The 115,343-nt window shown below is 32.3% G+C and carries 112 protein-coding genes (2 of these 112 cut by a window edge); 29 read left to right on the plus strand and 83 right to left on the minus strand.

Annotated elements, in window-relative coordinates; all coding sequences use genetic code 11:
• Window positions 1–509, minus strand: partial view of a hypothetical protein gene (locus tag ASE40_RS15235; protein WP_057117946.1) — the 5' portion only. Its footprint begins 703 nt before the window's first position; the window shows 509 of its 1,212 coding nt (coding positions 1–509); its start codon is at window positions 507–509; its stop codon lies beyond the left edge, outside the window.
• A 122-nt stretch (window positions 510–631) separates the two neighbouring features.
• Here ASE40_RS15235 and ASE40_RS15240 point away from each other — a divergent pair, with 122 nt between their 5' ends.
• The 3 genes from ASE40_RS15240 to map all read left to right on the plus strand — a co-directional run bounded on the left by ASE40_RS15240 (window position 632) and on the right by map (window position 2,902).
• The gene (locus ASE40_RS15240) at window positions 632–1,201 is read left to right on the plus strand and encodes a Crp/Fnr family transcriptional regulator (protein WP_057117947.1); all 570 of its coding nucleotides are present in this window, start codon (window positions 632–634) and stop codon (window positions 1,199–1,201) included.
• Between the two features lie 80 nt (window positions 1,202–1,281).
• A complete protein-coding gene (locus ASE40_RS15245; protein WP_057117948.1) occupies window positions 1,282–2,019 on the plus strand; it encodes an SDR family oxidoreductase in 738 nt (245 codons plus the stop codon).
• A gap of 118 nt (window positions 2,020–2,137) precedes the next feature.
• Window positions 2,138–2,902 (plus strand): type I methionyl aminopeptidase, encoded by a 765-nt coding sequence (gene map, locus ASE40_RS15250; protein ID WP_057117949.1) that lies wholly within the window; start codon window positions 2,138–2,140, stop codon window positions 2,900–2,902.
• A 117-nt stretch (window positions 2,903–3,019) separates the two neighbouring features.
• Here map and ASE40_RS15255 read toward each other — a convergent pair whose 3' ends face one another.
• Window positions 3,020–3,427, minus strand: coding sequence for a VOC family protein (locus ASE40_RS15255; RefSeq protein ID WP_057117950.1), 408 nt, complete (start codon window positions 3,425–3,427; stop codon window positions 3,020–3,022).
• Window positions 3,428–3,559: 132 nt separating this feature from the next.
• On the opposite strand from ASE40_RS15255, the gene ASE40_RS15260 reads away from it, so the two are divergent.
• Window positions 3,560–3,910 (plus strand): DUF2200 domain-containing protein, encoded by a 351-nt coding sequence (locus ASE40_RS15260; protein WP_057117951.1) that lies wholly within the window; start codon window positions 3,560–3,562, stop codon window positions 3,908–3,910.
• A gap of 42 nt (window positions 3,911–3,952) precedes the next feature.
• On the opposite strand, the gene ASE40_RS15265 is transcribed toward ASE40_RS15260, so the two are convergent.
• From ASE40_RS15265 to ASE40_RS15335, 15 genes are all read right to left on the minus strand, one after another.
• Window positions 3,953–4,510: a DUF4256 domain-containing protein gene (locus ASE40_RS15265; protein WP_057117952.1), complete on the minus strand. Its 558-nt coding sequence runs from the start codon at window positions 4,508–4,510 to the stop codon at window positions 3,953–3,955.
• A gap of 4 nt (window positions 4,511–4,514) precedes the next feature.
• A complete protein-coding gene (locus ASE40_RS15270; protein ID WP_057117953.1) occupies window positions 4,515–4,901 on the minus strand; it encodes a DoxX family protein in 387 nt (128 codons plus the stop codon).
• A 5-nt stretch (window positions 4,902–4,906) separates the two neighbouring features.
• On the minus strand, window positions 4,907–5,374 hold the full coding sequence (locus tag ASE40_RS15275; protein ID WP_057117954.1) for an SRPBCC domain-containing protein: 468 nt from the start codon (window positions 5,372–5,374) through the stop codon (window positions 4,907–4,909).
• A 4-nt stretch (window positions 5,375–5,378) separates the two neighbouring features.
• Entirely contained in the window at window positions 5,379–5,696 is a 318-nt protein-coding gene (locus tag ASE40_RS15280) for an ArsR/SmtB family transcription factor (RefSeq protein WP_057117955.1), read from the minus strand.
• Between the two features lie 126 nt (window positions 5,697–5,822).
• Window positions 5,823–7,187, minus strand: coding sequence for a hypothetical protein (locus tag ASE40_RS15285; RefSeq protein WP_057117956.1), 1,365 nt, complete (start codon window positions 7,185–7,187; stop codon window positions 5,823–5,825).
• 109 nt (window positions 7,188–7,296) lie between these two features.
• Window positions 7,297–8,346, minus strand: coding sequence for a linear amide C-N hydrolase (locus ASE40_RS15290; protein ID WP_057117957.1), 1,050 nt, complete (start codon window positions 8,344–8,346; stop codon window positions 7,297–7,299).
• Window positions 8,347–8,567: 221 nt separating this feature from the next.
• Entirely contained in the window at window positions 8,568–10,154 is a 1,587-nt protein-coding gene (gene abc-f, locus ASE40_RS15295; protein WP_057117958.1) for a ribosomal protection-like ABC-F family protein, read from the minus strand.
• A 202-nt stretch (window positions 10,155–10,356) separates the two neighbouring features.
• The gene (locus tag ASE40_RS15300; RefSeq protein WP_241774379.1) at window positions 10,357–10,725 is read right to left on the minus strand and encodes a hypothetical protein; all 369 of its coding nucleotides are present in this window, start codon (window positions 10,723–10,725) and stop codon (window positions 10,357–10,359) included.
• A 125-nt stretch (window positions 10,726–10,850) separates the two neighbouring features.
• Window positions 10,851–11,783, minus strand: a complete 933-nt coding sequence (locus tag ASE40_RS15305) for a hypothetical protein (RefSeq protein ID WP_057117959.1) — start codon at window positions 11,781–11,783, stop codon at window positions 10,851–10,853.
• 19 nt (window positions 11,784–11,802) lie between these two features.
• Window positions 11,803–12,654, minus strand: coding sequence for a substrate-binding domain-containing protein (locus tag ASE40_RS15310; RefSeq protein ID WP_057117960.1), 852 nt, complete (start codon window positions 12,652–12,654; stop codon window positions 11,803–11,805).
• A 58-nt stretch (window positions 12,655–12,712) separates the two neighbouring features.
• Window positions 12,713–13,186 (minus strand): DUF4265 domain-containing protein, encoded by a 474-nt coding sequence (locus ASE40_RS15315; RefSeq protein WP_057117961.1) that lies wholly within the window; start codon window positions 13,184–13,186, stop codon window positions 12,713–12,715.
• Window positions 13,186–13,578: a VOC family protein gene (locus ASE40_RS15320; RefSeq protein ID WP_057117962.1), complete on the minus strand. Its 393-nt coding sequence runs from the start codon at window positions 13,576–13,578 to the stop codon at window positions 13,186–13,188. The genes ASE40_RS15315 and ASE40_RS15320 overlap by 1 nt, the downstream gene beginning before the upstream one ends.
• A 51-nt stretch (window positions 13,579–13,629) precedes the next feature.
• On the minus strand, window positions 13,630–14,499 hold the full coding sequence (locus tag ASE40_RS15325) for a nucleoside phosphorylase (protein WP_057117963.1): 870 nt from the start codon (window positions 14,497–14,499) through the stop codon (window positions 13,630–13,632).
• Between the two features lie 111 nt (window positions 14,500–14,610).
• Window positions 14,611–14,943 (minus strand): translation initiation factor, encoded by a 333-nt coding sequence (locus ASE40_RS15330; RefSeq protein ID WP_057117964.1) that lies wholly within the window; start codon window positions 14,941–14,943, stop codon window positions 14,611–14,613.
• A 110-nt stretch (window positions 14,944–15,053) separates the two neighbouring features.
• Window positions 15,054–16,004 carry an isopenicillin N synthase family dioxygenase gene (locus ASE40_RS15335; RefSeq protein WP_057117965.1) on the minus strand — a complete coding sequence of 317 codons (951 nt, stop codon included), beginning with the start codon at window positions 16,002–16,004 and terminating at the stop codon, window positions 15,054–15,056.
• 188 nt (window positions 16,005–16,192) lie between these two features.
• Here ASE40_RS15335 and ASE40_RS15340 point away from each other — a divergent pair, with 188 nt between their 5' ends.
• Window positions 16,193–18,169: a thiamine pyrophosphate-dependent enzyme gene (locus ASE40_RS15340; RefSeq protein WP_057117966.1), complete on the plus strand. Its 1,977-nt coding sequence runs from the start codon at window positions 16,193–16,195 to the stop codon at window positions 18,167–18,169.
• Window positions 18,170–18,236: 67 nt separating this feature from the next.
• On the opposite strand, the gene ASE40_RS15345 is transcribed toward ASE40_RS15340, so the two are convergent.
• The 3 genes from ASE40_RS15345 to ASE40_RS15355 all read right to left on the minus strand — a co-directional run bounded on the left by ASE40_RS15345 (window position 18,237) and on the right by ASE40_RS15355 (window position 20,288).
• Window positions 18,237–19,208, minus strand: coding sequence for a zinc-binding alcohol dehydrogenase family protein (locus tag ASE40_RS15345; protein WP_057117967.1), 972 nt, complete (start codon window positions 19,206–19,208; stop codon window positions 18,237–18,239).
• Window positions 19,209–19,285: 77 nt separating this feature from the next.
• Window positions 19,286–19,861, minus strand: a complete 576-nt coding sequence (locus ASE40_RS15350) for a Crp/Fnr family transcriptional regulator (RefSeq protein ID WP_057117968.1) — start codon at window positions 19,859–19,861, stop codon at window positions 19,286–19,288.
• Between the two features lie 19 nt (window positions 19,862–19,880).
• On the minus strand, window positions 19,881–20,288 hold the full coding sequence (locus ASE40_RS15355) for a hypothetical protein (RefSeq protein ID WP_057117969.1): 408 nt from the start codon (window positions 20,286–20,288) through the stop codon (window positions 19,881–19,883).
• A 70-nt stretch (window positions 20,289–20,358) separates the two neighbouring features.
• On the opposite strand from ASE40_RS15355, the gene ASE40_RS15360 reads away from it, so the two are divergent.
• Complete coding sequence (locus ASE40_RS15360) at window positions 20,359–20,775, plus strand: hypothetical protein (protein ID WP_057117970.1); 417 nt, start codon at window positions 20,359–20,361, stop codon at window positions 20,773–20,775.
• 93 nt (window positions 20,776–20,868) lie between these two features.
• Here the strand turns inward: ASE40_RS15360 and ASE40_RS15365 are convergent, their stop codons facing one another.
• Together ASE40_RS15365 and ASE40_RS15370 are read right to left on the minus strand one after the other, a co-directional pair.
• Window positions 20,869–22,125 (minus strand): mechanosensitive ion channel family protein, encoded by a 1,257-nt coding sequence (locus ASE40_RS15365; protein WP_057117971.1) that lies wholly within the window; start codon window positions 22,123–22,125, stop codon window positions 20,869–20,871.
• Window positions 22,118–22,402 carry a DUF3817 domain-containing protein gene (locus ASE40_RS15370; protein WP_057117972.1) on the minus strand — a complete coding sequence of 95 codons (285 nt, stop codon included), beginning with the start codon at window positions 22,400–22,402 and terminating at the stop codon, window positions 22,118–22,120. Before ASE40_RS15370 ends, ASE40_RS15365 begins: the two co-directional genes overlap by 8 nt.
• 104 nt (window positions 22,403–22,506) lie before the next feature.
• Here ASE40_RS15370 and ASE40_RS15375 point away from each other — a divergent pair, with 104 nt between their 5' ends.
• The 4 genes from ASE40_RS15375 (at window position 22,507) to ASE40_RS15390 (ending at window position 27,546) form a co-directional block, all read left to right on the plus strand.
• The gene (locus ASE40_RS15375; protein WP_057117973.1) at window positions 22,507–23,040 is read left to right on the plus strand and encodes a DUF6155 family protein; all 534 of its coding nucleotides are present in this window, start codon (window positions 22,507–22,509) and stop codon (window positions 23,038–23,040) included.
• 109 nt (window positions 23,041–23,149) lie between these two features.
• A complete protein-coding gene (locus tag ASE40_RS15380; protein WP_057117974.1) occupies window positions 23,150–24,688 on the plus strand; it encodes a DEAD/DEAH box helicase in 1,539 nt (512 codons plus the stop codon).
• Window positions 24,689–24,862: 174 nt separating this feature from the next.
• Window positions 24,863–26,197 (plus strand): DEAD/DEAH box helicase, encoded by a 1,335-nt coding sequence (locus ASE40_RS15385; RefSeq protein ID WP_057117975.1) that lies wholly within the window; start codon window positions 24,863–24,865, stop codon window positions 26,195–26,197.
• 83 nt (window positions 26,198–26,280) lie between these two features.
• A complete protein-coding gene (locus ASE40_RS15390) occupies window positions 26,281–27,546 on the plus strand; it encodes an NAD(P)/FAD-dependent oxidoreductase (protein WP_057117976.1) in 1,266 nt (421 codons plus the stop codon).
• Between the two features lie 147 nt (window positions 27,547–27,693).
• Here ASE40_RS15390 and ASE40_RS15395 read toward each other — a convergent pair whose 3' ends face one another.
• Window positions 27,694–28,923: a multidrug effflux MFS transporter gene (locus tag ASE40_RS15395; protein ID WP_057117977.1), complete on the minus strand. Its 1,230-nt coding sequence runs from the start codon at window positions 28,921–28,923 to the stop codon at window positions 27,694–27,696.
• Window positions 28,924–29,066: 143 nt separating this feature from the next.
• Here ASE40_RS15395 and ASE40_RS15400 point away from each other — a divergent pair, with 143 nt between their 5' ends.
• A complete protein-coding gene (locus tag ASE40_RS15400) occupies window positions 29,067–29,483 on the plus strand; it encodes a hypothetical protein (protein WP_057117978.1) in 417 nt (138 codons plus the stop codon).
• 86 nt (window positions 29,484–29,569) lie between these two features.
• Window positions 29,570–29,953 carry a hypothetical protein gene (locus ASE40_RS15405; protein WP_057119777.1) on the plus strand — a complete coding sequence of 128 codons (384 nt, stop codon included), beginning with the start codon at window positions 29,570–29,572 and terminating at the stop codon, window positions 29,951–29,953.
• A 189-nt stretch (window positions 29,954–30,142) separates the two neighbouring features.
• On the opposite strand, the gene ASE40_RS15410 is transcribed toward ASE40_RS15405, so the two are convergent.
• Together ASE40_RS15410 and ASE40_RS15415 are read right to left on the minus strand one after the other, a co-directional pair.
• Window positions 30,143–30,586, minus strand: a complete 444-nt coding sequence (locus ASE40_RS15410) for a hypothetical protein (RefSeq protein WP_057117979.1) — start codon at window positions 30,584–30,586, stop codon at window positions 30,143–30,145.
• 52 nt (window positions 30,587–30,638) lie between these two features.
• Window positions 30,639–31,043 carry a hypothetical protein gene (locus ASE40_RS15415; RefSeq protein WP_057117980.1) on the minus strand — a complete coding sequence of 135 codons (405 nt, stop codon included), beginning with the start codon at window positions 31,041–31,043 and terminating at the stop codon, window positions 30,639–30,641.
• A 125-nt stretch (window positions 31,044–31,168) separates the two neighbouring features.
• Between ASE40_RS15415 and ASE40_RS15420 the strand changes: the two genes are divergently transcribed.
• On the plus strand, window positions 31,169–31,420 hold the full coding sequence (locus tag ASE40_RS15420; RefSeq protein ID WP_057117981.1) for a hypothetical protein: 252 nt from the start codon (window positions 31,169–31,171) through the stop codon (window positions 31,418–31,420).
• A 235-nt stretch (window positions 31,421–31,655) separates the two neighbouring features.
• On the opposite strand, the gene ASE40_RS15425 is transcribed toward ASE40_RS15420, so the two are convergent.
• The 9 genes from ASE40_RS15425 to ASE40_RS15460 form a co-directional block, all read right to left on the minus strand.
• On the minus strand, window positions 31,656–32,507 hold the full coding sequence (locus tag ASE40_RS15425) for a hypothetical protein (RefSeq protein ID WP_057117982.1): 852 nt from the start codon (window positions 32,505–32,507) through the stop codon (window positions 31,656–31,658).
• Between the two features lie 6 nt (window positions 32,508–32,513).
• On the minus strand, window positions 32,514–33,035 hold the full coding sequence (locus ASE40_RS15430; protein ID WP_057117983.1) for a hypothetical protein: 522 nt from the start codon (window positions 33,033–33,035) through the stop codon (window positions 32,514–32,516).
• Between the two features lie 157 nt (window positions 33,036–33,192).
• Entirely contained in the window at window positions 33,193–33,738 is a 546-nt protein-coding gene (locus ASE40_RS15435) for a hypothetical protein (protein ID WP_057117984.1), read from the minus strand.
• A complete protein-coding gene (locus tag ASE40_RS22055) occupies window positions 33,731–33,907 on the minus strand; it encodes a hypothetical protein (RefSeq protein ID WP_157848516.1) in 177 nt (58 codons plus the stop codon). The genes ASE40_RS15435 and ASE40_RS22055 overlap by 8 nt, the downstream gene beginning before the upstream one ends.
• 103 nt (window positions 33,908–34,010) lie before the next feature.
• Window positions 34,011–34,409 carry a hypothetical protein gene (locus tag ASE40_RS15440; RefSeq protein ID WP_057117985.1) on the minus strand — a complete coding sequence of 133 codons (399 nt, stop codon included), beginning with the start codon at window positions 34,407–34,409 and terminating at the stop codon, window positions 34,011–34,013.
• A 114-nt stretch (window positions 34,410–34,523) separates the two neighbouring features.
• Window positions 34,524–35,000 (minus strand): hypothetical protein, encoded by a 477-nt coding sequence (locus tag ASE40_RS15445; RefSeq protein WP_057117986.1) that lies wholly within the window; start codon window positions 34,998–35,000, stop codon window positions 34,524–34,526.
• A 3-nt stretch (window positions 35,001–35,003) separates the two neighbouring features.
• Window positions 35,004–35,723, minus strand: coding sequence for a hypothetical protein (locus ASE40_RS15450; protein ID WP_057117987.1), 720 nt, complete (start codon window positions 35,721–35,723; stop codon window positions 35,004–35,006).
• A gap of 277 nt (window positions 35,724–36,000) precedes the next feature.
• Entirely contained in the window at window positions 36,001–37,194 is a 1,194-nt protein-coding gene (locus tag ASE40_RS15455) for a hypothetical protein (RefSeq protein ID WP_057117988.1), read from the minus strand.
• Window positions 37,195–37,277: 83 nt separating this feature from the next.
• Window positions 37,278–37,604 (minus strand): hypothetical protein, encoded by a 327-nt coding sequence (locus ASE40_RS15460; protein ID WP_057117989.1) that lies wholly within the window; start codon window positions 37,602–37,604, stop codon window positions 37,278–37,280.
• A 675-nt stretch (window positions 37,605–38,279) separates the two neighbouring features.
• Between ASE40_RS15460 and ASE40_RS15465 the strand changes: the two genes are divergently transcribed.
• Complete coding sequence (locus tag ASE40_RS15465; RefSeq protein ID WP_057117990.1) at window positions 38,280–40,193, plus strand: DUF294 nucleotidyltransferase-like domain-containing protein; 1,914 nt, start codon at window positions 38,280–38,282, stop codon at window positions 40,191–40,193.
• Window positions 40,194–40,196: 3 nt separating this feature from the next.
• On the plus strand, window positions 40,197–40,793 hold the full coding sequence (locus ASE40_RS15470) for a 3'-5' exonuclease (RefSeq protein ID WP_057117991.1): 597 nt from the start codon (window positions 40,197–40,199) through the stop codon (window positions 40,791–40,793).
• Between the two features lie 206 nt (window positions 40,794–40,999).
• Here ASE40_RS15470 and acs read toward each other — a convergent pair whose 3' ends face one another.
• The 7 genes from acs to ASE40_RS15505 form a co-directional block, all read right to left on the minus strand.
• The gene (gene acs / locus ASE40_RS15475) at window positions 41,000–42,910 is read right to left on the minus strand and encodes an acetate--CoA ligase (protein WP_057117992.1); all 1,911 of its coding nucleotides are present in this window, start codon (window positions 42,908–42,910) and stop codon (window positions 41,000–41,002) included.
• A 491-nt stretch (window positions 42,911–43,401) separates the two neighbouring features.
• A complete protein-coding gene (ilvC, locus tag ASE40_RS15480; RefSeq protein ID WP_057117993.1) occupies window positions 43,402–44,871 on the minus strand; it encodes a ketol-acid reductoisomerase in 1,470 nt (489 codons plus the stop codon).
• Between the two features lie 45 nt (window positions 44,872–44,916).
• Window positions 44,917–45,438, minus strand: coding sequence for an acetolactate synthase small subunit (gene ilvN, locus ASE40_RS15485; RefSeq protein ID WP_057117994.1), 522 nt, complete (start codon window positions 45,436–45,438; stop codon window positions 44,917–44,919).
• 84 nt (window positions 45,439–45,522) lie between these two features.
• A complete protein-coding gene (gene ilvB / locus ASE40_RS15490) occupies window positions 45,523–47,211 on the minus strand; it encodes a biosynthetic-type acetolactate synthase large subunit (protein ID WP_057117995.1) in 1,689 nt (562 codons plus the stop codon).
• 103 nt (window positions 47,212–47,314) lie between these two features.
• Window positions 47,315–48,988 carry a dihydroxy-acid dehydratase gene (gene ilvD, locus ASE40_RS15495; protein WP_057117996.1) on the minus strand — a complete coding sequence of 558 codons (1,674 nt, stop codon included), beginning with the start codon at window positions 48,986–48,988 and terminating at the stop codon, window positions 47,315–47,317.
• A gap of 268 nt (window positions 48,989–49,256) precedes the next feature.
• Window positions 49,257–50,375, minus strand: a complete 1,119-nt coding sequence (gene leuB, locus ASE40_RS15500) for a 3-isopropylmalate dehydrogenase (RefSeq protein ID WP_057117997.1) — start codon at window positions 50,373–50,375, stop codon at window positions 49,257–49,259.
• A gap of 77 nt (window positions 50,376–50,452) precedes the next feature.
• The gene (locus ASE40_RS15505; protein WP_057117998.1) at window positions 50,453–51,628 is read right to left on the minus strand and encodes a 2-isopropylmalate synthase; all 1,176 of its coding nucleotides are present in this window, start codon (window positions 51,626–51,628) and stop codon (window positions 50,453–50,455) included.
• A 155-nt stretch (window positions 51,629–51,783) separates the two neighbouring features.
• Between ASE40_RS15505 and ASE40_RS15510 the strand changes: the two genes are divergently transcribed.
• Window positions 51,784–53,328, plus strand: a complete 1,545-nt coding sequence (locus tag ASE40_RS15510; RefSeq protein WP_057117999.1) for a hypothetical protein — start codon at window positions 51,784–51,786, stop codon at window positions 53,326–53,328.
• Between the two features lie 235 nt (window positions 53,329–53,563).
• Here the strand turns inward: ASE40_RS15510 and ASE40_RS15515 are convergent, their stop codons facing one another.
• Entirely contained in the window at window positions 53,564–55,219 is a 1,656-nt protein-coding gene (locus ASE40_RS15515; protein WP_057118000.1) for a M1 family metallopeptidase, read from the minus strand.
• Between the two features lie 166 nt (window positions 55,220–55,385).
• Between ASE40_RS15515 and ASE40_RS15520 the strand changes: the two genes are divergently transcribed.
• On the plus strand, window positions 55,386–56,084 hold the full coding sequence (locus tag ASE40_RS15520) for a carbohydrate-binding family 9-like protein (protein ID WP_057118001.1): 699 nt from the start codon (window positions 55,386–55,388) through the stop codon (window positions 56,082–56,084).
• A 133-nt stretch (window positions 56,085–56,217) separates the two neighbouring features.
• On the opposite strand, the gene hisIE is transcribed toward ASE40_RS15520, so the two are convergent.
• The 10 genes from hisIE to ASE40_RS15570 all read right to left on the minus strand — a co-directional run bounded on the left by hisIE (window position 56,218) and on the right by ASE40_RS15570 (window position 66,329).
• A complete protein-coding gene (hisIE, locus tag ASE40_RS15525) occupies window positions 56,218–56,820 on the minus strand; it encodes a bifunctional phosphoribosyl-AMP cyclohydrolase/phosphoribosyl-ATP diphosphatase HisIE (protein WP_317039124.1) in 603 nt (200 codons plus the stop codon).
• 88 nt (window positions 56,821–56,908) lie between these two features.
• Window positions 56,909–57,664, minus strand: coding sequence for an imidazole glycerol phosphate synthase subunit HisF (hisF, locus tag ASE40_RS15530; protein ID WP_057118003.1), 756 nt, complete (start codon window positions 57,662–57,664; stop codon window positions 56,909–56,911).
• Between the two features lie 81 nt (window positions 57,665–57,745).
• Window positions 57,746–58,471 (minus strand): 1-(5-phosphoribosyl)-5-[(5-phosphoribosylamino)methylideneamino]imidazole-4-carboxamide isomerase, encoded by a 726-nt coding sequence (hisA, locus tag ASE40_RS15535; RefSeq protein ID WP_057118004.1) that lies wholly within the window; start codon window positions 58,469–58,471, stop codon window positions 57,746–57,748.
• A gap of 117 nt (window positions 58,472–58,588) precedes the next feature.
• Entirely contained in the window at window positions 58,589–59,182 is a 594-nt protein-coding gene (gene hisH, locus ASE40_RS15540) for an imidazole glycerol phosphate synthase subunit HisH (RefSeq protein WP_057118005.1), read from the minus strand.
• A 67-nt stretch (window positions 59,183–59,249) separates the two neighbouring features.
• A complete protein-coding gene (gene hisB / locus ASE40_RS15545) occupies window positions 59,250–60,386 on the minus strand; it encodes a bifunctional histidinol-phosphatase/imidazoleglycerol-phosphate dehydratase HisB (RefSeq protein WP_057118006.1) in 1,137 nt (378 codons plus the stop codon).
• A 145-nt stretch (window positions 60,387–60,531) separates the two neighbouring features.
• Window positions 60,532–61,578, minus strand: a complete 1,047-nt coding sequence (hisC, locus tag ASE40_RS15550; RefSeq protein ID WP_057118007.1) for a histidinol-phosphate transaminase — start codon at window positions 61,576–61,578, stop codon at window positions 60,532–60,534.
• 130 nt (window positions 61,579–61,708) lie between these two features.
• On the minus strand, window positions 61,709–62,992 hold the full coding sequence (gene hisD / locus ASE40_RS15555; protein WP_057118008.1) for a histidinol dehydrogenase: 1,284 nt from the start codon (window positions 62,990–62,992) through the stop codon (window positions 61,709–61,711).
• 102 nt (window positions 62,993–63,094) lie between these two features.
• Window positions 63,095–63,952: an ATP phosphoribosyltransferase gene (hisG, locus tag ASE40_RS15560; protein ID WP_057118009.1), complete on the minus strand. Its 858-nt coding sequence runs from the start codon at window positions 63,950–63,952 to the stop codon at window positions 63,095–63,097.
• Window positions 63,953–64,262: 310 nt separating this feature from the next.
• Complete coding sequence (locus ASE40_RS15565; protein WP_057118010.1) at window positions 64,263–65,663, minus strand: sensor histidine kinase; 1,401 nt, start codon at window positions 65,661–65,663, stop codon at window positions 64,263–64,265.
• 3 nt (window positions 65,664–65,666) lie between these two features.
• Complete coding sequence (locus ASE40_RS15570) at window positions 65,667–66,329, minus strand: response regulator transcription factor (protein WP_057118011.1); 663 nt, start codon at window positions 66,327–66,329, stop codon at window positions 65,667–65,669.
• Between the two features lie 200 nt (window positions 66,330–66,529).
• Here ASE40_RS15570 and ASE40_RS15575 point away from each other — a divergent pair, with 200 nt between their 5' ends.
• Window positions 66,530–68,671 carry an alkaline phosphatase family protein gene (locus tag ASE40_RS15575; RefSeq protein WP_057118012.1) on the plus strand — a complete coding sequence of 714 codons (2,142 nt, stop codon included), beginning with the start codon at window positions 66,530–66,532 and terminating at the stop codon, window positions 68,669–68,671.
• A gap of 76 nt (window positions 68,672–68,747) precedes the next feature.
• Here the strand turns inward: ASE40_RS15575 and ASE40_RS15580 are convergent, their stop codons facing one another.
• On the minus strand, window positions 68,748–69,746 hold the full coding sequence (locus ASE40_RS15580) for a zinc dependent phospholipase C family protein (protein WP_057118013.1): 999 nt from the start codon (window positions 69,744–69,746) through the stop codon (window positions 68,748–68,750).
• Window positions 69,747–70,070: 324 nt separating this feature from the next.
• Between ASE40_RS15580 and ASE40_RS15585 the strand changes: the two genes are divergently transcribed.
• A complete protein-coding gene (locus tag ASE40_RS15585; RefSeq protein ID WP_317039107.1) occupies window positions 70,071–70,871 on the plus strand; it encodes a hypothetical protein in 801 nt (266 codons plus the stop codon).
• A 3-nt stretch (window positions 70,872–70,874) separates the two neighbouring features.
• On the opposite strand, the gene ASE40_RS15590 is transcribed toward ASE40_RS15585, so the two are convergent.
• From ASE40_RS15590 to ASE40_RS15690, 20 genes are all read right to left on the minus strand, one after another.
• On the minus strand, window positions 70,875–71,852 hold the full coding sequence (locus tag ASE40_RS15590; protein WP_057118015.1) for a YeiH family protein: 978 nt from the start codon (window positions 71,850–71,852) through the stop codon (window positions 70,875–70,877).
• A gap of 74 nt (window positions 71,853–71,926) precedes the next feature.
• Complete coding sequence (locus ASE40_RS15595) at window positions 71,927–72,823, minus strand: LysR family transcriptional regulator (RefSeq protein WP_057118016.1); 897 nt, start codon at window positions 72,821–72,823, stop codon at window positions 71,927–71,929.
• Between the two features lie 24 nt (window positions 72,824–72,847).
• Window positions 72,848–73,132, minus strand: a complete 285-nt coding sequence (locus ASE40_RS15600) for a hypothetical protein (RefSeq protein WP_128414982.1) — start codon at window positions 73,130–73,132, stop codon at window positions 72,848–72,850.
• Window positions 73,133–73,202: 70 nt separating this feature from the next.
• Window positions 73,203–75,230, minus strand: a complete 2,028-nt coding sequence (locus ASE40_RS15605) for a hypothetical protein (RefSeq protein WP_057118018.1) — start codon at window positions 75,228–75,230, stop codon at window positions 73,203–73,205.
• Between the two features lie 152 nt (window positions 75,231–75,382).
• Complete coding sequence (gene fabG / locus ASE40_RS15610; RefSeq protein WP_057119779.1) at window positions 75,383–76,129, minus strand: 3-oxoacyl-[acyl-carrier-protein] reductase; 747 nt, start codon at window positions 76,127–76,129, stop codon at window positions 75,383–75,385.
• Between the two features lie 556 nt (window positions 76,130–76,685).
• Window positions 76,686–78,047 carry a DUF4302 domain-containing protein gene (locus ASE40_RS15620; protein ID WP_057118020.1) on the minus strand — a complete coding sequence of 454 codons (1,362 nt, stop codon included), beginning with the start codon at window positions 78,045–78,047 and terminating at the stop codon, window positions 76,686–76,688.
• Window positions 78,048–78,084: 37 nt separating this feature from the next.
• Entirely contained in the window at window positions 78,085–78,945 is an 861-nt protein-coding gene (locus ASE40_RS15625) for a putative zinc-binding metallopeptidase (protein ID WP_057118021.1), read from the minus strand.
• Between the two features lie 18 nt (window positions 78,946–78,963).
• Window positions 78,964–80,442: a RagB/SusD family nutrient uptake outer membrane protein gene (locus ASE40_RS15630; protein WP_198530124.1), complete on the minus strand. Its 1,479-nt coding sequence runs from the start codon at window positions 80,440–80,442 to the stop codon at window positions 78,964–78,966.
• An 11-nt stretch (window positions 80,443–80,453) separates the two neighbouring features.
• Window positions 80,454–84,158, minus strand: a complete 3,705-nt coding sequence (locus ASE40_RS15635) for a SusC/RagA family TonB-linked outer membrane protein (protein WP_057118023.1) — start codon at window positions 84,156–84,158, stop codon at window positions 80,454–80,456.
• A 229-nt stretch (window positions 84,159–84,387) separates the two neighbouring features.
• Window positions 84,388–85,503, minus strand: coding sequence for a FecR family protein (locus ASE40_RS15640; protein WP_057118024.1), 1,116 nt, complete (start codon window positions 85,501–85,503; stop codon window positions 84,388–84,390).
• A gap of 90 nt (window positions 85,504–85,593) precedes the next feature.
• On the minus strand, window positions 85,594–86,199 hold the full coding sequence (locus ASE40_RS15645; protein WP_057118025.1) for an RNA polymerase sigma factor: 606 nt from the start codon (window positions 86,197–86,199) through the stop codon (window positions 85,594–85,596).
• A gap of 552 nt (window positions 86,200–86,751) precedes the next feature.
• A complete protein-coding gene (locus tag ASE40_RS15650; RefSeq protein ID WP_057118026.1) occupies window positions 86,752–87,180 on the minus strand; it encodes a hypothetical protein in 429 nt (142 codons plus the stop codon).
• A 162-nt stretch (window positions 87,181–87,342) separates the two neighbouring features.
• Entirely contained in the window at window positions 87,343–88,215 is an 873-nt protein-coding gene (sucD, locus tag ASE40_RS15655) for a succinate--CoA ligase subunit alpha (protein ID WP_057118027.1), read from the minus strand.
• 86 nt (window positions 88,216–88,301) lie between these two features.
• Complete coding sequence (locus ASE40_RS15660; protein WP_057118028.1) at window positions 88,302–88,664, minus strand: nuclear transport factor 2 family protein; 363 nt, start codon at window positions 88,662–88,664, stop codon at window positions 88,302–88,304.
• 1 nt (window position 88,665) lies between these two features.
• Window positions 88,666–89,595, minus strand: coding sequence for a UDP-3-O-(3-hydroxymyristoyl)glucosamine N-acyltransferase (locus ASE40_RS15665; RefSeq protein WP_057118029.1), 930 nt, complete (start codon window positions 89,593–89,595; stop codon window positions 88,666–88,668).
• 122 nt (window positions 89,596–89,717) lie between these two features.
• On the minus strand, window positions 89,718–90,284 hold the full coding sequence (gene efp, locus ASE40_RS15670; protein ID WP_057118030.1) for an elongation factor P: 567 nt from the start codon (window positions 90,282–90,284) through the stop codon (window positions 89,718–89,720).
• Between the two features lie 96 nt (window positions 90,285–90,380).
• Window positions 90,381–91,166: an acyl-ACP--UDP-N-acetylglucosamine O-acyltransferase gene (gene lpxA, locus ASE40_RS15675; RefSeq protein ID WP_057118031.1), complete on the minus strand. Its 786-nt coding sequence runs from the start codon at window positions 91,164–91,166 to the stop codon at window positions 90,381–90,383.
• Between the two features lie 74 nt (window positions 91,167–91,240).
• Window positions 91,241–92,629, minus strand: coding sequence for a bifunctional UDP-3-O-[3-hydroxymyristoyl] N-acetylglucosamine deacetylase/3-hydroxyacyl-ACP dehydratase (locus tag ASE40_RS15680; protein WP_057119781.1), 1,389 nt, complete (start codon window positions 92,627–92,629; stop codon window positions 91,241–91,243).
• On the minus strand, window positions 92,622–93,665 hold the full coding sequence (gene lpxD, locus ASE40_RS15685) for a UDP-3-O-(3-hydroxymyristoyl)glucosamine N-acyltransferase (RefSeq protein ID WP_057118032.1): 1,044 nt from the start codon (window positions 93,663–93,665) through the stop codon (window positions 92,622–92,624). Before lpxD ends, ASE40_RS15680 begins: the two co-directional genes overlap by 8 nt.
• A 39-nt stretch (window positions 93,666–93,704) precedes the next feature.
• Complete coding sequence (locus ASE40_RS15690) at window positions 93,705–94,934, minus strand: HD domain-containing protein (RefSeq protein WP_057118033.1); 1,230 nt, start codon at window positions 94,932–94,934, stop codon at window positions 93,705–93,707.
• 224 nt (window positions 94,935–95,158) lie between these two features.
• Between ASE40_RS15690 and ASE40_RS15695 the strand changes: the two genes are divergently transcribed.
• From ASE40_RS15695 to ASE40_RS15710, 4 genes are all read left to right on the plus strand, one after another.
• The gene (locus ASE40_RS15695; RefSeq protein ID WP_057118034.1) at window positions 95,159–96,712 is read left to right on the plus strand and encodes a bifunctional response regulator/alkaline phosphatase family protein; all 1,554 of its coding nucleotides are present in this window, start codon (window positions 95,159–95,161) and stop codon (window positions 96,710–96,712) included.
• An 83-nt stretch (window positions 96,713–96,795) separates the two neighbouring features.
• Window positions 96,796–97,203, plus strand: coding sequence for a tRNA (adenosine(37)-N6)-threonylcarbamoyltransferase complex ATPase subunit type 1 TsaE (tsaE, locus tag ASE40_RS15700; protein ID WP_057118035.1), 408 nt, complete (start codon window positions 96,796–96,798; stop codon window positions 97,201–97,203).
• Window positions 97,204–97,345: 142 nt separating this feature from the next.
• On the plus strand, window positions 97,346–98,545 hold the full coding sequence (locus tag ASE40_RS15705; protein WP_057118036.1) for an alanine dehydrogenase: 1,200 nt from the start codon (window positions 97,346–97,348) through the stop codon (window positions 98,543–98,545).
• Window positions 98,546–98,581: 36 nt separating this feature from the next.
• On the plus strand, window positions 98,582–98,956 hold the full coding sequence (locus tag ASE40_RS15710; protein ID WP_057118037.1) for a DUF4258 domain-containing protein: 375 nt from the start codon (window positions 98,582–98,584) through the stop codon (window positions 98,954–98,956).
• Window positions 98,957–99,101: 145 nt separating this feature from the next.
• Here the strand turns inward: ASE40_RS15710 and ASE40_RS15715 are convergent, their stop codons facing one another.
• Complete coding sequence (locus ASE40_RS15715) at window positions 99,102–99,767, minus strand: uracil-DNA glycosylase (protein ID WP_057118038.1); 666 nt, start codon at window positions 99,765–99,767, stop codon at window positions 99,102–99,104.
• A gap of 171 nt (window positions 99,768–99,938) precedes the next feature.
• On the opposite strand from ASE40_RS15715, the gene ASE40_RS15720 reads away from it, so the two are divergent.
• Together ASE40_RS15720 and ASE40_RS15725 are read left to right on the plus strand one after the other, a co-directional pair.
• Window positions 99,939–102,104: an endonuclease MutS2 gene (locus ASE40_RS15720; RefSeq protein ID WP_057118039.1), complete on the plus strand. Its 2,166-nt coding sequence runs from the start codon at window positions 99,939–99,941 to the stop codon at window positions 102,102–102,104.
• Window positions 102,105–102,385: 281 nt separating this feature from the next.
• Complete coding sequence (locus ASE40_RS15725; RefSeq protein WP_057118040.1) at window positions 102,386–102,799, plus strand: thiol-disulfide oxidoreductase DCC family protein; 414 nt, start codon at window positions 102,386–102,388, stop codon at window positions 102,797–102,799.
• Between the two features lie 200 nt (window positions 102,800–102,999).
• On the opposite strand, the gene ettA is transcribed toward ASE40_RS15725, so the two are convergent.
• The 4 genes from ettA to holA form a co-directional block, all read right to left on the minus strand.
• Complete coding sequence (ettA, locus tag ASE40_RS15730) at window positions 103,000–104,691, minus strand: energy-dependent translational throttle protein EttA (RefSeq protein WP_057119783.1); 1,692 nt, start codon at window positions 104,689–104,691, stop codon at window positions 103,000–103,002.
• 40 nt (window positions 104,692–104,731) lie between these two features.
• Entirely contained in the window at window positions 104,732–105,121 is a 390-nt protein-coding gene (locus tag ASE40_RS15735; protein ID WP_057118041.1) for a four helix bundle protein, read from the minus strand.
• 59 nt (window positions 105,122–105,180) lie between these two features.
• Complete coding sequence (locus ASE40_RS15740) at window positions 105,181–105,357, minus strand: CAL67264 family membrane protein (protein WP_198530125.1); 177 nt, start codon at window positions 105,355–105,357, stop codon at window positions 105,181–105,183.
• Window positions 105,358–105,428: 71 nt separating this feature from the next.
• Complete coding sequence (gene holA / locus ASE40_RS15745; protein ID WP_057118043.1) at window positions 105,429–106,433, minus strand: DNA polymerase III subunit delta; 1,005 nt, start codon at window positions 106,431–106,433, stop codon at window positions 105,429–105,431.
• Window positions 106,434–106,530: 97 nt separating this feature from the next.
• Here holA and ASE40_RS15750 point away from each other — a divergent pair, with 97 nt between their 5' ends.
• Genes ASE40_RS15750 through ASE40_RS15760 form a run of 3 tightly spaced genes read left to right on the plus strand, consistent with a single transcriptional unit; the run spans window position 106,531 to window position 108,889 of the window.
• A complete protein-coding gene (locus tag ASE40_RS15750; protein WP_057118044.1) occupies window positions 106,531–106,983 on the plus strand; it encodes a type I restriction enzyme HsdR N-terminal domain-containing protein in 453 nt (150 codons plus the stop codon).
• A 20-nt stretch (window positions 106,984–107,003) separates the two neighbouring features.
• Window positions 107,004–108,023 carry a glycosyltransferase family 2 protein gene (locus ASE40_RS15755; RefSeq protein WP_057118045.1) on the plus strand — a complete coding sequence of 340 codons (1,020 nt, stop codon included), beginning with the start codon at window positions 107,004–107,006 and terminating at the stop codon, window positions 108,021–108,023.
• Window positions 108,024–108,055: 32 nt separating this feature from the next.
• Complete coding sequence (locus tag ASE40_RS15760) at window positions 108,056–108,889, plus strand: flagellar motor protein MotB (protein ID WP_057118046.1); 834 nt, start codon at window positions 108,056–108,058, stop codon at window positions 108,887–108,889.
• Window positions 108,890–109,060: 171 nt separating this feature from the next.
• Here ASE40_RS15760 and ASE40_RS15765 read toward each other — a convergent pair whose 3' ends face one another.
• From ASE40_RS15765 to ASE40_RS15775, 3 genes are all read right to left on the minus strand, one after another.
• Window positions 109,061–109,681, minus strand: a complete 621-nt coding sequence (locus ASE40_RS15765; RefSeq protein WP_057118047.1) for an L-threonylcarbamoyladenylate synthase — start codon at window positions 109,679–109,681, stop codon at window positions 109,061–109,063.
• Between the two features lie 81 nt (window positions 109,682–109,762).
• A complete protein-coding gene (locus ASE40_RS15770; protein ID WP_057118048.1) occupies window positions 109,763–112,096 on the minus strand; it encodes an ATP-dependent helicase in 2,334 nt (777 codons plus the stop codon).
• Window positions 112,097–112,436: 340 nt separating this feature from the next.
• Window positions 112,437–113,204 carry a sulfite exporter TauE/SafE family protein gene (locus ASE40_RS15775; protein WP_057118049.1) on the minus strand — a complete coding sequence of 256 codons (768 nt, stop codon included), beginning with the start codon at window positions 113,202–113,204 and terminating at the stop codon, window positions 112,437–112,439.
• A 125-nt stretch (window positions 113,205–113,329) separates the two neighbouring features.
• Between ASE40_RS15775 and ASE40_RS15780 the strand changes: the two genes are divergently transcribed.
• Window positions 113,330–113,851 (plus strand): hypothetical protein, encoded by a 522-nt coding sequence (locus ASE40_RS15780; protein WP_057118050.1) that lies wholly within the window; start codon window positions 113,330–113,332, stop codon window positions 113,849–113,851.
• 75 nt (window positions 113,852–113,926) lie between these two features.
• On the opposite strand, the gene ASE40_RS15785 is transcribed toward ASE40_RS15780, so the two are convergent.
• Both ASE40_RS15785 and ASE40_RS15790 read right to left on the minus strand, forming a co-directional pair.
• Window positions 113,927–114,826, minus strand: coding sequence for a patatin family protein (locus ASE40_RS15785; protein ID WP_057118051.1), 900 nt, complete (start codon window positions 114,824–114,826; stop codon window positions 113,927–113,929).
• Between the two features lie 147 nt (window positions 114,827–114,973).
• Window positions 114,974–115,343: the 3' portion of a M1 family metallopeptidase gene (locus ASE40_RS15790; RefSeq protein ID WP_057118052.1), read on the minus strand. It continues 1,697 nt past the right edge of the window; 370 of the gene's 2,067 nt are visible here — the last part of the coding sequence; its start codon lies off the right edge, out of view; the stop codon is at window positions 114,974–114,976.

The raw sequence follows: 115,343 nt of genomic DNA on the forward strand, positions 1-115,343 counted from the left end.
TTTGGTTTAGCATTATATATTCTTATTCGATCTTCTAATTCTCTCTCAGAACGGTATTTACTTTCTAATAAATTTTCATTTTTATCTTCATTAAAAGCGATCGAACGGCTTGAACTTATTAGATTGCCAGAAATATTGTCATATAACTCTTCAATGATTGAATCATTATTGTTTTCAGGTTTAAAAACTCTTTGCGTGATCAATTTGTATTTTCCATCTTCACTTATTATTTCAATTTTATTGTAATTGAAATAATGCTTCCAATCTTCAAATTCTAAAATATGCAAGGTTTCTAAGTCGACTTTATACTGCTTAGTTGGAATAATAGTACCATTATAACCATGATTTTCCCATTTGGTTTCGTCTTTAATGCTTAGAGATACTATTAAGAGTTTAGATTCATAATCAATGAATGTCTGCGAAAATTCCCAACCGGCATCAGGTATTATTTCAAAATCACCATACTCACATTTCCTTGGACTGAAAAAACTGCTTTTTATTATTTTCATTTCTATGCACAAAAAGATTTCTAACGCAAAGTAAGAATAAAGGGGCGCCTAATAAATTTTATTCAATTCTTTTTTTGCCATATGACAAATTTCGATTAAAAACTTATAACTAACTTTCGTGCATGAAAGAATTAGTAGAATATATATTGCAGTTTGGCAGTTTAAATCAGCACCAGATTGATTTAATTTTAAGCAAAGCCCAAGTAAAAGATATTAGCAAGGATAATTATTTTTCTGAAGCTGGTAAAATTTCCGTAGAAGTTGGTTTCATTATCGACGGAATCATGAGAGTCTGTTACTACAATAATAAAGGCGAAGAAATTACTAAATATTTTATAGATGAAAATAATCTTGTAGTCGATTTAGAAAGTTTCGAAAACAGTATTTGTTCTTCTGCCTACGTTCAAGCTGTTACCGATTGTAAAATGATTGTTTTTTCTAAAAAAGATTGGGAAGAACTATTAAATACAATTATTGGCTGGGACAAAATAGTTCATAAAATTATCAATAAAGCTTTGATTCAGAAAGTGGCTAGAAGAAGTCCGCTGGTTTCAGAAGATGCTACAACACGTTATTTATCTTTTATGGAAATGTTTCCAAAAGTAATTAATCGCGTCCCGCTTTCTTATTTGGCTTCTTATTTAGGTATCACGCAATCTTCTTTGAGCAGAATTAGAAAAAATATCCGTTAAAGTTGCTTTTTGCCAAATGGCAAATGTTTTTGTTTTTTATCAACGCAACTTTGTAATCAATAATTTAAAAAGATAAAAAAATGGATTCAGTATTAATTACAGGCGCAAATAGAAGCATTGGTTTAGAAACGGCAAAACAACTTTCACAAAAAGGATTGTTTGTTTATTTAGGAAGCCGCGATCTTCAAAAAGGAGAGGAAGTAGTAAACAAACTAACTCACGAAGGTTTTAATAATATTAAAGCAATTCAGATTGATGTAACAAACGCGGATAGTGTTTTAAGTGCAAAAGAAATTATAGAAAACGAGCAGGGAAAATTAGATGTTCTAATTAATAATGCTGGAGTTCTAGGAGATGTACCGCAAGATTCTTCAACAACTTCTGTCGAAAAAATCCAACAGACATTTGATACTAACTTTTTTGGTGTTATTAGAGTTACTCAGACTTTTTTAGAACTGCTTAAAAAATCAAAAAATCCGAGAATTAGTAATATTACTTCTGGTTTGGGTTCGCTTACTTTACACAGCGATCCAGCTTGGAAATATTATGCGATAAAAGCAGTTTCATACGTTTCGTCAAAAACGGCTTTAAATGCTTTTACAGTTACTTTGGCTTATGAATTAAAAGATTTAGGTTTTAAAGTAAATTCAATTGATCCAGGCTATACTGCTACAGATTTTAATCATCACAGCGGACCTGGAAGCGTAGAAAGTGCGGCGAGTTTTATTATAAAACATACTGTAACTGATGAAAACGGACCAACTGGAAAATTCTTTAGTAATGATATTGAAGACGAAAGCGAAGAAAGTCCTTGGTAATAAAACCATATTAAAACCTCTAAAGTCTTTGATTTTGGAGGTTTTTAATTTAATAACCATCTTTAAAAAAATAAAAGTGGTAATTTTGATTCAGATTTAATTCTAAAGAAAACAAATTATGTCAATTACAACAGAAGCAGAATTAGCAGGAATGAAAAAAGCAAGTGAAGCAGTTGCATTCACTTTAAAAGAAATGAGAAAATTTGCCAAACCGGGCATGTCAACCAAAGAATTGGATGATTATGGCGGACAAATTCTAAATGATCTCGGCGCTAAATCTGCACCTTATTTGACTTACGGTTTTCCTGGATGGACTTGCATTAGTGTTGATAATGAGTTTTGTCATGGCATTCCATCTGAGACTAGAATTTTGAAAGAGGGAGATTTAATTAATATTGATGTTTCCGCAGAATTAGACGGTTTCTGGTCAGACAACGGCGGCTCTTTTGTAATTGGTTCTGATGTAAACGAACATCAAAAATTGGTTGAAGCTTCGAGACAAATCTTGTACAAAGCCATTCATAATATAAAAGGAGGCGTTCGTATTTCTGATATTGGTTTTTTAATAGAAACTGAAGCTAAAAAAAGAGGATACAAAGTTATAAAAAACCTTACTGGGCATGGAGTAGGGCGAAGCCTTCACGAAGCACCGCACGAAATAGCCAATTATAGAGATCGTTTTAATGTCACGAGATTTAAAAAGAATTCTGTAGTTGCCATAGAAACGTTTATTTCAACAACGTCAACTTATGCGGAGACTTTGCAAGACGGCTGGACAATGGTAGGAAATAAAGGCGGTTTTATGGCACAACACGAACATACAATTGTAGTGACAGAAGGCAAACCAATCATTTTAACCGAAATGAATGAAATCTGGAATTAACCCAAACATAAAACTAAAAAACTCCATTAGAAATAGTGGAGTTTTTTTTATATCTCAAGATCAACCATCAACCATCAACCATCAACCATCAACCATCAACCATTAACCATTAAAAATTTAAATCGGTTCCCAAAGCTCAATTTTATTGCCTTCAGTATCCATTATATGTACAAATTTTCCATAATCGTAAGTTTCGATATCATCTAAGATTGTTACTCCATTTTGTTTGAGTTTTTCTAAAAGACCTTCGATATTTTGAACACGGTAATTAACCATAAAGTCTTTTTTAGACGGAGAAAAGTATTCATCTCCTTTCTTAAAAGGACACCATTGAGTCGATTCGATTTGCTCTGGATTATCAAGATTTCTCGATTCAAAACTTGCTGAACCCCAATCATTAATCTCTAATCCTAAATTTTTGGCGTACCAATCTTTAGTTTCCTTTGGATTGTCTAGAAAAAAGAAAATACCGCCAATTCCGGTCACTTTTGGAGTGTTGTCGTTTGAATGGTTTTGGTTTTCCATATAAATAGTTTTTTAGTTAGCAAAAATTGACATTAATAAAACAAATCTAAGGTATAAATAATTCTTGTATTGGAGTTTTTTTAGTTTTGAATTATCTTTACCTTAAAACCTAAATTATCTAAAAAGCGTGAAATGAAAAACGAAAGAGTATATAAATTACTATTTTCAAGCGTTTATCCTTTATATATTCAAAAGGCAGAAAAGAAAGGAAGAACTAAAGAAGAAGTAGATACAATAACAAAATGGTTAACAGGATATAGCGACGAACAACTTAAAGCTCAAATTGAGAAAAAGGCAGACTTTGAAACCTTCTTTGCAGAAGCTCCAAAATTGAATCCGAATGTATCCAAAATTACTGGTTTAATATGTGGTTATCGTGTGGAAGAAATTGAAGATCCGCTAATGCAGAAAGTTCGTTATTTAGATAAATTAATAGACGAATTGGCAAAAGGAAAAAAGATGGAAAAGATTTTAAGAGAGTAAAAACAAAACCTCCAAATGAATTATTTGAAGGTTTTAATCTTTCTAAACTCTTAGTAAACCGCGAAAACCTCTTGCAGCATAATAAGATTCTGCACCGTTATGATATACAAAAACGGTATTGTATCTAAAATCAGAGAAAATTGCACCTCCTAATTTTCTTATTTCTGGCGGAGTCAAAATCCAGCTTGAAGTTTTGGTGTCAAACTTTTCTAGTTTTTGTAATTCCTTGTATTGTTCTTCGTTCAGAATTTCAATTCCCATTTCTTCGGCCATATTTACAGCACTGTCAGCAGGTTTGTGCTCTTTTCTTTTTTCAAGCGCTTCATGATCGTAGCAGATACTTCTTCGTCCTTTTGGACTTTCTGCAGAGCAGTCAGCAAAAAGGTATTGGTCTGTTTTTTTATCATAACCAATAACATCTGGTTCGCCTTCCGTTTTTTCCATTTCTTCAAGCGACCACAATTTTTCCGGATTAGCTTTTAGTTTGGCTTCAATTTTTGTCCAATCTAAATCTTTATGACGGTTTTTGTTTTGCTCAAAACGTTTTTCAAGTGTACTTAAAATCTCATCCTGTTCGTTGGTTGTCAATACTTTTTTCATTTGATTAACTTTTTAATTCACTAAAACACTTTCTTTCCGCTGGTCTGTAATACCACGAAAAAATAGTCAAAACAATTAATAGTAATGGTCCAAAAAGTTCTTTTGCACCATCTCCACAAGCTAAATGAGAAACTACTGCTCCAGACATTGCAAAGAAGAAACCAGCATACGCCCATTCTTTTAATAAACCAAATTTAGGAATAAGTATAGCAATAACACCTAGTAATTTCCAAACCCCTAAAAGCGTTAAAAAATAAAGCGGATAACCTAAATGTTTCATCATTTCTATTTCTTCTTTATTCTGGATTAATTGTACAATTCCAGTCGAAGCCATTCCTAGTGCCAGCCAAAGCGTAGCAATCCAGTAAATAATTTTATTTCTTTTAGTCATAATACTTATTTTAGTTTCGTTACAATTTCTTCTAATCTATTATGTGCCATATTTAAACCTTGAGCAAAAGGTAATTTTAATTGCTGTTCTCTATGCTCAATAGATTTGTAAATAATCAGCATCGTTAATTTACTAGTTTCATCTGTTAGTTTTTCAAATTCAAGAAACTCTAATTGAGGCGCGAAATTTGCATTATCCATTTCAAAAGTTCTTGTAATTCTCTCATTTAGAACAAAATCATGAATTACGCCATTGGCGCTAAACACCACATTTCCGCTGGGATCGCTAGTTTCAAAATGCCATCCTCCGTGTTTTTTGCTTTCCAATTTTAAAACTTTTGTTCCCATCCATTGCGAAACAATTTCTGGATCAACATGCGCTTTAAACAATAATTCTAATGGCAGATCAAATTCTCTAGTGATAATGAGATCTTGTTTACCATCTTCTGCCGTTATTTTTGTCTTTCTTTCCATGTTTTTACTTTTTATGATTTTTCATGATTGATTCTAATTTATTGAAACGATCATCCCACATTTGTCTGAACGGCTCGATGAAGTTGTCAATTTCTTTCATTTTTTGGGGATTTAAGTGATAATAAATTTCTCGTCCGTTCTGTACTTGATGTAGTAACTCACATTCATTCAATATTTTGATATGTTTTGAAATAGTCTGTCTAGACGAATCAAAGTTATCTGCTATTGCGCCAGGCGTCATTGCTTGAATGGCTACTAAACCTAAAATAGCTCTTCGGGTAGGATCGGCTATTGCTTGAAAAACATCTCTTCTAATTTCCATTACGCAGTTATTTGACTGCAAATATAATGAAGTCATTTGACTGCGCAATATTTTTTTTCTTTTTTTTAAACAAAAAAACCTTCAAACTATATAATTTGAAGGTTTTGCTGTGTGTTTTGTAATAACTTAAAGCTTAATCGAATATGTTTCAAATGTATACTCATTTACAGTATATACATTTGTTTTCCACAACAAAATATCATTTAAATAGTTTAACATTACATTGGTAGAAGATCTTGTATCGTAGACTTGGCCATAATCTCCAGTTTCCCATTCTCTTTGATCCGTTTGTTTGATATTTGAAAATTTATCTAATAAGCCAGCTGGAAATTTAAAAGGTTTTAAATTTAAAGTTCCTGTACTTTCTGTACTGTCAAAATTCCAAATATAAGTTATACTATTCGCTGAATATCTATATTTATAAAAGGAAACGAAAGTCCTTAAAAGTTTTTTATCTGGAAAAACAGCGCCATGTTTAAAAGAAAATTTATCTCCATTTTTGGTTATACTATGCCCAGAAAGTTCTTTTACGTTTACAAGTGACGGTACTTCTTTTTTATTACTTTCTGCAACGTAAGAAGTGTTTCCAGTTTTAGCAGAATATACTAATCGCCAGTAATTAATTGGTATTTCGTCATTACTGCTCACATACCAAATTTTATTACCCTCAATTATATGATTAAATGATCTTATAATATTTCTTCTGTCTGCTTGTATGTTGTACGTATACAAAAACATATTCTCATACGGAACGTTGTTAGCGTCTACCTGTACAGTCTTAATTTCCGCCGGACTAAAATCACTTTTATTTAACGTAATTACATCATTGCTTGTGTAGTTTTGAGTAAGCATTTTTAAATCTAAATATTTGACGTAAGGTTTATTAGTGTTTTTTTCAAAAAGAAGCAGCTCAGCTCCATATTCCTTTTCTTCTATATCATTCCCTTTAGTAAAAGTGATATCAGCATAAGTATATCCGTTTTCAATTTTACTCCAAGTTAAAGGATTAAAAGTTGCATAACCGCTATGAATTAAATATGCTGTGCTCGAAAATCCGTTTTCTACATTACCATTTCCTTCTCTTTTACCAAAATCTTCAACTTTAAATTTAAAGGTTTTACGATCTGTTTCCTGATAAAGGAAAATATTTCGCAAATTGGTAAAAGTTTGTCCAACACTAATATTTTTGATATGCTGAACTTGCATTCCATTCACCACTTCAAAATATAAAATATCTATTTTGTCACCATTGTATTTTGCTTTCAAATCCCATTTTAAAGAATCTCCCAAACTGCCATAATTTAATAGCTCACCTTCTGGAGTATATGCGGCAAGGTATCCCTTTATGTCTCCGGTATGAGAACTTCCATAATTTACTGAGAATAAAACCTTTGCCTGCTGAACAGGAGAATCTGCATCATCGTTCTGGCAGCTAAAAAGAAATATGACGGAAAAAATACTCAATAATACTTTACTGTAAAATTGTTTCATGGTTTTAGGAATTTGTTTAGGATTAGTTAATCAAATATAACAATTTTGTATGATTTTAATTATAAAATCTAAAGAAAACACCAAAACCATTCAATTTTTTTAATTTTATCTAATCCAATCCCGCAAATTGAAACGGTTTCGTTTCTTTAAAATTCAATAAAGATTCACCAGAATAGTTTTCATTATTGGCTAAGCTGAGTTTTTTAATCTTTCCCTTTTCGCTAAAATCTATTTTACTGAATTCAACCCAAATTACATTCGGGTTTAAAACATTATCAAAATAATAAACGAGATTTTTTTGATCTGCAACAGTTCTCCAGCGAGTAGAGGAGATATTAGGCTCTGTTTCTGAAGCAATTCCTAAAGGAACAGAACAATTTCGAATTACACCGAATACACTTGCCAAAGCTCTTCTGGTGTCATCCGTTTTCGGAATGGCATCAATATAATATGAAGCTCTCACAAAACGATCGGCAGCTCTATTCGTTCCTGGAAGCATAACTGTTCCGGGAATACTTTTCCAATAAGTATTTATAGCCAGCTGTTCGTCAAAAATTGGAGAATTAGTCATTGTAACATATTTTCTATCATGATGAATTACCAATTTTCCATTTATATATTCGAAAATAGCATTATCACCGGCAGCATCAGAAATAGATAAATGAACTGTAGCAAAAATGTCTGTTCCGGGAATATGCGATGACACAATTACGAATTCATTTTTTGCTAATGCATTTACAGCCTCAGAAACGGTCGAGAAATTATCCAAAACATATTGCATCCACAAAGAAACGGCCAGACCTTTTACTTTTCCGTTTTTTTCAAACTTAGGATATTGAGATTCAACCAGCCATAAAAGATTGCCCACAAGTCCTTTTTCGTTCATTCCGTCTGAAGATGCAATATCCCAAGAGCTCGTAATTACACTTCCATACTTAGATTTCCATTTTACCGAACTAGTGCCGGCTTCTCCAGATCGGTCAATACCACGTGGGAAAATCCACAAATTTGCTGGAATTTCTCCTTTCCAGTCCATTGATCTTGCAGTTATTATTGTACCATTTATGCCTTCGTATACAACTCTTGTACAAGGAAGTACAGTTTCACTTATAAAACAAAAAGTAAGTAAAAGCGCCAAAATTCTGTTTCTTGATTTCATAATTTTTTACCATTCAATTAAACTTGATTTATATATAAATTGCTTGATAGCCAAAACTATTTCTGTAAAGAAAATCTTTCGATGCAATTTACGAATTTTAAATAATGTTTTGTTTATCAGACAAATATAAAAGCAAAAGTTTTAGTGATAACAAAAGACAGTTATCACTAATTGATTCAATAAACAATGAGCAGCGCCAAAATATTTGTAATGCTGCTTATTTAAAGCCAAATTTCTTTTTCGATATTTATTTGTTTTAAAAACAACTGATCGTGTGAAACAACAATCAAAGTTCCCTGATATTCATTAATTGCTGTTGTTAAAATTTCGATATTTTGAATATCTAAATTATTTGTGGGTTCATCCAAAATAATAATTTCAGGAGATTCATTGCTTATCGTTAAACAACATAGCATAAGACGCATTCTTTCGCCACCGCTTAAAGCACTGCATGGTTTATTCCAATCATTTTGAGAGAACAAAAAACGATTTAATCTCATCTTAATTTCATGCTCTTCTAATCCAGAATCATTAAAAAGCTGTGCTTGTTGGTAAATATTTAAATTGCTGTCAAGCAGAGAATAATCCTGATCGATATAAATTGCTTTTTTACTTAAGGAATTAACATTTCCCAGCTTCGGGCGCAGCTCTCCAAGAATAATTTTGATTAAAGTAGTTTTTCCAGAGCCATTTGAACCTTTTAGTACCAATCGCTCTACAGAAAGTATTTCAAAATTTAGATTTTCTTTCCAAAGTAATTGATTTTCATAGCTGTAATTGATTTCATCGGCTTTAAAAAGTGTTTTCCCTTTATGAAAAGCAGCAGTGTTAAAACCAAATTTCATTTGATCTATAGCCGAAAGTGATGATCGAAGCTCACGCAAGTCATTAGAAATATTATCAATTTTTTCTGCGTGAACATCTTTTAATTTCGAACTGCTGTTTTCAGCCTTGTTACGAAGCGTATTCATCATAATCCTCGCAACTCCCGATTTTTCTTGTTTCTTTTTGCCTCTAGAATCTAATTTGTTTTGGCGTTCAATAGTTTCCCGTTCTTTTTCCTTGGCTTTTTTGAGTGCTTTTTCTTTGCTCTGGATATCTTGTTCTAAAGCGTTATTTTCAATCTTTTTCTGTTCGTCGTAAAAGTCATAATTCCCGCCATAAACAGAAATCCCATTTTTACTCATTTCTAAAGTTTTATTGAGAATATTCAGCAATGTTCTGTCATGACTTACAACGAGTAAAGCGATAGAAGTAGATCTTATAAAATCATACAGCAAGTTTCTACCAGCAAAATCCAAATGATTGCTGGGTTCGTCTAATAAAACCAAATCTGGTTCGTGTATCATAATTCCAGCCAAAAAAACTTTTGTTTTCTGTCCGCCGCTCAAAGTTTCCATTTTCTGGTCAAGGTCTAAATCTTGAAGCTGCCAATACATTAAAGCCTCATTACAGCGTTCTTCAATTGTCCAGTCATCATTTAACAACTCTAAGTTTTCGTCAGTTACAATACCTTCAAGTATTTCTTTAAGTGAAGTTATTTTATCATTTATGTTTAACGCTTCCGCAATTGTCAAATCATTGAATTGTCCAAATAATTGTGGAACAAAATAAGGTTTAGAATTTTGATTAATTTGCCCTGAAAAGGGGTGAAGATGTCCAGCAATAATTTTTAATAACGTAGATTTTCCAACGCCATTATTTCCTATTAAAGCCGTTTTATCATGATTGTTTATAGCAAAACTAATGTTTTGAAACAGCATGTCTTTATTCTCATGCTGATATGAGATATTTTGAAGAATAAGCATAATTCCTTTCTTTTATAGATAAATAAATTAAGTGACCACAAAATGCGGTTACTTACTAAACTTTTCGAAAGAAATTATTTTTCACATACGTTGTACTTATTTAAAGAGATGCAAAGATATTTATTTTAAAGCAAAAAATCAAAAAGCCATTCTCAGATAAAAAGAATGGCTTTTTGTATTGATATAAACTGAAATGCTTAATTTAAATTTTATTGAATGTTAACTTAGCTTCTTTAGCTTCTAAAATTAATTTATCGTCGGTAATTGTGCTTACACAAGGATAAGGCGTACCAACTTCATCTTTAATAACCAGACTAGTTCCTTTTTTTGTTAATGCATAAGTTCCGTCTGTTATTTCTCGAAGTAAAAATCCAGTAACATGACCATCTTCTGTAAAAGTAAGTTCCCCATTGGTTAGAATTACATTTTTAGCAGAATCAGTCATCGGAATTTTGGCTTCGACAGCACTAACTTTCCATGAATTCACTAGTTTATTTCTTTTACTATGACATGAAACCATTAATACAACAGCAATTGCAATTACGAGGGTAAATAATTTAGAGTTTTTCATGATTATGAGGTTAAAAGTTAAACAGGAAAAAGTTACAAAAAAAAATGACATTAAATTATTCGTAATCAAATATTTATAAAGATTTTTTTTACCTGCCATTACGCAAGGCCTTTTCCAGAGAAACTTTAATTAAGAGTTAAAGCTCCTAAAATTTCTTCATACATGAATGGACCGCCGGGATAAGTTGCGGTGTAGTCAAGATTCATCCAAACTTGACCGCGTTCGTCTATATGGTAATGCAGTTTCTTGCCGTAGCTTTCTTTTGGAAAAAGAACGTTTTTAATCAAGTAATTCACTTTCTCCAAATCAATCGTAGAACCAATCAAAATCTCTGGATAAATATGTCCTTTTGTATGAATAAGTCGGGGAGTTCCGCCAATAGATCGAATCGCCGCCGCCATCAAAATAGAATGATCATCGCAGTCGCCAGAAAAATAATCTAAAGATTCGCTAGCGGTAGCAATATAATCACCTTCTTTTGGATCGTTAACATAATTCCATCTGCCGTTTATCTCTTTGAAAACTGCAAAACATTGAATAATAGTTCGATAATCTGAATAACCTCTAATTCCTTTAAAATGCTTCGTTGTCGCCATTATAGCAAAATTTCGCACTTTAGGGTTTTGGTATTCTATTGCATTAATAATTTTTGTTTTATTTGGAAAAGGAAGCAGTTTCGCTACAATGATGTCCTGCGGATACGGATTATCAGACATGGTATAAATCATAGAATTATAATCTTCTGAGATTTCGCTGAAACCATAATTCCCAATAACAGTTCCGTAAAACAAAACCAATAAATAAACCGCAATGCACAGAATAATAATCGTTCTGAGATACATCAGCAGAAAAAATATTGCTGTAAAAAGAAAAATAAAGATAAATACACGATCGAGATTGAATGACCATTCTAAATCGATTAAATTTTGATGCAGTATGATGAAAATCGGAATCGTAATTAAAAGACTCAAAATCGAAATAATAATCCTATCCCAGGGTGATTTCACCTGTAGCTTGGATTTTAACTGCGGAAAGTCAATTTTAGGGAATTTCATCATACGAATCAAAAAAGCAGTATTACAGTGCTTTTACGGTTTCTACAAAAATACTTTTTTTATCAATAATTCCCAGATCAAATAATTGATTTTGAATTTTATTAAAAGACTTTTCTGTTAGGTTTTTCTGTGACCATTGTGTTAGTTTCAGCCACTCTTTAATATCTTCAGCTTTTTGGTGAAAAAGTTTAGATAATTTCTCGTCTATTTCTGGAATTTCTTTAAAATCAACCGTTGTTTTGTTGATGATTTCAAGAATTTTCTCTATGATCTTTGGATTCTTTTTCAAGAATTCATCGCGTACCGCAATTACAAATGAAGGCCAAGGAGTAGGGCAGTCGTCAATGCGTCTAAAAATTCCTTGATCTACAAGAGGTTTTGTCATAAAACGTTCCCACATAAAGTAGTCTGCTTTTTTGTTGGTCAGAGCATCAACAGCGCCGTCAATGGTATTTACAATTTCAAATTCTAAATCATCCATTTCCCAGCCTTGCTCATTGGCATTTACATATGCCATTAACTGCGATCCAGAACCAAGTCTTGAGATAGCGGCTTTTTTATTTTTAAGATCTTTTAGGGTTTGATAATCTGATTTTGCAGCAACGTGAATTCCCCAAATTAAAGGCGACTGCACATAAATCTGAACAATCTTACTTGGGTTTCCAGCTGCGATATCTTTTAGAATTCCTTCGGTCAAAATAACAGCTAAATCTGTTTCTCCATCACGAAGCATTTGACACATCTTCCCAGTTCCTTCGGGTACATTTGTCCATTGTAAATCGATGTTCTCTTCTTCAAATTCACCATTTTCTATACATAGATGCCATGGCAAATTGAAGTGTTCCGGAACACCCGCAATTTTGACAGTTTTCATTTATTTTAAGTTTAAGTTAAGTTGCTTGCTTGGTATGCGTATTCTAAAGTTTGTTTGTTTAGTTTTTTAATAAATCTGCTCTGTGTTTTTCTGAAAGACAAGGTTCTGCAAATTCGATAATTTCCTGCGACTCGTATTCGTTCAATAGGCTTCTTACCAATGTATAATCAACATCTTTCGCAATTTCTGCTGCAAAAAAAGTTTCGTTCAATCCTTCCGACAAACAATTTATTGCCTTTAATTTTTCGCGGATGATTTCCTTATCAAAACCTTTTTCTAAAATAGCGATCTGTACAATCGAGTTTCCTGAATTTTGTATTGTTTTTCTATGCATAAAACGTTCTTCGGTTTCATCGAATTCTGCATAAAATATATCGTCTGTTGCAATTAATGGACCAAAAAATGGAATATTATCCAGTTTAAAAAGACCTTTTTCCAGATCTATAATTTCTGCCCACATGGTTTCAGAAACTACTTCGTCCAGATAATCGCTATAGTATTTAAATAGTATTTTTTTATGGGTTTCAGACATTATTCTATTTCGTTTATTATGGCTTTTAATGAGGATATTACTATGCGATAACCGTCTGGATCCTGAATCATTTTGCCATTTTCATTCCAATACGGATTAATCGCTGGTATCATTTCAATATTATTGCGTGTAAGTTTATGTATTAAATCGTTGTAATTTGAAATTGTTTTTGGATAAAGTACGATTATATCATCTTCATCAAAGGTATGTTTAGCTTCTATTTCAGACTTTGTAAACTCAAAATGCCAGTCTAAACCTGGCTTTCCTATAAAAATTCCATCGTACTTATTATGTTTTTCAAAACCGCCTAATCGCTCGAAACCTAGAATATTTACATAAAAATCTTCTATTTTTTCTAGATTATTGGTATGTCTTGCCACTCTCAAAAACATAATTCAGTATTTTTATAATTATCTCATTTCCTAATTTAACAAATTATCCAATTAATTACCAGCCAGCTTATTCAATGTATAACCAATTAATTCATCTACAGCTTTATATGGATCTGCACTAAAAGTTCCCGAAGCACGATTGGCGATAATAGCATTAAGCGACAAAGCACTGTGCCCAAGAAGCGCAGAAAGTCCGTAGATTGCTGCTGTTTCCATCTCTAAATTAGTGATTTTAGTTTCATTAAAACTAAAATTATCCATTTTATTATTCAATTCAGCATCTTGAATATTCAAACGCAAAACTCTTCCCTGCGGACCGTAAAAACCTCCTGCAGTTGCCGTAATTCCTTTAAATATTCTACTAGATTCGATTAATTTTTCTAATTTTTCAGAACACTTTGTTACATAAGGTTTCCCTTTTCTAGGATCCCAATCGGTATGTTTTACAAAAGCATCTTCTATTTCGGTAATCGACACGTCGTCAATTAAATAGGAGCGGAGCATATTATCTAAACCTAAACCAAATTTTGACATCACGAAGCTGTCTACAGGAATATCTGCCTGAAGAGAACCAGAAGTTCCGATTCTAATAATATTTAGTGAAGTTAAGGTTTCTTTTGGCTCACGCGTCTTTAAATCGATATTAACTAATGCATCTAGTTCGTTTAGAACAATATCGATATTATCTGGACCGATTCCAGTAGAAATTACAGAGATTCTTTTTCCTTTGTAAATTCCTGTTTGGGTTTTAAATTCTCTTTTTTGAGTTGAATATTCGATTGAATCGAAAAACTGAGTAATTTTTTCAACTCTATTTTGGTCACCAACAAAAATAATGTCGTGTGCAATATGTTCAGGACGAAGGTTTAAATGATAAACACTTCCGCCTGGATTTAGTATTAATTCTGATGATTGGATCATTTTTTTTAAGTTGCTAAGGTTCTGAGGTACTAAAGTTCTGAGATTTTAATTTCAATTTATTCAAATTCTAAACTTCAATTAAAAAAATCTAAAATCTAAAATCTAAAATTTTTATCCTCCTACACGTTTGGTTTTAAATCCTTTTTCTTTTAAGATTGCCATAATTTTATCACGATAATCGCCTTGGATAATAATAGAATCATCTTTAAAGGTTCCGCCAACGCTGAGTTTGGTTTTGATTTCTTTGGCTAAGATTTTAAAATCTTCGTCAGAGCCTTCATAACCTTCAATAATGGTTGTTGGTTTTCCTTTTCTTTTCTCAAATTTGCAGATCATAGGTTCTTTTTGAACATAGAGAACGTGTTCTTGTTCTTCAACTTGCTCTGGTTCATTTGATTCTACATGATCTGGAAATAAATTCTTTAATTGATCTTTAAAGTCCATAACTTTTTTATTCTATAAATAAATCCCAATAAATATAGTTCATAAAAATTAAATTCCAAACTCCAACAAAAGATTGGAATTTGGAATTTTATATTAGAATTTATTTAAGTTTATTTTTTAATTAAACCTAATTCTACTAAACGTTCGTGTAAAAACTCTCCCGCAGAAATATCTTCGAATTTCTTTGGGTTTTCTTCATCAATACAGTTTTCAAGACAATCCAAACGCATATCGCTTACCGGATGCATAAAAAACGGAATTGAATAACGTGAAGTTCCCCATAATTCTCTCGGCGGATTTACCACTTGGTGAATTGTAGATTTTAATTTATTGTTTGTATGTCTTGACAACATATCACCAACGTTAATTACCAATTCGTCATCTTCTGCAATAGCATCGATCCATTCACCGTTATGATTTTGAACTTGTAATCCTTTACCTTGAGCTCCCATTAATAGAGTAATAAGGTTAATGTCACCGTGAGCCGCTGCACGAATAGCGTTTTCTGGCTCAGAAGTAATTGGAGGGTAGTGGATAGGTCTTAAAATTGAGTTTCCTTCTTTTGCATAGTTATCAAAATAGAATTCGTCAAGACCTAAATGCAAAGCCAAAGCTCTTAATACATAAACACCTGTTTTTTCTAATTTTTGATACGCTTCTTTACCAACCGCGTTAAATCGAGGTAATTCAGTAACTTCCACATTATCTGGGTATTCTGAAGCCCATCTTGAATCTTTGTCAACGTATTGACCAAAATGCCAAAATTCTTTTAAATCTCCTTCTTTACGTCCTTTAGCATGTTCTTTTCCAAAAGAAACATAACCTCTTTGTCCGCCGATTCCAGGAATTTCATATTTATGCTTAGTCTCTATTGGCAAGGCGAAAAAGTTTCTAATTTCACCATAAAGTTCGTTCACCAATTGATCATCAAGAAAATGACCTTTTAAGGCTACGAAGCCAATGTTTTCAAATGCACTGCCGATTTCATTTACAAATTTTTGTTTACGTTTCGGGTCGTCCGAAAGGAAATCACGTAAGTCTACACTAGGAATGTTTTGCATACTTTACATTTTATATTTAAGAACAAAAGGTGTCATAAGCACCTTTCGCTAACAAAGGTATAGAATATTTTAGAAAATAATCTTAAGCTCAGACATTAAAAGCAGATTTCTGATTAAAAAAATATTTCAGAATTGAATAAAATTAACGCAAATTGTTATATTTGAAACACCTAAAAACAAAAAATTAGATGATTTTTTACCGACAAAACCTTACTGACGCTCAATTATTAGACCTCTATAAAAAAATATTAAAACCCCGACTAATCGAAGAAAAGATGCTGATCTTGATTCGTCAGGGAAAAGTTTCTAAATGGTTCTCCGGAATCGGGCAAGAAGCTATTGCTGTTGGTGTTACGGCTGTTTTAGATCAGTCAGAATATATACTTCCAATGCACCGAAATTTAGGTGTTTTTACTACAAGAGAAATTCCGCTTCATCGTTTATTTTCACAATGGCAGGGAAAAGCAAACGGTTTTACAAAAGGCCGTGATAGAAGTTTTCACTTTGGAACACAGGAATATAATATTATTGGAATGATTTCGCATCTTGGTCCGCAGTTAGGAATTGCTGATGGAATTGCTTTAGCGGATAAACTTCAAAACAATAAAAAAATTACGGCCGTTTTTACAGGCGAAGGCGCAACAAGCGAGGGAGATTTTCATGAAGCTTTGAATATTGCTGCCGTTTGGAAGCTTCCAGTAATGTTTATTATTGAAAATAACGGCTACGGACTTTCAACGCCGACTAATGAACAATATGCCTGCGAAAATCTTGCTGATAAAGGAATTGGCTACGGAATTGAAAGCTGGATTATTGACGGAAATAATATTGTTGAAGTTTATAATAAATTGTCTCAGCTTAAAAAAGAAATGCAGGAAAATCCGCGTCCGGTTTTATTGGAATTTAAAACTTTCAGAATGCGCGGACACGAGGAGGCGAGTGGTACAAAATATGTTCCTCAGGAATTAATGGACCAATGGGAACAAAGAGATCCAGTTACCAATTACAGAAAATATTTGACTGAAAATGGTATTCTAACTTCAGAATTAGACGACCAATTTCACGCCGAAATCAAACAAGAAATTGACGAGAATTGGGCAATGGCAAATGCTGAACCTGAAATCGAAGCAACTTATAGCGGAGAATTAGATGATGTTTATAAACTATATGAATATGAAGAGTATAGCCATAATTCTGAATCAGAAAATATTCGTTTTATAGATGCTATTCGAAATAGTTTAGAGCAATCTATGTGGCGCCATAAAAACCTTGTCATTATGGGACAGGATATCGCTGAATATGGAGGGGCTTTTAAAATTACAGATAATTTTGTTGACGTTTTTGGAAAAGACAGGGTTCGCAATACACCTATTTGTGAAAGTGCTGTTGTTTCGACAGGAATGGGACTTTCTATAAACGGTTATAAAGCAATTGTAGAAATGCAGTTTGCGGATTTTGTTTCGACAGGATTTAATCCGATTGTGAATTTATTGGCAAAATCACATTACCGCTGGGGTGAAAAAGCAGATGTTGTCGTTCGTATGCCTTGCGGAGGCGGAACTCAGGCAGGACCTTTCCATTCGCAGACCAATGAAGCTTGGTTTACCAAAACTCCTGGTTTGAAAGTGGTTTATCCAGCTTTTCCATACGATGCAAAAGGACTTTTAAACACTGCTATTAACGATCCAAATCCGGTCTTGTTTTTTGAACATAAATTATTGTACCGAAGTATTTATCAAGATGTTCCTAAAGATTACTACACGATTCCGTTTGGAAAAGCAGCTGTATTAAAAGAAGGAAACGCAGTTACGATAATCACTTTTGGTGCGCCAGTACACTGGGCTTTAGATACTTTAGCGCAACATCCAGAAATTGATGCCGATTTAATTGATTTAAGAAGTTTACAGCCTTTAGATACTGAAACAATTTTTGCTTCTATAAAAAAGACAGGAAAAGCTATTATTTATCAAGAAGATACTATGTTTGGTGGAATTGCAAGCGATATCTCTGCTTTGATTATGGAAAATTGTTTCGAATATTTGGATGCTCCAGTAAAAAGAGTTGCCAGTTTAGATTCGCCTATTCCGTTTACAAAAGCTCTTGAAGATCAGTTTTTGCCGAGAAATCGTTTTGAAGAAGTTTTGCTTGAGCTTTTGAGATATTAAAATAATGAGAAACTAAGATTCTGAGTTAAAAAAACTTAGAATCTTAGCATCTTAGAGCCTTAGTATCTTAAATAAGAACCACTAATCTTTTTCCGTCAACAACTTCGGCATTCCACATTTTTTCAATATCTGATAAATTCACTTTTTCAATATTTACTTTTAGTATATTTTTAGAAGCCAAAAGAAACATTTCTGGAAGTATTTCAGAAAATAATAATTTCACTTCATCCTTTGTCCAGCTTCCTAAACCCGATCCTGATAACTGCAAATCAACGCTTCTTAGAATTTGCGCAGATAATTGAATCGTATCTCCAGACATAGAACCAACAGAAACGTATCTTGTTTTAGGTGTAAAATTTCCATTTCCTTTTAAAACTGAAAGAATAAGTTCAGCCGATTGTCCCCATAAATAATCAATGACAATATCAATAGGAGAGTTTTGATGAATTTGTTTTAACTGATTAATAATAGATTCGTCTTTTTGTTTTAGCGAAACAATCTCGTCAGCGCCTAATTCTAAAAGACTTTGAAGTGTCTTTTCGTTTCTTCCAGTAACAATTATTTTCTTTGCTCCATAATGTTTAGCAATTTGTATCGCCATTTGGCCTGTAAACCCTGTTGCTCCATTTATTAAAACCGTTTCACCAGGTTTTATTCCTGCTCTAAATCGAAGTGCCATTGCCGAGCCGGCAACCGCATTAGGCAATGTTGCGGCCGTCGCATCGTCAATTCCGTCAGGCAATACAACCATTCTGCTTTTTTCTACTAAAGCTTTTTCAGCAATTGTTCCAGAAATTCCGCGTGCATAAAGTCTTGTGCCGTTTTCCAAAACTCCAACAGCATCACTGCCGACTACAAATCCATTTTGATTTTCATTTTCTGAAGAATAATGATCTCCGCTGGCAATTCCTTTGTCTAAATTGGTAATCGCAACGGCTTTAACCGAAATTAAAACCTCGTTTTCATTTGATACAATTGGTTCTGCAAAATCTGCATATTTGGGTAATTCGCCTTTTTTATAAACTACTGCTGCTTTCATAATTATTAAATTTTATGAAGCAAAATTATAGAGCCATTTGCGGGAAGACGATAACATTTGTTATCAAATGAAAAGAGCTATTTATTTTGAAGCAGTTTACTTTTTATCCGGCTTAAATGAACTGTACTCACACCCAAATAAGAAGCAATATAATGCTGTGGCACTCTTTGTACTATTTGAGGTTTTTCTTCAATTAAACTAAGATAACGCTGAGCAGGAGAATCTTTTAGAAATGAGAAAAAATGTTTCATATAATCAAATGTTCTCTGAAAAAGCATATTAATTAATCGGTCTCGCAGTTCTGGAATTTCCTTTATTTCTTCAATTATGGTATCAACATCTTCTTTATGAATCCACCATAAAACAGAAGGTTCGATTGTTTCTATAAAAACCGGACTCGGAAATTTTTTCATAAAACTTTCAATAGAAGAAACGCTTTGATTTTCGAAAAAGAACTGCGAAGTCAGATCTTTTCCGTTATGATTGAACCAAACACGAATACAGCCTTTTTCGATAACAAAAAGTTTTTTTGAAATTTCCCCTTCTTCTAAAAGAGTTGTTTTGGCAGCAACTTCAATGCGATTGAAATAATTGGTGTATTCAATCCATTTTTCATCGGTTACAGGGAATTTATTTCGGAATTGGTCGAACATTAATTTTTCAATTTAAATTCTACTTCGAATCCGATTCTACTTCAAACAGCTGCACTTGATTTTTCAAACGATCTATCAACAAATTCATCATTCTTTTATTTAAACTTGAAGAATTTTGAATATAAGTATCGTATTCTTGAATGGTGAAAAGCGCCATTACAATTCCTTTTAAAGAATTTCTGAATTTAATATCTTTTTGAATTGAATTTTCAATTGTCTGCAGTTTCCTTTCAACAGAATACGAATAAAAATCTGGTTTGTTTTTATTCACATAATTTATAAAAACCGCTACAAAAAGGTCGTTTTGAAGCTTTAAAATAGGTCGAATGGTTTGATTTTGAAAGATCTCATCTGGAGAAGATTGAGCACTTACAGTTCCTAAAGTTTCGCCTCTGAATTCTTTTAAAAAAGTGTCTCTATCTGCCATGTTTTTTCTTTAAAGTTAAATAAATAATCCCACAGTAAAAACCTATTTTTGTTTTTTATAAAATAAAAATATGCGATTATTTCTATTTCTGAGCGTACTGCTAGTTTCCTGCAATTCAAAAGAAGATAAAGATAAATATAATCATGCCCTTTATCGTGCTGTAAACAATAAAGATACTGCGGTTTTAGATATTCATATGAACGACAAACGTTTTTATGGACGATATGAAATTTCGCGTTACGGATATGGAAAAGATTCTGGTGACGTAAGAGGTGATCTTAAAGGCGATACACTTCGAGGCGATTATCATTATATTTCTTTTGGCGGAAGCTGGAAAAGAGTTCCACTGGCACTTTTAAAGAAGGATAACAAACTTTACTTAGGAAAAGGTGTTATCGGAACTTACTTCAATCTTCCCTGTTTTGTACCTGGAGTTCCAATTGAGTACAATAACTCAGAGTTTATTTTTGAGAGAATAGAGGAGTAGGGGATTTGTTTCAGGTTTCAGGTTTCAGGTTTCAGGTTTCAGGTTTCAGGTTCTTTGCGATAACTTGAAACCTGAAACTTGAAACAAAAAAAACTATTCTAATTTTCCAATCTGAGAAGGAAGTTCAAATATTTCCAAATCAAAATAACCTACAGAAGCCATAACGTGGTCGAAAATATCTGCCATAATATATTCGTAGTTTGCCCAGCGTTTATCACTTGAAAACACATAAATTTCTAACGGAACTCCGTGGGCTGTTGACTGCAATTGTCTGCACATAATATGCATGTTTTTATTCAATCCCGGATGATCCATCAAATACTGCATGATGTATTTTCGGAACAAACCTAAATTAGTCATATTACGTCCATTTAGCGAAAGCGTTTTGTCAACACCTCTCAAATCGTTGTATTTTTCAATCTCGGCTTGTCTACTGTCAATATAAGCTGTAATAAGCTGAATTTTTCGCATTTGAGCCAGATCTTCAGTATTCAAAAAACGAATCGTACTGCTTTTTATTAGAACATGTCTTTTAATACGTCTTCCTTCTGATTTCTGCATGCCGCGCCAGTTCTGAAAAGAATCTGAACTTAAAGCATAAGTCGGAATTGTGGTAATGGTATTATCAAAGTTTCGAACTTTTACTGTCGTCAAATTGATTTCAATAACATCTCCATCAGCACCAAATTTATCCATTGTAATCCAGTCGCCGATACGAACCATATCGTTGATTGCAACCTGAACACTGGAAACAAATCCAAGAATGGTATCCCTAAAAATCAAGATAATAATTGCCGAAAGCGTTCCTAGAATGGTTAAAAGTTCGCCTTTTTTGATTCCGAATAAAGTTGAAATAATAAGTGCCACTCCAAAAATCCAAAGCACAATCATAATTACCTGAACGAAACTATCTATCGGTTTATCGCTGTATTCTGGTTTTTGTTTTAAATAATCGCGTAACGAATTAAAAACAGTTCTAACGATCCATAATCCAAGTAATACAATATAAATACCAACTATTTTTCCGAACAATAATTCCCAATAATCGTACTTATCCAAAATAATTGGAACTGCTTTATAAATAAAGAAAAATGGAATTAAATAAGCAGTATATCTTGTGGTTTTGTTTTGGATTAAATAATCGTCAAATTTTGTTTTAGTACGCTGTGCAAAAACTGCTGTCAGGGTTACTAAAACAAATTTGGCAGCATAGTAAATAACGTATGCTAATGCTATTAAAATAATTATGTTAAAGATCAAACTGATATAAGACGCAAAGTTGCGGCTCATTCCCCAATCTCTAAAAACAGGATATAAAAAATTGAATACTTTATCCAAAAGCTTATGCATTTTCTAAGTATTTTTTCTCAATATAGAAAGTTCCAAAAGGAATAAGAGAAGCGATTAAAATGATCCCAAAAGTTTTTAAATCCCAATTTTGAGATTTTTTCAATAAAAAAGCCAAAATAATATATCCGATAAATAAAACACCATGTGTCATTCCTAACGGACGTAATAAGGTATGATAAAGTTCAGGATTATTCGTTTTGATAATAAGCATATTAGCGAATAACACTAAGTAAGAAATTCCTTCTAGGATGGCTGTAACTTTAAAAATCTTGAGCATTGATACTATTTTTTTAAATTATAGCAGCAAAATTAAGTATTATGGTTGGTTTTTAAGTTATGTATCAAGAAAGTAATTTACTTTTGTATTCTTAAACTTTGATAATGAGCAAACGCGATTTAAAAAAATATTTATCCGAATTAAATAAGGAACAACTCGAAGAACAATTGATCGAATTGTATGAAAAATTCAGTCCAGTAAAAGTATATTATGACTTTGTTTTTAATCCGAAAGAAGACAAATTACTTCAGGATGCCAAAGTTAAAATTTCGCACGAATATTTTCCGATTAAAAAGCCAGGAGCAAAATGGCGCCCAAGAGCCAAAATGCGAAGATCTGTCGCTCAAAAGCTTATCAAACATTTTATTATGCTTGGAGTTGATGCTTTCGTGATTGCAGATATAATGTTGTATAATATTGAAATTGCCCAGACTTATTCTTCTCAAAATTTCATAAAACAAGAATTATTTTACAAAAGTATATTTAATTCTTTTGAGCAGGCCGTTAATTTTATTGTCTCAAATGGCATTTTTAACGAATATAAATTGCGAATTAATGCAATTCAGCAAGAAACTTTAGACCAAAAATGGAAAAATAAGTACGATTTTGAAGCCATTTTGGAGAAAATCGACTACTAAATGCCTCTCTCATAAAAAATCTTAGTTTAAAAAAAACATTTATTTTAGGTTAAAATAAGATGAATAACTGTTTTTTCGGTGTATTTTTGCAAAAATCCAAAAATAAACAATGTCTCAAAACACTTTAGAAATAGAAAGAGAAGAGAAAAAAGAACTGTATGCATATCAAAAAGGTGATATTGATGCCATTTTTGACCGTTTAGACAATGCTCCTCCAAGACACCATTTACTGTACCAGCTTCCAACAGGAGGAGGAAAAACAGTAATATTTTCTGAAATCGTTCGCCGCTATTTATCTAATAATGATAAAAAAGTGGTTGTTTTAACGCACCGTATCGAACTTTGTAAACAAACTTCAAAGATGTTGACAGGTTTTGGTGTTACAAACAAAATTATCAATAGTAAGGTAAAAGAACTTCCTGACCAAAACGATTTTTCATGTTTTGTGGCGATGGTTGAAACTTTAAAAAACCGTATTAATGATGAAAAACTTCATCTGGATAATATTGGTTTGGTTATTATTGATGAGGCGCATTACAATTCATTTCGTAAATTATTAAACTCATTTAAAAATGCTTTTATTCTTGGAGTAACAGCAACGCCTTTGAGTTCCAATATAAAATTACCAATGCACCAAAGCTACCACGAACTTATTGTTGGTGATACAATTGGGTCATTGATTGACAAAGGATTTTTGGCTAGAGCAACTACTTATAGTTATGATGTTGGTTTAACGTCATTAAAAGTAGGTATCAATGGTGATTATACAGTAAAATCATCTGATGATTTGTATACGAATACTTTGATGCAGGAAAAACTGCTTCATGCGTATACAGAACGTTCGTTAGGCAAGAAAACATTGATTTTCAATAACGGTATTCATACTTCTTTATATGTTTATGAAACATTTAGAGAAGCAGGTTACGATATTAGACACCTTGATAATACAAGCAGTTCTGAAGAACGTAAAGACATTTTGCAATGGTTTAAAAAGACTCCAGATGCGATTTTGACATCTGTTGGAATTTTGACAACTGGTTTTGATGAGCCGACTGTAGAAACTATTATTTTGAACAGAGCAACAAAATCTCTGACGCTTTATTTTCAGATGATTGGTCGTGGTTCTCGTAAGTTACCTGGAAAAGACGAATTTACAGTTATTGATTTAGGAAATAATGCCGCACGTTTTGGTTTATGGAGCGATCCTGTAAACTGGCAGCACATTTTTAAATCGCCAGAGTTTTATTTGGAAAATCTGCGTGATGACCATGAAATTGAGTTGTTTTTCAAATATAGCATGCCGCCAGAATTGCGAGCTAAATTTAGTAAAACTGCCGATGTTACCTTTGATGTTGATGAAGAACATAAATTAATTATCAAACAAAATCTTCGTTCAAAAGTAGTTTTAGATAAATCGCTTGATCAGCATGCTGCAATGTGTGTAGACAATACAGAAACATTACAGGAAGCAAAATCATTAGCAAAAGAACTTGATGACGATATAGAAGATCGTATTAAGCGTTATTCTAAATGTTTGAGCCAGTGCAGTAAAAACTACCGTGAATGGCTTGTAGACGATTACAAACAAAGATTAACTTTATTAATCGGTAAAAAATATCGTGAGAAAATCATGAACGAACCGGATTGATAAATTTTAGTTGAAAAGTTTCAGGTTTCATGTTTCAAGTTGTTGGAATCTAAAACATTAATATATTTACAAAAGGAGAAATAGCATTTCAGAGCAAATGTGATTTCTCCTTTACAACTTAATAAGTTTCTGTGTAACTTGAAACATGAAACTTGAAACAAAAACTAAATAAATATGTCTAAACAATTCTCAACATTAGGACTTTCAGCGCCAATTTTAAAAGCTTTAGGCGAATTAAACATTGTTGAACCTACTGAAATTCAACAAAAAACAATTCCGCTTTTACTGTCTGAAATCCATGACGTTGTGGGTTTAGCAAAAACTGGAACAGGAAAAACTGCTGCTTTTGGTTTACCAATATTACAATTGGTCAATTCACAATCAACTGTAGTTCAAGCTGTTATTTTAGTTCCTACTAGAGAACTTGGACAGCAGATTTTTAGAAACTTAGAAGGATTTTCAAAATATATTCCTAATATATCTATTGCTTCAATCTGCGGAGGAACTCCGATAAAACCACAAATTGAAAGACTTAAAGAAGGCGCACAAATTGTTGTAGCAACTCCAGGACGTCTTATCGATTTGATTCAGCGTAAAGCAATTGATCTAAAGCAGACAGAATATCTAGTTTTGGATGAAGCCGATGAAATGGTTGCTATCCTGAAAGAAAGTTTAGACGAAATCGTCGCTGAATTACCAAAAAAACATCGTACACTATTATTTTCGGCAACGCTCCCTGGAACAATCAAACAACTGATTCAGAATTATTTGAACAAAAATGTAGTTCAAGTAAGTGCGAATATGGAAACTGTTGGAAACGAAGGAATTGATCACGAATATATTGTTGTTGATCCGATCGAAAAACTGGAAGTTTTAATGCATTTCTTGAATTCAAAAGATGGGGAACGTGGTATTATTTTCTGTAAAACAAAAGCTGCAGTTAATAAACTGGCTAAAAATCTGGCTATAAATAAGTTCTCATCTGGAGCACTTCATGGAAGTTTGAGCCAGGGAATCCGTGACAGGATTATGGAGCAATTTCGTGAAGGACATATCAATATTTTAGTCGCTACCGATTTGGCTGCTCGAGGAATAGACGTAAAAGAAATCTCTTATGTGGTGAATTACCATCTTCCTGATACATACGAAAATTATGTTCACAGAAGTGGAAGAACAGCAAGGGCAGGAGCAAAGGGACTTTCTCTAACAGTTTTACAACAAGAAGAAACTGCTGAAATTGCCGATTTTGAAAGAGAATTGGGAATTAAATTTTTAGAATTTAAAAAACCATCTGCAGCAAGTCTGGAAGAAAACAATATGCTTTTGTGGGCAAAACAAATCTTCAAAACAAAACCAAATCATGAGATTGCAAATGAGCTAAAAACAAAAGTAAAAACTGTTTTTCATCATTTAACAAAAGAAGAACTAATAGAGAAATTGATGGCAAATTATATTTTGCAGAACAAAATCGATATAGTTGAAAAACCTGTTAAAAAATTCAAAAAGTAATAATTATGACTTTTGTCATTGTATATTAAAGTTGTACATTTATAAGGAATAATTTTATAATCCTACTTAAATTAACAACATATATGAAAATAGTCATTATTGGAGGTGGATTTGCAGGAATCAATCTGGCAAAAGAACTTGTAGACCATCCTCAAATACAAGTAACACTTGTAGACAAGAATAATTATAACTTTTTCCCACCACTTATATATCAAGTTGCTACGGCTTTTTTGGAGCCATCAAGCATCAGTTATCCTTTTAGAAAGTTTTTTGCAGGTAAAAAAAACCTGCAGTTTCGTTTAGGTGAATTATTATCTGTTGTCCCAGCAGAAAAGAAAATCGTGCTGAACAATGGAGAATTGACATACGATCATTTGGTTTTTGCAACTGGAGCCGAAACCAGCTACTTTGGCATGGAAAACGTAATGAAAAATGCCATTCCGATGAAGACATTAAATGATGCCATCGAAATGCGTAACGCATTGCTTAAAAACCTAGAAAAGGCTGCTATCTGTAAAGATATGCGCAAAAGACGCAAATTATTGACCATCGTAGTTGCCGGAGGAGGACCAACAGGAGTGGAGGTTTCTGGAATGTTTGCAGAAATGCGAAAAAATATACTTTTAAAAGAATATCCAGAATTAGATACATCTGCAAGTAATGTTTATTTAGTTGATGGAGGAGATGCTTTACTGTCTCCAATGAGTAAGGAATCTCAAAAAGATACTTTAGAGGCGTTGACAAAATTAGGAGTTGTGGTAAAACTAAACACTAAAGTTGTTGATTATGTAGATGATACTGTGTTTTTTGAAGGTGGAGAAACGATTAAAACTAAAAACTTAATCTGGGCCGCTGGAGTTTCTGCTAAAATTTTCGAAGGAATTCCGAAAGAAAGTTATGGCCGCGGCAGACGTATGGCGACTGACCAATACAATAAAGTAAACGGATTAGAAAATGTCTATGCGATTGGTGATACAGCAATTACTGCTGGAGATAAAAATTTCCCTGACGGACACCCGCAGGTTGCGCAAGTTGCTATTCAACAAGGACTTAATCTAGCTAAAAACTTTAAAGCTATGGTTAAAAATAAACCTTTGACTCCATTTATGTATAAAGACAAAGGTTCTATGGCAATCATTGGAAAAAACAAAGCTGTAGTAGATTTACCAAGTCCAAAATGGCATTTTAAAGGATTTTTTGCTTGGGTTATCTGGCTGTTTATTCACTTGATTTCTTTGATCACTTACAGAAACAGATTAAATACATTCTGGAACTGGATGGTTGCTTATTTCGCAAAAGATCAATCTCTTAGAATGATTATTCGACCAGAAAAAAGACAGCAAAGTTAGAATTTTTAAATTCCAAAACTTTAAATTCCAATTTTTTAAATTCCAAATTCCAAGATAGGAATCAAAAAAAAGCAGAATCTATATTTTTAGATTCTGCTTTTTTATAAGTTGGAATTTGGAATTTAAAAAATTGAAAATTTAAAAGTTTTAATGAGCAATCATAACATCATCGCTATCCGAAAGTTCTACTTTATTTTTTATAAATCGTTTCCCGATATTTAAAATAATAAATGCTGTTATAGTTGTAGTTGCCATAATGGCAACCATTGGAGCTACAGAATCTTTTACGAAAACACCAATTGCAAATGATGCTAACGCACCTAATCCCAACTGAATAGCTCCCATTAAAGCAGATGCGCTTCCTGTATTTTTAGCAAAAGGAGCAAGCGTTAATCCAGCTGTATTCGGATTTGAAATTCCCAAACAAGCCAAAAATAAAAATAACATTCCGATAGTTTGGTATAATCCTAACAGGTCATTTAAAGCTAAAATCAAGAATATAATACTAATTACTGATTGAGAAATTAATGCTCCAAAAATCATTTGTTCACTAGAAAATTTCTTTAACAATATCGAATTTAATTGACTTGATCCAATAAAACTCACAGACATTAAAGCAAAAATCCAACCGTAAGTTTTGGCGTCAACCTTATAAATATCCATAAATACGATAGGAGATGCTGCTACATAAGAAAATAATCCTGAGAAAGCTATTGCTCCAGTGAAAGCATACGTATAAAATTGAGGTTCTTTTAAAACGGCTAAGAAATTAGTAATAATCGGTTTTGGTTTTAATGAAATTGAAGTATCTGGTTTATAAGTGTTTGGAAGCCCAATTTGAGACGCCACTAAAATTACAATTCCCATACACATTAATATAAAGAATACGGCGTGCCAGCCTAAATCTTCTGTAACGTAACCGCCAATTGTAGGCGCCAGCATTGGCGAAAGCCCGACAACAAGCATTAAAAGTGAAAATACTTTTGGAATATCCTTTACAGGAAACAAATCTCGAACCATTGCAACAGAAGCTACAGTTGCAGCACAACTTCCAATTGCCTGTACAAAACGAAGTAAGATAAAAGAATCAATATCAGCAACATAAATACAGCCTAAAGAAGCCAAAATGTAAACAAGTAGACCGATGAAGAGCGGTTTTTTTCGTCCAAAACGATCCAATAATGGTCCATAAAGCAATTGTCCTGCGGAAATACCGATGAAATAACTCGATAAACTCATCGAAACTTTTGCTACAGTTGTATTTAAATCTTTTGCAATTCCAGAGAAACCAGGCAGATACATATCAATAGAAAAGGGACCTAAAGCTGTAAGTGAACCTAAAATGAGGATCAGCTGAATATATTTTTTTGTTGTCATTTTCTTAAAAAAAGGCTTTTAATTTCGTGCAAAGGTAAAGATTTCATACCTTGTAGTATAACTTCAAGAAGTTTATAACAATAAATTACAGTTATTGCCAAATATTTTGGCGTAACTATTTATTAATCATTAATTTAAAAAATATGAAAAAGTACATTTTACTATTAACCATTTTATTTACATCTCTTTCTTTTGCTCAAACTATCACATCAAAACAAGAAGAGGCCAGTGTTGCCCAGTACGAACTCTTAAAAAAAGTAAATCAGTATTATCCTGATATAACTTTAAGTAAATCTGTAACAAATTTTTATGCAGATGGAAATGTTATTGATACACAGCAGGATTTTGACTTGAGAGGCACAAAATTTTCAAGCTACAAATTAGGAATTGAGCCTGGTAATAAAAAAGTAGTTTTTGATTATGTTTCAAATGAAGCTGGCCACGTATACGGCGACGTTACAATTTTTAACGGAAATGCTTTGAGAACAACTTTCAATGAAAAAACAAATCAAATTGACGTTTCATTAAATGGAAAATCAGTTTATTTGAAAAAATTATAGTTTTTATTAAACTTAGAAAAAGCATCATGATTCATGATGCTTTTTTTGTTTTATATTTGGTTCAAATTTTTATACAACAATCTACAATGAAAAAATTTCTTTTTCTGGCAATTTTAATTTCTCTAAAGTCATATTCACAGCATAATAGATTTTCTGGAACCTGGAGCAATGAAAATTGTAAAAACTGTAAAAAAGAATATATTTTCACAATTACAATCGCACAATCTAATTATGCGATTTTTGGAACTGCAGAAGTTACCAGTGAACATAAAGAATTAAATTCTGGAGTCTTAGAAGTTTCCGGATATGTTTATCCGCTTGGCGACAGAGCTCAAATCAAACTTAAAGATAAAGATGGAATTTCTGCAAGCGCAGTTTTAATTACGAATGAAGGAGTTTTACAATTCACAAAACGCGGTGGCGGAGATTTGGTTCCTAAAGATGTAATTTTGAATAAATTATACGAATAGCTCTTCTCTCAGAGTTATTTTAATTTGAACTATAATTTATAGTATGATTTGCAGTATGTCCAAGAAGATGTTAACAACTTTATTAACAGCATTTTTAACCCCTATTTTGCAGTAAAGTAAAGGTATAAAAAAAATAAGGACATAAAAAAACCCCGTTTTATTGGGGCTTATTTATTAGTTTTAATTTAATTATTTTATTTCATTCAATAATTTTCCGTCGACATAATATTGAATAGTTTTAAAGTTACCTTTCAACTTATAGACCGTTCGAACAACTGAACCCGCAAATAGTCGAATATCTCCACTAACAAAAGTACCGTCCTTTAATTTATAAAAATAATCCAAAGAAGTATTTGATTTACTTATTGATACTCTATAAGCATCATAATCTTTAGGAGTTTCATAAAGAAAATCAGTACTTAATATTTCCTGCACTTTTAAATTATTGACTATATTATTTGTAACCTGTTTGCTTACAAGTATGTCAGGATAAAATTGATTTACTTTTTTAATAAAATCGTATTGTTCAATAGAAACAGGCTCTGTTTTCTCGATGTAAATTTTCATGTCAGTATCTTGACAATATACAGCAGAAGAAAACAATATAATAAGTAATAAAGTAATTTTTTTCATGTGGTTTTGTTTGTGAGTTTATAATTACTAAATATTTCAAATATTATGCCAGTTATACTTTTAGTAATATATAGCCTTTCAAAGATATAAAAGTACTATTTTGATGTTCTAAGCCCTTTAAAAAGGTTTCAATGTTACTTTTGGTGTAACTTTTATTATTTTTTAATTCTTCAAAAAGCTTATCAGAAAGACCATTATCACATTCTGATTTAAATTTATCAAGGTATTCTTGAAAAGTTATACCTGTAGCAAATTCATGATTAGCCCCATTCTTTTCATCAATGTACTTTTGCATTAGATCTTGTATTTCCAAACAAATAAATTGATTAGCTTTATACATTCCTAACATATTAGTTCTTTCTTCATCAAAACTTGGTTTAGAATGAAAGGTCTTGTAATACGTTATTAAAGCGATAAAAGTACCAAATATACCTGCAAATATTCCTAATGTTTCCATCAAACTTTTTTTACAAATGTATTTAATATGCTACAGATAAAAAATTTAATTTCACTTTGTCAATTGCTATAAAAGAATAAATAATTATACCTTAGTAAAATATTAAAAATTAAAAATTAATAAATATGAAAAGTATTAAGCTAACTGTTAGTAGTATAAATTTAGACGAGGGAAATTTTAATCCTGATAATTTTTTAAACCAAGCAACAAAACAACTTAATACAATAGAATATGTTATTTACCTAAATCAAATTACTTGTATTTCTTCCAACATAAACGGAGGAACAGATATAAGATTAAGTTGCGGAAAAGAAATTTCATTACTTGATAAGGTTGAAACAGTTGAAAAACTAATCGAAGACACATATAACTCATAATAGCAAAGCCTTTGTAAATTAATACAAAGGCTTATCTATTATATAATCATTGAAATATTGGCGAGAAATATAATTACCTGTTTTACGGTTGTAAATATTAATGTAGTGATAATCAAATCCGACATTTTTACACCAGTTATGTAGATAATATATTGATTTACAAAACTCAACTTTTATTGGTCTTATACTTTTATCTTTATTAAAGATTGTACAACTATAAGGAGTAGGTGTAGTATTAGCCATAAATATTACTTATTTGTAACTCTATCCCATAAAGAAGATTCTTAATCTTAAAACCTCCGTTCACACAAACAAAAGTTGAAATATCAAATTCTCCTTTTTTAATAATACTCGTACCCGCTTCAATATAATTCACATAAGACCAAAATTCATTAGTTCTTATATCCGTGAATATAAAAACGCTAAGACCATACGGATAAGGATTAACTGTAGTCATTTTTACGTAAAAATCTCCAAATTGAACAATACTACCGTTATTCTGAACAGGAAAAGACGTAACCAAGTCATAACCGTTTCTAATGTAATTTGGGTTTTCTCCCTGAAATTCTAAATTATCAATATGAGTACCATTTCTATAAGTATCATAAAATGCTGTATAGAATTTATTGTCTGATTGAATTGTACCAAGTTTTAGCAAAGAATAAACCCTAGTATCGTAAGCATAACCTGAACCCTGAGAAAATCTACCATCTAAACGAAATTGAGGTAATTTATACTCTTTTAAATATCTTAATGGCTTCTTTTGAAAATCACTAAAATTTGAAATCTGAATACTCGAACCAGTAGAGTAAGGAACTCCAAGAAATATTTCTGTAAAAGCAGTAGCAAAATGATTTTCAGGAATAACATTTAAATCGACGTTACCTAAATCATTAATAACTGACAGCATAGCCAAACTATCGTAGTTATTAAAATAAACGCCATTCACACGTTTATTGTCGATGAAAAGCGACAATATGAAAAATGGTGTTTGAATATCTTTTACAGCGTAACCCTGTTCATCATAGTACGGAATTTCCTTTACTTTTACTGCGTATGTATCATCAATATATTGTATATAATTCATGTCGTTTTAATTAAATAAAGGAACTTTTTTTAAGTCCGAGGTTGATAAATATTTTTTTAAATCAGCCTTTAAATCACGGCGTGTAATGACATAATAACAGCCGATTACTAAAGGAACAGTTGTAACTTGTTTTACTTTCAATAACTCGTTAATAGTCTCTCTCTCGTTTTCGAAATTAGACATTGGTTCAGTTATCCAAGTGTACCAAGGAGAATCTTTCGTTTGCTTATTTGTTCCTAACCAAACCGCCAAAGATTCTGCTATATCATGAACTTCTTTACGAGGTGTAATTTTGTTCAATTCAATTTCCTTTGTCATTGGGTTAGAAACTGCAATTCTTAAATCCTTTTCTGCATCTTCCAAAGCTTTTTCCTCAGCATCTTGCGTGAATTTAGCATACCATTTTTTCAATAATGGATAACACACAATGATACCAACAACTAAAAGCCAGTATTTTTGCAGAAAATCAAAGAGCCAAACAGTATTGGCTTGGCTCTTTGTTCTATTAATTATCTCTCTTTGAGCCATAATTATTTCTTCTTAAATAATTTATAAGCTAAGAATCCTGCTAAAGCAACTAATACAACATTTGCAATAGTTTTATTGTTTGCGTAAAAAAGTTTGATTTTATCTAACATCTTGTTTAAATTTTTGAATTAATAATTTTATCGTTTTGGGCGTTTGTTTAGACTGTAACGCTGTAAACAGTATAAAAAAAAAGTAGCACGGGAATAATCAAATAATTGAACTTGAATTTCTTCTTAGCCGTTACGGTAACACTTGCAAGGTTGTAATCTCCCATAATGTCAATAGCATCCTGAATGTCTGAATCGTAAATTAAATTGTGATCGGGTGCGCATTCATGTTTAATAATTGCACGGGCAATCACTAAGTAAAATTTTGCATCTACAATTTTAATTGTTTGGTCAGGGTCTAAACCGACAGCTTTTGAGATAACCTCAATATACTTTTGAGTATCATTTTCAAATGGTGGGGCATACTCAGTTATAAGCTTTCTTACGGTATTTTTACCTTTATCAATATCATTTGTCAAATCTCGCAACATGGCACGAATACCGTATTTTACTTCTGTAAACTGTTCAAAATGTTTATCTGTATTTTGAGCATTTGGTATTTTTCCCTGCCAAGCAATATTTGTCAAAACCAAGTTACCCGGATTATTATTTCGAATACCTCGAGTTAATTCTTTTCTACCTAAATAACTACTCATTTTCTTCTGTAATTAAAGGTTTGGCAGGTGCTTGAGGTTCATCTTTTCCGAAATCTAGCTTGCTTAATTCATCCGACACAACCTGAATACCTTTTAAAATAGCGGTTACAACCGCACCATATTTTACGATAATACCAATTATCGAAACAATTCCTTTCAAATTTTTCATGACTTATTTTGTTTTAATTGTTTTCTTTTTTCTAAATGCTCTTTGAGTAAATCGACCCCCTCATGAAGTATAAGAGGGAGGAACTTTAATATGAACCTAAACATTAGTTCGAACGAATAAATGTACCTGCATAACCTCCGTTTTTCGCACGTGGATTAATTACAAATGCCATACTGTCAATTACGACTTTACCGCCATTTTTCTGCATTGTACCCCAGTGAAATGATTGAACACCAGTTTTAGTGTTTGTAAAAGTGCATGCTACAGAACCAAACCAACCTTTTTCAGAAAGATTTGATTTATTTGTAGTTACACATTTAATTGCAATCAATTCTCCTTTAGACAATCTCCAACCAGTTGTTAAATGCTGTTCAACACCTTTATTCGGACCAGTAACAGGCATGTAAGTAGTGTACTTTGCACCTGAATGCTTTACCTTTTGTTGGTTATTGTTATTATTGTTGTAATTCTGATTATTAGAATTTTTTCTATTTTGTGCCATTACTTTATAATGTGTTTAATTAATAATATGATTTCAGCCAGTTTTTTTACTATGATTACTGCCGAATCTATCAGAAATACAATAAGATAGATTCGATAGTAATTTTTCGGCTTGCTATCTTTTTCTAGCAACTCTTCTTCCTGAATTATTGCGGTCACGTCTTAAAAACCAAATCAATGCAATAAGACCAGCGACAGCACCTAAAACAATTTTCCAGTTTCTTTGAAACCAAACCTTAATAGTTGAACTTACGACAGTAGCACCAACCTGACCAGAACCCTGAACAAAACCAGTACTTAAACCGTCATTAATCCCAGTTGTTACGGCTTTTGCAAAAATCTGAGAACCTGCATTCGCTACAGCACCAACCGCTTGACTTGCCGTATTTAAAGCCATCTGTTTATTGTATTCTTCCTCAGCCTGCTTATTCGCTTTTTTTGCTTCGTGAGCATCTTGCAAATTCTGCGAAATGTTTTGAACAGTTCCACCAACGAAAGGAATAGCACCCATAATAGGAGTAGCGACCTTTACCAAATTTTTGAACGAAACGTTTTTCTTAATCGCTGTTCCAATTTTTTTAAAAAATCCCATAGCTTACACAGTTTTTAAACATCTTACGACGAAATTAATAATTGAGCCTTGCGACTTATTGATTTCAATACCAACCACAGCCACTAAAGGCAAGGTTAATCTATCCGTTAAACCTTGTAAAACTTTCCCATCTGCAAGAACAGCTTGAATAGGGTCAATATCACGGCTTAATGTTTGCAATTCAAAAGGAAGGTATTTAACTACCTGACCGTTTGAATACTGGTAAGACAAATCACTTACTGAATCGTCAACAGTCATGACAGCCAAATCAAATCCCTGAACATCAATTTTTTTGTTGAACTCCTCAGAAGCAACAGATTTTTGTTCAAAAAAGAATAAATTGTTTGTTTGCTGTGGCTCTTCGATTCCGTGTAAATCGTAGCGTTTACCTGCAATTAAATCTTCAAGAGTAATTTTAATACTCTCTTTATCTGCAAGATAAATTGAACCTTCGTCTGCTAATTCACATAATGCAATCAAAGCATTATCTTCATCGGACTGTGTATTTTCAGTTCCGTAGGTACTTGCTAAAATGAAATCTTTAAGCAAAACTTTATTTGCTAAAATGACATTCGAGCCGTTTCCACGTTCAATGTAAATACTAATTTTTTCAGTAGTTAAACCTGATAACGGCACATCACTTGAAAGAATTAAAGCACCGATTGCTTTTGTTACTTGAAGTTCTGGCGATTTTGTAACGCCTGTAATAGTTGCAATTTTCATTTGTTATAAATTTTATTTGTTTAAATTTCTTTCACAAAGGTTATTGCAACTATTATTTGACGTTCCCTAAAATTCCCTATAATTCCACAATTTTCCCTAATTATCCCTATAATATGCCGTAATTAATTAGGTCTTGTACAGTTAAATAACTCCTTTTTAATTCTAAGGAATCGAGTATAACTTGATACTCTTTGCAAGCAGTTTTATAACTTAATTCAAGAATATGCATTAATTGGGTTTTAGTTACTTTTTGGCTTGTATTTTGTGTTTTCATGGCTTATAAAAATAAAAGTTGATGTTCGTGGAATAATTCAGAATCAAAATCATTTACTAATTTTTCCTTTGTTCTAAATTCGTGTAGATAGAAATGTAATTTGTTTTGAAACCAAACAATAAGTTGGTTTTCAGTAGTCATGTCCATATCTTGAAGTAAAAGATTTAGAGCGACGATATAAGATATATCCTGATTGTTTGCGTAATATTCTCTAAATAGAGATTTTGCAAGACGTTTTTTAATTGTTGTCGAAGAAAGAACAACCTTTTTTAAACGCTTGATTACGGGATTGAATTTGGTAATTTGGGACTGTAAAAAATCAAAATCAAAAAGAGTAATGAGCTTTTCTTTATTGATTTGACTTTTGCCAGTATTCTCACGAAGTTCAAAAAAACCTTTATTAGCGATTTTCAATAACTCATAAAGATTTGCTTTATCAAAAACACCCCAAGTCATTGCCTGACTGATATTTACATTTCCTTTTGAATGTTCGTTAAGACCTCTAAAAAACGCTGAATTTAACTGATATTCAAAACGCCAAACATTGTCGTTTTTCAAACCATTATTTGCATAATATTCATTTATGTATGGCTTTTCGGTCAGCTGTAAAGACAGCGTTTTGTTATAGCATCGTATTATTTTATCAGATGTTCTTTTCCCAATTTGGAAGCCGTTAAGTATTGATTTCCCTTTGTAGGTTTCAAAATAGCTTTGTAAATTTTTTGGACGCCCCGAAATAAGGTAGTTACCTGCAACCACATTACTATATAAATTACGGTAAGAATTGTTGATATCAGACTTGTCAAGGCATATATCCAGTCTATTAATAGACTTAAATAAGTAGTTCGTTTCATCGCAAAAAGCATTTATGACACCTTTTAAAGCGTCGTTAGATAATGTGTAAAATAGATTGTTTTCAAATTGAAGCTGAGCAAATTGCTCGCTCATAATCGCTGAGCGTGGTCTTGCTGTGTAAATACCGATTTTTAAATCCTCATAATATAAATCTGCTCTTAGCTCAAAAATCTTAGTTCCGTATTCGTAAGGTTTTAAGCGAAACTTTGAATGTTCAGGAAATTCTCCAAACGGTTGACCCTCTAAATTGATAATTAAGTAGTCTATATTTATAAGAGTAGGTTTTAAATTATTGTTTTTGAATTTAGTTTGGGCTTGATGCCTTTCTTTATATGAAATCATTGTTTTTAGTAGGTTTTGAGTGAGTTAGTTGCCGTTATACCCTACGGCAACTATTGAAAAATCGAAAGGGGAGTAGCAAAAAATTAATTTTCCGAATCCTGCCAAAGTGAATAATGATTTTTTGGTAAATCATTTATCGTAAATTCTTTCTTTGAAATTGCTTCAGTTATTTTCTTTTCAACTTCAAAAAATTTCTGCCTATAATTTGAAATCTGAGAATTAAAAAAAACATTTATCTGCTGACCAATATTTTTAATTTCTCTAATCGTAAAATCATGCTGATATTTTAAACCAAGTAAATCGACAGTCTCTACAGGATTTTTTGAATATTCATTTAAATCATGATTTAATCCAGCTAATTCCAAAAGCAAATTTTCTCGTTTTTGGATTAAAAGTAAAATTGTTGACATATATTAAGGTATTAGAAGATTATGTTTAAGAAGTTTTGAAATCAGCGTTTTCTGAGAATTGCAATAAAAAATAAATTCGTGAACACAAAAAGATTGAGTTACTATAAAGCAATCCGTACAAACTCTAATTGTAATTCCTATATTTGAACCACGGATTCTTAGAAATAATGTTTGGAACTTTAAGTGTGATGTTTTGCAAAATGGGCGCATCTTTTTCAAGAATGTTTTTGCATTGAAATTTGTGTGACGCATTTTAGCTAATTCTACAAGTAAGAGTGTGTAATTCTCTAAAGAAGATCGTTTTAAGGCCATGTGGTAATTGTTAATATGTTATACCACAAATGAACTATAATTTATATTATGTAAAATAGAATATTTTAAAAACCACTGCTCATGCTACTTTAATCTTTTTTATATAACCGTTTACAAACGTCTCTGGGTACTCCTCTGAAAATATTTATTTCTAAATTTAGTTTAAACGCAAACTGATAAACTTAAACTCTTTAAAAAAATAAACAGCCAAATCTTAACTTTAAAAAACCATTTTTAAGCCTTTAAATCAGTAATGTTTAACATTTTCTTAATATTCTTTATATTCTCATCAAGATGCTTTCATTGTAAGACTTTATTTTATTATTTTTACATTCGATACTTTAAAAATAAATTATCAAACATATGAATACAGTCGCTGAGCATATTGCAGATTTTTTAAAAGAATACAAACCATTTGATAATTTAACTTTTCAGGAATTATCAGATATTGCTACGAATATTCGTGTCATTAATTTAGAAAAACATGCGGTTTTGTTTCAAAATAACGATCCGCTTCATGATAGTTTTTATGTTGTAGCTTCTGGTGTAATTAATCTTACGACTATTGCAGACGCTGAAGAAACAATTATAAATAAATGTCACGAAGGAGATATTTTTGGTTTACGTCCGTTTTTTGCCAAAAATAATTACATGATGACCGCTAAAGCACGTGAAGAAAGTATTATATACGCTATTCCAATCGCTGTGTTTAGACCTTTTGTTGCTAATAACTCAGACGTTTTAAACTTTTTATTAGAAAGTTTTGCTGTAAATTCAAGACATACAAAAGACAGCGTGAGCTCAAACGGTAAACTGATTTCTGATACTGATTTCTTAGATCAGCAATCAGAAATGCAATATATTCAGTCACTTAACTACAATAATTCGCCGTTAACAACGCAATCTAATCATATTATTAAAGATGTTGCGATTTTAATGACCGATTCGATGGTCGATAATATTATAATCTGCGAAAAAAATCACCCTATTGGTATTGTTACCAATGCCGATTTATCTTCGAAGATTGCAACAGGACGTTATCCTATTACTGAAACTATTGACAAAATTATGTCATCGCCGGTTGTTACGGTTTTAGAAAATGTTTCATTAGCAGAAGCGCAATTGTTAATGCTGAAACATAATGTGACACACCTATGCGTTACAAAAGACGGAACAAGCAAATCTGTTGTAAAAGGAATTATTTCTGAACACGATCTTATTGTGGCTCAAGCCAGTAACCCTGGTGTTTTAATTAAAGAAATTAAACGTTCGCAACTTCCGAAAGATTTAAAACAAATACGTGATCGTTTATCAGATTTGATTCAAAATTCAATTCAAAAAAATATTCCAATTTCGCATGTGAGTAATATTGCAAGTGAAATAAACTTGGCTATCATTAAACGCGCTGTTGAGCTGTCCATTTTAGATTTAGGCTCCCCTCCTGCACGTTTTGCTTGGTTAAGTATTGGAAGTCAAGGCCGTAAAGAACAACTGTTACTTACAGACCAAGACAGTATTTTAATTTTTGAAGATGTTACACCTGAAAAATACAGAGAAGTAAAAGATTATTTCTTGAGATTAGCAAAAAGAACAACTTCTATACTTGAAAAAGTAGGTTACGAATATTGCCCTAATGGACATATGGGAAGCAATATGCTTTGGTGTAAATCACTGAGTGACTGGACAAAACAATACAACAGCTGGATGAATACTCCAGGTGAAAACAGTAATGATTTGAGCAGTATTTTCTTTGATTATGAAATTGTTTTTGGTGAACCAAAAATTGAAGAAGCTATTGAAAATGTTATTTTCAAAAATGCTGTCAACAATACTTTGTTTTTTGACTTTTTAGGAAATGATGCCTTAAAAAGAAATTCTCCTTTAAGCTTCTTTAAGAAATTTATTGTTGAAGAAGAAGGTCCGCATAAAGGTAAATTTGATATAAAAACACGTGCTTTAATGCCATTAATTGATGGTGCGCGTTTATTGATATTAAATGCTAACATTAAAGGAATTCAAAATACTTACTTAAGATTCAAACAATTAGCGATAACAGATTCTAAAAATGCAGAAATTTATTTAAGCTGTGCAGATGCTTTCTTAACCCTTTCGAAATTTAGAACTGTTGAAGGATTAAAAAATGACGACTCTGGCCAATATATTAATTTAAGAGAAATGTCAAAAACTGACAAAGAGAAATTAAAAAATGCTTTAACCCCAATGAAAGACCTGGAGGAACTGATTAAGAGTAAATTTCAATTGACACAATTCTCATAAAATATGCTAGACTGGCTGAAAAATATTAATAAAGACTATCCAGAATTCTGGAAAGATTATTTAACTAAATTCGAAACTAAACCTAATAAGTTTGTTGTTCTATCAACAGAAACATCAGGGTTAAATCCGGATAGAGATGTTATATTGTCTCTTGGTGCGTTCTCAGTTATTGATGATAGTATTGTTATTAAAGAAAGTTTTGAAACTGTTTTACTTCAATACAAATATCTTCAGGATAATGGTCTTTCAAATGAATTTATCATTGAAAGCAAAATGATGAAAATGCCTGAACCAGATGCACTTGAAGCTTTTGTTAATTTTATCGGAAATTCAGTTTTGGTTGGGCATCACATTAATTTTGATGTCGAAATGCTCAATGCAGCTTTAGAACGTCTGGATTGCGGAAGATTAAAAAATGAAGCTCTTGATGTTGACGTGATGTACAGAAAACTAACTGATATAAATGACAAACAGTTTTCGCTTGACGATTTATTCGAAATTTATAAAATTCCGAAAAGCGATCGAAATTCTTCTTCTGAAGATGCTTATAGAATTGGTCTATTATTTTTGAAGTTAAAATCTCGTTTAGGAATTAAATAAAAGTAAAATTTCTTTTTTTAAATTTTTATAAAAGAAAATAATGCGATTGTCAGACTTAGCGAAGTCGAAGTCCCGCAAAGTGATTCTGCAAACGGAGTTCGACTTCGCTAAGTCCGACAAATTATTAAGCCATTTTTCTTTTAGATTAAAATATAAAAAAATGCCTCTTAAATTTAAGAGGCATTTTTTATTTTTCTATAGTTTACTTAAGAAATTCTTTCTTTCATAATTTGTTCTACAACTTCTGGATTTAATAAAGTTGAAGTATCACCAAAATTAGAAAAATCTCCTTCAGCTATTTTACGTAAAATTCTACGCATGATTTTTCCTGAACGTGTTTTTGGCAAACCAGATACAAACTGAATTTTATCTAATTTAGCAATTGGTCCAATGTGATCTGCAATATATTGATTGATCTCTTTAGACAAATTCTCTTTATTTCTAACTTCTCCAGTTTCTTTTAGAATAACGTAACCATACAAAGCATTTCCTTTAATATCATGAGGGAATCCAACAATAGCAGATTCTGCAACTGCAGGGTGTTCGTTGATTGCGTCTTCAATTGGCGCTGTTCCTAAATTGTGGCCAGAAACAATTACAACGTCATCTACTCTACCTGTAATTCTGTAATATCCTACTTCATCTCTTAATGCTCCGTCTCCTGTAAAATATTTTCCAGGAAAAGCAGAGAAATAAGTTTCTTTGTAACGTTCGTGATTATTCCATATAGTTCTAGCAATTCCAGGCCACGGGAATTTAATACATAAACTTCCCACTACTTGGTTTCCTTCAATTTCATTACGTTTCTCATCCATCAAAACGGGTTGAATTCCTGGTAATGGTAAAGTTGCATAAGTAGGTTTTGTAGGTGTAACAAACGCAATCGGTGAAATCATGATTCCTCCAGTTTCTGTCTGCCACCATGTATCTACAACTGGACATCTTTTATCTCCAACATGGTCATTGAACCAGTGCCAAGCTTCCTCGTTAATTGGTTCTCCAACAGATCCAATAACTTTAAGAGATTTAAGAGGATATTTTTGAATATAATCTAGGCTTTCTTTTGCTAACGAACGAATTGCTGTTGGTGCTGTATAGAATTGTGTAATTTTATGTTTTTCGATAATTTCCCAAAAACGGCTGAAATCAGGGTAAGAAGGAACACCTTCAAAAAGTACAGTCGTACCTCCATTTAATAATGGTCCGTATAATATATAAGAATGTCCTGTGATCCAGCCTATATCTGCTGTACACCAGAAAATATCATTTTCTTCGTGGCTGAAAACATTTTTAAAAGTATACGCTGTATAAACCATGTAACCAGCAGTAGTGTGAACCATTCCTTTTGGTTTACCTGTTGATCCTGAAGTATATAAAATAAACAAAGGATCTTCTGCATCCATAATTTCGGCAACACTATTGTCTAAAGCTGCATCTAATAATGGCTGTAACCAGATATCACGGCCTTCTTTCATTTTTACATCAGTTTTAGTTCTTTTTGCCACTAAAACTTTTTCTACAGATGGACAAGTTTCTAAAGCTTCGTCAACAATTCCCTTTAAGTCAATTGTTTTGTTACCTCTATAACCTCCATCAGATGTGATAACCATTTTACATTCGCAGTCGTTAATTCTTGCAGATACTGCAGATGCAGAAAATCCAGCAAAAACAACAGAATGTATCGCTCCAATTCTAGCACAAGCCAATACAGCAACGGCTAATTCTGGAATCATTGGCAAATAAATACAAACTCTATCTCCTTTTCGAACACCCTGCTCGCGAAGAACGTTTGCCATTTTTGAAACTCTTTCGTATAATTCGTTATACGTTATATGTAAAGCATCTTCAGAAGGATCGTTCGGTTCAAAAATAATAGCCGTTTTATCTCCCCTTTTGCTTAAATGTCTATCGATACAGTTTTTGGTAATGTTAACTTTAGCTTCTGTAAACCATTTTACTTCAGCATCAGCCATATTAAAATCAACTACTTTTTCCCATTGTTGGTACCATGTGAAATTCTCCTCAGCTATTTTTCCCCAAAATTTTCTTGGCTCCCTTATTGACTTATTGTAATGTTTAAAATATTGTTCTAAATTTTCAATTTTGTAATAGCTCATCGTTTGTTGAATTTTTTTATAAATGTATTAAATCTGAATGTATTCTAGAAACAATTTAATTCATAAATTTTATCAAAAAAAAACATTTCTTTAATAAAATATTACAATTATTTGCATATGATATAAAATTTTACTTTTAAACCAAAATAGAAAGGGCAAAAAAGGCATAATAAATAGATATTATGCCTTTTTTAATTTAACAAATTTCAATAACAATTAATTTCTTAAATGCCTTACCATACTTTTCTCTATTTTGAAAATAGCAGCATCATTATTAATTAAAACAGAAATTTCAACAAGTATATTTTATCAAATATACCCCATTATAAGGGATCAGCTTCACTTAACTACTCTCACAGAAGTTAAGTGAATGCAATATGCATCTATATCTTTTTTCTTTAATAAGTGCTTACTAATTCAAAATATTACAAATCATTGATACAGTGCAAAACCCGCAAAATCCAATTTTGCGGGAATTCCCAAATTTTTAATTATCCAATTTTTTTCATAGCTGTCATAGACTCTCTCAACCATGCTCCAACTTCTTCGATAGGATGCTGGCGGATTTCTTTGTTTACAGCGATTAATACTGCATTGTCTACTCCATTTGAAGTTGAAAATGGTTTACCAATAATATTAGTATCCACTTTTTTCATGAATTCAGTCAATAAAGGCTTACATGCATGATCAAATAAGTAACAACCGTATTCTGCAGTATCAGAAATTACACGGTTCATTTCGAATAATTTCTTTCTTGCAATTGTATTTGCAATTAATGGTAATTCGTGTAATGACTCATAGTAAGCAGATTCTTCGATGATACCTGCTTCAGTCATTGTTTCAAAAGCTAACTCAACACCAGCTTTTACCATTGCAATCATCAATACTCCATTATCAAAATATTCTTGCTCAGAAATTGGAGCTTCTTGCGGAGCTGTTTTTTCGAAGTTAGTTTCTCCTGTTGCAGCTCTCCATTTTAATAAATTCACATCGTCATTAGCCCAGTCAATCATCATAGTTCTTGAGAATTCTCCAGAAATAATATCGTCTTGGTGTTTTTGGAATAATGGACGCATAATGTCTTTTAATTCTTCAGCCAATTCATATGCTTCAATTTTTGCAGGATTTGACAAACGGTCCATCATATTTGTAATACCACCGTGTTTCAAAGCTTCAGTAATAGTTTCCCATCCGTATTGAATTAATTTAGAAGCATATGCAGCATCGATTCCTTTTTCAACCATTTTATCAAAACATAAAATAGATCCAGTTTGCAATAAACCGCAAAGAATTGTCTGCTCACCCATTAAATCTGATTTTACTTCAGCAACGAATGATGATCTTAAAACTCCGGCTCTATGTCCTCCAGTTGCTACAGCGTAAGCTTTTGCCTGATCTAAACCAAAACCGTTTGGATCGTTTTCTGGGTGAACTGCAATAAGTGTTGGCACACCAAAACCTCTTTTGTACTCTTCACGAACCTCAGAACCAGGACATTTAGGAGCACACATAATAACAGTGATATCTTTACGAATCTGCATTCCTTCTTCTACAATATTGAATCCGTGAGAATAAGCTAGCGTAGAATCTTTTTTCATTAATGGCATAATAGCATTTACCACAGCTGTATGTTGTTTGTCTGGTGTAAGGTTACAAACTAAATCTGCAGTTGGAATCAATTCTTCATAAGTTCCTACAGTGAAACCATTTTCAGTTGCATTTTTATAAGAAGCTCTTTTTTCAGCTATTGCATCTGCACGTAATGCATAAGAAATATCTAAACCAGAATCTCTCATATTTAATCCTTGATTCAAACCTTGTGCTCCACAGCCTACAATTACAACTTTTTTTCCTGCTAATGCCGCAATTCCGTCTGCAAACTCAGACTGCTCCATAAATTCGCAAACTCCTAATTGTTCTAATTGTAATCTAAGTGGTAATGTATTGAAATAATTTGCCATTTTTGTTTTAATGTTTAATGATAATGTTATAGTAACTAAATTGTTTTATTTATAAGATTCTAATAATGAAGATATTTCCATTTTTTCTTTAGAAACCGAAATTCTTCCTGAACGTACAAACTGCATAATTCCGTACGGTTTGAATTTTTCGTATAATTCTTCAATTTCTGAACGTCTTCCTGATTTTGAAATCACAAAGAAATCTCTTGAAACTGTTACAATCGTAGACTGGCTGTCTTTAATTATATTTTGAATTTGTTTTTCATCGAACAACAAATTAGAAGCGATTTTAAATAATGCATTTTCTAGATAAATAGTTTCTTCATCTGTGTGATAAAATGCTTTTATAACTTCAATTTGTTTTTCAATTTGTCCAACAATATTCTGAACCCATTTTTCTGTAGTGTTTACTACAATGATAAATCTTGAAACATTCTCTATTTCTGATTCAGAAACATTTAGACTTAATATATTAATGTGACGCTTTAAGAATATTCCAGATATTCTATTTAATAAACCCACGTTATTTTCTGAGTATACCGATATGGTAAATGTTTTATCTTCCATTTGTTTTTTAGTTTATTTTGTTTCAGGTTTCACGTTTCAGGTTTTCCAACTTGAAACGTAAAACTTGAAACATGAAACTTTTCTTTAGCTTAATCTAATTTCTGAAACACAAGCTCCTGTTGGAATCATTGGGAAAACGTTATTTTCTTTTTCCACCATAACTTCTAAGAAGTAAGAATCTTTTGAAGCCAGCATCTCAGCGACCGCTGCATCTAAATCTTCTCTTTGCGTAACTTTTTTAGATTTGATATAATATCCTTCGGCAATTGCAATGAAATTTGGATTAATCATTTTTGTTGAAGCATATCTGTTATCAAAGAACAATTCCTGCCATTGACGTACCATTCCTAAGAATTCATTGTTTAAAATCACAATTTTCACAGGAACTTTGGTTTGAAAAATTGTTCCAAGCTCTTGAATTGTCATCTGGAAACCTCCATCACCAATAATCGCAACTACTTCACGTTCTGGTTTTCCCATTTTTGCCCCAATTGCAGCAGGCAAAGCAAATCCCATAGTTCCTAAACCTCCGGAAGTAATATTACTTTTAGTCGAATTAAATTTAGCATAGCGACAAGCAAACATCTGGTGCTGCCCAACATCTGAAACGATAATTGCATCTCCATTTGAATGTTTATTGATCATTTCAATAGTTTCTCCCATTGAAATTCCTTTGCCATTCGTTGGATTTAATTCTTCTTTAATTACAGATTCAAATTCAATATTTCTTAATTCTCTAAATTGATTGAACCACAAGTCATAAGATTTTGCTTCAATTAATGGCAATAAAGCCGCTAAAGATTCTTTTACGTCCCCTAAAACTGCAACTTCTGTTTTCACGTTTTTATCAATCTCTGCTGGATCAATTTCAAAGTGAATTACTTTTGCTTGTTTTGCATATGTCTTTAAATTACCAGTCACACGGTCGTCAAAACGCATTCCGAAAGCAATTAAAACATCGCATTCGTTTGTCAATAAATTTGGAGCGTAATTTCCGTGCATTCCCAACATTCCCACATTCAACGGATGATCTGTTGGTAATGCTGATAATCCTAAAATTGTCCAAGCTGCAGGAATTCCAGATTTTTCTACAAAAGCTTTAAATTCAGCTTCGGCTTGACCTAAAATAATTCCCTGACCAAAAACGATAAGTGGCTTTTGCGCACTATTAATTAAAGCTGCAGCTTCGGCAACTTTATCTAATTTTAATTTTGGAACTGGAACATAACTTCTAATTCCGGTACATTTTTCATAACTAAAATCAAACTCATCAAACTGTGCGTTTTTAGTAATATCAATTAATACAGGCCCTGGACGTCCAGAACGAGCAATATAAAATGCTTTTGCAATAATTTCTGGAATTTGAGAAGCTTCAGTTACCTGAAAATTCCATTTTGTAACCGGAGTTGAAATTCCGATAATATCTGTTTCCTGAAAAGCATCAGATCCTAATAAATGTCTTCCAACTTGTCCTGTAATACAAACTAACGGAGTCGAATCGATTTGAGCATCTGCAATTCCTGTTACAAGGTTTGTTGCACCTGGTCCTGAAGTTGCAATTGCCACACCTACTTTTCCTGTAGCTCTTGCATACCCTTGAGCTGCATGTGTTGCGCCTTGTTCGTGGCGTACTAATACATGGTGTAACTGATCTTGAAATTTATATAATTCGTCATAAACCGGCATGATTGCTCCTCCCGGATAACCATAAACCAAGTCTACACCTTCTGCTAATAAACATCTTATAACGGCTTCTGCCCCTGATATTTTCATAGTATATTTTGTTTTCAAAAATCAATTTCAAATTTCAATATCAATTTTATATTTCGATTAATATTGTTATTGCAATTGATTTTTGATATTGTTATTTTATTAATTAATTATCGGTAACACAGCCTGTTGACGCACTAGAAACCGATCTTGCGTATTTAAGTAAAACTCCTTTTGTAACTTTTAACGGTGGTTGTACCCAAGCCGCTTTTCTAGCTGCAAATTCTTCGTCGGAAATTTTCAGGTCAATAGTATTTTTTACAGCATCGATCGCAATTAAATCGCCATCTTTTACTAGAGCAATACCACCACCATCATAAGCTTCTGGTGTAACGTGTCCTACCACGAATCCATGCGAACCTCCAGAGAATCTACCGTCTGTAATAAGAGCACAGCTGCTTCCTAATCCAGCACCAATAATAGCAGATGTAGGTTTCAGCATTTCAGGCATCCCTGGACCACCTTTTGGCCCGCAATACCTGATGACGACTACATTACCTGGTTTAATTTTTCCGGCTTGAAGACCTGGAATTACTTCAAATTCACCTTCAAATACTACAGCTGGACCTTCGAAATACTCCCCTTCTTTTCCGCTGATTTTTGCTACAGCTCCTTCAGAAGCAAGGTTTCCGTATAAAACTTGAATATTTCCAGTTGGTTTTAACGCTTTTTGAATTTCATGAATTACTTCTTGTCCGTCTTGTAAATCTGGAGTTGAAGCTAAATTTTCAGCAACTGTTTTTCCTGTTACTGTTAAACAATCTCCGTGAATAAGTCCTGCTTTCAATAAATATTTCATTACAGCTGGAATTCCCCCCACTTCATGAATATCTTCCATCATGTATTTACCACTTGGTTTCATGTCAGCCAAAACTGGTGTTCTATCATTAATTGCTTGGAAATCATCCAAAGTAATTTTAATATCAACAGAGTGAGCCATTGCGATTAAGTGCATAACTGCATTTGTAGAACCTCCTAAAACTGCTACAATTGTAATAGCATTTTCGAAAGCCTTGCGAGTCATAATATCTCTTGGCTTAATATCTTTTTCTAATAAAACTTTAATTGCAGCTCCGGCGGCAAGACATTCGTCTCTTTTTTCCTGACTTAAAGCAGGGTTCGATGAACTGTATGGTAAGCTCATTCCTAATGCTTCAATTGCCGAAGACATTGTGTTTGCCGTATACATACCACCGCACGCACCAGCACCTGGACAAGCATTTTGGATAACTCCTTTAAAATCTTCTGGAGTAATTTCGTTTTTAACCTTTTTTCCTAAAGCTTCAAATGCTGACACAATATTTAAAGATTCACCTTTCCACTTTCCAGAGTGAATAGATCCTCCGTAAACCATCATTGCTGGACGGTTTAATCGTCCCATTGCGATTAAAGCTCCCGGCATATTTTTATCACAGCCTGGAATTGCAATTACACCATCGTACCATTGCGCTCCAACTACTGTTTCTATAGAATCTGCAATTACATCACGAGAAACCAATGAATAACGCATTCCTTCAGTTCCGTTTGAAATTCCGTCACTGACACCAATGGTATTAAAAATAAGTCCGACAAGATCTGCATCCCAAACACCTTTTTTAACATCTTTTGCTAAATCGTTCAAGTGCATATTACAAGTGTTACCATCGTAACCCATGCTCACAATTCCAACTTGTGCTTTTTTTAAATCTTCTTCAGTTAAACCAATTCCGTACAACATTGCTTGCGCCGCAGGCTGTGTTTGATCTTGAGTGATGGTCTTGCTGTACTTATTTAATTCCATTATTGCTTTATTTTATTTTAATTTTTATTCAAAAAAAAACCTTCCAGTATTTGGAAGGTTTGTAATATAGTTTTTCAATTATATTTATAACATTCCCGATGCAGATGTGTGAATCACATTGACAACAACGACAGAAATAATAATAATTGAGATTTGCATCATTTATTTTTTAGTGTCACAAAAGTACAGAAACTTTAGGAACTAAAAAAATAAAATCTCAACATTTCAGATACTTCTTGTTATTAAATTCACTTTTTAACAAAAAATATTAAACAATTGTAGATTGTCCAATACTTACATTGTCATTATTAAAATACAGCAAATCATCTTTACTGAAAATAAAATTAGAAACGAACTCCCCTACTTCGTTTGTTCCGAATTTTGAATCTGGTTTTAAATCAACTGTTACAACTTTGTATTCAATTGCTTTTTCTACCGCTTTATAGATTACATTAGCTTCTTTAGTTAATCCAAAATGCTCTAACAAAAGCGCTGCTGCTAAAATCGAAGCAATCGGATTGGCGATGTTTTTTCCTTTTGCCTGCGGATATGATCCGTGAATTGGTTCAAACAAAGCATTTTTTTCTCCTAAAGATACCGATGGCAGTAAACCAATAGATCCTGTGATTACACTGGCTTCATCAGATAAAATATCTCCGAATAAGTTCTCAGTCAAAATCACATCAAATTGTTTCGGATTTAAAATCAACTGCATTGCCGCATTATCAACAAATAAAAAATCAAGCTTAACATCTGGATAATTTTCGCTCACTTTCTGAACTACTTTTCTCCACAATCTTGAAGTTTCCAAAACATTGGCTTTGTCTACCATTGTTAACTTTTTGCGTCGTTTTTGTGCCGATTTAAAAGCTAAATGTGCAATTCTGGTGATTTCTTCTTCTGAATATTCGCATAAATCCGAGGCATGCGTTCCTTCTTCATTAAGTGTTTTAGCTCCGAAATAAGCACCGCCTGTTAATTCTCTGAAAATTGTAAAATCAGCTCCTTCAATAATTTCTCTTTTTAAAGGAGAAGCTTCAATTAATGCTTTGTAAGGTTTTATCGGACGGATATTCGCAAACAAACCTAATTCTTTACGAAGCTTTAATAAACCTTGTTCAGGTCGAACTTTTGCATTAGGATTATTATCATATTTAGGATCTCCGATTGCACCAAGCAAAACTGCATCTGTATTTAAGCACAGATTTAGTGTTTGTTCCGGCAAAGGGCTTCCTGTTTTATCAATTGCAACCGCTCCCATGAGCGCATCTTCAAAAACAAATTCATGATTATAAACTTCAGCAATAGCATACAATGCTTTTTTGGCTTGTAAAATAACCTCAGGTCCAATTCCATCTCCTGGCAAAACTGCAATTTTCAAATTCATAACGTCTCGTTCTTTATGTATTTAAATCCTTTATTATTTTTCTCTTTCTTCTTTGCTCTATTTTCTATTCTTCTTAACTAGCTTCTAATTAATTCACCTTCAATTTTAGAAGCCTCGATGATTTGATGAATATCAGCATCTAAAACTTCTTTTTTAATATCTGCAAATTTCAAAAACTCAACATATACAATATCTAACTGTGTTTTTGTAAGTTCGTAACCCACTTTTTTAGCTCTATAAGCCAAAGCAGCTCTTCCGCTTCTTGCAGTCAAAATAATTGAAGATTCGTTTACACCAACATCAAGCGGATCCATAATCTCGTAAGTTGCTCTGTTTTTGATTACACCATCTTGGTGAATACCAGAACTGTGTGCAAAAGCATTTGCTCCTACAATCGCTTTATTTGGCTGTACAATCATTCCCATACTTTCAGAAACCAAACGGCTCATTTCGTTTAATTCTCTTGTATTGATGTTTGTATCTAAATTTAAGTAAGGATGTTGTTTGAAGATCATTACCACTTCTTCAAGTGCAGTATTTCCAGCTCTTTCACCAATACCATTAATAGTACATTCAATTTGTCTTGCTCCATTTATAGCTCCTGCGATCGAGTTTGCAGTTGCCATTCCTAAATCATTATGACAGTGACATGAAAGGATTACGTTTTCGATTCCTTTTACGTTTTCTTTTAAATATTTAATTTTTGCTCCGTATTCTTCTGGAAGACAATATCCAGTAGTATCAGGAATATTCAATACTGTTGCTCCAGATTTAATAACTTCCTCACAAACTTTGGCCAAGAAAGCGTTGTCTGTTCTACCTGCATCTTCAGCGTAGAATTCAACATCTTCTACATAAGATTTTGCATGTGCTACAGCATATTTTGCTCTTGCAATAATATCTTCCGGCGTAGTATTTAATTTATGGAGTATGTGAGATTGTGAAGTTCCGATTCCAGTATGGATTCTTGGTTTCTTAGCGTGCTTTAAAGCAGCTGCAGCAACATCAATGTCGTTTTTTACGGCTCTTGTTAGTCCGCAGACGGTTGCATTTTCTACAATTTTACAAATCTCAGAGACCGATAAAAAATCGCCTGGACTTGATACAGGAAAGCCTGCTTCGATGATATCAACTCCCATTTTGTCAAGTCTTTCTGCGATAACTAATTTTTGTTTAGTATCTAACTTACATCCTGGAACTTGTTCACCATCTCGCAAAGTGGTGTCAAAAATTTGAACTTTCTCTCTATTCATATTCATTTATTTAATGTAATTTCACATCTTGATAACAAATATATATCGTACTATCGCAGTACGAAATTCATTTTAATGAAATTATACTGTTCATAAAACGATTTATACCTTATTAACTAATTTATTATCAATAAGTTACATTATTATTTTTTACAATGGCTAACCATCAAAAAGATTTCTTATTTGTTTTAATCAAATCACTTTCGAAATCAGAAAAAAGACAGTTTAAAATTTTTGCAAGCCGATTAGAGACGAGTTCAAACACAAAATTTATTGAATTATTCAACATTCTTGATAAATCTGAAGTTTATGATGAAAAGCTCATTCTTAAAAGTGGCATTATCCAAAAAGTTCAGCTATCTAACTTAAAATCATACTTATACAAGCAAATCTTAGTAAGTATAAGATTGAATATTCCCAGCCAGAATATTCGCTACCAGCTTCGTGAACAAATGGATTTTGCTGTAATTCTTTATAATAAAGGATTGTATAAGCAGAGTTTGAAAATTTTGGATAAGACCAAACAACAAGCGCTGGAGAATGATGAAAAATATATGGCGTATGAAATTGTTGAATTTGAAAAACTAATCGAATCCCAATATATTACCCGAAGTATTCAAGGCCGAGCAGACGAATTGGTTGTTCAGGCTAAAGAATTGAATTACCGCAATACAATATCAAGCAAATTATCGAATTTATCGCTTCAGTTATACGGAATCATGCTAAAAACGGGATACGTAAAAAGTGATGCCGAATACAAATATATTGACGATTATTTCAATAGACATATTTCAAAATTAGATGAAAGTAAATTTGGCTTTCGCGAAAAATACTGGTTTTATAATGCCAACTTGTGGCGAAGCTTTCTAGTTCAAGACTTTTTGGCCAGTTATAAATATGCTTACAAATGGGTTACATTGTTTTATGATAATCCGAACATGATTTATCTTAATCCTGTATTTTTTTTGAAAGGAAATCATTATTTCTTAGAATCGCTTTATATGTTAAAGTATACATCTAATTTTAAGAAGTATCTGAATCTTTTAGAAGAAACAATTGCAGATCCTAAATTCCCTGCAAATGATAATATTGCATCGCTGTCATTTCTATATGTGTACAATAACAAATTAAATCTCCATATTTTAGAAGGAACTTTTGCTGAAAGCGAATATCTAATTCCAGAGATTTTAAGTAAACTTAAAGTACACAGTGAACATCTCGATGAACACCACGAAATGCTGTTTTTCTATAAAATTGCTTCCATTTATTTTGGAAATGAAAAATACAATGAATGCATCAATTATTTAGATAAAATCATCAACAACAAGAACTTAACAATGCGAGAAGACTTGATGTGTTTTGCAAGATTATTGTCTTTAATTGCGCATTATGAGTTAGGAAAAGATTATTACTTAGAAAATCATCTTAAAAGCACGTATAAGTTTTTATTGAAAATGAATGATTTACATGAAGTTCAGAAAGAAATCATCAAATTCCTTAAAAATTTAAATAACTTTTATCCAGCTGATATAAAAAAGGAATTCAAAAAAATGCACGATCGCTTTGTAGAGCTTGAGAAGAATACTTATGAGAAAAGAGCATTCTTATATCTTGATATTATTTCGTGGCTTGAAAGCAAAATAGAAAATAGAAAAATTGCTGATATTATAAAGGAAAAAGCAAAACTTAACAATAGATAATCTTTTAAATTCCAATAAAAAAAATCCAAATTCCAATAAAAAAGGCTGAAAAACAAGAAGTTTTTTAGCCCTTTTTGTCATTTCGCCCTTCGCTCTAAATGACAAAATGTTACGAAAAGAACAAACCCGACTGGTTTTAAAAACCTGTGGGGTTTAATAAAAAAACTAAAATAAAAAATCCCAAACGCCACTTAATTGGAATTTGGGATTTTTTTATTTTGAAATTTTAAAAACTTTACTCTACAATATTAGAAGTCGTTACATAGAAATTCTTATCAACTTCGAGTTTTCTATCTTCATTTTCAGTTTTAATAGACTGCCAGTCTGTAGTTGGTTTCAACCAAGTTTCTACACCGTTTATTTTAACTTTTACAGGCATATCAAATTTTGAAACACAATTGGTCCAATGATATCCTAAAGTTCCATTTTTAAACATATATTCAAAAACAGGAATTTTAGTAGTAGTTAAATACTGTGCATACACTCTGTTGAAGTTAATTCCAGACTGATCGTTGATATAATCTTCAATTTGCTTAGAAGTTACCGTTTGATGATAAAAGGTTTTATTTAAACCTCTTAAAATCGATTTCCATTTCGCATCATCATTAACAATCTGACGAATGGTGTGCAGCATATTTGCACCTTTTGGATACATATCTCCTGAACCTTCGTTATTTACATCATAATGACCGATAATTGGTTTGTCGTTTTCAATACCTTTTCTGCATCCAATAACATATTCAGTGCCAGCCTCTTTTCCGTAATAATATTCCAAAAATAAACTTTCTGAATAATTCGTAAAGCTTTCGTGAATCCACATGTCTGCAATGTCTTTATAAGTGATATTGTTTGCAAACCATTCATGGCCAGACTCATGAATAATAATAAAATCAAATTTCAGTCCCCAGCCAGTTCCGCTTAAATCTTTTCCTAAATAACCCTGTTTATATTGATTCCCGTATGTCACAGAGCTTTGGTGTTCCATTCCTAAATAAGGCACTTCCACTAATTTGTAACTGTCTTCGTAAAATGGATAAGGTCCAAACCAATCTTCAAAAGCTTTCAGCATTTTTGGAGCATCTTTAAAATGTTCTTTTGCTAAAGCCAAATTATCTCTTAAAACATAATAATTACAATCTAAATTACCTTTTTCTCCTTTAAATACTTCAGAGAAATTAACGTAATCGCCAATATTGATATTTACGCCGTAGTTATTAATCGGATTAGAAACATACCAATTAAAAGTTTTTGTTCCGTCTTTTTCCTTTTTAACGCTTTTTAATCTTCCATTTGAAACTTCAGTTAAATCTCCGGGAACATTCACGCTGATCAGCATATTTTCTACTTCATCGTACATATGATCTTTACACGGCCACCAAACGCTTGCGCCTAAGCCCTGGCAAGAAGTAGCAATAAAATCTTTTCCGTTTTTATCTTTTTTCCAAGAAAATCCGCCATCCCATGGTGCTCTAACTGCTTCTTTTGGTTTTCCTTCAAAAGATATGATAATTTCTTTTGTGTCTCCAACTTTTTGCTTTTCAGTCAAAGTAATAAAGAAAGCATTTCCATCTCTTTCAAACTTTACTTCTTTTCCGTTTTGAGTAACTTTAGTAATCTGCATTGGCTGCTGCAAATCGATCTGCATTTTATTATTTTCTGTCAAAACAGTATAACGAACAGTATTTGAACCCGAAATTGTTTTCTCAGATGGTTTTACTTTTACATCTAAATGATAGTATTTTAAATCCCACCAAGCTCTTTCTTTCGTAATACTGCCACGTAAAGTGTCCTGATGCGTAAAAACAGTTTCAGACTTATTTAAAAGTCCTTGGGCATTTGCTGTGAAACCAACTAAAAAGGCGATAAATGCACTGCTAAAGTATTTTTTCATTATTTAAAAATTTGTAATAAATAAGGTAATTAAACCACTTAATCTTCAACAAATGTAAACATTCATATCAAGTATTTTAAAATTTTATGTTTTAAGGATGAAAAAAATAACACCTAAATTCATTATTCTTCTATATTTTAGTGTTTTTAATCAATAAAATTTAAATATGAGATTTGATGTAATAGCTTCTTTTTTGGTTGTAATGTTATCGACAGCTGTAAATTCACAAAATATAGCTATTCATAAAACGAAAAATAAAATCAGCATTGATGGAAATTTATCAGATTGGGAAACACCTTTTCTAGGTCCGTTTGCGATTCACGATTCTGGAGAAAAAGCTGCTCAAAATACATTTGTTTCACTTTCGTGGAATGACGAAAATCTTTATATAGCTTACAATTGCATCGATTCTAAAATTATTGGAAAACCTCAAAAGAAAGATTCCCAGATTTTTTACACCGATGATTTAGTAGAACTTTTTCTTGATCCAGATGGAGATGGGCAGAATTATATTGAAATTGGAGTAAACGCTTTTTCAAGTAACTATGATCTGCTTTTAAAATGTATTTCGCCAGAATGCGGCGGATGGAAAACCGCAATGGATTTTGATATTAAAAGACTAGAATCTGTAAGTAAAATAAATCCTGATGGTTATTGTGTCGAAATTAAAATTCCTTTTTCAAGCCTTAAAAATATTAAAAACGGTAATTTTTTAAAACCAGAAATTGGTACAAAATGGAAAGGAAGTGCTTTTAGAATAGATTACGGTAACAGTATCGAATACCTTGCATTACAACCTTATAAGAGTTTAAAATTTGGTTTTCATCAGCCAGCAGAATTTGCGGTTTTTGAGTTTGTGGAGTAATTAGTTTCATTTGTTTCAGGTTTCATTTGTTTCAGGTTTCAAGTTTCAGGTTTCAAGTTTCAAGTTTCAGGTTTCAAGTTTCAAGTTTCAAGTTATCGCAAAGAACCTGAAACTTGAAACCTGAAACAAAACTTTACTTCTGACGTTTCTTTAAAACATCCACAACATCATTCAGCTGATAACCTTTTGCCTGCAATAAAATTAGGTAATGAAAAAGCAAATCGGCGCTTTCGCTAAGAAACAAATCATCGTTATTATCTTTTGCTTCAATAACCACTTCTACAGCTTCTTCACCCACTTTTTGAGCAATTTTATTGATTCCTTTTTCGAATAAAGAAGCTACATAACTTTTCTCAGAATCTGCATTTTCTCTTCGAGTTTTAATTGTGTTTTCTAATTGAGAAATGAAGCCATAATTCGCTTCATTTGGTTCCTGCCAGCACGTATCTGCACCAGTATGGCAAGTTGGCCCAACAGGTTTTGCCTGAATCAAAAGCGTATCGCCATCGCAGTCATTTTTAATGCTTACCAAATTTAAAAAGTTACCACTCTCCTCACCTTTTGTCCAAAGTCTTTGTTTGGAACGACTGAAAAAAGTTACTTTCTGTGTCTCTATTGTTTTTTGAAGCGATTCTTCATTCATATAGCCCAGCATCAAAACATTTTTTGTCTCTGAATCTTGAATTATAGCCGGAATTAGTCCGTGTGCGCTTTTGATATCGATGTCCATTTTAATTTTAGATTTTAGATTTCAGATTTTAGATTCTCTGAATTTTTGTTATTTTAGATTAAATCTAATCTTTCTTCTTGTTTCTTGATTCTCTTTAAAGTCTAACTTCCACTCCATTATTCTTCAGTTCTTCTTTCAAAGCTTTAATTTCGATTTCTTTAAAGTGAAAAACGCTTGCTGCCAAAGCCGCATCAGCTTTTCCTTCTTTAAACGAATCTACAAAATGCTGTATATTTCCAGCTCCGCCTGAAGCAATGATTGGAATATTAACTAATTCGGAAAGTTTCGCCAAAGCTTCATTTGCAAACCCATTTTTAGTTCCGTCATTGTCCATTGAAGTAAATAAAATTTCGCCGGCACCGCGTTCTGCCACTTCAACAGCCCAATCGAATAGATTTAGTTCTGTTGGTACTTTTCCTCCTACTAAATGCACAATCCATTGTCCGTCAATTTGTTTGGCGTCGATTGCGACAACAACGCATTGACTTCCAAATTTCTGAGCCAAATCATTAATTAATTGCGGATTTTTGACTGCTGATGAATTTATGGAAACTTTATCTGCGCCATTATTCAGCAGAATGTCAACATCTTCAACAGATGAAATTCCGCCGCCAACTGTAAACGGAATATTGATTTTCTCTGCAACACTTCGCACCATATTTACCAGTGTTTTGCGTCTTTCTTCTGTTGCCGAAATATCCAAGAAAACCAATTCATCTGCTCCTTCTCTTGAATAAATTTCAGCCAATTCTACGGGATCGCCGGCATCGCGCAAATCAACGAAATTAACGCCTTTTACCGTTCTTCCGTTTTTTATATCTAAGCAGGGTATTATTCTTTTTGCTAACATTTCTTTAATGTGTTAATTAGATAATTAGTCAATTAGATAATTATTTTCGTCACGCATAAATTATCTAATTATCAAATTTTCTCATTTTCTAATTATAAAATCCTCTAACTGTTTTAAAGTGATTCTTCCTTCGTAAATCGCTTTTCCTATTATAGTTCCTTCACAGCCTAGTTCTGCTAATTTTGGTAATTCGTCGAAAGTTGAAATTCCTCCAGATGCAATTAATTTTATTCCTTTTGCTTCCGCTAAAATTTTGCTGTACAAATCAAAACTTGGGCCTTGAAGCATTCCGTCTTTTGCAATATCAGTACAGATAACATACTGAATTCCTTTTGTTTGATAATCCTGAATAAACGGAACTAATTCTTCATTTGATTCTTCCAGCCAGCCTGAAACTGCTATTTTTTCGTCTTTTGCATCTGCACCAAGAATGATTTTTTCTGATCCGTATTCGAAAATCCATTTTTCAAAAATGGCTCTGTTTTTCACCGCAATACTGCCGCCGGTAATTTGGTTTGCACCGCTTTCAAAAGCAATTCTCAAATCGTCATCCGATTTTAATCCGCCTCCAAAATCGATCTTTAGACTCGTTTGCGTTGCAATTTGTTCTAATATCTTGTAATTAACAATTTTACTCGATTTTGCGCCATCAAGATCCACTAAATGCAAGTATTCAATTCCGTGTGCTTCAAATGATTTCGCCACTTCAAGCGGATTCTCATTGTAAATTATTTTCGTATCATAATCGCCTTTGGACAAACGAACACATTTTCCGTCAATGATATCTATGGCTGGTATTATTCTCATTTTTATATTTTAGATTGTTGATTTTAGATTTTAGATTATTCAAAAAAGAGTATTGAATTAGTAATTTCTAAAATTGATGTTTTGATTGAAATTGATTTTAATATTGGAATTTGGAATTTAATCTTTGGATTTTAGTTTCAAAAAGTTTCCAAGAATCTTCTCTCCCACGTCCCCGCTTTTTTCTGGGTGAAATTGGGTTCCGTAAAAATTATCTTTTTGCAAAGCCGATGCATATTCCACGTCATAATTCGTTGTAGCAATAGATTCTGAACAATTTGGCGCATAAAAACTATGAACTAAATACATGAACTCATTTTCAGAAATTCCGCTGAACAAATCGGTTTTTAAATCATAAATCTGATTCCATCCCATTTGTGGTACTTTTACATTGTTTGAAAATTTCACGACATCAACATCAAAAATTCCTAAACCTTTGGTGTTTCCTTCTTCTGTCTGATTGCACATTAACTGCATTCCGAGACAAATGCCTAAAACAGGTTGTTTTAATTCTGGAATTAAGCTTTCCAAACCACTTTCGCGAAGTTTAGCCATCGCCGAACTTGCCTCGCCCACACCAGGAAAAATCACTTTATCTGCCGATTTAATTTCATCTGGATTATTACTCAAAACAGCCTTAAATCCCAATCTTTCAATAGCAAACATAATGCTCTGAATATTTCCTGCTCCGTAATTTATAATTACTATTTTCATTAAAAAAGCTTTAAGCTTTAAGCCATAAGCTTTAGGCCTAATGCCTACAGCCTATGCTTATAGCGTTTTACAACATTCCTTTCGTCGAAGGCAAAATCATTTTCTCAGTATCTCTTTTTACGGCAACTTTTATCGCTTTCGCGAAAGCTTTAAAAATTGCTTCGATTTTATGATGTTCGTTGATTCCTTCTGCTTTGATATTTAAGTTGGCTTTTGCACCGTCTGTAAATGATTTGAAGAAATGATAGAACATTTCGGTTGGCATTTTACCGACCATTTCACGTTTGAATTCGGTTTCCCAAATCAACCAGTTTCTACCGCCGAAATCAATTGCTGCTTGTGCTAAACAATCGTCCATTGGCAAACAGAATCCGTAACGCTCGATTCCTAGTTTATTTCCCAATGCTTTTGCGAAAACTTCCCCTAAAGCAATTGCTGTGTCTTCAATTGTGTGGTGCTCATCGACTTCTAAATCGCCTTTTACAAGAATTTCTAAGTCCATTTGACCGTGACGTGAAATTTGATCTAACATGTGATCGAAAAAGGCAATTCCAGTATCGATTTTGCTTTTTCCGGTTCCATCCAAGTTTAAATTGATATAAATATCCGTTTCATTTGTTTTACGAGTAATCGATGCCGAACGTGCTTCTAACTTTAAAAACTCATAGATTTTTTTCCAATCCATGGTTTGCAAAACAATAGTTTCGTTCAATTCTTCCCGTTTTAATGAAATTTCGTTACTGCCAATTCCATCGATATCATTCATGTAGATCGCTTTTGCTCCCAGATTTTTAGCCAATTCAACATCGGTTAAACGATCTCCTAAAACGAAAGAATTTTCTAAATCATATTCTGGATTGTTCAAGTATTTGGTCAGCATTCCTGTTCTAGGTTTGCGTGTTGGCGCATTTTCTTCTGGAAAAGTTCTGTCAACAAAAATTTCATCAAAAACAACTCCTTCATTTTCAAAGGCTTTAAGTATAAAATTCTGAGTTGGCCAAAAGGTATCTTCAGGAAAACTATCCGTTCCTAATCCGTCCTGATTGGTTACCATTGCTAATTCGTAGTCTAATTCGCTGGCAATTTTTGCTAGATATTGAAAAGCTTTTGGGTAAAATTCCAGTTTATCTAAGCTGTCTAATTGGTAATTTTCAGGTTCTAAAACGATCGTTCCGTCGCGATCTATAAAAAGTACTTTTTTCATCTTTTATTTTTTGAGAATAAAGAGTATAGAAAATAGAGTAAAGAGGATAGACTTTTGATCCTATTTCTAAAGTTCTTACATTTTTTTCTTTCTTCTATATTCTTTCTTCTATATTCTTTACTCTATATTCTTTACTCTATTTTTTCTATTTCAATAACTTTAATTCTCTAATTAAAACAGCATTTTCCTCTTCTGTTCCAATAGTAAAACGGAGACAATTTTCGCATAAAGGCTGAGTGGTTCTGTTACGAATTACAATTCCTTTTTCGATTAATTGATCGTATCTTTTGTTAGCATCATCTACTTTAACCAAAACAAAATTAGCTTCTGTAGGATAAATTTTTTCTACAAAATCTACCTCAAGTAACACTTTAAGTAATTCTTCTCTTTGCTTGATAATAGAAGCTATTTCCTGTTTTATCTTTTCAGAATCTTTTAAACGTTCAATAGCTCTTTGCTGTGTTAATTCGTTTACGTTATAAGGCGGTTTAATTTTATTCAAAACCGAAATAACAGCTTCAGATGCGTAACAAATTCCCAAACGAATTCCAGCCAAACCATATGCTTTTGAAAGCGTCTGAGTAATTACCAAATTTGGATATTCATCAATTTCCACAAGCCAGCTTTCTTTTTCTGAAAAGTCAATATAAGCTTCATCAATCACTACTAAACCTTTAAAGTTTTGAAGTAATTTCACAATGCTTTCGTCTGAAAAAGAATTTCCAGTCGGGTTATTGGGTGAGCATAAAAAGATGATTTTTGTATTTTCATCGACAGCTTCTAAAATTTTTTCTACTTGAGGCTGAAAATCATTTGTAAGCAGAATTTCTCTGTTTTCTACTGCGTTGATATTCGCTAAGACGCTGTACATTCCGTATGTAGGCGGCAACGTGATAATGTTATCTGTTTTTGGTTCACAGAAAGCTCTGAAAATCAAATCTAAAACTTCGTCACTTCCGTTTCCTAACAAAATCTGACTCTGTTTTGTATTGTTATTTTTGGCTAAAAGTGCTTTAACCGAATTCTGCTGTGGATCTGGATAACGATTTACTCCATTTTGAAACGGATTTTCATTTGCATCCAAAAAAATCATATCTGCAGTATCAAAATCTTCAAACTCATCTCTCGCCGAAGAATATGGTTTTAAAGATTTTACGTTTTCACGTGTAATTGTATTTATATCGAATTTCATTATCTTAATTTTTAGAATATAGAGAATAGAATAAAGAGAATAAACTTCCAACATTATCTATTATTTTCTATTCTATGTTCTTTCTTCTATTTTCTATATTCTGTGTTCTATATTCTGTGTTCTATATTCTTTATTCTAAACTCTTCAGTCTTAAGGTAACAGCATTCTTATGCGCTTGCAAACCTTCCGCTTCAGCCATAAGCTCAATTGCTTTTCCAATATTTTGAATCCCTTTTTCTGAAATTTTTTGGAATGTCATCGATTTCATGAAACTATCTAAATTTACACCGCTGTAATTTTTAGCGTATCCGTTTGTTGGCAAGGTATGATTTGTTCCTGATGCATAATCTCCAGCACTTTCAGGAGTATAATTTCCAATAAAAACAGAACCTGCATTTACGATTCCGTTGCAGTAAAAATCATCGTATTGAGAACAGATGATAAAGTGCTCTGGCCCGTATTCGTTGATTAAATCTAAAGCAATCTTATCATTTTCCACATAAATCAATTTCGAATTTTCAATTGCTTTTTCTGCAATTGCTTTTCTGGGAAGAACTTCTATTTGAGATTGGATTTCCTTTTCTACTTCATCAATTAATTTCTTTGAAGTCGAAACCAAAATTACCTGACTATCAGTTCCATGTTCTGCCTGAGACAATAAATCTGATGCTACAAATGCAGGAACCGCCGTATCATCAGCAACAATTAATAATTCTGAAGGACCAGCAGGCATGTCAATTGCAACACCAAATTGAGTTGCTAATTGCTTAGCTACGGTTACAAACTGATTTCCAGGGCCGAAAATTTTATACACTTTTGGAATAGATTGTGTTCCAAATGTCATTCCGGCGATCGCCTGAATTCCGCCTACTTTTAAAATCTTAGTTACACCGCATAAATTTGCTGCATATAAAATTGCTGGATTAATTTTTCCTGATTTATCTGGCGGCGAACACAAAACAATTTCTTTGCAGCCCGCAATTTCAGCAGGAACAGCAAGCATTAAAACTGTTGAAAACAAAGGGGCTGTTCCTCCTGGAATATACAAACCAATTTTCTGAATTGGTCTTTTTTCCTGCCAGCAGTTTACGCCTTCGATAGTATCTAGTTCAATTCTATCTGTTTTTTGAGCTTTGTGAAATTTATAAATATTGTCTTTTGCTAATTTGATTGCCTCTTTTAATTCGTTCGGAATCAGATTAATTGCTTCACTAATTTCTTCTTTAGAAACTTCATAATTATCTAAGGAAATTCCATCAAAGATTGAAGTGTATTTTGCAACTGCTTCATCTCCTTTTTTCTGAACTTCTTTGAAGATTTCTTTTACCGTAACCTCAATATCATCAATGGTTTGAGTTGGTCTCTTTAATATTTCAGACCAGGTTTCTGGTTTTGGATTGTTTATCTTATTCATTATTTTTATGCTTTATGCTATAAGCTGTAGGCTTTAAGCTTTTTAAACTATCTTTAATTTCTTTGGCAAAAGCTTAAAGCCTATTGCCTAAAGCTTAAAGCTTTAAAGAACCATTTTCTCAATTGGGCAAACCAAAATTCCTTCTGCTCCAACTTCTTTTAACTGGTCGATTACATCCCAAAAAGTATCTTTATCGATTACCGAGTGCACACTGCTCCAGCCTTCCTGTGCCAATGGCAAAACGGTTAAACTTCTTAAAACCGGAAGAATTTTTCCAACAGCATCAATCTTGTCGTTTGGAACGTTCATTAAAATGTATTTTGAATTTCTAGCTCTTAAAACCGCCTGAATTCTGAATTTTAAAGTATCAATATGTTTTTGAATTTCTGGAGAAACTTTTGGAGAAACGGCTAAAACTGCTTCACTTTTCAAGATAACTTCAACTTCTTTTAAATTGTTCTTGAATAAAGTGCTTCCGCTTGAAACGATATCTACAATTGCATCTGCAAGACCAATGTTTGGAGCGATTTCTACAGAACCAGAAATTTGGTGAATGTCTACACTTAAACCAAATTTATTAAAATATTCGTTAACTGTATTGGGATAAGAAGTTGCAATACGCAATCCAGCTAAATCTTGTATTGAATTATATTCCAAAGTTTTAGGAACAGCAACAGAAACTTTACATTTTGAGAATCCTAATTTTTGAACCACTTCGATTCCTTTTCCTTTTTCTACCAAAAGATTGTCGCCAACAATAGCGAGATCTACTACTCCATCAATTAAATATTGAGGAATATCTGAATTTCTAAGATACAAAACTTCAAGAGGAAAATTAGAAGCTTCGGCCTTTAGCTGGTCGATTCCGTTGTTGATCGAAATACCGCAGTCTTTTAAGATTTGGATGCTGTCTTCGTTTAAACGACCTGATTTTTGAATTGCAATTTTTAAAGTACTCATTTTTTTAGTTGTTTGTTGGGTTTATAGTTTGAGTACAAAGAGTTAGAATAAAAAAACCCGTTTGATGTACTCAAACGGGTTTTAAAATATGATGATTTACACGCATACCATTAACACATCGCTTGAGAGCAATTATGTAGATGATGATGATGTAATTGAATTGAAATCATGATTGGTTTTGTTTTTTACTTCTTTGATTCGGTTGCAAATATAATAGATAAATTAATTAAAAAGCAATTTTTATTTTAACTTAACTATAGTTTATTGTTAAAAAACATTCTGAAGAGCTTTATAGTTAATTATTTTAAAATTACTTTAACGGATCTTCATATTCCTCAAAAGTCAATAAGACCTGAGTTCCTTTGCCGATTTCACTTTCAATTTTAAATTTAATTTGAAGCAGATCTGTCATTCTTTTTACGATAAACAAACCTAAACCTGTTCCTTTAATTTCAGAATGATTTAAGGAATCTGATCTAAAAAACGGATTCAAAATGGATTCTAAATCTTCTTTCGCAATTCCAATTCCTTGATCTGAAATATTACAAATAATCTTGTGATTTTCTCTGGATAACGAAATTCTAATTTGACTATCATTATTAGAATATTTTACTGCATTCGAAATAATATTTCGGAGAATGGTTACTACTAAATAATTATCAGAATAGGTATAAAATTCTTCAGGAGCATCTAATATTACATTGATATTTCGAGATTTAATTTTCTCTGCATTCAAAGTGAGAACATCTAAAATGACTGCATTTAAATACACATTTTCCCTATTGATATTTTGCTTTTGATTTTCAAAACGCGCCATTAAAAGTAACTGATCCACAAGAGAATTTAAGTGATCTACTTCATTAATACAGTAATTAATTTTTTCTTCATATTCTTTACTGTCACGAGGTTTGCGTACTAATACTTCAAGTGTTCCTTTAATAACTGTCAAAGGTGTTCTTAATTCGTGCGAGGCGTCTGATGTAAATTGTTTTTCTCGTTCGATTGCATCTTCAATTCGGTCTAATAAATTGTTTATGGTTTTAGAAAGTGTGAATAGTTCGTCTCTAGTTTTCGGAAGCGGAATTCTTGTTTTTAGATTGTCTTTTGTAATAACTCTAGAAGTGTAAATAATGTCATTTATGGGTTTTATACTTCGTCCTGCAAAAAATCGAGCAAGAAAGAATAACAATAAAAGGATTATCGGAAAAGCAATCAGTAAGGTATCTAACAAATTTTCCAGCACTTTTGAAGAATCTGAAAGTGACATTGCAATAATTAAATAGCCTATTTTCTTAGTTTTTATGTGAAGTGGAACTTGAATTTGACGAATTTTATTTCCTAATAATTTGGTGTCAAAAAGCTGAAAATGTTCTTTGTTTTCATGAAAAACTAATTTTTCATTCTTTAAATTAGGAGACTTTTCGATTATTTTTTTATTCAAATCCAAAAACTGAACAAAAACAGGATTTACATCAACAGAATTATGTTCTCTTTCCTCCCATTCTTCAGCATCCATCAAAATCACTTTTTTGTTTTCAATTTTGATTTCTTTTAAGTGATCCTGAATTTCAATGTTCAAATTTTCATCAATATGGTTGTAAACAGTGAGTTTTACAATAAAATAAATAGCTGAGAACGCAACCAGAACCAGCAGTCCTGTTGTTAAAATATAATTTAACGCAATTCTATTTTTAAAGGATAATGATGTCATTTTTTAATCATTGGCTATATAACCAACGCCACGGATAGTTTTTATATAATCTTCTTCAATTTTAAGTTTCAGTTTTTTCCGAATGGCATTCATAAAAACATCAATTACACCAGTGTCATATTCAAAATTTATATCCCATACATCCCTTAAAATCTGATTTCTTGTACAGACTTTTCCTTTATGCTGAATTAAATATGTTAATAATTCGAATTCTCTCTGCGTTAACGAAATCTCTTCTTGATCTTTTAAAACAATATGCTTAGACAAATCCATGCGGATAGTTCCGAGAGTTAATATTTCGGTTTGTTTTTTATTTCTAAAATGAACTTTAATACGCTCTACCAATTCCTCAAAACTAAACGGCTTTTTGATATAGTCATTTGCTCCAGCTTTTAAACCTTCTATTGTTTCCTGAACAGTATCTTTTGCGGTTAAAAAAATAATTGGCGTCGTTTGATCTTTAACCCTAATCGCTTTGCAGAGATCAAGTCCGTTAATTTTTGGAAGCATCCAATCTAAAAGAATCAAATCAAACTTTTGCTCATGAGCCAATTCGAAGCCCTTAGAACCATCATTTGCGGTCGTTACCTGATAACCTTCTTCTTGTAGGCCTTGTTTTAAAAACTGAACAATCCCTAATTCGTCTTCAACTATTAAAATATGCATCTATCGTGTTTAATTTAAGATCCGAATTTAATTTTTCTACATCAAAGATAGGATATTTCCAAATCAGAAATAAGCCAAAATGTCAAAGTATTAAGAAAACCAATATCTTAAGCGAACTTTAAGATAACGTTAAGTAAGGTAAAAGTCTAACTTAATCTGGCGTTAATCAATCGAAAGTAATTTTGTAAAAAAATAATTAGATGACTTTTTCCAAAAAACTTTCGCCTTTTTACAATCTTGCCGTATTGTACTTTATTGTAAGTTTGATACTCAGAATTGTCCTTTTTTTCCACCCAATTACACAAAGCTCTTTTACATTCGCTGAAAGCCTCAAAATCTTTACCTTAGGCTTAATTTCAGATTTTTTTGTATTTGTAATAGCTTCAATTTTCCTTTGGCTGTATCTTATTTTTATCTCCAATTCAAAATACAATAAACCTTACGGATATTTTATTCTCGCGGGTTTCGCTTCTTTTTTAATTTATATAGCTTCTGGAAAAAGTATTTTTGATGAATACGGTGGCGCTCTGCCAAAAATTGTTTTAATTTTTGTGGCAATTAAAACGACTTTATTTGCCCTGTTTTTATTCTTACCAAAATATCGCACCAAAATTAGATTCTGGCTTTTTACATTTGTAATTTTTTTATACGTTTTATTGATCCTTCAAAATGCGATAAGTGAGTTTTTCTTTTGGAATGAATTTGGAGTTAAGTACAATTTTATTGCTGTTAATTACCTCATTTACACCAATGAAGTTATAGGTAACATTATGCAGTCTTATCCTGTAATTCCTATATTTTCGGGATTATTTATTATTACTGGAATTATTACATTTTTTATTATAAAGAATTCCCGAAATTATATTGATGAAATTCCAAACTTCACCGAAAAACTTAAAATTACAGCTATTTACGGAGCACTATTTGCAGCTTCTTTATTTGCAATTCCAAGCCTAGCTAAAACGGAAAATTCAAAAAATGTATTTGTTAACGAGTTACAATCTAACGGGATTTATAAGTTTTACTTGGCTTTTCAGAATAACAAACTTGATTATTTTAAATTTTATAAAACAATTTCGAACGAAAAAGCTTTTGCACTTTTAAAAGAACAATTTCCGACAATTACTGGAGAAAATACTTTACGTGAAATCAATAATGATTCTATCGAAAAACATAAAAATGTAGTTTTAATTACGGTTGAAAGCTTAAGTGCTGATTTCATGAAAATGTACGGAAACGAACAGAATATCACGCCATTTCTAGATAGCTTAGCACAGGAAAGTTTATTATTTACCAATGTATATGCTGCAGGAAACAGAACGGTACGAGGTCTTGAAGCTGTAACTTTATGCTTGCCTCCTACTGCTGGAGAGAGTGTTGTGAAAAGAGAAGACAATAAAAACAAATTTTCTACTGGTTCTGTTTTTCTTAAAAAAGGTTACAACGTAAAATTCATGTACGGCGGAGATGCTTTTTTCGATAATATGCAGGACTTCTATTCTGGAAACGGTTATCAGATTATTGATAAATCTAACTTTTCTGAAAATGAAATTACTTTTTCGAATGTATGGGGAGTCTGCGATGAAGACATGTATAACAAAGCTATAAAGATTATGAACGCTGAAGCACAGCAGAATAAACCTTTTTTCAATCATATCATGACGGTTAGTAATCACAGGCCGTTTACATATCCGAACAATAAAATTGATATTCCAGGAAATATAAAATCTCGCGACGGCGGCGTAAAATATACCGATTATGCGCTTCGCCAGTTTTTCAACAAAGCTAAAGAACAGCCTTGGTTCAACAATACTGTTTTTGTTATTGTTGCCGATCATTGTGCTTCGAGTGCCGGAAAAACACAACTTCCGTTAGACAAATACAGAATTCCAGCTTTAATTTATTCTCCATATAGTAAACCTGAGAAATACACCAAATTAATGTCTCAAATTGATATTATGCCAACATTATTTGGGCTGTTAAATTTTGATTATAAAAGTAAATTTTTCGGGCAGGATGTTTTAAAACCAGATTATCAGCCTAGGGCTTTTATTGCCACTTATCAAGATTTAGGTTTTATAAAAGATAATGTTTTGACAATTTTATCTCCAAAACAACAAATAAAACAATTTCAATTAAAACTTAACCCAAAAGCCGGCATTGCACCTGAATTTCAGATTCATTATGATGAAATCCCGCTAAAATCCGAAAATACGGAATTGACCAATGAAACGATTTCTTATTATCAATCTGCTTCTTACGTTTTAAAGAAAAAAGAGTACCAGCTTAAAGATTTAGGTTTAACTTTTAAGAATGCTAAATTATACGCAAAGGTTCGATAAATACATAAAAAAAGCCTCAAGTTCAACAACTTGAGGCTTTTTTAGTTTCGTTAAGCTTGAAACTATAAATCTTAAATTAATCATTTTGGTTTTTCAATCCAAAAAGATTTCCTTTTTGATATAGCTTTAAATCTTCTTGTAAAAATTGATAATTTCTTTGAGTAACTGCTGGTGAATCTAAATCACTCAAATCTGGTTTTCCAGCATCTACCCATGCAGTATACCAAAAACTTGCTGTTGCCTCAATCGCCTTTTTCATTTGACTTTCAACCATTCCGTTTAGCTGATCGTGTAGTTTTTTAGCATATTCATCTGCAAAAACAGCTGTATTATATTTACTTTTCAATACTTTTCCGTCAGCATCCATTTTAAAAACTTGGTTTTCTGGCGTAGCCGTTCTTAATTTTTTATCGATATCCAATAAAGGCTGTGCTAAACTGTGTGTATCATTTATCATATCCCAAATTGCTTTGTGAACATCATCATAATGATGCGCATAAGGAACATTTAATTTATAATTCTTAGCAAATAACTCAGGAAGTCTGCTCTCCCAAAGAGAATGAATTCCTTTTTGATCGCTTAATTGCCCGTCATGATTTGCAGAAGTATGCAATGGCATGTGCGCATCGCCAATGTAATGCCCCAAATCTGCTGCCAAAAATAAGATCTCAGCTCTATTTTTATCTTTAAAAGCTTTAGTCAATTTTGCCATCATATCTTCAATATACCAAGGTAAAATTCCGTTATCGCTTAAAAATTTAGCGTCATATTTTTTCTTTGCTTCTTCTAAAGTTTGTGGATAGCTATCAGCTGGACCAAAGTTTTCCATATCAAAATAATGTCTTGGACCTTCGTCTTTATAACTTAAAGCATATTTACGAATATCTGGAACTGAAGCTTCTTGTGTAATAAAATCAATGTGATTGTAAAAGAAAACCTGAAGTGGATGCGGCAATGCCATTACAGCTGCTTTGTTGATTCTTTCGTGACCTACAATTCCCCAGGATAAAGTAAAAAACCCAATGATTAAAGCACAGAACGCAATTAATCTTGGTTTCGATTTGAAGTTTTTCATTTTTGTTTTTGTATTTAGAGGTGCAAATTTACCTTATTTATGGATAATTCAAAGTATAACCGTCTAAGATTATGTAAATTTAATTTTTTGAAATTTTTACACCATATAACTAACATAAGTTCATGTATAAAGATTTTCTTTCGTAAGTTTGTTAATGGACTAAACCTTAAAACCATGCGCTTTACTTTTCTAAATATAATTTTCTTTTTATCGACTGTTTGCTTTGCTCAGGAGAACGAAATCAAACCAAAAAATGTTAGTGATAGTATCTTAAATTCAAAAAGAACAGTTAGATTTTCCGATCCTTTTAATGCGGAAAGAATAATGCAAAAATTGTTTCCTGGTAAATTATATCATCTTAAAGAGAAAAATACATTTGTAAGCTGGACCTGCAAAACTTGTAAACCTGCTCCTTTTGTAGATGTAAATGGTGTAGAAGGCGATCAAATGTTCCCCTATTCAAATGGCATAGCTACAAGACTTCTTGCTAATATTGACTATGCAGATTCTAAAGGAAATCAATTTAAAATATTGGCTTTTAATCATTCTGTTCATGATGAAGATGGCTTACAAACTGGACGTTTTTCCGGCGGTTTGTTAGGTTTAGCAAAATTCGCTAAAAATGGTAACGTCTGGGAAATGAAATCTTTTCAGCCTGGTGTTGCTGCTTTTGGAGCTTTTGCACAATGTCCTACTCCAAAACTTTTACAAATTGGAGAAGATCAATTTGCTTTTACCATTTCGCATATTAATGGCGGTGCCGGTGGCCCGTATGAAGGCTATCTGTATCTTGTGGCTGGCTTTGATGGTAAATATCAACCTATAATGGAAGTTAATGAGTATCAATTAACCAATGTTGCAAGCATAAAATGGACTGGTTCTTATAAAGTTGTTGATGATGTTGCTAAAAAACATTTTAGAGATATTATAGTAAAAACCAACGGTTCTTATAATAAAGACGCAAAAGCCGAAGATGAATTTGAAGCAACACTTCCTGTAGAAATAGCTGAAATGGCCAAAACTAAAAAACAGTTTGATTTTGAAATTGAAAGACGTTTTTCTTTTAAAGGAAAATTTTATAAGATGATAGACAAACCAACTGTCAAATTTTCAAATGTAAAATAGCTTTTAACTCAAGTAAATAATTGAGACTAAAGCTAAAACAGCTATAAAGATCCAAAGAAAAACTCCCTGTAATAAAGGCTTTACTCCTACTGCTTTTAAAGTAGAGAAATTTAGAGTTGCACCAATTAAGAATAAAGTAATTGTTAAACCAATTTTAGCTACGCCAACTATATGTGTGGTGAAAGTATTTGTAGAAGGCAAATATGTGTTTACAAGCATAGCCACAATAAATAACCCAATAAAATAAGGGATTTTTATTTTTGTCCCAAAGCTTCTGGATTGCTTATTAAAAACAAAAGCTGTTAAAAGTGATATTGGAATAATCCACAAAGCTCTTGCTAATTTTACTGTTGTTGCCACCTGTAAAGCTTCTGCTCCGTATTTATTAGCAGCCCCAACAACCGAACTGGTATCGTGAATTGCAATTGCACACCAAAGTCCGAAATCTTTTTGGGATAAATCTAATTGATGCCCAATAAATGGAAAAACAAATAAGGCAATTGAATTCAGTATAAAAACTACTCCCAAAGCAATTGAAGTCTGATTTTCGTTTGATTTAATTACTGGCGCAATAGCCGCGATTGCACTTCCTCCGCAAATTGCAGTTCCGCAAGAAATTAAATGGGATGTTTTCTTGTCTGTTTGCAGCCATTTACCAATTAAAAAACCAAAAATTAAAGTACTGAAAATTGAAAAAACGGTTAGAATAAAACCTTCTTTTCCTGCTGAAACTGCGCTATGGGCGTTCATTCCGAAACCTAAACCCACAACTGAAAACTGCAGTAAAAATGTGATTGCTTTATGATTGAATTGAACAAATGGATTTCCGAAAACATTTACAATTAGTACTCCTAATAAAAGTGCGATTGGCGGAGAAATGATTGAGAATAAACACAACAAAATTACTAAAGCAAAAAGCGCCTGCTGTAATGAATGATTAATTTCGAATAATTGTGTTGCTGTATGTTGTTTTGTTTTCAAAATAAAGTAATTGATGTTTATATTGCAAAGTTCTATTGTTTAACCCATAAATACCAATCGTAAATTGCAATTGACTATAACTTTAAGTTATAGTGAGATGCAATATTTTGAATAAACAATTCTGATAACGAATCTGATTTTCCAACTAAAGTAATGATATAAAAGAATCTTTCTATTGCTAATTTTTCGACATCTAGAACTATTAATTCTTTGTTTAGCAATTCTTTATTTACGGCATGAATCGACATAAATGCAAAGCAATCAGAGTTTAATAAATACGATTTTATACTTTCTGTACTTCCTAACTGCATTTCGATTTGTAAATCTGAAAATTTCAAACCTGCTTTTTTCAATGCAAATTCTATAACTTCAAGTGTTCCAGATCCACGTTCGCGAGTTATAAATTTCATTGATTTTAAATCGTTTACTGAAATTTCATTTTGCTTCACTAACGGATTTTTACTATTGCAGACCAAAACCAATTCGTCTTTTAAAAACGGAATGTATTTTATGGTTTGATTTTTAGACTGCCCTTCAACAATTCCAATTTCAATTTCTTTATTGATTAGGGCGTTTTCGATTTGTTCAGTATTTCCATTCAGTAGATTGACTTTTATATCTTTTTGCTTTTGATGAAAACTAGCTAAAATTGGAGAAATTATGTATTGCGAAATTGTCGTACTTGCTCCCAGCCTCAATAAACCTTGACGTTCTTTGTTGAATGAACTCATTTCAAAATCTATTTCTCGGTAAATATCAAAAATACTTTTAGTGTATTTTAATAGAGTTTTCCCAGCTGGTGTTAAGGCTATTTTAGAACCGTTTCGTTCAAAAAGTTTGGTTTTGTAGGTTTCTTCGAGTTCTTGAATATGTTTGGAAACTGCTGGCTGTGTAATATACAATTCTGTTGCCGCTTTAGTAAAATTAAGGCGGAGCGCAACGGTGTAGAAAACTTTTAGCCTGAAGTCCATTTCAAAAAAATTAAAGATAAATAATTATTGCCAATCTATTGGAAATGTTCCAGATTCGTTTAATAATAAAACTAAATTATACTTATCTATTTTTTTATCTTTTCTATAAATATAAACTTTTTTTGAAAATGCTTTTTTAACTAAACTATCATCTTTTTTAATATCGATTTTGTAAGAATTAAAATTAGCAAATTTGAATTTCTTTTTCACACCATTTGCAGTAATGTAACCTTTTGCATTTTCATTAATTTTAGTGATCACAAATTGATAGTCATTTCTATTTTCTTTTCTAGCATTTATATAAATCAAAGAAAAAATAGTACAAAAAAACAGACTAAAGAAAATTAAAACTTTTTTAAAGGACACGATCAATTTAATTTTAAAGCAATCCATTATACTTCCTTACAAACCATTCTGTAGTCAATAAAACGGCAATCAAAATTAATAACCAAACCCAGTCAATAATTGGAGTTTTAGTTGAAACGTTTTTTTCTATTGATTTGTATTCGTTATTTTCTAAAAGTGTGTTAATCAAATTATCAGCTTGATTTTCAAAAAAGGCTTTTCCGCCGGTTTGTTGTGCTAATTGCTGTAACTTTTGAACATCTGGATTTACAAATTGTTTTTCGATATCAAAATCTAGAATCTCGAAATGACTTGAATACGATGTATTTGAGTTTAATTCTTTTACCGTAAAATTATATTTTCCTGCTGGAAGTCCTTCTAAATTAGCTGAAAAAGAATTACTTCCTTTCAATAAATCGTAGTTTTTTGTCTGTTTGGTCGCAGCATTTACAACACTTATTGTAAGTCTGGCTTTTTCGTCAAACTCATAATTTTTATTGAAATATTGCGCATTGATAATAATCTCTTCTCCAGAATTGTAAAAACTTTCGTGCGTTACAACCAAAGATTTCTTGGAAGTTGTTGAGGCTAAATATTGAATTATTTTATCAATAAAAACATCATATTTTTCAAATGACTGATTATCGACATGACTTTGCAAACGCCATTTCCAGCTGTTTTCCCCTAAAAGAAAAGCTGTTCTTTTTCCTTGATTTTCGGCGAAAGCCAATAATGGTGCATTTGTAGAAACGTTTCTAATTTTTGATGAAAGTAAAACAGACACATTTCCGTTTGTACTAATATTTCCGAACAAATTCTGTAAAGGCGGAAAATTTTCAAAACCAATATTATCAATTGCAAATAAGTTAAAGTCTGGTTTGAATTCGCAGAGAAAATCTTCTCTTTGATTACTCATTTTAAAGATTAAATTATTCTGCTGCTGGTTTAAGAAATTAAAATCTGTGTTATTTCCTGTTATAATAAACGTGTTTGTTGATGCTAATTTATTATTATCAAAAATTGACTTAAAAGCCGTTGTTGGCTGATATAAAACCAAAACCGAAATGTCTTGTAACTCATTAATTTGATTTGGTTTAACTAATATTACCTTACGTTGCGCATTAACCTCGAGCGAACGTTTTAATGATGCAATATCTGGATGATTTATAGCCGAAACAATTGCAATAGTTGACTTTTGATCTATTATTTCGACTGCAAAATTTTTGATATTGTTGTAGCTATTTTTTTCTTTAACAGAAGATTGAATACTGGCTTTATAAATCTGTAATCCTACTTTATCTGCTGGCAAAAGCAAGTTTAAAAAAGCTGTTTTTTTTGAAGGAGAAAATGAAAGTTTCTCTTTTGCTACAATTGTATTTCCCTGTGAAATGGTAAATTCCGCATTCGCAGCTTTGTTGCCTGCATACTGCAGAAAAACTTCGACAGGAAATTTATTTTTATGAAAAGCGTATTTGTTTACGTTAAGCTGATTGATTTTTAAATCAAAAAATGTAGTTGTATCTCCCACAACTAAAGGATAAACTTTATTAACAGGATCAAAACGATATACATAATCATTTCCTGTAGTTTGATTTCCGTCGGTAATTATAACCGTTGGGAAAATCAGATTTTTATTGATACTTTTTAAGTTCTTTGCTGCTTCGTCTAAATTGGTTTGATTTCCTTTAAAATCAAATTTATCTGAAGTTTTAAAATCGTTATCAAATTGATAGGATTGAATTTCAAACTTTTCTTTTAATGCAGGGTTTGAAATTAATTTTTGATAAAGTTCAACCGCCTTTTTATCTGACTTTAAAGCTGCAATAGAACTCGAATTATCTACAACAATTGCTAAAGGCGTTTTTGTTATTTCCAGCGAACTCTTAGAAATTATTGGATTTATGAGTAAAACCAATAGCCCAAAAATGGCAAGGAAACGTAAAAAAGCCAAAAGTATAACCACATTGGATTTACTTTTGGCTTTATAAAAATATTGAAAGTACGATAAACCACCAGCAATTACTAAAGAAAGCAATAATAAAAGAATCGTGTTTGTCGTCATATTTATTTAGTATTCAGTAACAGTTTACGGTCGTCAGATTTAAAAAAGTCATTTTTTTTGACTAAAGTGTTCAGTATTATCCTAGAATCAGAATAGACTGAATACTAAAACCCTTGAACCTTTACAACTTAGTAACTTAGTAGCTCAGTACCTTAGGTTAACATTCCTCCGCAAACATTAAGAACTTGTCCAGTAATATAACCGCTCATGTCTGAAGCTAAGAAAAGACAAGCATTTGCTACATCTTCTGGGCTTCCTCCACGTTTCAACGGAATACCTTCTCTCCATCCTTTTACTACATCTTCAGATAATTTTGCAGTCATTTCAGTTTCAATAAATCCTGGCGCGATTGCATTGCAACGAATGTTACGAGAACCTAATTCTAGAGCTACAGATTTAGTAAAACCAATTGCACCAGCTTTAGAAGCGGCATAATTTGTTTGTCCAGCGTTTCCAGAAACTCCAACTACAGAACTAATGTTGATGATTGAACCTGCTCTTTGTTTCAAGAAAGTTTTTTGAATCGCTTTTGTCATATTAAAAACCGATTTCAAGTTTACATCAATTACTTGGTCGAAATCTGCCTCGGACATACGCATTAACAAATTGTCTTTTGTTATTCCGGCATTGTTGATTAAGATATCTACAGTTCCAAAATCTGCTAAAACAGCATCAACAAAAGTTTGAGCCTCATTAAAATCTGCTGCATTAGATTGATAACCTTTTGCTTTAACGCCTAAACTATTTAGTTCAGCTTCTAATGCTTCTGCAGAAGCTGCAGATGAGCTGTATGTAAAAGCAACGTTTGCTCCATGTTTAGCAAAAACTTCAGCAATTCCTTTTCCGATTCCACGGCTTGCACCAGTAATTATTGCAACTTTTCCTTCTAGTAATTTCATATTAAGGTATTCGTTTTTATTTTTTGAAATACAAATATAGAGTATTTGGGCGTTTAATAAAATTTGTAATACAAAAATTGGCTTAGATTTTTCTTTATTCATAAAACAAAAAAACAGCTCAATAAATGAGCTGTTCTCCCAAAATAAAAAAATAAAACTAAAATTCTTATATATGATTTTGCTTTGTTATGGCGAACATAATTATAAGAACTACAGCCATAATCATCATTCTGTTTACTGATTCTGAAAGCTTTTTAATTCTTTCAGCTTTATCATTTTTTCTTTGTTTACTAACATCCAATATAATGTATAGTGTAACCATTGCAATCGATAAATAAAGGTAAGATCTCACATAATCTCTAAAAAATCCTAAAATAGTGAGAAGTAAGATACCCCATAATAAAAAGATTATATTAAGATGTGAAATGTATTTTTTCATTATAAATCCAATATTTAAACTCATTAAACAAATAGTTTTTCGTTTCTCCTCTTTATGTTTTATTAAAAAAAAGCAGTCCAGTAAACTGGAACTGCTTTTTTTAACTACAATAAAATTTTATAATTGATAAGTTGTCATTCTAAAGTTACTAGCTGCACTTGTAAAAGTATAAATGGTATTAGAAAATGTAATTCTAAAAGTTTCTTTTTTAACATACAGACCTTTTGAATTGGTTAATTCATTATCTATATCTTTTAAGAAAGCATAATTTGCTGCTGTTGTATTCCAGCCATCATCATTTAAAATTATAGTTTTATTAACTGCATCTTCTGTTGTAGTTAACCAATGAACAATTTGAGCTTTTCCTCCATTAAACTGATACTGAATATATGTCCCGTTGGGTACATTATTAAACACAATTTGAACTCTGGCAATAGATTGATTTGCAGGTAATGTAGCATTTACTTTATCTACAAGTGTTTTAAAATAAGATGAATTTGTTGGAGCTGTATACAAGTTTGCTGCAATGTATCCGAACACCATCTGTGGTTTTCCAACAACTAAGTTTTTATAGTCATCAGTAAGAACTAATGGTTTTGCACTATATTTAATAGAAGCGCTTACACCATTTGTTCCGGTTGCTGTAAAACTTCCGTCTGTACTATTGTATATAAAATCTGTTAATTTCTGACCACCTACTTCTACAGCTGGGCTTACTACAATTCCTGTTGGAGTATATGCAATTCCCATATTGTTTGTAGCTGTAGATCCAGCTTCAATAGAATTTGCAGTTGCAAATCTTGATCTCGTAGCAAAAGTAAAATCATATTGATGTGTAGTTGTTCCGTCATTTGTTTCAAATAATCTAAACAATGGTCTTGTATTTGCGCCAACAACGTTAGCAATCATATCAATGTTTTTAGGAAGATCTGTCCAATCCTGAGCAGTTGCTTTTACAAAACGAATTTCTTTAGATGTACCATCACCTGCAGTTCTGTTTGCTTTAAATATAAGCTGTCCATTTTCTTGTCCGTAATATAAAAACTGAAAATCTCCTAAATATCCTTTACCAAGCAAAGCTGGTGTTGGATTAGATTGTGGGCTTGAATCTGATAATAAATGAATTCTGTTTTTAGTTGTAAAAACCAAACTTACAGTACTTCCTAATTGAATATCGTATTCACTTGTGAATTTTGAAGTTGTAGTAGCATCAAAGTCAGATGCCATTTCAACTTTTCCATCAGGAGTAAATTTGAATAAATGAGTAAAGCCTCCAAGTTGTTTATCGTCTGTAAAATAAACCGCTTTCCAGCCATCTGGAGAAGTGAGCAAAACTTCTTGTAATTCGCTTTTTTGAGCATTTAAACGCTCTGTTGGAGTTTTGTCAAACTTTTGTTCAACTTCTGTACTTGTACAAGCTGTCAGCTGCACTATAAGCAATGCAACAACTACATACTTGAATATATTTTTTATTTTCATAATACCTTTTTTTAAGTTTTATAATTGTTGAAACAAATTAATTATTAATTACATAAGTGGTATTCTTTTCTGCTTCATCTCTTAATGCATAAAAGTCCATATTAAAAGCGTCTTTAAAATATTGAACTACAATTGCTTCTTTTCTTTGAATATCTGCTCTTGCTTTTGCACTTGTTATACCTGCTAATATTGCAGCGTATTCTGCTTTTGTACTAATTAAAATAATAGACGCAGTTTCTGCAAAATCTTCAACGACATTTGATCTAGCATAGCTTGTAATAAAACCTAACTCTCTAGATGCTGCAGTTGTCTCAAGATGCCACGTTGCAGTATATCCTGAAGGTGTAATTTTTCCCCAAGCCTGCTCATCAAAAGGTTTAGTCTGATTTAAAATATGAACGTATTCGTGTTGAATGGTATGAATAAATTCGGCAACAATTGCACGGTTTTTCTTGTTGATATTATCAACTTCAAAAAGCGTTATTCTTTGCCCGCCTTCAGCAATACCAAGTGTTCTGGTGCCGTTTGAGTTTGAATTTACTCCACCTACCAAAACAATTTCTCGTGGTGCAATTTTTTTAACAAAATCTGCTCCTCCAATTGTTGCATAACTCTGCAGCCAAATTTGTTTAACAATTTCTAATGCCGGCTGTACTTTATCTATTGTTGGAGGAAATAGATATCTTGTATTATCAACCGTATTTTGATTCCATTTATACTGCGCATTAATATTATATGGAACAAGATAATTGGCATCAATCCATTTATCTAAATCTGTTTTAGCTGGCTGGTTGTAATCTAACTGGCTTTCTGTTGGCTGATCTTCATGAGCACAAGCCGTTAAAGCTAAAACCCCAACAAATACTGCTATCTTTTTATATTTATTTACAAATTTCATAATACTTTAAGTTTAGTTTTATCTAGGATTTTTCTCTACTCCATTACTTGATGCACTTAGAGGAATTTGTATTGCTCTACGTTTATCATCTTTCTCTAATACATTTGTTGGCTTATTGAAAGTTTCATGTCTTACAACAATGTTGAAACGTTTTACGTCAAAATATCTAATTCCTTCGTGGATAAAATCTCTTCTTCTAGTTTCAGCAATTGCTTTCACGTAAGAAGTCTGAACTGGTGTCATCTCATAAAAAGGAGTATATTCATCTGCAATAACTGGATATTTGGCTACAACTTTTGCTTCTGTAAGTTTATCTGTTGCGGCATTATAACCTGTAGTTCTTGTGCCTAAGAAATATTCTAATTCTGTATTTGCTTCTGCAATTCTATTTTTCATTACAAGAGCTTCAATTCTATTTAAATAAAATTCGTCGTAAGATAAAAGTACAGTTCCTAAATATGGCTCTCCAATGTTAGCCGTTAAGTTTGTATACTTAAAATACTCTTTAAACTTTGGCGAGAAAACTGTCATACTACTATTGTATGAATATGTTTTATAAAGCCAGAGTTTTCCATATATATTAGTTGCCTGTCCAAAAATGTCTGGACTTTTGTTCCCTGCTAAATAGAATCTATTTCTGCTTGATGCTCTCGCATAAATTGAATAAGCAGATACTACTAATAAGTTTGCTGGTTCTCCTGCTTTTGCATATTCGATAAATTGCACATTTGGATCTAAAGCTGTAAATGCTAAATAGTTTCTTAATTTTCCAACAGGCTTAGAACCTAATCCTTCAGAAACTTCAAGAACCTTGTCCCAATCTCCTTTTATCAAATAGAAACGGCTTGCAAAGGCATTTGCAGCTTCTTTAGTAAAGTGAAATTTTGGCTCAGAATAATTGTTTCCAACTAATTTAATTCCTTCTTCAAGGTCTTTTTGTATAAAATCGAAAACTTCTTTAACTGTATTTCTAGTATACTTTTTAATTAATACTTCTTCTGGTTCTGTAACATATGGAATTCCAAGATCTTTATCTGCTGTAGCTGGATTGTATCTTTGAGACCAAAATGAAACTAACATAAAGTGCGCATAAGCTCTAGCCAATAAAGCTTCTCCTTTTTGAGGATTTAAACTTGAAGGATTTCCTTGCTCACTTATTGCCTGAAGTGCTTTGTTTGCATGTGCGATTGCTCGGTAACAAGCATCCCAATAGTTTGCCTGAGTATCAACGTTTGTCTCATTCTGCATTTCCCAATTGTAGTTTTGCTCATTTTTAGGCAAAGTTTCAGCCAATTGCCCATCACCAACGTTATCAGTCATTGTTTCAGCAAAGTCCATATAGGTTCCTCCATTTGGATATGCGTTAACCAAAAGTTCCGATATTTTATCTGCAGTATCTATTTGCGTTCTATTATCTGGAGTTTCTGAAAGGAACTCATCACAGCTGCTAAGAGAAACTACTAATAATAATGAAAATGCTATTTTTATATTTTTCATAATTAACTTAATTATAATGAAACATTTAAAGTGAATGTATACTGAGAAGTGATTGGAAATGCAACTCCTCCTGTATTACGGAATTCAGGATCTTGGCCGTTTAATTTTTTATCAGAATAAATCAACCAAGGATTAACTGCTGAACCTTTTAATGTAAAAGTGCTTACTCCTAACTTACTCTTTAATTCTTTTGGAAACTCCCAACTCAATGAGATATTTTTCAATCTTACAAAATCACCATCAGCAATTCTAACATCAGAATAATTATAAGTGTTATAGGCTCTTTGTAACATATTTTGTCCACCATAATCTGTAATTAACCTTTTATCTGCAATAACTGGTACATTTGTATAATTTTCGTCACCTGGATTAATCCAACGATTCGTGAAATCTTTTGTAAATACAGTTAAATCATCATACTGGCTGTCATAAATTGGATTTAAACGAACTTTATTTCCTCCTGATCCAACGATGAAAACATATAATGACCAGTTTTTATAAGTAAATGTATTTGCTAAACCAACTGATTTGTTTGGCTCTATAGATCCTTCGTATTTCAAGTAATTGGTAACATTATCATTATCTTGAAAATTAGCTCCTGTAATGTTATCTGTTTCACCTGGTGCCATAACAAATGTTGGAAGACCTTGGTTATTTAAACCTGTAAATTGATACGAATAAATAGAGTTTCTTGGGTGGCCAATTGCATTCCCTCCGTTACCATCAACTAAATCAAAAGCTGTTGGTTTATTTTCTAATTTGGTAATTTCTTGATTGAAAACTGAGAAATTAAGTGTCGTTGACCATTTAAAATCACGAGAAACAATGTTTTGAGTAGTTATACCAACTTCAAGACCTTTAGTCTCCATGTTTGCATTATTACCTTGTTTAATTCTTTGACCTCCAATACCTGAAGTAATTACGTAATCAACTAAATCAAATGCTTTACGACGGTAAACATCTGTTACAAACTGAACTCTATTATTAAACATACCTAAGTCAAGTCCAATGTTAGTTTCAAATTGTTTTTCCCAAGTTAAATCTGAATTTTGTAATTGATCGATTTCGATACCAGTTTCTCTGTCATCAAGATTTAAACGGTTAGAAATAAAGCTTTTATAAATAGCCAAAGAGTTTGTTGCTGGACCAGCAGTAGCAGTTAATCCATAAGAACCTCTTAAAGCTAAATTGTTAATCGCTTTTACATTTTTCATGAATTTTTCTTCAGAAACATTCCATTTTCCACTAAATGTGTAAGTTGGCAGCCAACGAGAAGAGTTACTATTTCCTTGTCTGTTAGAACCATCATAACGTCCTGTTACAGAAGCAGTATAACGACGATCGAATGTATAACCCACTTTTCCAAAGAAACCTACAGTACGCTCTCTTTCTTCATTAAATCCGTAATAAGAATTTCCTTCATTAATGATTTTTTCAATTAATCTAGGATCAGTAAATGCTGTAAGACCTCTATCATATTGAAGTCCGGCTGCTGTAAAATTATCACTGTTCCTATCTACAGAACGTAATTCTGTACCAAAGAAACCTTCTAATTCATGCTTTTCAGCAAAAGTATTTCTATAAGTAACACTGTTTCTAATGTTATAAGAAGTCATGTCATTTGTAAACTTTCTCAAGAAACCTCCGTTAGGTAAAACAGAAACCGCTGGAGCAGTTAAATCATTAGGATCTTTGTATAAAAAGATATTTGCATCTCTTACAATTGTTGTTTCCATTGCATTGTAAGCACCAACAACGTTAGATCCTTCTAAAATTTTATGCTCTCTGCTTGTGTTTGCATAACGAGCAGATCCTGTTAAGTTATAAGTTAAATGCGGTGTAATTTTATAATCTAAATCTAATTGGAAACGAATATCTTTTACTTGAATATCTAAATAGTTAGTTTTCAATTCGTTGATAATATTCATTGGAGCCCAGTTATTTCTATAGTACTCTAAATTTCCATTTTCATCATAAGGTCTTAAAGTTCTGCTTGTATTTAAAACATAGCTAAAAGGGTTGATATCGAAATCTCTAGTAACCTTACCAAATACTTGATCTTTTTGACTTTCATAAGTTCCAGGAGCTCCCTGATCTCTAATAGAAGCCAAAGTAGATAATGTCAGATTTAATCTGTCATTGATATAGAAAGTTCCTTTAATATTAGATGATAATTGTTTTACATCATCAGCAATAGTCCATCCTGGATCTGTATAGTATCCTAAAGAGGCATAAAATGTATTGTTTTTTCCACCTCCAGAAAAACTTAAAGAGTGATTTTGTGTAATAGATGGTCTAAATAAAACCTTAAACCAATCAGTATTGGCTAATTCATATTTTCTTAAGAAATTATTACGGCTTACAGGATCGTTATTTACTAAATATCCTCCAGTTTCTGGAACATAAGTATTAATTGCTCTTCCAAGAATATTGTAAACCCCGCCGTATCTTCCTTGAACAGTCGAAGGTAAATCTAAGAAACCTTTAGATTCCATTTCTTTAAAAATACTCATTGACTCTTGAGAATTCAAAATATCATATTGCGTATAACTTGGCACACTTCTTACTGTCTGCTCTAAGCTATAAGCTACTTTTAATGGAGAATCTCTACGACCTTGTTTTGTAGTAACAACTACAACTCCGTTTAATGATCTTGAACCATAGATTGAAGTAGCGGATGCATCTTTAAGAATTTCAATACTTTGAATATCGTTTGCATTTAATCCTGCAACAGAAGAGCTTAATAAAGTTTCTGAATTTCCAGAAGCCAAATCAGCAAAAGTAATATTGATAATATCTTCTTGAACAACACCATCAATTACCCATAAAGGTTTTGTATCTCCAAAAATTGAAGAAGATCCACGAACTGTAATTTTCGGAGCAGTACCAAAAGTACCTGTAACGTTTTGTACTGTAACCCCAGCAGCTTTTCCTTCAATCATTCTACTCACATCTACTACTCCATCAACTTTTAATTCAGCTCCAGAAATTTTACTGATCGCTCCAGTAAAAGTTCTTTTTGAAGTTTTTTCATATCCAGTTGTAATTACAACTTCTTGAAGATTTTGTCCTGCTTCTGTTAAAACAATAGTTGGTGTAGTATTTTCTATGCCAATCTCTTTAGTTTCCATTCCAACGTAAGAAATAACAATACGGTTTACATTTGCCGGCATTTCGATAACGAAATTTCCATCAAAATCAGTTAAAACTGCCGTTTTTGTTCCTTTAGCCATAACTGTAGCTCCAGGAAGCGGGCTGCCCGTTTGGTCTGTAACTTTTCCTTTAATAATTGGTCCAAAAGTCAAAAGTTCAAATAAAGAATCATGATTATTTGCAGTTGAGAAAGAGCCAACAGAATTTTTCTGAAGCACAATTTGATTGCTTACTTCAGAAAAAGTAATATTAAATGGTACTAGTATTCTGCTTAGCACACTAGATAAAGTTTCTTGATTTGCCTCTACACTCACTTTTTGAGAAAGTTGAGGAAGTCTAGAATTATAAGAAAATTTTACATGAGCAGACTTTTCAATTTTAGATAAGGCATTGTCTAAAGTTAGATTTTCGACTGTAATTGTAACTTTAGTATCTAATTTTTTCTGCCCATTTACATTATTTGCCATCGTAACACTTGAAAATATAAGTGCTAACACAAACTGAAACAGCGTTATTTTCATGATTTGGTGAAGTAATCGTTGCTTGACAACAGGTTTTTTCATAATTTTGGTTTGTTTTGATTAATACTATTCGAGTGTATTTTAAGAAACATCATAAATTACTCTTTACAGAGAGTGATTTACTTAATTTAAAGTGTCGACAATGTTACAGCATTTCGGCACTTTTTTTATGTATTTATTTTTTACATAGGCAGTTAAAGATTTTTTTTTAGTTTCGACAATCAGTTTATTTTGGTTTTTTCATCTATATTATTAATTGGAATTCAACCTTCTAGTTACAGCCAGAAGTAGTAATCACAATTTGGTTTCCATTCATCTCGTAGTTAGTATCATTGCCAATACTTTTACAAATAATTTTTAACTTTTCGGCTAACGGCTGATCACTTAACGAGGTTGTTAAACGGCAGTCTTTTAATTTATCTTGAGGAAAATCAATATCTACTAAATACGCCTGTTCAATTGTTTCTAAAATTTGAGCTACTGGAATATCAGTAAACTCAAAACTCAACTGTTCAATATTTGTAGCACTATTAACTAAAACTGGATCGGCAGTAATATTTGTAATCTTATTGAAAACAAAGTCTTTACGAGCAAAACGAACGGCTTGATTAGGAAGTAAAACAATTTCTTGATTTTCAGGAGCATGAACTAAATCATTTGATTTTACCCTTACTTTACCGGTGCGAACTAGAACTTCAACGTTTTGCTGATCTGGATAAGCCTTGATTCTAAAACTTGTACCGACAACTCGAGTCACAATTTCGTTAGCATAAACAAAAAAAGGCTTTTTAGGATTTTTACTAATTTCAAAGAAACCTTCGCCGGATAAATACACCTTTCTTTCGTTTCCGGTAAAGATTTTAGGGTAACTTAATTTACTATTTGGCTGTAGCAATACCGAACTTCCATCTGATAGCGTAATGGTTTGAGATTTTTCGGTATTATTAGTTTGTTCTACAAGACCTTCGCTATTCTCTTCTACTAATTCTTTATAAGTGATTTCATTATCATTTGACAAAACATCACTTTTAAAGAACCAAACAGAAAATATACCTGCTAAAATTGCTGCTGCGACACCGCTAAACCAGTATCGCTGAATTTTAAGTTTTCTAGTTTTTAGAGTATTTCGAGAAAGTTCTTCTCTTTGTTCAATTTTAAACCAAGTTTTCTGTAAAGATTCATGGACCTGATGTGAAGATAATTTAGAATCTGGAACTTTCATTGCCAGCAGCAAAAGCCTTGCATCTTCAACAAGTTTGGCTCTTTGGAGATTTTCTAAAGTCCATTCTTCCCAGCCTTGTTCATCAACTTTAGATAAAATCCATAATTGAAAAGATTCATCAGCTAAGAAGTCTTCTATTTCGGTATAATTGTTACGTTTTTGCATCTTACTATTAAGGTTACAAAAACATAGAGGACACTTTTTTTATTATATACTCACCTATTTAAGATTTTTTTTTGATTTTCTGTTAAAAAATTAAAAAAGCCCTGAGGATATAAGGACTAGAAGCGGAATACTTCCTTTCCATTCTTTACGAAGACTTAATAACCCGCGATGCAGTAAGTTATTTGCAGATTGATAATTAACATCCAGTAGATCTGCGATTTGATCGACACTCAATCCTTGATGATAACGAAGGTATAAGGCTTCTTTTTGGCGGCCAGGTAAATCGTTAAGCAATTTATTTAAATGCAAAACACGTTCAGCAGTAACTTCATCTTCTACTAAATCATTTTCTATAGAAAAATCAAAAAGGAATTCTAAAACATCTGTAGTAGTTGTTTTTCTAAAAACATGATCTCTCTCGTGCAAACGCGCAATTCTCTTTCTAACACTAGAAAGCAGATAAGCCTTTACTATTACATTATCTTGCAATGAATTACGATAAAGCCAAATATCAGCAAAAACATCTTGAATACAATCTTGTACTTTTTCTTCAAATGGACAAAGAGAATTTCCATAACCAATTAAATCTCTATAATATTTTTCAAAAAGTAAAGAGAATGATCTTTCATCACCATTTTTTAAATTATTCCAAAGAATAAAATCATCTAACGCTTTGTTTTTTAAAATGTGGCTCATATTGCATAAAACTTTTGAGGCGTAAAAATCAAAATCATTTAAGAAGAGTAATTTTTCTTAAAATAAAACGAATTAATACAAGGATTAAAGTTTTTAAAATTTTCAATTCTTTAAATAAAAATCTCCTAGAACAAACGCCCTTAGTTAACATAAATTAAACAAGAGTTTTACATTGAAATCATGATTTAATTCATACAAAAAAAATCAAATTTTAACATTATTTTTTGTTTTTGTGTGATAAATATAGAAAAGCAAATAATTAAAACCCAATAATTATCTAAAAAAAGAAGCTTTTTCTAAATTTATCAGTATTTGCGGTATTTTTTTTACTTAATCTTAAATTTACAGTAATTTAAATTTTAATTAACCAAAACACACGCTGGAGTTTTTGGCTGAGTACCTGTTTGAAGCCATTTAAATTACTCTTACAAAATGAGCTATTAAAAATTGAAAATTAGCCAAAAATTAAAAACTGACTTTTTGTTTGATTCCATAAAAAAAGCCTTACTACTTTTAGTAAGGCTTTGAGCAATTTATTCTATTCTAAAAATCTTAGAATGCTACATTCCATCTTGGTAATTTAGCATTTTCGTCTAAGAAATTTTGCAAAACTTGACCTTCAACAGCAGTTGGAATTGCTTTTGCATCAGCATTAAAAGTTTCAAACCAAACAACTTCAAGAGCTTCAATGCTTTCTAATTTCATTTGAGCAGGCCAAGAATATTTTCTTCCTGTTTTTGCAAATTGATGACCGTTTACGATTTTATCGTATAGTCCACCATTTTTACTTTTTAAAGTTCCATCATTCTGAACAGTTCCTGTTGAACTAACCATAATTAGTTCTTTTGCATCTCCTTCAACAGCATACACAACAAAAACTCCAGCACTTCCTTCAGGAGCGTTACAAACTTGTTCTAAGCTATCTTCAATTGTAAAAGTAAAACTATCAGTTACTTTAAATTTTTCTAATTCTTTACACATATTTCTTTTTTAAGCCTCTAAGATACTGAGGTTCTAAGATGCTAAGTTATTTCTATTTATACCTCAGTATTTTAAAATGTAAAAAAGTCTCAACAAAATATTGAGACTTTTTGGAATTTATTATTTTATCCCGTCCCGAAGTTTCAGGATCGAGATTGGATATTATCCAAGTACTTCTTTTACTTTTTTACCAATTTCAGCTGGTGAATCAACAACGTGAATTCCGTTGTCTCTCATGATTTGTTTTTTAGCAGCAGCAGTATCATCAGAACCACCAACAATAGCACCTGCGTGACCCATTGTTCTACCAGCAGGAGCAGTTTCTCCAGCGATAAATCCAATAACTGGTTTACGGTTACCATCAGCTTTTACCCATCTAGCAGCATCAGCTTCTAATTGACCTCCAATTTCACCAATCATAATAATTGCTTCAGTTTCTGGATCGTTCATTAATAATTCTACAGCTTCTTTGGTAGTAGTTCCAATAATTGGATCTCCACCAATACCAATTGCTGTAGTGATTCCTAAACCTTGTTTTACAACTTGGTCAGCAGCTTCATAAGTTAAAGTTCCAGATTTAGAAACAATACCAACAGTTCCTTTTTTGAAAACGAAACCTGGCATAATACCAACTTTAGCTTCACCTGGAGTAATTACACCTGGGCAGTTTGGACCAATTAATCTTGAATTTCTTTCTTTAACATAATTATTTGCTTTAATCATATCTGCTACAGGAATTCCTTCTGTAATAGCAATAATTACTTTAATTCCAGCATCAGCAGCTTCCATAATTGCATCAGCAGCAAAAGCCGGCGGAACAAAAATGATAGAAGTATCAGCACCAGCTTGATCAACAGCGTCTTTTACTGTATTAAAAACTGGACGGTCTAAATGGCTGGTACCACCTTTTCCTGGAGTAACACCTCCAACAACATTAGTACCATACTCAATCATTTGAGAAGCGTGGAAAGTTCCTTCGCTTCCTGTAAATCCCTGAACAATTATTTTGGAATCTTTATTAACTAAAACACTCATGATATATATTTTATGTAGTTTTTAAATTTGTGTTGCAAAAATAAGGTTTTGTAATGTATTTTGCCTCTTTTATTGTCAAAAAAATATTAAGAAAATTGACTCATTTGATAACCTCTATAAAGTTTATCATCTTTAATCTGCCAAATTGTAGAAAAATGTGCTAAAAGCATTTCTTCTCTCGGATTCTCTATAGTTTTCACAAAATGAGAATAACGTACTGATACTAAATCATCTTCACTAATAATATGACTAATTCTAACTTTAGATCGTACATATGCACGACTAAGCTCGTTGGCCATTTCTAGTATCGAATTATAATCCATCTCAATGAAACCTTTACTGCTGTTCCATTCAAGAATAACATCAGGATGCAGATATGTTTTTAAAATTTCGCTATCAATTAAGGCATCTGACTTATAAAATTTCTGAACAAATTCTTTAATAGACATATTACTTCAATTTACTTAAAATTTCAGGAATCTTCTTGATATTGGCTAATTGTTTCAATTTTTCTCTAGATTCTTCAATTGGAGTACCAAAATATGATTTTCCGCCTTCAACTGATTTAGTTACACCAGTCTGACCCATTACTACAGCTTTTGTACCAATTGTAATACCGCTAGTGGTTCCTACTTGCCCCCACAATGTTACTTCATCTTCAATAATAACACAACCTGCAATACCAGTTTGTGAGGCAATTAAACATTTTTTTCCGATAACAGTATCATGTCCAACATGTACTTGATTATCTAGTTTTGTTCCAGCTCCAATTGTTGTATCCCCTGTAACGCCTTTATCAATTGTACAAAGCGCACCAATACCAACATTATCTTCAATAACTACTCTTCCGCCAGAAACTAATTGATCAAAACCTTCTGGACGTTTTTTGTAATAAAAAGCATCAGCACCTAAAATAGTTCCTGCGTGAATAATCACGTTGTCACCAATAATGGTGTGATCGTAAATAGAAACATTAGAATGAATTAGGCAGTTTTTTCCAATTTTAACATAGTTTCCAACAAAGCTATTTGGTTGAATTATTGTCCCCTCTCCTATTTCTGCAGATGGTGCAATTGCCACATTTGCAAATTGAAAAGGCTTAAAATGTTTCGTTAAAATATTAAAATCTCTAAACGGATCATCAGAAATTAAAAGTGCTTTACCTTCTGGGCATTCTACTTCTTTGTTTATCAAAACAATTGTAGCTGCTGACTGCAAAGCTTTATCGTAATATTTTGGATGGTCAACAAAAACTATATCACCAGGTTCTACAACATGTATTTCGTTCATGCCTAAAACTTGAAAGTCTTTGTCACCAATAAATTTGCAGTTAAGCAAATTTGCAATTTCTTGTAAAGAATGACTCTTTGGAAATTTCATATATTATAATTAGAAAATTTGTCAATTAGAAAATGAGTCAATTAGAATATGAATATACAAAAATTATGTCGATTCATAAATTATCTAATTGACTCATTGTCAAATTTATCTTAATTAAAAAACTACTCTTTTACACGCTCCATGTATGAACCTGAAGCTGTATCGATTTTAATTTTGTCACCTTCATTGATAAATAAAGGAACGTTGATGTTTGCACCTGTTTCTACAGTTGCAGATTTAGTTGCGTTTGTAGCCGTATTACCTTTTACACCTGGCTCAGCATAAGTAACTTCAAGAATTACAGATGTTGGCATATCAACAGACAAAGGTAAATCAGTTTCAGTATTAATCTGAACCATTACATTTGTTCCTTCTTTTAATAATCCAGGAGCATCTAAAATATTTTTGTTTAATGAAATCTGCTCAAAAGTTTCAGCATTCATAAAGTGAAATTCATCTCCTTCAGCATATAAAAATTGAAATGTATGTGTTTCTACACGAACATCTTCGATTTTATGACCTGCAGAAAATGTATTATCTAATACTTTTCCTGTTGTTAAACTTTTAAGTTTTGTTCTTACGAAAGCTGGACCTTTTCCAGGTTTTACGTGAAGAAATTCAATAATTTTATAAATATCGTGATTAAATTTAATACACAATCCGTTTCTAATATCTGATGTAGATGCCATTTGTTTTTATTTTATTTATTTTTTGTTGAATCGTTAAACCGTTTAACTGTTTTTTCGATTAAACGATTAAACAAATAAACAATTAAACTTTTTATTTTAATAGTTACCTGAATAACCCTTCATAATTCCTCGAGACGAATTTCTGATAAAATCAAGAATTTCATCTCTTTCAGGAGTCGCTTCCATTTCAGCTTCAATAATACTCAAAGCTTGCGTTGTATTGTAATTCTTTTGATATAAAATTCTATAGATTTCCTGAATTTCTCTAATTTTTTCAGTAGTAAAACCTCTTCTTCTTAAACCAACCGAGTTAATTCCAACATATGACAAAGGCTCTTTTGCTGCTTTTGTAAAAGGCGGAACGTCTTTTCTAACCAATGATCCTCCAGAAATCATTGCGTGATCTCCAATATGAATAAATTGATGAATCGCTGCAAGACCTCCAATAACAGCATGATTACCAACAACTACGTGACCAGCCAAAGCAACACCATTAACAATAATAGCATTGTTTCCAATTTCGCAGTCGTGAGCAATATGCGCATAAGCCATTACTAAACAATTGTTTCCAAGTACTGTTTGACCAGATGCAATTGTTCCTCTATTTATAGTTACACATTCTCTAATAGTACAATTATCTCCGATAATTGCAAGAGAATCTTCTCCTCCAAATTTTAAATCTTGTGGCACTGCAGAAATTACAGCTCCTGGAAAAATATTGCAATTTTTACCAATTCGAGCGCCTTCCATAATGGTCACATTTGAACCAATCCAAGTACCATCACCAATAACAACATTATTGTGAATTGTTGTAAATGGCTCTATTACAACGTTTTTAGCGATTTTCGCGCCAGGATGAACATATGCTAATGGTTGATTCATCTGTATGTTTTATATTTTTAATTAAAATATTCTAATTTCAGGCAACAAACCTAAACAATAAATTTGATAATTTATTATTGTTTTCTTGCTATTTGTGCCATTAATTCTGCCTCAGTTACTAATTTACCATTTGCATAAGCATTTGCCTGCATATGACAAATTCCTCTTCTGATTGGAGAAATCAATTCACATTTAAAAATTAAGGTATCACCCGGCAACACTTTGTGCTTAAATTTAACGTTATCAATTTTCATGAAATAAGTTAAATAATTCTCAGGATCCGGAACGGTGCTTAATACCAAAATACCACCTGTTTGTGCCATTGCTTCAACAATTAAAACTCCTGGCATTACTGGAGCTTCTGGAAAATGCCCTACGAAGAAATTTTCGTTCATAGTAACATTTTTCAATCCAACCACATGACGATCAGACATTTCTATAATTCTGTCAATTAATAAAAATGGAGGTCTGTGAGGAAGCATTGACATGATTTTATGAATATCCATCAATGGTTCTTGATGTAAATCATAAGTTGGAACATGATTTCTTTGTTCTATTTTGATAATTTTAGCCAGTTTTTTAGCAAACTGAGTGTTTACGAAGTGACCTGGTTTATTAGCTATAATTTTTCCTTGAATACGCACGCCAATAAGAGATAAATCTCCAATAACATCAAGCAGTTTGTGTCTTGCTGCCTCATTTGGGTAATGTAAAGTAAGGTTATCTAAAACTCCATTTGGTTTTACAGATATTTCATCCTTACCAAAGGCTTTCTTTAAATTCTCCATTGTAGACTCAGAAATCTCTTTATCTACGTAAACAATTGCGTTATTTAAATCGCCTCCTTTAATAAGTCCGTTTTCTAACAATGATTCTAATTCATGTAAAAAACTAAAAGTTCTAGAACTTGCAATTTCTTGTTTAAAATCTGATAAACTTTTAAGTGTAGCATTTTGAGTTCCTAAAACTTTTGTACCAAAATCTACCATTGTAGTTACTTGGTACTCATCGCTAGGCATAACAAGAATTTCGCTTCCTGTTGCTTCATCTGTAAATGAGATAACTTCTTTTACAACATAAACATTACGGCTTGCATCTTGTTCTTCAATTCCTGCTTTTTCTATTGCTTCAACAAAATATTTTGATGAACCATCCATAATTGGAAGTTCAGAGGCATTCAATTCAATAATAATATTATCCAAATCGCATCCAACAACTGCCGCTAAAACATGCTCTGGTGTTTGAATTTTTACTCCAAGTTTTTCAAGATTTGTACCTCTTTGAGTATTAACAACATAATTAGCATCAGCCTCAATAACTGGTTGACCTTGCAAATCTACTCTTACAAAAGTGAAACCATTATTAACAGGAGCAGGTTTAAAAGTCATTGTAACTTCTTTTCCAGTATGTAATCCAACTCCTGTTAGCGAAATTTCATTCTTGATGGTCTTCTGTTTAACCATTATTTCCATTTTTTGGGTTTATTATTTGTTTCTTTAATTCTTCAACTTCGGACACAATTTTAGGCAGATTCTTAAAATGAACATACGATTTATTAAAATCTGTGTATCCAAGAGATGGTGTTCCTTGCAGAGTTTCATCATCTTTAATGTTCCTTGCAACTCCAGACTGCGCCTGAAGTCTCACATTATTACCTATAATTAAGTGGCCTGCAATACCAACTTGCCCGCCAATCATACAGCCTTCTCCAATCTTTGTAGAACCTGCAACACCACTTTGAGCAGCAATTACAGTATTTTTACCGATTTCGACATTATGGGCGATCTGTATCTGATTGTCTAGTTTAACTCCTTGTCTAATTATTGTAGAACCAAGAGTTGCTCTATCTATTGTAGTGTTGGCACCAATATCAACATTATCTTCGATAATAACGTTTCCTATCTGAGGTACTTTACTATAAATACCTTCTTCATTTGGTACAAAACCAAAACCATCTGCACCAATAATAGTTCCAGAATGAATGGTACAATTATTACCAATTACTGTTTCTGAGTAAATTTTTGCTCCAGCGAAAATGAATACATTGTCACCAATAACAACGTTATCACCAATAAAACTGTTCGGATAAATTTTTACATTATTACCTAAAACCACATTCTGTCCTACATAGCTGAAGCTTCCTAAATATAAGTTTTCACCATATTTAGTTCCTTCAGACATAAAGGACTGAGGTTCGATACCTGTTTTATTTAATTTTACTTGATTATAGAAATGCAAAAGCTTAGAAAACGCCGCATAAGCATCTTCTACCTTTATTAGTGTAGTCGTAATTTCCTGCTCCGGAACAAAAGTGTCGTTAACAATTGTAACTGTCGCTTTTGTTGTATATATATAGTTGATATACTTTGGATTAGCCAAAAAAGTAAGCGATCCTTCTTCGCCTTCTTCGATTTTAGAAAGTTTAGAAACTTCTGCATTGGGATTCCCAACAACTTCTCCTTCTAAAATTCCTGCTATTTGTTCTGCTGTAAATTTCATCGCGACAAAAATATAAAAAATAGATTTTAAATGTTAATTTTAGATAAGTTGTTTTGGGAAACAGATATAATATTTTGTTACCAATTTAGATAACGATTTCAAATTCAGCTGATCAGAAGCTTCAACAACATCCTCAATTGTTTTATCTTTTTTCAAAATTCTAATAGGTTCGGCTTCTTTACTGTAGGCTTGGTTTTTAATTTTTCCTCTAAAAATAAAATAACCAGCCTCTAATTGTGTAATATGGTGCAAGTTGGCAAATTGTTCTTTCAAAGATTGTGATTCTTCCATTGAAATTTTTTCTGCACTTAACTTTATTTTCAATAAATCTCTATTAATGATCATCTTGCTTAATGTACTTAACACAAAATCATCTTGTCTCTGCCAAGCTTTCAACGCACTAATGATATCAAAATCATCAAGCTGCGAAAACAAATCTAACTTTTCAGCATCAAAATCATCCAGAGTAACCTTATTATGCATAAAATATGAAAGCGGTTCACTGCAAGGTAGGTTAATTCCTTTCAATGTCAACTCTTTAGCTCTCTTTAATGTTTTCATTAAAATTAATTCGGCAACCAAACTGGTTTTATGCAGATAAGCCTGCCAATACATTAATCTTCTAGAAAGCAAGAATTTTTCTACCGAATAAATTCCTTTTTCTTCAATAACCAAAACATCATTTTCAACATTCATCATCTGAATCAATCGTTCAGAATTTACATTTCCTTCTGCAACTCCAGTATAAAAACTGTCACGTTTTAGATAATCCATTCGATCCATATCCAACTGACTTGAAATCAATTGCAGCATGAATTTTCTATGATATTCTCCTTTAAAAACCTGAATTGCCAAACTCAATCTCCCACCAAACTCTTCATTCAACTGATTCATAAACAATAATGAAATCGCTTCATGATGCACATCTTCAACAATACTTCTTTCCATTGCATGAGAAAATGGCCCATGTCCGATATCATGAAGTAAAATAGCAATTAATAAGGCATTTTCTTCTTCTGCAGATATCACAACATCTTTAAAACGAAGTGTATCAATTGCCTTCTGCATTAAATGCATGCATCCTAACGCATGATGAAAACGCGTATGATTTGCTCCCGGATACACCAAATATGACAATCCCATTTGAGAGATACGACGAAGACGCTGAAAATAGGGATGTTGGATTAAATCATAAATCAGCTCGTTTGGAATCGTAATAAAGCCATAGATAGGATCGTTGAATATTTTTAATTTGTTGATCTGAGTCACAATCGGGTTATTTTTTTGGTCAACAAATATAAGTAAATAAGAATAAAGAGTTTGGAGTTTTTTATTTAAAAATCAATATTAAAATTATAATGATTGTCAGACAACTATATTTAAAAATGTAAAAAATCAACATAAAATCGTTGTTTATCTTTGATAATTTTATACTATTTTTAATACTTTTTAAGTTCTATAACTTTAAATTGCAGTAAAAATAAATTTGTTTTATGGATAAGATCAAAATACTTTGGGTCGATGATGAAATCGATCTTTTAAAGCCCCATATATTGTTTCTAGAAAAAAAGAATTACGAAGTTACGACTTGTAACAACGGACTTGATGCTATTGCATTGTTTGAAGAAGATAATTTTGACATTGTTTTTTTGGATGAAAACATGCCTGGAATGAGCGGTTTAGAAACGCTTTCTGAAATGAAAGAAAAAAAATCAGCCATACCAATGATTATGATTACAAAGAGCGAAGAAGAGTACATTATGGAAGAAGCCATAGGTTCTAAAATCGCCGACTACTTGATAAAACCTGTAAATCCGAACCAGATTTTATTGAGTTTGAAAAAGAATCTAGATCACTCAAGACTGATCTCTGAAAAGACAACTTTGGATTATCAAAAGGAATTCAGAAAAATTGCAATGGAATTGGCAATGGTGAATTCGTATGAAGACTGGGTTGAATTATATAAAAAATTACTTTTCTGGGAATTAGAGCTTGAAAACATTAATGATCAGGCGATGATCGAAATTTTAGAATCTCAAAAAGTTGAAGCCAATTCACAATTCGGAAAATATATTGAACGAAATTATGAAGATTGGTTTGCTCCAAAAGCAGACAAACCTATTCAATCTCATACTTTATTTAAAGAATTAGTTGTTCCAGAATTAAAAAAGAAAGACAAACCTGTTTTATTTGTTGTAATCGACAACCTTCGTTACGACCAATGGAAATCTTTTGAAACTGTAATTGCAAATTATTACAAATTAGAAAAAGAGGTTCCTTATTTTTCTATTCTTCCAACAGCAACTCAATATGCTAGAAATGCTATTTTCTCTGGTTTAATGCCTTTGGATATGGAAAAACAATTTCCTGAATATTGGAAAAACGACGTTGAAGATGGAGGGAAAAATCTTTACGAAGCTGAATTTTTATCGGCTCAATTGAAAAGATTAGGCTTAAATATTAAGGAAGATTATTTCAAAATTACCAATTATGCCGGCGGTAAAAAGCTTGCAGAGAACTTCAAAGCTCTAAAAGGCAATGACTTAGTTACTGTTGTTTACAATTTCGTAGATATGCTTTCGCACGCTAAGACAGAAATGGAAGTAGTAAAAGAATTAGCTTCAGATGATAAAGCATACCGCTCATTAACACTAAGTTGGTTTAAAAACTCTCCTTTATTAGAAATCATCCAGCAGGCACAGGTTTTAGGATTCAAATTAATCTTAACCACAGATCACGGAACAATTAATGTAAAAAATCCGTCGAAAGTTGTGGGAGATAAAAATACAAGTCTAAATTTGCGTTACAAAACTGGTCGTAGTTTAACCTACGAACAAAAAGACGTGTATGTAGTAAAAGAACCTAAAACAATTGGTTTACCAGCTATAAACATGAGCAGTTCGTTTATTTTTGCCAAAAATGATTTCTTTTTGGCTTATGTAAACAACTACAATCATTATGTGAGTTATTACAAAAATACATATCAGCACGGCGGAATCTCGTTAGAAGAAATGATTATTCCGTTTTTGGTATTTAACCCGAAATAAAAAAGTTTTCAGTCGCAGTCTCAGTTTTCAGTTTCTAACTGAGACTTTAAACTGAGACTGAGACCAAATAAATAGACATAACAATGAATATCGTTTTTTCATTAGATCAAATTCAAGAAGTTGCAGAGCAGATTTTAGCATCAAATCCTAAAAAAATTATTCTTTTTAATGGAGAAATGGGGGTTGGAAAAACCACTCTAATAAAGCAATTATGCAAAAGTTTAGGTGTTCAGGACGCTACCAGCAGCCCAACATTTTCTTTGGTTAACGAATATAATGCAGCAAATAATCAAATTGTTTATCATTTTGATTTTTACAGATTAAATAAAGAAACTGAAGCGCTTGATATGGGCGTCGATGATTATTTGTACTCTGGAAACTGGTGTTTTATTGAATGGTCTGAAAAAATTGAAAATCTTCTTCCAGAGGAAACTTCAACTATTAATATTGAATTACTTGCAGACGGAAAAAGAGAACTAAAATTAGTATAAAAACTTTACAAATCTTCACGACAAAGAGTAAAAAACTTAAGAGAAAATTTCTTAACATTCACACCTTATAGTATTAGCAGAATTTTTGCACTAATTTTAAATCTTTTTACGTAATTTGTACTCTTAATTTTTTGCACCACCCATGTCAATCACGTTAACTCCATTTACAAAACAACAATTAATACCACAAGAAGAAAAACTTGAGGTTGGTCGTTTTAAAAGAGAACTTTTTATAGGAATCCCCAAAGAAACAAGCTATCAGGAACGTCGTATATGCCTTACTCCCGATGCTGTAAATTCCTTAACTTATGCGGGTCACCGTGTCATGATTGAATCTGGAGCTGGGGAAAGTTCGAGTTATACCGATAAAGAATATGCCGATGCGGGCGCAGAAATTACAAAAGATACCAAAAGAGTTTTTGGCTGTCCGTTTTTACTAAAAGTGGAGCCGCCGACTTTAGCCGAAATACAAATGATAAATCCTGAAACGGTAATCATTTCGGCTATTCAACTCAAAACCAAAAAGAAAGAATACTTTGAAGCTTTAGCTCAAAAGAAAATCACAGCCTTAGCTTTTGAATATATCAAAGATGAGGACGGCTCGTATCCAGCAGTAAAATCTTTAAGCGAAATTGCAGGAACAGCCTCAATTCTTATTGCTGCAGAATTAATGATTACGGATGAATTTGGAAAAGGCCTTTTATTTGGAAATATTACTGGCGTCCCTCCTACTGAAGTTGTTATTTTAGGTGCTGGAACCGTTGGAGAATTTGCTGCAAAAACAGCAATTGGATTAGGAGCAAATGTAAAAGTTTTCGATAATTCCATTACCAAATTACGCCGCTTGCAAAATAATTTGAATCAGCGAATTTTTACTTCGACTATTCAACAAAAAGGTTTACTAAAAGCTTTAAGACGTTGTGATGTCGCTATTGGCGCCATGCGCGGAAAAGAACGCTGTCCAATTGTAGTTACAGAAACTATGGTAGAACACATGAAAAAAGGTGCTGTAATTGTTGATGTAAGCATTGACACTGGAGGCTGCTTCGAAACATCAGAAGTTACTACCCACGAAAAACCAACCTTTATTAAGAGCAATGTTTTACACTATTGTGTACCAAATATCCCTTCTAGATATTCCAAAACCGCCTCATTATCAATTAGTAACATTCTAACACCTTATCTACATCAGATAGCCGAAGATGGTGGAATAGAAAGTGCTATTCGATGCAATAAAGGTCTTAAAAACGGTATTTATCTTTATCACGGAATCCTAACAAACAAAGCTATTGGCGACTGGTTTGATTTGCCAGATAACGATATCAATTTACTTGTATTTTAAGGGAACTTTAATGTACCTTTGCAAAAATTTTATTTCATGAAGTTCGTACACCGTTTTGCATATTATCTAATCGGCCTAATTATGGGCTGTTTTTTTGTAGCTCTTGTTTTTAGTGGAAAAGATACTCGCTGCAATTATTTTCCAAATGCCCGAGTTCTTAATAATCTTCGAACAAAACCTTTTCAATATTCAGATAAAGCAATTCAGACTTTAAATGAAAAATGGGTTGACACTGCAGACATTAAAAACACATTGACTTACGGAGATGTTGATTTTGACCAAAGTAATGTTCCGTTCAATAAAGGTAAACTTTATATCATTGAAGGTAAAACAGTTAAAAATCAAGAAATTATTCTAAAAGTTACAAACTACGAAAACAAAGCTGTTTTAGAAGAAATTATCAAAAAATAACTCAAATTAAATCTTTTGTTTCTCGCTCCCGATAGCTATCGAGATTGCAGATTCAAAAGATTTTTTAGTTAAAAATATTTCATGGAAAGTTACAAAGGCCCAAAGAAGCAAAGCTTTACCTTTGCAACTTTGTTACCTATAAAATTTACCACTCAATTTCTTTCAATCCTTTCGATTTCAAGAAATCATTTGTCTGGCTAAAATGTTTATTTCCAAACCAAAATCCTCTATTTGCACTTAAAGGTGAAGGATGCCCTGATTTTAAGATCTGATGTTTGGAAGCATCAATCAACGCAGCTTTCTTTTGAGCAAAACCACCCCAAAGCAAGAATACTACATTTTCTTTTTCCGCAGAAATCTGTTTGATTACAGCATCCGTAAATTTTTCCCATCCTTTTCCCTGATGACTTCCTGCTTCAGATTGTCTCACAGTTAATGTGGCATTTAAAAGAAAAACACCTTGATCTGCCCAGCGCTCCAAATTCCCAGTTTTTGGTAAAGGTTTATTTAAATCACTTTCGATTTCTCTAAAAATATTATATAAAGAAGGTGGAAACGGAATTCCATCGTTGACAGAAAAACACAAACCATTTGCCTGGTTTGGACCGTGATAAGGATCCTGACCGATTATAACAACTTTCACTTCATCAAAATGACAATGGTCAAAAGCTGAAAAAATCTGACTGCCTTTTGGATAACAAACTTTTGTTGCGTATTCTGATTTTACAAATTCAATTAATTCTTTGAAATATGGTTTTTCGAATTCTTCATTCAAAACTGGTTTCCAAGAAGAATGCATTTTTACGTCCATAATTTTTTTTATGCGAATTTCAGAAATAATTACTTAAAATCATATTTACTAAAAAGAAAAATGTAAAAAATTGAAAATCAAAAGTTAGAAACGACAGCAAATAAAAAAACTCATAATTCATAATTCATTATTGTTTTCGTACTTTTGCTTTTACTTTCATAAAGAGATTAAATGATCAGTATTACCGAAAAAACATTACAAGACTTACAATTTCCAACAGTACTCGAAACCATTTCAGATGGATGCAACACCGATATTGGAAAGGAAAAGGCTTTACAAATAAAACCATTTAGAGATAAAGAAGAATTGATGCAGTCCTTGATGCAGACATCAGAATATGTATCTTCTTTTCAAAATAATAACGCGATTCCTAATCACGGATTCGATGCTATAACTCATGAAATTAAGTTTTTAGCAATTGAAGATAGTTTCTTGGAAGTTGGTAGTTTTAGAAAAATTGCCAATCTTTCTGCAACTACAAATGTCTTATTGAGTTTCCTCAAAAAATTTGACGACTATTATCCAAATCTTAACGCTAGGGCTTCCCGTGTCGAATTGACCAAAGATATCATTACGGCAATTGACGCCATTGTCGATAAATATGGAGAAATTAAAGATAATGCTTCGCCGGCTTTATTGAGCATTCGCCAAAATATGAATTTGGTGCGCGGAAAAGTAAATCAAAGTTTTGGCGTTGCGCTTACACAATATAATGGTTTAGGATATTTGGATGATATTAAAGAAAGCTTTGTACAAAACCGCAGGGTTTTAGCAGTGCTAGCAATGTATCGCCGTAAAGTAAAAGGATCTATTTTAGGAAGTTCTAAAACGGGAAGCATCGCTTACATCGAACCAGAAGCTACTCTAAAATATTCAAGAGAGTTAGCAAATTTAGAATATGAGGAGAAGGAAGAAATTACTAGAATTTTAAAAAATCTGTCAAACGTAATTCGCCCTTACTTACCATTACTAATTGAATATCAAGACTTTTTAAGTGATATTGACGTTGTTGCGGGAAAGGCAAAATACGCCAATCGCATCAACGGAATCTTACCTGCAATTACAGAAGAAAGAAGATTATTCTTTAGAGAAGCCTATCACCCGATTTTGTATTTGAATAACAAACAAAAAAAAGAAGTTACGCATCCGCAGACCATTGAGCTAAAACAAGAAAATAGAATTATTGTAATTTCTGGACCAAATGCAGGCGGAAAAACTATTTCTCTAAAAACAGTTGGTTTATTACAGTTGATGTTGCAATCTGGCATTTTAATTCCAGTTCACGAAAGAAGCGAAACTTTTTTATTTGATAGAATTTTAACTGACATTGGAGATAATCAATCTATTGAAAATCATTTAAGTACTTATAGCTACAGATTAAAAAACATGAATTATTTCTTGAAGAAATGCAACAAGAAAACGATGTTTTTAATTGACGAATTTGGCACAGGTTCTGATCCTGAATTGGGAGGCGCTTTGGCTGAAATTTTCTTGGAAGAATTTTATCATCGAGAAGCATTTGGAATTATAACAACGCACTACTCTAATTTGAAAATTTTGGCAAACGAATTACCATATGCCACAAATGCAAATATGATGTTCGACGAAAAGTCTCTCGAACCAATGTATAAATTAGCTTTAGGTCAGGCAGGAAGCTCGTTTACATTTGAAGTTGCACAAAAAAATGGAATTCCGTTTGGATTGATCAATCGTGCGAAAAAGAAAATCGAAGTTGGAAAAGTTCGTTTTGATAAAACCATTGCGACTCTTCAAAAAGAAAGGTCAAAGCTTGAAAAAACTTCTTTGAATTTAAAAGAAGAAGAAACTCGTGCACGGGAAGAAAGTAAAAAGATGGAAAACATCAATACTAGAATCCAGCAAAAATTGGAAAGCTATCAAGAATTATACGACAGCAACCAGAAGATTATTTACATTGGACAAAAAATTGATGACATTGCTGAAAAATATTTCAACAACAAAAATAAAAAAGAACTTATTGGCGAATTTTTAAAAATAGTTGAAATTGAAAATTCAAAACGAAAAAAAGCAACTCCAAAAGAAACCAAAGCAAAAGTTGAAAAACAAAAAGAAATTATTGCTGAAGTTCAGGTAAAAGTTGAAGAAATTCGAAAAGAAAAAAAAGAGAAAAAATTAAAACCTGTTGTAGAAAAACCAAGACCAATTTTAAAAGTGGGCGACCGAGTACGAATGATGGATGGAAGATCTGTGGGAAGTATCGATTCTATCGAAAAAAATAAAGCAACAGTTAATTACGGAATTTTTACATCGAAAGTAAGTTTAGACGAATTGGAGTTAGTTGAGGCTGTTAAAAAATAAAGTTTTCAATCACAGTCATGTTTTTAAGCTTATAAATGCTAAAAAAATAGGTAAAATTAAAATAAAGCGATTTAAGAATTGATCTTTAAAAATACAATAAAAGTGGTCGCTATATTTTTTAAATTAATCTAAGATCAAATATTAAAGCCGTTTTTAATAATTAAAATTTATTAAAATTTAAAAATACATAGATTTAATAAATATACCTAATTAACTCATAAGTATACAATTTAAAAATCTATTGCGTTTTTAGAATAGTAGAAAAACTTGACCTTACAATAATGGAAGATCTTCCAATGAATAAAAAAATAATCCTTTTTGACGGAGTTTGTAATCTCTGCAATTCTGCTGTACAATTTATTATAAAAAAAGACAAAAAAGATATTTTTAGATTTGTCGCATTGCAGTCAGAATTAGGTATTTCAATTTGTAAACATCTGGGAATTAGTTTTTCAAAAATGGACAGCATTATTTTATACGATCCAGGAACAGCTTATTTTTATAAATCTTCGGCAGCAATTGAAATAGGAAAAAACTTTGGTGGTTTTTGGAAATTAATTCCGATTTTTAGAATTGTTCCAATTTTTATAAGCGATTTCATTTACGACTACATTGCCAAAAACCGATACAATTGGTATGGCAAAAAAGAAAGCTGCATGATTCCTACTCCAGAATTGAAATCGAAATTTCTTTAAAAAGAAACTCCAATAGAAAAATTACAAATTCCAATTTTATACATAACAAGAATCCAATCTTTGTTGAGTTTCTCGCGAAGATTTCTCTACCGAAGCCTCGGGATCGAAAATGACAAACTAGACACAGTGCAAAAAAATAAAAATCCCAAATTCACTATAATTGGAATTTGGGATTTTCTATTTGGAATTTATTAGAAAAATTATCTAATTAATTTCCTGTATTTCAAACGTTTTGGAGTTAAGTCACCGCCAAGACGTTTCTTTTTGTTTTCTTCATAATCAGAGAAACTTCCTTCGAAAAAGTAAACTTCAGAGTCTCCTTCGAAAGCTAAAATGTGTGTACAAATTCTATCTAAGAACCATCTGTCGTGAGAAATAATTACGGCACAACCTGCAAAATTCTCCAAACCTTCTTCAAGTGCACGAAGTGTATTCACATCAAGATCATTCGTAGGCTCATCCAGTAAAAGTACGTTTCCTTCTTCTTTCAATGTCATTGCCAAATGCAAACGGTTACGTTCTCCACCAGAAAGCATTGACACTTTTTTGTTTTGCTCGCCGCCACCAAAGTTGAAACGAGATAAGTAAGCTCTAGAATTAACTTGCTTTCCTCCCATCATAATCAATTCCTGACCATCTGCGAAATTCTCCCAGATCGATTTGTTCGGATCGATATTAGAGTGAGACTGATCTACATAAGCAATTTTTACAGTTTCACCAACTGAAAATTCTCCGCTGTCTGTAGCTTGCTCTCCCATAATCATTTTGAAAATGGTAGATTTACCAGCACCGTTTGGTCCGATAATTCCAACAATTCCTGCTTGCGGCAACGTAAAGTTTAAATTATCGTACAATAATTTATCACCAAAAGCTTTAGCAACATTTTTCGCTTCGATAACATTTGTCCCTAAACGCGGACCGTTCGGGATATAGATTTCTAGATTTTCATCTAGTTGTTTTTGATCTTCGTTTAATAATTTGTCGTAGTTCTGTAAACGAGCTTTTTGTTTGGTCTGACGACCTTTTGCTCCTTGGCGAACCCACTCCAACTCACGCTCTAAAGTTTTTCTACGTTTAGAAGCCACTTTTTCTTCCTGAGCCATACGGTTTGATTTTTGGTCTAACCAAGAAGAATAATTTCCTTTCCAAGGAATACCTTCTCCTCTATCCAACTCTAAAATCCATCCAGCAACATTATCTAAGAAATAACGATCGTGCGTTACAGCAATAACAGTTCCTGAATATTGTGCTAAATGCTGCTCTAACCAAAGAACTGACTCAGCATCCAGGTGGTTGGTAGGCTCATCTAATAACAGTACATCCGGCTGCTGCAGTAACAAACGGCATAAAGCTACACGACGACGCTCACCTCCAGAAAGATTTTTAATAGGCGTATCTCCTTCTGGAGTGCGCAATGCATCCATCGCGATTTCTAATTTTGTATCGATTTCCCAAGCCCCAAGAGCATCAATTTTATCTTGTAATGCTGCTTGACGGTCCATCAATTTATCCATTTTATCTGGATCTGAATAATTCTCTTCAAGACCGAATAAATCGTTTATCTGATTGTACTCTTCTAAAACCGCCATCGTTTCTGCTGCTCCTTCACGAACAATTTCAATAACTGTTTTAGAATCATCAAGAATTGGTTCTTGCTCTAAATACCCAACAGTATAACCTGGCTGAAAAACCACATCTCCTTGATAGTTCTTATCTACTCCAGCAATAATCTTTAAAAGTGAAGATTTTCCAGAACCGTTAAGTCCTAAAATACCAATTTTTGCTCCGTAAAAGAAACTCAAGTAAATATTTTTAAGAACAGGTTTATCTGCTCCCTGATAGGTTTTACTCAATTTCTGCATTGAGAAAATTACTTTCTTATCGTCTGACATATTTATGTTAATTATTTTTAGTTTATTGTTTTTTGTTGAATTACTTAAATTTAAGTCCTTTGAACTCACAGTTCCTTAAATAATTCATCATCGCTCCTATTTTATTTTTTTCTATTTCAGTCATTTCATTTAATTTCAGATGTTGCTCTTCTGAAATCAATTTTTTGTCAAAAGCTCTGTAAGATTGCGATTTTACTTCTCCAGCTGAACCTTTTGCAATACTCAAGAATTGTATAAATTCTCTATTTCCATTTCTTTCAAAACCTTCTGCAATATTATCCATTATAGATCCTGAACTTCTATCGATTTGATCTTTGAGTGAATAATTTGTTTTTAAAGTTGTTGTCTGGATTAATAACTCAACATATTGACATAATTCTCTAGCTTTTTGCCAAATTTCTAAATCTTCAAATTTATTTATTTTTGCCATAACAACAAATTATAAGCAACAAACTATAAGCAACAAACTATAAGCAACAAACTACAAACTTAAACTCTACCTTTTAAAGCATTGAATACCCATGCATTAGCCAAAAATCCAACCCCAACAGCAGCAAATCCCCAGCCTGATACTTCACTGTATCTAAAAACACCAAGACCTATAAGTAACAATCCCATAAGTACCATTATAAAAGTAGCCCATCCTAAAACGGTATTTTTATTCATTCCCATAATTGTGTAATTATTTTTTAAGTAGCAAAATTTTTAGAAACGCAAATATCGTGAATTTTACTGGCTTAATTAAATATTTTATACAGCATTTCTTTCAGCAAATCGGATTGTGGTAAAGCGTTGGCTCCCACACCTTTACTTTTAATATCAATATCTCGTAAAGCGCCAACTATCTGGCTAACTTTTCGCATTGGATAATTTTTTACAGCCAAATCATATTCTTTCAAGAAATATGGATTTACTCCAATTGCGGCAGCCACATTTTTTGGATTTTTATCTTTTAGTCCGTGATATTTTAGAAGCTGTATAAAAAAGCCGAATACCAATCCTGTCGTCATAACCAAAGGATATTCTTTAGGGTTATGAGCAAAATTTTCTGCTATCTTATATGCTCTTAGCTGATTGCGTTCACCAATTGCTTTTCGAAGTTCGAAAACATTGTAGTCTTTACTAAAACCAATATTTTCTTCAATATGCTCAGGCATAATCATAGTTCCCTGCGGCAAAATGATTTGAAGTTTTTCGAGTTCATTATTAATTTTACTTAAATCTGTTCCTAAAAACTCGACAAGCATAGCATTAGCCTTAGGATCAATCGTATATTTTTTCCCAGCCAAAACACGCTTTATCCAGTCGCCAACTTGATTTTCGTATAATTTTTTGCTTTCGTAAACAACACCTTTTTGTGCTAAAAGTTTAGTGACCTTTTTACGTTTATCGAGTGTTTTATATTTATAACAGAAAACCAACACTGTGGTTTCCATCGGATTCTCTACATAAGATTCTATTTTATCTATTGTACGAGACAAATCCTGAGCCTCTTTCACAATAACAACCTGACGATCAGCCATCATAGGATAGCGTTTAGCTGTTGAAACAATATCATCAATAGAAACATCTCTTCCGTACAAAACTGTCTGATTAAAGCCTTTCTCTTCTTCAGCCAAAACATTCTGCTCAATATATTCAGACAATTTATCTATATAATAAGGTTCTTCACCCATTAAAAAATAAATTGGTTTAATATTTCCGGCTTTTATATCGTTAACAATTTTTACTACTTCGTCCATTAAATTAAGTTTTCAGTGTTCAGGCTCAGTTTTCAGTTTCAAAAATAAATAATTAACTAATTTTCAAATTGACTAATTTTCAAATTATATTTGCTTTATGTTAAAACTTAATTTCCCTGCTTACACTTTCCGATTCAAAAATAGCGAAAATAAAGTGTCTATTTTTGATGAAATCAGGAAAAAATTTATAATTCTCACACCAGAAGAATGGGTTCGCCAGCACGTTGTTCATTTTTTAATGTACGAAAAAAAATATCCCAAATCACTTATAAATGTAGAGAAAGTTTTAACCGTCAACGGATTACGAAAACGCTATGATGTTGTGGTTTTCAATTCAGATGGTACTATACATATATTAGTAGAATGTAAAGCACCAGAAGTTAAAATCTCTCAGGCAACTTTTGACCAAATTGCCCGTTATAATATGACGATGCAGGCACGGTTTTTGAATGTCACAAACGGACTAAACCATTTTTATTGTCAAATGGATTTTGAAAACGAAAAATATGAGTTTTTGAGAAACCTGCCTGATTATAAAGAAAACCATTAAAAATAAATAATTAAGTACTTTTGGATAAAATAGCAGTTGTAATTTTAAATTGGAACGGAGTAAAATTGCTTGAGCAGTTTTTACCATCTGTTATTCAATTTTCAGAAGGCGCGGCAATCTATGTTGCTGATAACGATTCTACAGATAATTCTATCGAGTTCGTTAAAGAAAACTTTCCTACCGTAAAGATTGTCAAAAACTCAGGAAATCACGGCTTTGCAAAAGGTTATAATGATGCATTAAAACATATTGATGCAGAAATTTATGCATTGGTCAATTCTGATATCGAAGTTACAGAAAACTGGCTTAAGCCAATTCTCGAAACTTTTGATACTGAAAAACAAACCGCTATTATTCAGCCTAAAATCCTCGATTTTAAAAACAAAGAATATTTTGAATATGCTGGTGCTGCGGGTGGTTTTATTGACAAATATGGTTTTCCATTTTGTAGAGGAAGGATTTTTGATACAGTAGAAAAAGATAACGGACAATATGATGAAAATATTGAACTGTTCTGGGCTTCAGGCGCTTGCTTTTTCATTAGAAAGAATGTATTTTATGAATTAGGAGGTTTTGATGAAAGTTTTTTTGCTCATCAAGAAGAAATTGATTTATGCTGGAGAGCTGCAAACGACGGACATATTATTAAGTATAATTATCAATCTCTCGTTTATCATGTTGGTGGTGCAACATTACAACAGGGAAATCCTAAAAAGACCTATTTGAATTTTAGAAATTCATTATTAATGCTTGTCAAAAATCTGCCAAAAAGGGGATTATTTTTTGTGATTTTTTTCCGTATGATTTTAGACGGCATTGCAGGTATCCGTTTTCTTACACAAGGGAAATTCGGGCACACTTTTGCTATTTTAAAGGCACATTTTTCATTTTATTGCTTATCTTTAAAATATCTCGGAAAACGAAAAGATTTTCAGATACAGCAATACTATATGGTTAAAAGCATCGTTTTCCTTTATTATATCAGGAAAATGACCTTATTTAAAGAAATCTTTAACAGTATTCAAAATATTAAAAACTAAATTTGTAATCAAGTCTAATTAAAATTAAATTTATGAGAAAAATAGTTATCGCACTATCAGTATTAATGGCTTTAACATCATGTGTTTCTAAAAAGAAATATGCTGAGTTGGAAGCTAAGAACAAAGAGACTCAAGATTTGTTAAACTCATGTACTGTAAAATTAAATTCGTGCTTAGAAGAAAAAGCTGGATTAGCTGCAACAGCTGAAAGCTACAAACAACATAATCAAGATTTAATCAACAGCTCTAAAGATTTAACTATCTTAACTACTAAAGGTGCTGAGAATCTTGAAAAATCTCTTGAAAGCTTAAAAGAAAAAGATTTAAAAATTTCTAGACTTCAAGACGCTTTAACTAAAAAAGACAGTGTTACTTTAGCATTAGTTACTAGTTTAAAAGGTGCAGTTGGAATCAACGATCCAGATATCGAAATCAATGTTGAAAAAGGAGTTGTATTTATCTCTATCGCTGATAAATTATTATTCAAAAGCGGAAGCTACGAAGTAACTGATGCAGCAAAAGGTGTATTAGCAAAAGTTGCAAAAGTAGTTAACGACAAACCAGATTTCGAATGTATGGTTGAAGGACACACAGATAATGTTCCTTACAAAAGCAACGGAATTATCTTAGACAACTGGGATTTAAGTGTGAAACGTTCTACTTCTATCGTTCGTGTTTTAACAAACGATCTTGGTGTTAACCCAGCTAAATTAATTGCTGCAGGTAGAAGTTCTTATGTACCATTAGTTGCTAATGATACTGCTGAAAACAAAGCTCGTAACAGAAGAACTCGTATTGTAGTTATGCCAAAAATCGATCAATTCTATGATATGATTGAAAAAGAAATGAAAAAACAAGCTAAATAATTCTTGTTTTAAATTTTTATAAAAACAGAAAAAGCAGGTCGATTGACCTGCTTTTTTGTATTCTTAATTTTGGCTAATCAAGAATAGCATTATTTTTAAATAACTAACTAAATTTTAACTGTACTAAAGTTAGGTATTATTTTTAAACTTTTATACAATTAAAGTATTTATTTACAAAATATCAATTTCACCTTTTCCTTCTCTTACAATAACTGGTTCATGTTCAGATAAATCTATAATTGTTGAACCAACATTATCTCCATATCCTCCATCAATTACTAGGTCTACAAGGTTTTGCCATTTCTCAAAGATCAATTCAGGATCTGTTGTATATTCAATCACATCATCTTCATCACGAATAGAAGTTGAGACTACTGGATTTCCTAACTGACGTACAATTTCTAAAATAATATTATTGTCAGGAACACGAATACCAACTGTAGTTTTCTTTTTAAATTCTTTTGGAAGATTATTATTTCCAGGTAAAATAAAAGTATAAGGTCCTGGCAAAGCTCTTTTTAATATTTTAAAAGTCGAAGTATCAATCTGACGCACATAATCTGATAAATTACTAAGGTCATGACAAATAAATGAAAAATTGGCTTTCTCCAATTTAACTCCTTTTATCTTAGCAATTTTTTCTAATGCTCTCGAATTGGTAATATCACAACCTAAACCGTAAACAGTATCTGTTGGATAAATCACCAATCCACCATTTTGAAGCACTTTTACAACTTTTGCAATTGCAGCTTCACTAGGTTTATCTGGATATATTTTTATAAATTCGGCCATAATTTTTTTAGTTTTTTTATTTCAGGTTTTAGGCTGCAAGTTGTTTTTCATAACTTGAAACATGAAACTTGAAACATTTTTTTATCCTACCACATCTAATTTAGCAAATCTCAGCAAGAGTTTCTTAATTCCTCCCACTTCAAATTTGATTTCTGCTTTTTTATCAGCGCCAACACCTTCTAGGTTAATCACTTCTCCTTTACCAAAACGTTCGTGCATTACAACATTTCCAACAGTCAATTTACTGTCAAATAAATTTGGTGCACTTGCATTCGGATTAGTTCCTACTGGCTTTAACTTTCTGATATTCAGATCCGGTTTCGGATTATTATCTGTAATATGTTTTGGAGGTGTTCCTCCCACCGGTTTTGCCAATCTTAGTTTAGACTTATCAACATCACCAAAAATATCACCATCAATTGGTGATTTATAGCGATAATTCGTTTCTGCAGGAGTTAGATATTCTAAATATTGACCATCAATTTCTTCAATAAATCTTGAAGGTTCACTATCTGTCAGTTTTCCCCAGCGATAACGAGATTGCGCATAAGTCAAATACGCCTGATGTTCTGCACGAGTTAAAGCTACGTAAAATAAACGACGTTCTTCTTCCAATTCACTTCTAGTACTCATACTCATCGCACTCGGGAACAAATCTTCTTCCATACCCACCACAAAAACGTGCGGGAATTCAAGTCCCTTCGCTAAGTGAATCGTCATTAAAGCTACACGATCTTCATCATTGGTATCTTTGTCTAAATCTGTTGCCAAAGCCACATCTTCCATAAATTCAGAAAGCGCGCCTCTTGCTCCATCAATTTCTCGCTGCCCTTCGGTAAAATCTTTAATACCGTTTAAAAGCTCTTCTATATTCTGAATCTTCGCCATTCCTTCCGGCGTAGCATCTTTCTTCAATTCCTGAACCAAACCAGTTTTTTTTGCAACATGGTCTGTAATATAAAAAGCATCCTGATTCTGATCTATAACCTGAAAACTCTGAATCATCGTCACAAAATCTTTCAGTTTGTTTTTTGTTCCAGTATTCAGTTTTAAATCTATTTTATCAATGTTAACCATTACTTCCCAAATCGATCGTTTGTAATGATTGGCTGCAATTGTCAATTTCTCTACCGTTGTATCTCCAATTCCACGTGCAGGATAATTAATCACACGAATCAAAGCCTCTTCATCTTTTGGATTCAGAACCAAGCGTAAATAACATAAAACGTCTTTAATCTCCTTACGTTGGTAGAACGACAATCCGCCGTAAATTCTATACGGAATATCACGTTTTCTCAAAGCATCCTCCATCGCACGTGACTGAGCATTAGTACGATACAAAATTGCAAAAGCACCATTATGCAATTGATTTTGCATTTTCTGCTCAAAAATCGTACTGGCAACAAAACGACCTTCTTCGGCATCAGTCAAACTTCTGTGAACTTTAATTTTAGGACCAAATTCATTCGCAGTCCAAACCACTTTATCTAGTTTGGTCTTATTATGTTCCATTACAGTATTTGCCGCTTCAACAATATTTCTTGTCGAACGGTAATTCTGCTCTAAACGAAACATTACTACACCTTCATAATCCTTTTGGAAATTCAAAATGTTATTAATATTTGCACCACGGAAAGCATAAATACTCTGCGCATCATCTCCAACCACACAAATATTCTGAAACCTATCAGATAAAGCCCTAACAATCAAATACTGAGAGTGATTTGTATCTTGGTACTCATCAACCAAGATATAACGAAAACGATCTTGATATTTAGCCAGAACTTCTGGAAAACGAGTTAGCAATTCGTTGGTTTTCAACAGTAAATCATCAAAATCCATTGCGCCGGCTTTAAAACAGCGCTCCACATACTGCTGATATATTTCTCCCAATCTTGGTCTTTTAGCCATTGCATCCGCCTCAACCAATTCTGGATTATTAAAATAGGCTTTTACCGTAATCAAGCTGTTTTTGTAACTAGATATACGTCCTAAAATTTGTTTTGGTTTGTAAATATCACGATCCAGCTGCATTTCTTTAATAATCGAAGAAATTAATCTAGCCGAATCCTGAGAATCATATATGGTAAAATTGGAAGGATAACCCAAATGATCAGATTCTGCACGCAGGATACGCGCAAAAATAGAGTGAAACGTTCCCATCCAAAGGTTCTTTGCCTCGCTCGCCCCCACAATATCCGAAATCCTGTGTTTCATCTCGCGGGCCGCTTTATTGGTAAAAGTCAGCGACAAAATATTGAAGGCATCAACGCCCTGCGCCATCAAATAAGCAATTCTAATTGTTAAAACTCGGGTCTTTCCCGAACCTGCACCAGCAATAATAATCATTGGCCCATCTTTTTTAAGAACGGGCTGTCTTTGCGCTTCGTTGAGCTGGTCAATATATTTCTGCATGTAATTTTCTCCTTTTAGGCAAAATTAAGAATTTAAAAAGAAAGTTCCTAAGAAGCTTTTGAAAGGTTCTAAGTTGCTAAGCTTCTAAGATGCTAAGTTTTTTTTTGAAGCCAAACAAAAGGCATATTTTTCGGCATGGTTTCCCGCTTTCGGCTTTATCTCTTCATTTCATTACGAGGATATCGCCTCAATCGGGGCTAGATTCAAACAATCTTTTTTAAAGGTTCTGAGACGCTAAGATTCTAAGGCGCTAGGTTTCTTTTTCTTTAATTACTTAAGAACTTCGATATTCAAAGTCTCAACTCCTTAGAATTCCAGAACCTTAGAACCTAGAAAAAACTTACTTAAAAAAAACATCATAACCAAAGCGAATCAAAGTTCCAACAACCACAATTAAAAAGAAAATCCGAATAAAACCGTTTCCTTTATTGATAGCCAGTTTTGCACCCAGCCAGCCTCCAAGTCCGTTGCTTACTGCCATCGGAATTGCAATTGTCCAGATAATTTTTCCTTTAATCATAAATAAGCAAATCGAACCAAAGTTCGTCGCCAAGTTTACCATTTTAGCATTCGCGGAAGCGTGGAGAAAATCAAAACCTAAAAGCGCTATAAATGCTACTACAAAGAAACTTCCTGTTCCAGGTCCGATAAATCCGTCATAGAAACCAACGATTATGCTAATAACAACCGCATAAATTATTTGTGTTGCAGCAGAATGATCTTTCGCAGCATGTTGTCCGAAATTTTTCTTAGCGTAGGTATAAATAAAAAGTAAAGATAAAACTACCAGTAAAAGCGGTTTCATAAAATCGTTGCTCACCATCGTCAAAATCGTAGAACCCAAAAATGCCGAAGGAACCGCCAAACACATCATAATGAGCAGTAATTTCCATTGAATAACAACCTTTTTTAAATACTGAAAAGCTGCAAAAGCTGTTCCGCTGAAAGCTGGAATTTTTAATGTTCCCACAACTGTAGAAACTGGCAAATTAGGTAATAAAATTAATCCCATTGGAGTTTGTATCAATCCGCCGCCGCCAACAATGGCATCAATAAATCCAGCAGCAAAAGCTGCTAAACAAAGAAAAAATATTATATACGAATCCATTAAAAACTGTATTTCAGACACATTAAAAAACAAGTTGCAAAAGTACAGCTTCCTTTTTGTTTATTACCACAAATTTAAAGTGGATTTTTCCTCAAAAAGTATATTTTTGCTTAAAAATTATTCAAATGGATTTTAATAAAATTATAGAACTTGCGAGTTATACTCTGCCGGCATTAGTTACAGGAGTTGTAGCTTATCGTTTCTTTGAACTGCACATTAAAAACAATGATCGAAAACGCGCTTTTTTATTAAATAAAGAATATCAAAAACAATCTCTGCCAATACGTTTGCAGGCTTATGAGCGTATGACTTTATTTTTAGAGCGCATTAATTTGACTAAATTATTAATCAGGATTTCTCCAATTTCTCAAGATAAACACGATTATGAAAATTTTGTAATCGAACAAATCGAACAAGAATTTGAACATAATTTGACACAGCAGATTTACATGTCAGACGAATGCTGGACAATTATTACAACTGCAAAAAATGCAACCATTCAAATGATTCGTAAAGCCGCAATGAGCGATAAAGTAGATAATGCAGACAAATTACGCGAAGTAATTTTGAACGATTTACTAGAAAAACAATCTCCTAGTAATGCTGCTTTGGGTTATATTAAAAATGAAGTAGCTGATCTTTGGTAAAAATATTTTAGAATTCAGATTTTAGATTTTAGATTGAGTTTTCATAATCTAAAATCTAAAATCAACAATCTAAAATTATTTATTGTCACTCATAACCTCAGACTTATTCTGAGCATATTCATAACCTTGTTCCCACCAACCTTTCATTACATCTTTATTAAAAATCAAAGCATTGTCGGTCAATTTAATTGGCGTGTAATATAAGTTAAGTTTTACATCTTTATTGTTTGCCATAAGTTTTCCTATAGCAATATCATGTTTTTCAACTTGATCTAAAGCAATTCGGAACAAGTCAATCATCAAAGAAAAAGGATTTTTACCAATAACTGTTTTGGTTGTGTTGACCTCGGTTTCTAAAACAATTACATCTATTTCTGTTGCACCTCTATTAATTGCTTCGCGAATTGGAACCAAACTTGAGAATCCGCCATCGCCATATTCACAATTGTTTTTCTCAACCAAGCTCATAAACGGAACATAATTACTAGAAATCCAAGACCATTCGCAAAATTCTTCATACGTACAATCCTTTACAGATTTATATTCTGATTCGTTTGTTGTAAAATTGGTAACCGTAACTATGACATCAGTCTTTAGTTTTTTAAGATTATTGAAGTCGGACAATGAAAAGTTATTCTGAATATATTTTTTCAAACCTTTACTTTCTCCAAAAGTTCGTTTTCCTTTAAAAAACTGACGTATGACATTAAAGTGATTAATAGTCACAATATCAACACCATCTTTATTTTTAACAACAAATGGACAAATATTAAAAATACTTGCCATAGTCACATTAGTATAAACTGAATGAATTTTTTTAATGTGGCCGAGAGCTAAATGCGGAATTAACAAACTTCCTGTTGAAGTTCCTAAAAACAAATCGTATTCGTGTCTTTTTTCTTCTATTAAATACTGGGCAACACCGCCGGCAAATGCGCCTTTACTGCCTCCACCAGAAATAACCAATGCTCTCATGTGCGTTTTAAAGTTATGTTATGAGTTATGGAATTTAAAAGTTTCTCAACCTTACATCTCATTCCTCTTTATTGTATATTCTAATAAATCAATGATTTACAACTTAAATTTTGGTTTTCAAAACGCATAACCTATAACATAAAACCTTTAACTTTTTTCAATCAATAAACGATTCAATTGAAACTGTTCATCGGGGGTCAAATTAGGTAAAATTCTATTAAATGAAGCACGCATTTCTGGATTTTTTAAAAGAATACGAATATTATCTCTGCCAAACTTAGAAAATTGCCACATATGATGGGTAGTTGCGCTAACTAAATTACTCAAAACCTGATCGTTAATAATTTTAAAAGCAATCAGTTTTTCTAAAGCGTTTTGTCGTGTAGTGGCTTCATATTTTGTAGATGAAAATGCAATGAGTTCATTAATCATAGATTCTTGATCATTGCTGTAATTTGGTGTAGATAAAACTAGCGAAAGCCATAAAGTACGCAGATTATAATCGTTAAAACCAATC

It is taken from the genome of Flavobacterium sp. Root935, from assembly GCF_001429295.1.
GTDB lineage: Bacteria > Bacteroidota > Bacteroidia > Flavobacteriales > Flavobacteriaceae > Flavobacterium.

Bases quoted from the DNA above. Each gene is read 5' to 3' on its own strand.
- ASE40_RS15505 (WP_057117998.1), bottom strand. From the start codon at position 51,628: ATGAATAGAGAGAAAGTTCAAATTTTTGACACCACTTTGCGAGATGGT.
- ASE40_RS15280 (WP_057117955.1), bottom strand. From the start codon at position 5,696: ATGGAAATTAGAAGAGATGTTTTTCAAGCAATAGCCGATCCTACCCGA.
- ASE40_RS15645 (WP_057118025.1), bottom strand. From the start codon at position 86,199: ATGAGCCACATTTTAAAAAACAAAGCGTTAGATGATTTTATTCTTTGG.
- ASE40_RS15625 (WP_057118021.1), bottom strand. From the start codon at position 78,945: ATGAAATTTGTAAATAAATATAAAAAGATAGCAGTATTTGTTGGGGTT.
- ASE40_RS15520 (WP_057118001.1), top strand. From the start codon at position 55,386: ATGAGATTTGATGTAATAGCTTCTTTTTTGGTTGTAATGTTATCGACA.
- ASE40_RS15470 (WP_057117991.1), top strand. From the start codon at position 40,197: ATGCTAGACTGGCTGAAAAATATTAATAAAGACTATCCAGAATTCTGG.
- ASE40_RS15255 (WP_057117950.1), bottom strand. From the start codon at position 3,427: ATGGAAAACCAAAACCATTCAAACGACAACACTCCAAAAGTGACCGGA.
- map (WP_057117949.1), top strand. From the start codon at position 2,138: ATGTCAATTACAACAGAAGCAGAATTAGCAGGAATGAAAAAAGCAAGT.
- ASE40_RS15300 (WP_241774379.1), bottom strand. From the start codon at position 10,725: ATGAAAAACTCTAAATTATTTACCCTCGTAATTGCAATTGCTGTTGTA.
- ASE40_RS15440 (WP_057117985.1), bottom strand. From the start codon at position 34,409: ATGGCACAAAATAGAAAAAATTCTAATAATCAGAATTACAACAATAAT.
- ASE40_RS15780 (WP_057118050.1), top strand. From the start codon at position 113,330: ATGGATTTTAATAAAATTATAGAACTTGCGAGTTATACTCTGCCGGCA.
- ASE40_RS15425 (WP_057117982.1), bottom strand. From the start codon at position 32,507: ATGAATTATATACAATATATTGATGATACATACGCAGTAAAAGTAAAG.
- ASE40_RS15390 (WP_057117976.1), top strand. From the start codon at position 26,281: ATGAAAATAGTCATTATTGGAGGTGGATTTGCAGGAATCAATCTGGCA.
- ASE40_RS15265 (WP_057117952.1), bottom strand. From the start codon at position 4,510: ATGAAAAAAGTATTGACAACCAACGAACAGGATGAGATTTTAAGTACA.
- ASE40_RS15395 (WP_057117977.1), bottom strand. From the start codon at position 28,923: ATGACAACAAAAAAATATATTCAGCTGATCCTCATTTTAGGTTCACTT.
- ilvC (WP_057117993.1), bottom strand. From the start codon at position 44,871: ATGGCAAATTATTTCAATACATTACCACTTAGATTACAATTAGAACAA.
- ASE40_RS15650 (WP_057118026.1), bottom strand. From the start codon at position 87,180: ATGTGTAAAGAATTAGAAAAATTTAAAGTAACTGATAGTTTTACTTTT.
- ASE40_RS15420 (WP_057117981.1), top strand. From the start codon at position 31,169: ATGAAAAGTATTAAGCTAACTGTTAGTAGTATAAATTTAGACGAGGGA.
- ASE40_RS15400 (WP_057117978.1), top strand. From the start codon at position 29,067: ATGAAAAAGTACATTTTACTATTAACCATTTTATTTACATCTCTTTCT.
- ASE40_RS15335 (WP_057117965.1), bottom strand. From the start codon at position 16,004: ATGCAAAACATTCCTAGTGTAGACTTACGTGATTTCCTTTCGGACGAC.
- ASE40_RS15350 (WP_057117968.1), bottom strand. From the start codon at position 19,861: ATGTTCGACCAATTCCGAAATAAATTCCCTGTAACCGATGAAAAATGG.
- ASE40_RS15275 (WP_057117954.1), bottom strand. From the start codon at position 5,374: ATGGAAAGAAAGACAAAAATAACGGCAGAAGATGGTAAACAAGATCTC.
- ilvN (WP_057117994.1), bottom strand. From the start codon at position 45,438: ATGGAAGATAAAACATTTACCATATCGGTATACTCAGAAAATAACGTG.
- ASE40_RS15725 (WP_057118040.1), top strand. From the start codon at position 102,386: ATGGAAGATCTTCCAATGAATAAAAAAATAATCCTTTTTGACGGAGTT.
- lpxA (WP_057118031.1), bottom strand. From the start codon at position 91,166: ATGAATCAACCATTAGCATATGTTCATCCTGGCGCGAAAATCGCTAAA.
- ASE40_RS15570 (WP_057118011.1), bottom strand. From the start codon at position 66,329: ATGCATATTTTAATAGTTGAAGACGAATTAGGGATTGTTCAGTTTTTA.
- holA (WP_057118043.1), bottom strand. From the start codon at position 106,433: ATGGACGAAGTAGTAAAAATTGTTAACGATATAAAAGCCGGAAATATT.
- leuB (WP_057117997.1), bottom strand. From the start codon at position 50,375: ATGAATTTGAAAATTGCAGTTTTGCCAGGAGATGGAATTGGACCTGAG.
- ASE40_RS15630 (WP_198530124.1), bottom strand. From the start codon at position 80,442: ATGAAAAATATAAAAATAGCATTTTCATTATTATTAGTAGTTTCTCTT.
- ASE40_RS15580 (WP_057118013.1), bottom strand. From the start codon at position 69,746: ATGAAAAACTTCAAATCGAAACCAAGATTAATTGCGTTCTGTGCTTTA.
- ASE40_RS15605 (WP_057118018.1), bottom strand. From the start codon at position 75,230: ATGACGACAAACACGATTCTTTTATTATTGCTTTCTTTAGTAATTGCT.
- ASE40_RS15315 (WP_057117961.1), bottom strand. From the start codon at position 13,186: ATGTCTGAAACCCATAAAAAAATACTATTTAAATACTATAGCGATTAT.
- ASE40_RS15705 (WP_057118036.1), top strand. From the start codon at position 97,346: ATGTCAATCACGTTAACTCCATTTACAAAACAACAATTAATACCACAA.
- ASE40_RS15660 (WP_057118028.1), bottom strand. From the start codon at position 88,664: ATGTCTATTAAAGAATTTGTTCAGAAATTTTATAAGTCAGATGCCTTA.
- ASE40_RS15770 (WP_057118048.1), bottom strand. From the start codon at position 112,096: ATGCAGAAATATATTGACCAGCTCAACGAAGCGCAAAGACAGCCCGTT.
- ASE40_RS15760 (WP_057118046.1), top strand. From the start codon at position 108,056: ATGAGAAAAATAGTTATCGCACTATCAGTATTAATGGCTTTAACATCA.
- ASE40_RS15410 (WP_057117979.1), bottom strand. From the start codon at position 30,586: ATGAAAAAAATTACTTTATTACTTATTATATTGTTTTCTTCTGCTGTA.
- ASE40_RS15375 (WP_057117973.1), top strand. From the start codon at position 22,507: ATGAGCAAACGCGATTTAAAAAAATATTTATCCGAATTAAATAAGGAA.
- ASE40_RS15320 (WP_057117962.1), bottom strand. From the start codon at position 13,578: ATGTTTTTGAGAGTGGCAAGACATACCAATAATCTAGAAAAAATAGAA.
- ASE40_RS15340 (WP_057117966.1), top strand. From the start codon at position 16,193: ATGATTTTTTACCGACAAAACCTTACTGACGCTCAATTATTAGACCTC.
- ASE40_RS15640 (WP_057118024.1), bottom strand. From the start codon at position 85,503: ATGCAAAAACGTAACAATTATACCGAAATAGAAGACTTCTTAGCTGAT.
- ASE40_RS15305 (WP_057117959.1), bottom strand. From the start codon at position 11,783: ATGATGAAATTCCCTAAAATTGACTTTCCGCAGTTAAAATCCAAGCTA.
- ASE40_RS15260 (WP_057117951.1), top strand. From the start codon at position 3,560: ATGAAAAACGAAAGAGTATATAAATTACTATTTTCAAGCGTTTATCCT.
- hisC (WP_057118007.1), bottom strand. From the start codon at position 61,578: ATGAAATTCGATATAAATACAATTACACGTGAAAACGTAAAATCTTTA.
- ASE40_RS15290 (WP_057117957.1), bottom strand. From the start codon at position 8,346: ATGAAATCAAGAAACAGAATTTTGGCGCTTTTACTTACTTTTTGTTTT.
- ASE40_RS15750 (WP_057118044.1), top strand. From the start codon at position 106,531: ATGTTAAAACTTAATTTCCCTGCTTACACTTTCCGATTCAAAAATAGC.
- ASE40_RS15565 (WP_057118010.1), bottom strand. From the start codon at position 65,663: ATGACATCATTATCCTTTAAAAATAGAATTGCGTTAAATTATATTTTA.
- efp (WP_057118030.1), bottom strand. From the start codon at position 90,284: ATGGCATCTACATCAGATATTAGAAACGGATTGTGTATTAAATTTAAT.
- ASE40_RS15285 (WP_057117956.1), bottom strand. From the start codon at position 7,187: ATGAAACAATTTTACAGTAAAGTATTATTGAGTATTTTTTCCGTCATA.
- fabG (WP_057119779.1), bottom strand. From the start codon at position 76,129: ATGAAATTACTAGAAGGAAAAGTTGCAATAATTACTGGTGCAAGCCGT.
- ASE40_RS15585 (WP_317039107.1), top strand. From the start codon at position 70,071: ATGCAAAAATTGTTTCCTGGTAAATTATATCATCTTAAAGAGAAAAAT.
- ASE40_RS15635 (WP_057118023.1), bottom strand. From the start codon at position 84,158: ATGAAAAAACCTGTTGTCAAGCAACGATTACTTCACCAAATCATGAAA.
- ASE40_RS15365 (WP_057117971.1), bottom strand. From the start codon at position 22,125: ATGCATAAGCTTTTGGATAAAGTATTCAATTTTTTATATCCTGTTTTT.
- ASE40_RS15460 (WP_057117989.1), bottom strand. From the start codon at position 37,604: ATGTCAACAATTTTACTTTTAATCCAAAAACGAGAAAATTTGCTTTTG.
- ASE40_RS15465 (WP_057117990.1), top strand. From the start codon at position 38,280: ATGAATACAGTCGCTGAGCATATTGCAGATTTTTTAAAAGAATACAAA.
- ettA (WP_057119783.1), bottom strand. From the start codon at position 104,691: ATGTCAGACGATAAGAAAGTAATTTTCTCAATGCAGAAATTGAGTAAA.
- ASE40_RS15270 (WP_057117953.1), bottom strand. From the start codon at position 4,901: ATGACTAAAAGAAATAAAATTATTTACTGGATTGCTACGCTTTGGCTG.
- ASE40_RS15450 (WP_057117987.1), bottom strand. From the start codon at position 35,723: ATGAAAATTGCAACTATTACAGGCGTTACAAAATCGCCAGAACTTCAA.
- ASE40_RS15620 (WP_057118020.1), bottom strand. From the start codon at position 78,047: ATGAAAATAAAAAATATATTCAAGTATGTAGTTGTTGCATTGCTTATA.
- ASE40_RS15435 (WP_057117984.1), bottom strand. From the start codon at position 33,738: ATGAGTAGTTATTTAGGTAGAAAAGAATTAACTCGAGGTATTCGAAAT.
- abc-f (WP_057117958.1), bottom strand. From the start codon at position 10,154: ATGCTTATTCTTCAAAATATCTCATATCAGCATGAGAATAAAGACATG.
- ASE40_RS15775 (WP_057118049.1), bottom strand. From the start codon at position 113,204: ATGGATTCGTATATAATATTTTTTCTTTGTTTAGCAGCTTTTGCTGCT.
- ASE40_RS15345 (WP_057117967.1), bottom strand. From the start codon at position 19,208: ATGAAAGCAGCAGTAGTTTATAAAAAAGGCGAATTACCCAAATATGCA.
- ilvD (WP_057117996.1), bottom strand. From the start codon at position 48,988: ATGGAATTAAATAAGTACAGCAAGACCATCACTCAAGATCAAACACAG.
- hisA (WP_057118004.1), bottom strand. From the start codon at position 58,471: ATGAGAATAATACCAGCCATAGATATCATTGACGGAAAATGTGTTCGT.
- ASE40_RS15370 (WP_057117972.1), bottom strand. From the start codon at position 22,402: ATGCTCAAGATTTTTAAAGTTACAGCCATCCTAGAAGGAATTTCTTAC.
- ASE40_RS15385 (WP_057117975.1), top strand. From the start codon at position 24,863: ATGTCTAAACAATTCTCAACATTAGGACTTTCAGCGCCAATTTTAAAA.
- ASE40_RS15710 (WP_057118037.1), top strand. From the start codon at position 98,582: ATGAAGTTCGTACACCGTTTTGCATATTATCTAATCGGCCTAATTATG.
- ASE40_RS15445 (WP_057117986.1), bottom strand. From the start codon at position 35,000: ATGGGATTTTTTAAAAAAATTGGAACAGCGATTAAGAAAAACGTTTCG.
- ASE40_RS15245 (WP_057117948.1), top strand. From the start codon at position 1,282: ATGGATTCAGTATTAATTACAGGCGCAAATAGAAGCATTGGTTTAGAA.
- ilvB (WP_057117995.1), bottom strand. From the start codon at position 47,211: ATGAAAATATCAGGGGCAGAAGCCGTTATAAGATGTTTATTAGCAGAA.
- lpxD (WP_057118032.1), bottom strand. From the start codon at position 93,665: ATGAAATTTACAGCAGAACAAATAGCAGGAATTTTAGAAGGAGAAGTT.
- ASE40_RS15735 (WP_057118041.1), bottom strand. From the start codon at position 105,121: ATGGCAAAAATAAATAAATTTGAAGATTTAGAAATTTGGCAAAAAGCT.
- ASE40_RS15240 (WP_057117947.1), top strand. From the start codon at position 632: ATGAAAGAATTAGTAGAATATATATTGCAGTTTGGCAGTTTAAATCAG.
- hisD (WP_057118008.1), bottom strand. From the start codon at position 62,992: ATGAATAAGATAAACAATCCAAAACCAGAAACCTGGTCTGAAATATTA.
- ASE40_RS15455 (WP_057117988.1), bottom strand. From the start codon at position 37,194: ATGATTTCATATAAAGAAAGGCATCAAGCCCAAACTAAATTCAAAAAC.
- ASE40_RS15695 (WP_057118034.1), top strand. From the start codon at position 95,159: ATGGATAAGATCAAAATACTTTGGGTCGATGATGAAATCGATCTTTTA.
- ASE40_RS15310 (WP_057117960.1), bottom strand. From the start codon at position 12,654: ATGAAAACTGTCAAAATTGCGGGTGTTCCGGAACACTTCAATTTGCCA.
- ASE40_RS15405 (WP_057119777.1), top strand. From the start codon at position 29,570: ATGAAAAAATTTCTTTTTCTGGCAATTTTAATTTCTCTAAAGTCATAT.
- ASE40_RS15595 (WP_057118016.1), bottom strand. From the start codon at position 72,823: ATGGACTTCAGGCTAAAAGTTTTCTACACCGTTGCGCTCCGCCTTAAT.
- hisH (WP_057118005.1), bottom strand. From the start codon at position 59,182: ATGAAAATAGTAATTATAAATTACGGAGCAGGAAATATTCAGAGCATT.
- ASE40_RS15515 (WP_057118000.1), bottom strand. From the start codon at position 55,219: ATGAAAAAATACTTTAGCAGTGCATTTATCGCCTTTTTAGTTGGTTTC.
- ASE40_RS15360 (WP_057117970.1), top strand. From the start codon at position 20,359: ATGCGATTATTTCTATTTCTGAGCGTACTGCTAGTTTCCTGCAATTCA.
- hisB (WP_057118006.1), bottom strand. From the start codon at position 60,386: ATGAAAAAAGTACTTTTTATAGATCGCGACGGAACGATCGTTTTAGAA.
- ASE40_RS15380 (WP_057117974.1), top strand. From the start codon at position 23,150: ATGTCTCAAAACACTTTAGAAATAGAAAGAGAAGAGAAAAAAGAACTG.
- ASE40_RS15330 (WP_057117964.1), bottom strand. From the start codon at position 14,943: ATGGACTTTAAAGATCAATTAAAGAATTTATTTCCAGATCATGTAGAA.
- ASE40_RS15325 (WP_057117963.1), bottom strand. From the start codon at position 14,499: ATGATCCAATCATCAGAATTAATACTAAATCCAGGCGGAAGTGTTTAT.
- ASE40_RS15510 (WP_057117999.1), top strand. From the start codon at position 51,784: ATGGCTAACCATCAAAAAGATTTCTTATTTGTTTTAATCAAATCACTT.
- ASE40_RS15720 (WP_057118039.1), top strand. From the start codon at position 99,939: ATGATCAGTATTACCGAAAAAACATTACAAGACTTACAATTTCCAACA.
- ASE40_RS15665 (WP_057118029.1), bottom strand. From the start codon at position 89,595: ATGAAATTTCCAAAGAGTCATTCTTTACAAGAAATTGCAAATTTGCTT.
- ASE40_RS22055 (WP_157848516.1), bottom strand. From the start codon at position 33,907: ATGAAAAATTTGAAAGGAATTGTTTCGATAATTGGTATTATCGTAAAA.
- ASE40_RS15715 (WP_057118038.1), bottom strand. From the start codon at position 99,767: ATGGACGTAAAAATGCATTCTTCTTGGAAACCAGTTTTGAATGAAGAA.
- ASE40_RS15765 (WP_057118047.1), bottom strand. From the start codon at position 109,681: ATGGCCGAATTTATAAAAATATATCCAGATAAACCTAGTGAAGCTGCA.
- ASE40_RS15415 (WP_057117980.1), bottom strand. From the start codon at position 31,043: ATGGAAACATTAGGAATATTTGCAGGTATATTTGGTACTTTTATCGCT.
- ASE40_RS15355 (WP_057117969.1), bottom strand. From the start codon at position 20,288: ATGGCAGATAGAGACACTTTTTTAAAAGAATTCAGAGGCGAAACTTTA.
- ASE40_RS15785 (WP_057118051.1), bottom strand. From the start codon at position 114,826: ATGAGAGCATTGGTTATTTCTGGTGGAGGCAGTAAAGGCGCATTTGCC.
- acs (WP_057117992.1), bottom strand. From the start codon at position 42,910: ATGAGCTATTACAAAATTGAAAATTTAGAACAATATTTTAAACATTAC.
- ASE40_RS15575 (WP_057118012.1), top strand. From the start codon at position 66,530: ATGACTTTTTCCAAAAAACTTTCGCCTTTTTACAATCTTGCCGTATTG.
- ASE40_RS15430 (WP_057117983.1), bottom strand. From the start codon at position 33,035: ATGGCTCAAAGAGAGATAATTAATAGAACAAAGAGCCAAGCCAATACT.
- ASE40_RS15740 (WP_198530125.1), bottom strand. From the start codon at position 105,357: ATGAATAAAAATACCGTTTTAGGATGGGCTACTTTTATAATGGTACTT.
- hisG (WP_057118009.1), bottom strand. From the start codon at position 63,952: ATGAGTACTTTAAAAATTGCAATTCAAAAATCAGGTCGTTTAAACGAA.
- sucD (WP_057118027.1), bottom strand. From the start codon at position 88,215: ATGAGTGTTTTAGTTAATAAAGATTCCAAAATAATTGTTCAGGGATTT.
- tsaE (WP_057118035.1), top strand. From the start codon at position 96,796: ATGAATATCGTTTTTTCATTAGATCAAATTCAAGAAGTTGCAGAGCAG.
- ASE40_RS15680 (WP_057119781.1), bottom strand. From the start codon at position 92,629: ATGGTTAAACAGAAGACCATCAAGAATGAAATTTCGCTAACAGGAGTT.
- hisF (WP_057118003.1), bottom strand. From the start codon at position 57,664: ATGTTAGCAAAAAGAATAATACCCTGCTTAGATATAAAAAACGGAAGA.